Consider the following 111,853-nt stretch of genomic DNA (forward strand, 5'->3'; position numbering starts at 1 on the left):
AGTTGGCCGCCGTTGCGGAGTTCGACAGCAGTTATCTGCTGCTCGGCCGACGCGACCGCTGAAGCGCATCAAAAGGCGCGCGTGATCCCAAGGTTCGCGCGGACATAATGGTAATCGCCCGAGTTGGTGATCGGCGTGCTGGTGTAGACGATCTCCCCTGTCGCTCCCCATCCGGCAACCAGTGCGGGGCGGTCGGCGCGAAGATTGAGGTAGCGCGATGCGCGCCAGCCTGACGCGCTGTCACGCTGAGCGCCCAGGCCGCCAGCGGCAAGCAGGCGCCAGCCACCCGTGAAACGCCGAACCTGCAGGACTGGAAGTGCCTCGGCATACCAGCGCGGCGAGTAATAATCATATTCGTTAGGGTCGCTGTTGCGGAAGTAACGGGTACGGAGCTGCGCGCTGAGCCCCCACTCCGACTTCAGCACCTGAATTAGGTTGCCGCGCAGGTGGACGCGGACATTGTCTCCGGTGAATTCCTGCAATCCGCCAAGCAGCGTCGCCTGCGTCGTGTCGCCCAGCGGCACGTCGACCGCGGCTCCTCCGAAGGTGTAATAAAGCCCGCGCGACACGCCGATCGGCGTCTCGATCTTGTCGCGTTCGATGAAATATTCCTGCCGCAGCGGCGCTTCGTTGTTGATGGACGCGCTGCCGACGACTGTGTCGCCGTCGGTGCCGACCGACGTGCGGTATTTCCAGTCACCCAACCGGTCGGCGAGACGCAAATAGACTCGCGTGTCATGATCGCGGTTACCGCCAGACGGCGAATAGCGAAGACGCTCGATCCGGAAACCGGCGTAGCTGTCCGGATCGCGATACTTAAGGTCGAGGTTTACGCCTGCGCGAACGACCTCAGTATCGTCGGCGTCGCTGGAATAGGTGATGTCGGCGCCGACCGCGTGCCGAGGCTCTGCGCGTTCCTGTGACACTGCTGGCGCGGCGAGGAGCCCAAGGATCAAGGCCAGTTTGACGGTCATTTCGTTCCCCATTTTTTCTGGCGGCCGATCAGCTCGGAGACATATCCCCACAGCGACACCGGCTGCATCAGCACGGCATAGCCGACGATGTAGAGCAGCAAAGCGCGGTAGTTCTGGCGGACTTTCAGCCCGGACTCGCGGAACATGCGCTTCTGGATGCGATAGATGATGATGTTCCACAGGGCGGCCAGCGGAAGCGTCAGCAATGTCATCGGTCCCGCGATCCAGAACAGACCGAAGAAGGCGACGATGACGCCCGGAATGAAGACGAGCGTGAACACGAGGTCCATCGGCAGGAACAGCACGTTCCACCAGATGAACATGGTGGACAGCCGCGGCTTTACCGTCAGCCCCTTGTGATGGTGGAATGCTTCGATCAGCCCCCGCGCCCAGCGACGGCGCTGATGAGCGAACTGCCGGTAGGTTGTCGGCGCGCTGGTGAACGCGACCGCATCCTCGGCATAGCCGGTGCGATAGCCGCGCTTCAGCAGGGCCCAGGTCATCACGATGTCTTCGCCGACACACTCGGGCCAGCCGCCGATTTCAATCAACGCATCGCGGTCGTAGATCGAAAAGGCGCCCTGCGCGACCAGCGTGCCGTGATACATGCTCTGCATGCGCTTCACCGCGGCGATGCCGTGGAAATAGTCCCATTCCTGGAGACCGGCCATCATCGAATCGCGCGAGTTCCCCACCAGGATCGCGCCAGCGACCGCGCGCGTTTCGGGCGGGTCCGCCTCATAACGCTCGACGATCTTCGTCAGGCTGTCGGCGCGGAGACGCGTGTCCGCATCGACAGTCACGATCAGCGAATGACTGGCCTCCTGCAGGCCGCTGTTCAGAACCGCCGCCTTGCCGCGGTTCTCGGCATAGTTGATGATCCGCAGCGTCACATTGCTCGGATAATGGAGGCCCGTCCGCCCGCGCTCGGCCTGCTCGGCGGTTCGGTCGGTCGATCCATCATTGAGCACGAGGATTTCGATCTCTCCGGGATACCGCTCCCTCGCCAGGCTGGCGAGCGTGTGAATGATCGTGCGCTCCTCCTGATACGCCGCCACCAGGATGGTGAGGCCCGGATAATGATCGAGCCGAAGGCGCGGCGGGCGCCGGTCGAGCAGCAGCGACACGATCAGGAACGCGTTCATAAAGCCGGGGGCGTAGGCGATGAAGGTGAGGCAGAAGAGCGCAACCAACGGATGGCTCAGGGCGGACAGATCCTCGAGCCACGGGCGCGACACGATCACGCTGAACACCAGCCAAGCCGTCGCGAGGATTAAAGCGACGAGGAATTTGGCGCCGACCGGCACGTAGAATCGACGGCGCTCGCGCAACACGTCGCCCCCGCCCCGACGACCGTCACGGAAACGGTGCGCAGGCGGGTTCATCCCGATCGGGATGTCGACCGGACGGCGGTCGGTGGTGGCGGTATCGTGGGGAGAGGACATAGTTTTTACAGACTCGGCATCGACCGAGCTAGGAGACGCGCATTATCAAATCGTTAACGTCGGCTGCAAACCGGAATGGAAAATGGAGAATTAACGCAGGCCTTTAGGGAATTCTTCACCGTGCGCAAGGCAAAGTTTGGGCATGGCGACCACCCTGCTTCAAGAAATCGTCGACAAGGCCAGTGACATCATGCTGGTGGCCATGCTGTTCGGGGCGCAGGCTGCGCTGGCGACCGGATATGCCTGGGAATTGGTCCGCTAGGGACGACGTCTAGCCGCCGCCTGGCGACCGAGATCCCGTCGGCAGGGCGTCCGGCGATCCATTTTCCCCACGCCGCCCCTTCTTCCAGTCGATGCGGTAAAGGTCGAAGCGTCGGTCGGCGAGATTGCGGACAGTCCCTTCCGCTCGCGCCCATGTCAGGTCGGCCAGATTGACGTCGGCGATGGTCAGCGTTTCGATGTTCTCGCTCGCCTCCGCGGCGATGCCGTCGCGCGCAAACGGAAAATCGCAGGGCGTGAGAATACAGGATTGCGCGTATTGAATGTCCATGTTGTCGACGCCGGGCAGATTGCCGACGTTGCCCGACAGGACGACGTAGCATTGGTTCTCGATGGCGCGGGCCTGGGCGCAATAGCGTACGCGCATATAGCCCTGCTTGTTGTCGGTGCAGAACGGCACGAAGATGATCCGCGCACCCTCGTCGACCAGCCGCCGCGCCAGTTCGGGAAACTCGCTGTCGTAACAGATCAGGACGCCAATCGGCCCTATGTCGGTCTGGATGACGTCGACCGAGCTTCCGCCCTTGATCTTCCACCAATAGGCCTCGTTCGGCGTCGGGTGGATCTTCTCCTGCGAGTGGACCGATCCATCGCGCAGGCAGACGTAGGCGACATTCTGGATGCTGCCGTCTTCGGTCCGGGTAGGGTGCGATCCGCCGACGATGTTGATGTTGTAGCGAAGCGCCATCCGCGAAAGCTCGGCGACGATCGGCGCGCGATGCTCGGTCAGGCGATCGATCGCCTCCATCGGCGACAGATTGTCCTTCTCGAACGACAATAGCGAGAGCGTGAACAGTTCGGGAAAGACGACGAAGTCGGAACGGTAATCGGCGGCAACGTCGACGAAATATTCGACGTTCTTCACGAACTCCTCGAAATTCTCGACCGCCCTCGCCTGCAGTTGAACGGTCGCGAGGCGCACCCCCTCGACGTCGCGCGGGACGCGGAATGCCGGCGGTTCATTGGGATCGACGTAAGGGTTGCGCCACACCATGTGCGCGGCGAACCCGCCCGATGCCTTGTCGAACGGCAGATAGTCGCGAAGCACGCCGATCGGGTTGAAGCCATTCGCAATCTGGAAGCCGATCACCTGATCGCGAAACTTCCCCTCGCGCACTTCGGCGAGATATTCTTCCGGCCCGGCCACTTTCGACTTGGCGCGGAGGTAGCCGGGCATCCGGCCACCGAAAACGATTCCGCGAAGTTCCAGGCGCTCGGCGAGCGCCCGGCGCGCGTCGTACAGGCGCTTACCGATCCGCAGGCCCCGCTGGCGTTCGTCGACCACCATTTCAATCCCGTAGAGCCAGTCGCCGGTCGCATCGTGGCGGCTGCCGAAGCCGTTGCCGCTGATGGTTGCCCAGTCGTGCGGCGCGAGAGCCACCGCCTCGTCGATGCGCGACGATGCCGCATAACCAACGATGACTCCGTCGAGCACCGCGACAAACTGGCCTTCCGGGAAATTGTTGATCTGGCCCCGGACCTGGCCCGCGCTGTAATTTTCGACGTTGGGATAGGCGCGGCTGATCAGCGACAGGACGCCCGGCACGTCGGCCGGGACCGCAAGCCGCACATCAAGCTTGGCGGGACTTTTCTTCGACATGATGATCCCTTCCGTCGCCGGCGATGCGCTTACTTGCGGTTCTTCCGTGCTGCGTAGCGCGCGTCGCGAGCCGCCTTCAATTCCGCCTCGGTCGGCGCTGCCGGCTTGGCGGCGGCTTGGGCGGCCTTCAAGAGCTTGTCCTGCTTCGCCTGTTCGCGTTCGGCAGCGCGCGCTGCATTCTTCTCGGCCTGGGCGGCTTCGCGCGCCGCGCGGGCGGCATTGCGTTCGGCCAACACGGCGGGGTCGATCGCCGGCTTCGAACGGAGCTTGTCGAGCGCCGCCTGCTTCGCGGCGGCGGCGCGTGCTAGGCGTTCCTGGAAAGTCGAACCGTCATTCTTCATATTCTTGGGCACCTTGAAAATCGGCATGTAAAATGGAAGGCCGACAGGGCCCACGCGGTGGATCATGATGGAAGTAAGCGCCAGCGATAGGCTCCCGGGCGCCGTCGGTAAAGGCAGACCGCTCCACACCGGCTACTAGGCAAAGCGGATCGCTTGCGCTAAGGGCGCGCGCTTCCAACGCATCGCATTGGGAATTGCGGGAGGCAGCGTTCGCGTTGCCGTCTGGACCGCTAAACTTGAACCGGGCGCCTCGATCCGTCGGCGCGCCCCCTACAGAGTGAGACACATGGCCAAAAAGATTACCGGCTATATCAAGCTGCAGGTGCCGGCCGGCACCGCCAATCCCTCCCCGCCGATCGGCCCTGCCTTGGGTCAGCGCGGCGTCAACATCATGGAATTCTGCAAGGCGTTCAACGCCGCGACGCAGGACATCGAAAAGTCGGCTCCGGTTCCGACGGTCATCACCGTCTATGCCGACCGCAGCTTCTCGTTCGTGACGAAGACCCCGCCGGCGAGCTTCCTTCTGAAGAAGGCCGCGAAGCTGAAGTCGGGCTCGAAGGAGCCGGGCAAGGTTTCGGCAGGCACCATCAAGCGCTCGCAGCTCAGCGAGATCGCCGAGATGAAGATGAAGGATCTCAACGCCAACGACATCGACGCGGCGACGAAGATCATCGAAGGTTCGGCCCGCGCGATGGGCCTCCAGGTTGTGGAGGGCTAAGGACATGGCAAAGCTGACCAAGAAGCAGAAGGCCCTCGACGGCAAGGTCGAGCCGATGAAGCTCTACCCGATCGACGAAGCGATCAGCCTCGTTCAGAGCCTGGCGACGTCGAAGTTCGACGAGAGCGTCGAAATCGCGATCAACCTGGGCGTCGACCCGCGCCACGCCGACCAGATGGTCCGCGGCGTCGTCAACCTCCCCAAGGGCACCGGCAAGGACGTTCGCGTCGCGGTGTTCGCGCGCGGCGACAAGGCCGAGGAAGCGACCAAGGCCGGCGCCGAAGTCGTCGGTGCGGAAGACCTGATGGAAGAAATCCAGGGCGGACGCAGCGACTTCGATCGCGTCATCGCCACCCCCGACATGATGGGGATCGTCGGTCGCCTCGGTAAAGTTCTCGGCCCCAAGGGCATGATGCCGAACCCGAAGCTCGGCACGGTCACGCCGAACGTCGGCCAGGCCGTCAAGGACGCCAAGTCGGGCCAGGTCGAGTTCCGCGTCGAGAAGGCTGGTATCATCCATGCCGGCATCGGCAAGGCGAGCTTCCCGCAGGCGGACATCAAGGCGAACTTCGACGCGTTCGTCGATGCCATCGTCAAGGCCAAGCCGACCGGCGCCAAGGGCAAGTATGTCCGCAAGGTCGCGCTCAGCTCCTCGATGGGCCCGGGCGTCAAGGTCGACACCTCGGAGATGGCGGGCGCTTGATCGCCTGACCGATCGACCGTTAGAAACAGGGCCGGGGCGGCGACGCCTCGGCCCTTTTTCGTGGCGAGCGCGTTGGGCAGCAAAAGATTTGCGAACAAGGGCAGTCAATGAGCGATGAAACGGGCGCGGCACGCGGCGCCACCGACCAGCAGATTCCCTCGATCGCCCCTGCCCCCGAAGAGCGTTACCGCAAGCTGTTCGAAGAAATGGACGAGGGCTTTTGCATCATCGAATTCTTCGATGGTCCGCACGGCCCGTTAAGCGACTACATCCACATCGAGGCGAATGGCGCTTATGCCCGCCATGCGGGCATTCCCAACGTCGTCGGCCAGAAACTGCGCGAAATGGTGCCGGACGAAGCCGATTCCTGGGTAGCCCGTTATGGCGAAGTGCTCCGCACCGGAGAGCCGATTCGCTTCGAGCAGGAGCTGGTCGCCACCGGTCGCTACCTCAACCTGTCTGCGTTCAGGATCGAGCCGCCAGAGCTCAAACAGGTCGCAGTCCTGTTTCAGGACCTCACCGCGCGCAGGACCGCCGAGGTTGCGTTGCAGGACCTCAATCGGACGCTGGAGGAACGGGTGAAGCAGGCGATGGCCGAGCGCGCCGTTCTTGCAGACATCGTCGAGGGGACCGCCGCCTTCGTCCAGGTGATGGACCGGGATTACCGCTGGCTCGCGATCAATTCCGCATCGGCATCCGAATTCGAGAAGATCTATGGCGTTCGTCCCGAGGTCGGCCAATCGGTAAAGGACGTTCTCGCCGATCAGCCGAACAATCTTGCCGACATCCTTTCGGTATGGTCGCGCGCGCTGGCGGGCGAGGAGTTCGTCGAGATCGCCGAATTCGGCGATCCGGGACGCGCACGGCGATCGTATGAAATGCGGTTCGGCGTCCTGAAGGATCCGAACGATCAGCAGATCGGTGCGTTCCAGTTCGTGTTCGACGTGACCGACCGACTGCGCGAGCAGGAGCGCTTGGTCGAGGCCGAGGAAGCGCTCCGCCAAGCACACAAGATGGAGGCGGTCGGCCAGCTGACCGGTGGCCTCGCGCATGACTTCAACAATCTGCTGGCGGGGATTTCGGGCTCGTTCGAGATGATCGCGACCCGCCTTGCCCAGGGCCGCACCGCCGACGTCGACAAATATCTGGCGGCGGGACAAGGTGCTGCTCGACGCGCTGCGGCGCTCACGCACCGCCTGCTTGCGTTCGCGCGGCGGCAGACGCTTTCGCCGAAACCGATGGGCGTCAACTCGCTGATGAATGATCTCGTCGAACTGGTGCAGCGCACGGTCGGCCCGGGGATCGAGGTCGAGACCGTCCTTGCCAGCAGCCTCTGGCTGACGATGGTCGATCCCAACCAGCTCGAAAACGCGATCCTCAACCTGTGCATCAACGCGCGCGACGCGATGCCGACCGGTGGACGGATTACGATCGAGACGGGCAACCGCTGGCTCGACCAGCGCGCAGCGAAGCAGCACGGTCTCGATGCGGGGCAGTATGTCAGCATCTGCGTAAGCGACACCGGCACCGGCATCGCCAAAGACGTCCTGCCGCGCGTGTTCGATCCCTTCTTCACGACCAAGCCGATCGGCGAAGGCACCGGGCTCGGCCTGTCGATGGTCTACGGCTTTGCCCGTCAATCGAACGGCCACGTCCGCGTCTACAGCGAACTCGGTCAGGGGACGATGGTCTGCATCTACCTGCCTCGCCATGTCGGACGCGAAGAATCAACGGACGCGAGCCAGCCCAATTTCGAACAGATCAATGTCCGAGACGGCGAGACCGTCCTCGTCATCGACGACGAGCCCGTCGTCCGCATGCTGGTTGTGGATGCGCTGGAAGAACATGGCCTTGCCTGTCTGGAGGCCGAGGACGGAGTCGAAGGCTTGCGGATCATCGAATCCGACGCGCGGATCGACCTTCTGATCACCGACGTCGGGCTTCCGAACGGCCTCAACGGTCGTCAGGTCGCCGACGCCGCGCGGGCGCTTCGCCCCGACCTCAAGATCCTTTTCATCACCGGCTACGCCGAGAATGCGGTCCTGAGCCACGGACACATCGGCCACGGTATGGAAGTTCTGACCAAGCCCTTCGCAGTCGACACGCTCACCACCCGGGTCAATCGGCTGCTTGGAAACGACGGCATCGCCGGACGTCATTGACCCCTCAATTACTACTTTAGATCAATGAACTTGGCTAAAAGATACGGCATAGTTTTCGAATGGATGCCGATCTGAAAATATATTATTTTTTGACGTAAATTGTTGGAACAGCGACTTTAATTTCCTGTTAGCTCCTCCTTGAGGGCAGTTTTCAGGGAGTCGCTACATGGTTCAGTCCGCATCAATCCTCGAGGCGCTGGAGGAGCGTAAAGCCCTTCGCGACGACCGACGAGAATTCTTCCGAATGGCTGCCGTAGCCGCCGTTTCCGCGCCGCTCGTTCTGACCGTCGGTGGAAAGCGGCTGAATGCCCAGACCGCCCCATCCGATGGCGACATTCTGAACTTCGCGCTGAACCTCGAATATCTCGAGGCGCAATTCTACCTGCAGGCCGTCAACGGTGTCGGCCTTCCTACCAACCTGACGACGGGTACGGGCACTCGGGGTGAGGCGACCGGCGGTCGCCGCGTCAACTTCACCGATCCGGTGGTCGAGCAATATGCGCGTGAGATTGCCGCCGACGAGCAGGCCCATGTCGTGTTTCTGCGGACAGCACTTGGCGCGACCGCCGTTGCCCAGCCGACGATCGACATCGGCACTTCGCCGACCGGTGCCTTCTCGACCGCGGCGCGCGCCGCCGGCCTGATCGGACCGGGCGAGTCCTTCGATCCATATGCAAGCGACGAGAATTTCCTGCTCGGCGCCTACATTTTCGAGGATGTCGGTGTCACTGCCTACAAGGGCGCCTCGCCGCTGATCACTAACAAGACCTTCCTGGAGGCTGCGGCCGGCCTATTGGCGGTGGAGGCGTATCATGCGGCGCTGGTCCGCACGACGCTCTATCGCAAGGGAATTCAGGTCCCCGCATTGCTCGACGCTGCCGAGCGAATTTCGGATGCGCGCGACAGCCTCGATGGCGCAACCGACCTCGACCAGGGCATTCGTAGCCGCGGTAACAACGAGTCCAACATCGCGCCGCTCGATGCCAACGGCCTCGCCTACAGCCGCAACGCAGGCCAGGTTCTCAACATCGTCTATCTGACGGGCATGGCCCGCACGCAGGGCGGTTTCTTCCCCAACGGGGTCAACGGACCCATTCGGACAAGCCAGGCCAACTGAGCCGCTTGCCGATCCCTAGATCCCGGAGATTTGTCATGACGAACGACGAAAAAGTTCTCGAAATTCTCGATGCCTGCGAACAGCGACGCGATGCGCGCCGCGCTTTCCTTCGAAGCTCATCGACTGCGGCGGTGCTTGCCGGCGCGACCCTGCTCAGTGCCTGTGGCGGTGGTGGTGGCCGCGACGATGACGACACGGTTGTGGTGCCGCCGACCCCGACACCGACGCCAACGCCTACCCCGACTACACTGACCGACGGCGACATCCTGAACTTTGCGCTGAATCTCGAATATCTCGAGGCGCAGTTCTACGCCTACGCCGCCTTCGGCACCGGCCTTCCCGCCAATTTGCTGACGGGCACCGGCACGCAGGGCGCGGTGACAGGCGGTCGCAAGGTCAACTTTACCGATCCCGTGGTCGAGCAATATGCCCGCGAGATCGCAACCGACGAGCGGCAGCACGTGGCTTTCCTGCGCGCAGCGCTCGGGGCGTCGGCCGTCGCACAGCCGGCAATCAACATCGCGTCGGATGCCAACAGCAGCTTCTCGGCCGCGGCTCGGGCGGCGGGTCTGATCGGGCCGGGCCAGGCGTTCGATCCCTACGCGACGGACGAGAATTTCCTGCTCGGCGCGTTCATCTTCGAGGACGTCGGGGTGACCGCTTACAAGGGCGCGTCGCCGCTCATCACAAACAAGACGTTCCTCGAAGCGGCCGCAGGCATTCTGGCGGCCGAGGCCTATCATGCGGGTCTGGTTCGAACGGTGCTTTACGCGAAGGGCGTGCAGATGCCGGCACTTCGCTCGTCGACCGAATCCATCTCGAATGCACGCGACTCGCTCGACAGCACGACCGACGTCGATCAGGGCGTCCAGCAGATGGGCAACATGTCGAATATCGTCCCGACCGACGCCAACGGCCTAGCCTACAGCAGGACACCGGGCGACGTGTTGAACATCGTGTACCTGACGAACGCCGCGGCATCGCAAGGCGGGTTCTTCCCTGCCGGCGTCAACGGCAACATCCGATTGAGCAGCGCGGAATAGCCTCTACGCCGCTTCGATTAATGGTCCGGCCGGTTCGCAATGCCCCTGCGGACCGGCCGGTTCGTTTCTGTCCCTTGCGCGTCGCCGCCCGTTTGCGCAGGAGGATGGCATGACACCGCCGCCGTCCCTCTCGACCCCGATCGATGAAGCGAACGTCGGCATGCGCACGCCCGTCAGTTCTCCAAGCCTGCCCGAATCCTTCCGCTCGATTCCCGTAACGGGAAGTGCATGGCGGCGCTTCGGCGCCTTCATGGGCCCGGGATATCTGGTCGCCGTCGGCTATATGGACCCGGGCAATTGGGCGACCGATCTCGCCGGTGGATCGCAGTTCGGCTACACCCTGCTGTCGGTCATCCTGCTGTCGAACATCTTCGCGATGATCCTGCAGTCGCTCAGCGCGAAGCTTGGCATCGTCTCCGGCCTCGACCTCGCTCAGGCGTGCCGAGCCCACTACAGCCCGCCGGTCCGCTGGTTCCTGTGGGTGATGTGCGAACTGGCGATCGTCGCTTGCGACTTGGCGGAGGTGATCGGGACCGCGATCGCGCTGCAGTTGCTGTTCGGGATTCCGCTCGTCTGGGGCGTGGTGCTGACCGCGCTCGACGTCCTGCTGATCCTCGCGCTTCAGCAATATGGCTTCCGAAAGCTCGAGGCGTTCATCATTGCTCTGCTGCTCATCATTGCCGGATGCTTTGCGGTCGAGCTTGCGTTGGCGCAGCCGAGCATCGCGGCGATCGCCGATGGGCTGATCCCGCGAGTTGAGGTCGTGACCAATCCGGCGATGCTCTACATCGCGATCGGGATCATCGGCGCCACCGTGATGCCGCACAACCTCTACCTTCATTCCTCGATCGTGCAGACCCGTCAGTTCGACCGCGACGAGAAGGGCAAGCGCCAGGCGATCAAGTTCGCAACGATCGACAGCAGCGTCGCGCTCAGTTTCGCATTGTTTATCAACGCGTCGATCCTGATCCTTGCCGCCGCAACCTTCCACGCCGCCGGCCGCACCGACGTCGCCGAGATTCAGGACGCCTACGAGTTGCTGACGCCGATGCTCGGCGTCGGTTTTGCCAGCACCCTGTTCGCGGTGGCACTGCTGGCGTCGGGCCAGAATTCGACGATCACTGCGACGCTTGCGGGCCAGATCGTGATGGAAGGCTTCCTCAACATTCGCTTGCCGCCATGGCTTCGGCGGATGGTGACCCGGCTGCTCGCGATCGTACCCGCCGTCACAGTGGCAGCCCTCTACGGCTCGAGCGGTACTGCCAGCCTGCTGGTTCTGAGCCAGGTCATTCTGAGCCTCCAGCTCCCGTTCGCGGTGGTCCCGCTGGTCCAGTTCACCAGCGACCGCACCAAGATGGGCAAGTTCGTCAATCCTGTCTGGCTAAAGCTGGTGGCGTGGACCATTTCGGCGATCATCATCTCGCTCAACCTGAAATTGCTCTACGACTTCTTCCTCGGCTGACCCCTTCCGTCGGGTCAATCGCTGCACCATGTTGACCGCCACGGCGCGGGAGGCCGAACCATGGAAACATTCGCCGACGACCTGACGATCATGCAGCGAACGCCGTTGCAGGATGATCACGTCGAGGCGCTGCGGCGCGTCGGCATCAAGGTCCGGTACGCCAAGGGCGATACGATCGCCGAGGCGGGCGATCCAATGGACCGCTTCATCTACGTCGAGCAGGGCGAGATCGAATTGGTCGATCCGATCACGCGTGAGCGCTACGCCCCGTCGTCGCTTGGCCCCACGCAATTTGCCGGCGAACTCGCCTTCCTGTCCGGCGGGGCGTTCACCCTTCCCTTCCGAGCCGCCGTGGACACGGACGTCATCGAAGTGCCGCGCGAAGAGATGATGCGGCTAATGTTGGACATTCCCGAGATGTCGGACATCATCCTGACCGTCTTCGCGGCACGCAGACGGCGGCAATATGAAAGCGGCGACACCTCGCTGATGCTGTTCGGCGCCGAGCGCGACCCTCGCATTCAGGAAGTGGCGAGCTTCGCCGCCCGGAACCGAATTCCCTTCCAGTCCTATGAACTGGGCAAGGACGACGCGCGTGCCGCGGCCGAGGAATGCTCGATCGCGCCCGACGAACCGGCGGTCGTGTTCGGCAAGGGTGAGCGGCTGGAAGACCCCAGCCCCCGCGCCCTCGCCCGGCTCCTCGGCCTCGATCTTGACGTGCGCGAATGCCATGCGGTCGACCTCCTGATCGTCGGCGGTGGTCCGGCGGGCGTTGCGGCGGCGGTCTATGCCGGCGCGGAGGGAATCGACGCGCTGGTGGTTGAAGACCTTGCGATCGGCGGACAGGCGGGGACGTCGAGCCGGATCGAAAATTACATGGGCTTCCCGACTGGTATCTCCGGTGCCGACCTGACGTTACGCGGACAGATTCAGGCGATGAAGTTCGGGACGCGCTTCGCCATGCCACGCCGCGTGACCAGCCTTCGAGAGCGCGACGGCCGCGTTCTGGCGATGATCGATGACGGGGTCGGCATCGCGGCGTCCGCGGTGTTGGTGGCGACCGGCGTGCAGTATCGCCGACTACCGATCGACGGCCTCGAAGCGCTCGAAGGCCGAGGCATTTACTACGCCGCGACCGAAATGGAGGCTCGCTTCTGCAGCGGCAGCGATGCGGTCATCGTCGGGGGAGGCAATTCGGCCGGCCAGGCCGCGATGTACCTGTCGCGACACGCGGCGCACGTCCACCTCGTCGTACGGGGGCCGTCACTTGCGGAATCGATGTCGTCCTATCTGCGCACCCGGCTTGATGCCGACCGACGCATCACGATCCACTATCGCAGCGAAGTCACCGAGCTTTCGGGCGAGGACCATCTCGAAGCTGTTTCGATCCGAACGCCCGACGGTGATCGAAAAATCGATACGCGTGCGCTGTTCATCATGGCGGGCGCGGCGCCCAACACGGCCTGGCTATCGGGGCTTGTCGATCTCGACCATCGCGGGTTCGTCAAGACTGGCGAGGAAGCGGGCGCTGCTGCGCCATATGCGACGTCGCACCCGCGGATCTTCGCGGTCGGCGACGTTCGGGCGGGATCGGTCAAGCGTGTCGCCTCGGCCGTCGGCGAAGGGTCGGTGGTGGTTTCCTCGATCTGGGCGATCCTCGACGAAGCCGCGCGAGAGGGTTGATCGTTCGCTCTAATCCGCTATAGGCCCGCTCGTCTTCTCGATGAGAAGGCAACCGTCCGAGACAGTCGCTGCTTCCAACCGGAAGCTTAATCTGCGGCCTAGACGGGGACAGGAATTCATCACGGATTGCGCTACGGCGCCCGTGTCGTGTGCCGGAATACCGGCGCCCATGAACCCATTCCCCCGGACAGCTTGCCCCGACGCATGTCGCGCCGGGGTCGTTTGAACCTCGGCCCGGGCTCACGCCTTGGCCGAACAGGAGAATGGCATGGATCGTAGCCAAAAAGCCGATCTGGTAGCCGAGCTGAAGAATGTCTTCACCGAGACCAGCGTGGTGGTGATCACCCGCAATCTCGGCCTGTCGGTCGCGCAATCGACCGACCTGCGCCTGAAGATGCGCGACGCCGGAGCCCAGTTCAAGGTCGCGAAGAACCGCCTTGCCCTGATCGCGCTCGAGGGCACGAAGTACGGACCAATCGGCGACATGCTGACCGGCCCGACCGCTTTGGCCACCTCGATCGATCCCGTCGCGGCCGCCAAGGTCGCGGTGGAGTTCGCCAAGACCAACGATCGCCTCGAGATCGTTGGCGGGGCGATGGGCGACACGCTGCTCGACGTGAACGGCATCAAGGCGCTGGCCGAGCTTCCGTCGCTCGATCAGCTTCGCGGTACTCTGGTGGGCCTCATTCAGGCGCCTGCCACGAAGATTGCGCGCGTGGTTTCGGAACCGGGGGCGATGATCGCTCGCGTGACCGGCGCATACGCCGCCAAGGCCGCTTAACTTTCAACGACACGACAATCCGGGGCGAATGCCCCACCAAGGAGATATACAATGGCTGACATTCAGAAGCTGGTTGACGACCTTTCGACCCTGACCGTTCTCGAAGCGGCAGAACTCGCCAAGGCGCTCGAAGAGAAGTGGGGCGTTTCGGCCTCGGCCGCCGTTGCAGTCGCCGGTCCGGCCGCTGCCGCTGGCCCCGCTGCTGAAGAGCAGAGCGAATTCGACGTGATCCTCACCGGCGACGGTGGCAAGAAGATCAACGTCATCAAGGAAGTCCGCGCGATCACCGGTCTCGGCCTGGGCGAAGCCAAGGCGCTCGTCGAAGGCGCGCCGAAGGCCGTCAAGGAAGGCGTCAACAAGGACGAAGCCGAGAAGATCAAGAAGCAGATCGAAGAAGCCGGCGGCACCGTCGAGCTTAAGTAAGCTTCATACAGTTTCGCAGGTGTCTTGAAGCGCCTGTGATTGGGAAGGGCGGCTCCGCAAGGGGTCGCCCTTTTCGTTAACGGCCACATTCCTAGAATGTCGGAATGACCCACGAATTCCTTGCCCACCCCACGCTCGAAGCGGCGTTGGTCCACAAGTATCGGGGCCACGATATTCGCGACTGGGACGAGTGGCGGGCGCACCATTTCTACGACAGCGCCGACGCCATCCCGGCCCAGGCCACCAAAGCCCAGATTGCACGGATCGCCGATCCGGCTGCTCTGGCCACGAAGCAGGCGCTCCGCCACCTCATCGTGTCGAATTGTACTCAAGCGACGCTGGCCGCCATTGGCGAACTCAAGAGGCTGGAACGGCTGGAGCTGGAATGGCCGACCCTCGCCAGTGACCTTTCGCCTTTGTCGAACCTGTCGCACCTGAAGTTCCTGAGCATCGACAGCCCGCGCAAGGTGACGGACTTCGCGCCGCTGGCTCGTCTGCCGCGTTTGACGACGCTGATCATTGCCAATGCCAAGCATCTGTCCGATGTCGAATGGCTACGCAGTGCGCATCACCTCCAGGTGATCGGTCTGGAAGGAGCGATGGACACGAAGCAGACGATCGATTCCCTTATGCCGCTATCCGGTCTCCAAGGGCTCGAGGCCTTTCTCGGCACCTCGCTTCGCCTTCTCGATCAGGATCTGACTCCCCTCGCCACCTGCCCACGGCTAAGGCTGGTCAGCATCGCGCGCGTAGCCAAAAAGCCCGCATTTGACGCCTTGCGCTATCAACGGCCCGATATCGTCTGTGGCTGGTTCGCCGATCACCTCTGGGGCGGGGCGAAACTCCGGCAAATCTAGGCTTTGGCCAGAACCCGGAGAACGCTGGCGCGCGAGATCGCTAGAAGGGTCAGCCAAAGATCGACAAGTCGAGTGGCTCGCTCGGCCCGAACCAGATGACGTTGCGGCTGTGATCGGTCCGATCGTCGCCCGTCGACGCGTGCGCGAATATCGTGAGGCCAGACCGATTGACCGACAGCCAGGTCGCAACCTCGCCAAAGCGATCGGTCGGCACGGTCAATTGCACGCTCCCGCGCGGGTGCGGGCCGACTGGGCGAAGGTGGAAGTGCCCAACCGGAAGTTCGAAGCGCTTCGCTATCTCGGCGGCCAGCGCCTTGGCCTCGTCGACCTGCGACGGATCGTAATAGAGATGAACGTGGAAATCGTGGATCATTTCGGGCCTCCGTGCTTTCATCTCGAGATGGCGGCCTCACCGCGCCAATCAAGCAGGCACAGCGATGTGTCCTGCCCTTCCCTCTTGCGCGCTGTTGGATTCGCGCTATATCCAACTTCATCCAATACATAACGGCTCCGCCGCACCCTTGTCGTGCGCCCGGGGCCTTTCCTGTCCTCACCGGGACACGGGCCGACAACGCGCAGCGGTTCGAACAAATGGTGAGGAGATAACGGGAGCCGCGCCGAACCTCTTACGTGGGCCGCGTGCATCGTCGCGCGCCCGGAGCGCAGGGAATAGAATGGCCACCAAGCAAAAAGACGTGCCGACCATGGCTCGCACCACCAAATCGCGTCGCATCCGCAAGATCTTCGGGAACATCCACGAAATCTCGGACATGCCGAACCTGATCGAGGTTCAGCGCGAAAGCTACGAGCAGTTCCTTCGCTCCGACCCTGCCACCGGCTATGTTTCCGGGCTGGAAAAGACCCTTCGTTCGGTCTTCCCGATCCAGGACTTCGCGGGCACCGCGCATCTCGACTTCGATCGCTACGAGCTTGAGAACCCGAAGTTCGACACGGACGAGTGCCGCCAGCGCGGGCTGACCTACGCCGCGCCGATGCGCGTCACACTCCGCCTGACCAGCTTCGAAATCGATCCCGACACTGAGGCCAAGTCGGTGATCGATATCAAGGAGCAGGACGTCTACATGGGCGACATGCCCCTGATGACGGGCAACGGCACCTTCATCGTCAACGGCACCGAGCGCGTGATCGTCAGCCAGATGCACCGTTCGCCGGGCGTCCTGTTCGACCACGACCGCGGCAAGACCCACGCGTCGGGCAAGTTCCTGTTCGCGGCGCGCGTCATTCCGTATCGCGGCTCGTGGCTCGACTTCGAATTCGACGCCAAGGACATCGTCAACGTCCGGATTGACCGCAAGCGCAAGCTGCCGGTCACCGCGCTGCTGCACGCGCTGGGCCTGACGAGCGAGGAAATCCTCAACACCTTCTACAACAAGCTGAGCTACGTGCGCGGCCCGAATGGCTGGCAGATCCCTTACGCCGCCGAAGGCTGGCGCGGGCAGAAGCCGACCCATGACGTGGTCGACGCCGACAGCGGCGAGGTCATCTTCAAGGCGCACGAGAAGATCACTCCGCGCAAGGCAAATGCGGCCGCGAAGGACGTCAACAACGTCATCATCCCGACCGAGGAAATCTACGGCCGCTTCTCGGCCTACGATCTCATCAACGAGAAGACCGGCGAAATCTACGTCGAGGCCGGTGACGAAATCTCGGCCGAGAATCTCGAGATGCTCGACAAGGCCGGCACCGACCGCCTCGAGCTCCTCGACATCGACTACATCAATACCGGTCCGTGGATTCGCAACACGCTGAAGGCAGACAAGTCGGAAGACGGCGACAACGCGCTCGCCGACATCTACCGCGTCATGCGCCCCGGCGAGCCGCCGACGCGCGAGACCGCGGACGCGCTGTTCTATGGCCTGTTCTTCGACAGCGAGCGCTACGACCTTTCGGCCGTCGGCCGCGTCAAGCTGAACATGCGCCTTGGCCTCGACGCCGAGGACACGGTCACCACCCTTCGCCGCGAAGACATCATCGCGGTGATCCAGGAGCTGGTGAACCTGAAGGACGGCAAGGGCGAGATCGACGACATCGACAATCTTGCCAACCGCCGCGTTCGCTCGGTCGGCGAGCTGCTGGAAAACCAGTATCGCGTCGGGCTGCTGCGCATGGAGCGTGCGGTCAAGGAGCGCATGAGCTCGGTCGACGTGTCGACGGTCATGCCGAACGACCTGATCAACGCCAAGCCGGCGGTTGCCGCGGTCCGCGAATTCTTCGGCTCGTCGCAGCTGTCGCAATTCATGGATCAGACCAACCCGCTGTCCGAAGTGACCCACAAGCGCCGCGTGTCGGCGCTCGGGCCGGGCGGTCTGACGCGTGAGCGCGCAGGCTTCGAAGTCCGCGACGTTCACCCGACGCACTACGGCCGCATCTGCCCGATCGAAACGCCGGAAGGCCCGAACATCGGCCTGATCAACAGCCTCGCGTCGTTCAGCCGCGTCAACAAGTACGGCTTCATCGAAACGCCGTACCGCAAGGTCATCGACCACAAGGTCACCGACGAGGTCGTATACCTGTCGGCGATGGAAGAGGCCAAGCACACGATCGCGCAGGCAAATGCCGAGCTCGACGAGCAGGGCCACTTCGTCGAGGACATCGTCTCGAGCCGTCGCTCGGGCGACTTCCTGATGGCGCCGAAGGACACGATCACGTTGATGGACGTGTCGCCGAAGCAGCTGGTTTCGGTCGCTGCCTCGCTGATCCCGTTTCTGGAAAACGATGACGCCAACCGCGCGCTCATGGGCTCCAACATGCAACGCCAGGCCGTGCCGCTGCTGCAGGCCGACGCACCGCTGGTCGGCACCGGGATGGAAGAAACCGTCGCTCGCGATTCGGGTGCGGCCATCGCCGCTCGCCGGACCGGCATCGTCGACCAGGTCGACGCGACCCGTATCGTGGTTCGCGTCACCAGCGATCTGACGGCGGGCGAAAGCGGCGTCGACATCTACACGCTGATGAAGTTCCAGCGCTCGAACCAGAACACCTGCATCAACCAGCGCCCGCTGGTGAAGGTGGGTGACAAGGTCGACGCCGGTGAAATCATCGCCGACGGCCCCTCGACCCAGTTCGGTGAGCTTGCGCTCGGCCGGAACGTGCTCGTCGCGTTCATGCCGTGGAATGGCTACAACTATGAGGATTCGATCCTCATCAGCGAACGCATCGTGAAAGACGACGTCTTCACCTCGATCCACATCGAGGAATTCGAGGTCATGGCCCGCGACACCAAGCTTGGGCCGGAAGACATCACCCGCGACATCCCGAACGTCGGCGAGGAAGCGCTCCGCAACCTCGACGAGGCAGGCATCGTCTACATCGGCGCCGAGGTCGAGCCGGGCGACATCCTGTGCGGCAAGATCACGCCGAAGGGCGAAAGCCCGATGACGCCGGAAGAGAAGCTCCTCCGCGCCATCTTCGGTGAAAAGGCTTCGGACGTTCGCGATACCTCGCTTCGGCTTCCGCCGGGCGTGGCCGGGACCGTCGTCGAAGTCCGCGTCTTCAACCGTCACGGCATCGACATCGACGATCGTACGCGCGCCATCCAGACCGAGGAAAAGGATCGCCTCAAGAAGGACAGCGACGACGAACGCGGCATTCTGAACCGTGCGACCTTCTCGCGTCTGCAGGGCATGCTGGTCGGCCAGGTGGCCACCGCTGCCCCGAAGACGATCAAGAAGGGTGCGACGATCGACGCAGCCATGCTGGAAGAAACGCCGAAGCATGACTGGTGGAAGATCGCGGTCAAGGACGATGCCGCTCAGGCCGACCTCGAAGCGCTGAAGGCGCAGTATGACGAGGCTGCCGCGGTCATCAACCGCAAGTTCGAGGATCGCGTCCAGAAGGTCGAGGCCGGTGACGAACTGGCCCCGGGCGTGCTGAAGATGGTCAAGGTCTTCGTCGCGGTGAAGCGCAAGCTGCAGCCGGGCGACAAGATGGCCGGCCGTCACGGCAACAAGGGCGTCATCAGCCGCATCCTGCCGAACGAGGACATGCCGTTCCTTGAAGACGGGACTCCGGTCGACATCGTGCTCAACCCGCTGGGCGTGCCGAGCCGCATGAACGTCGGTCAGATCTTCGAAACCCACCTGGGCTGGGCCGCGCGCGGTCTTGGCAAGCAGATCCAGGAGGAACTGGAGAACTGGCGCCAGGCAAACCCGGATGCCGAAAAGGCCAAGGGGATCGCTCCGCAGGCGGTTATCGATCGTCTGAAGGGCATCTACGGCGAGCAATATCATGCGGACATCGACGCCCGCGGTCCTTCGGAGGTCCTCGACCTCGCGCAGAACCTCGTTGGCGGCGTTCCGATGGGCACTCCGGTGTTCGACGGTGCGCGCGAAAGCGATGTGTCCGACATGCTGGCGATGGCCGGGCTCGACACCTCGGGTCAGGTCACGCTGTTCGACGGCCGCACCGGCGATGCCTTCGACCGCAAGGTCACCGTGGGCTACATCTACATGCTGAAGCTGCACCACTTGGTCGACGACAAGATCCACGCGCGTTCGATCGGGCCGTACAGCCTCGTCACCCAGCAGCCGCTGGGCGGTAAGGCACAGTTCGGTGGCCAGCGCTTCGGTGAGATGGAGGTGTGGGCGCTCCAGGCGTACGGCGCCGCCTACACGCTGCAGGAAATGCTGACCGTGAAGTCGGATGACGTCATCGGCCGCACCAAGGTCTACGAGGCGATCGTCAAGGGTGACGACACGTTCGAGGCCGGCATTCCCGAGAGCTTCAACGTGCTCGTCAAGGAAATGCGCAGCCTGGGCCTCAACGTCGAACTCGACACGATCGAGGATCCCGACGCCGAGCCGACCGCGATCGCCGCCGAGTAAATCATTCCCTCAGCCCCCCGCCTTCGCGCGGGGGGATTGGAGACTGTAGAATATGAACGAGCTGACCAACTTCGCGAACCCGGTGGCAAAGCCGGAGACCTTCGACCAGATCAAGATCGGCATTGCCTCGCCGGACAAGATTCGCTCGTGGTCGTTCGGCGAGATCAAGAAGCCGGAAACCATCAACTATCGCACGTTCAAGCCCGAGCGTGACGGCCTGTTCTGCGCGCGCATTTTCGGTCCTATCAAGGACTACGAGTGCCTGTGCGGCAAGTACAAGCGCATGAAGTACAAGGGCATCGTCTGCGAAAAGTGCGGCGTCGAAGTCACCGTGTCCAAGGTCCGCCGCGAGCGGATGGGCCACATCGAACTCGCCGCCCCGGTTGCGCACATCTGGTTCCTGAAGTCGCTGCCGAGCCGCATCGGGTTGCTGCTCGACATGCAGCTGAAGCAGCTTGAGCGCATCCTGTACTTCGAATCCTACGTCGTCATCGAGCCGGGTCTGACCCCGCTCGAAAAGTATCAGCTGCTGACCGAGGACGAGCTCCTCAATGCGCAGGACGAGTATGGCGAAGACGCCTTCTCCGCCGGAATCGGCGCGGAAGCGGTCAAGCACATGCTCATGGACCTCGACCTCGAAGGTGAGCGCAAGGATCTGCTCGACGAGCTGGCGGTCACCAAATCGGAGCTGAAGCCCAAGAAGATCATCAAGCGGCTGAAGGTCGTCGAGAGCTTCATCGATTCGGGCAACAAGCCCGAGTGGATGATCCTCGAAGTGATCCCGGTCATCCCGCCCGAACTGCGCCCGCTGGTGCCGCTCGATGGCGGCCGCTTCGCGACGTCGGATCTCAACGATCTGTATCGCCGCGTGATCAACCGCAACAACCGCCTGAAGCGCCTGATGGAACTGCGCGCGCCGGACATCATCGTCCGCAACGAAAAGCGCATGCTTCAGGAAGCGGTCGATGCACTGTTCGACAACGGTCGCCGCGGTCGCACGATCACGGGCGCCAACAAGCGTCCGCTGAAGTCGCTGTCCGACATGCTCAAGGGCAAGCAGGGCCGCTTCCGTCAGAACCTGCTCGGCAAGCGCGTCGACTATTCGGGCCGTTCGGTCATCGTCACCGGTCCGGAACTCAAGCTGCACCAGTGCGGCCTGCCGAAGAAGATGGCGCTCGAGCTGTTCAAGCCGTTCATCTACTCGCGCCTCGACGCCAAGGGTCTCTCGATGACCCTGAAGCAGGCGAAGAAGTGGGTCGAAAAGGAACGCAAGGAAGTCTGGGACATCCTCGACGAAGTCATTCGCGAGCACCCCGTCCTCCTCAACCGCGCGCCGACGCTTCACCGTCTGGGCATCCAGGCGTTTGAGCCGGTCCTGATCGAGGGCAAGGCGATCCAGCTTCACCCGCTGGTTTGCTCCGCGTTCAACGCCGACTTCGACGGCGACCAGATGGCCGTGCACGTCCCGCTGAGCCTCGAGGCTCAGTTGGAAGCGCGCGTCCTGATGATGTCGACCAACAACATCCTTTCGCCGGCGAACGGCAAGCCGATCATCGTTCCGTCGCAGGACATGGTGCTGGGTCTCTATTACCTCTCGATGATGAAGGAAAAGGAGCCGGGCGAAGGTTCGATCCTCGCCGACATGATCGAGGTGCACCAAGCGATCGCGGCGGGAGCGGTGACGCTTCACACCAAGATCATCAGCCGCGTTCCGCAGACCGATGAAGAGGGCAAGCCCTACATGAAGCGGGTCGAAACGACCCCGGGCCGCATGCTGCTGGGCGAAACCCTGCCGCAGAGCCACAAGGTGCCGTTCGAAACTGTCAACCGCCTGCTGACCAAGAAGGAGATCGGCGACGTCATCGACACCGTCTATCGCCACACGGGTCAGAAGGAGACAGTGCTGTTCGCCGACGCCATCATGGGTCTCGGCTTCCGCCACGCGTTCAAGGCCGGCATCAGCTTCGGCAAGGACGACATGGTCATCCCCGACAGCAAGATCGGCTTGGTCGATGAGACCAAGGCCTTGGTGAAAGACTATGAGCAGCAGTATCAGGACGGCCTGATCACGCAGCAGGAAAAGTACAACAAGGTGATCGATGCCTGGTCGCGTTGCGGCGACCGCGTGGCGAGCGAGATGATGAAGGAAATCTCGTCGGTGAAGATCGACGAGGCGACCGGCCGCGAGGCTCCGATCAACTCGATCTACATGATGGCCCATTCGGGTGCTCGTGGCTCACAGGCTCAGATCAAGCAGCTTGCCGGCATGCGCGGCCTGATGGCCAAGCCGTCGGGCGAGATCATCGAAACGCCGATCATCTCGAACTTCAAGGAAGGCCTGACCGTCCTTGAATACTTCAACTCGACCCACGGCGCCCGCAAGGGACTGGCCGACACGGCGCTCAAGACGGCAAACTCGGGTTACCTGACCCGCCGTCTCGTCGACGTGTCTCAGGACGCCGTCATCATCGAGGAAGATTGCGGCACCGACCGCGCGCTGGAAATGCGTGCGATCGTCCAGGGTGGTGCGGTCATTGCGTCGCTCGCCGACCGCGTGCTCGGCCGGACCACGGCCGAGGACATCGTCGACGGCAAGACCAACGACGTGATCATCCCGGAGGGCACACTGCTCGACGAACCGATGGTCGCTCAGCTGGAAACGATGGGCCTGCAGGGCATCAAGATCCGCTCACCGCTGATCTGCGCGTCCAAGCAGGGCGTCTGCGCCAAATGCTACGGTCGTGACCTCGCCCGCGGCACCCCGGTCAACATCGGCGAAGCCGTCGGCGTCATCGCGGCGCAGTCGATCGGCGAGCCGGGCACCCAGCTGACGATGCGGACCTTCCACATCGGCGGCGCGGCGCAGCTCAACGAGCAGTCGAACCTGGAAGCTCCGGTCGACGGCACGGTCGAGCTTCGCGACATGCCCACGATCACCGACCCTCGCGGCCGGCACGTGTCGCTGTCGCGTTCGGGTGAGATCGCGATCCTCGACATGGACGGTCGCGAACTGTCGACGCACCGCATTCCGTACGGCGCTCACTTGCTGTGCGAAGGCGGTCACATCGTCAGCCGCGGCGATCGAATCGCGGAATGGGATCCCTCGTTCAGCCCGGTCATCACCGAGAAGGCCGGCCAGGTTCGTTTCCAGGACCTGATCGACAACCGCACGATGACCGAGCAGACCGACGAATCGACGGGTATCACGCAGCGCGTGGTGATCGACGATCTCGCCAAGTCGAAGAAGGAAGACCTTCGTCCTCGCCTCACCCTGCTGGGTGACGACGAGAGCGAGACGGCGCTGTATCGCCTGCTTCCGGGCGCGGTGGTCGCGGTCGAGAACGGTGCGACCGTGGAAGCGGGTGAAGTTCTTGCCCGCATGCCGCGTGAAGCCGCCAAGACCCGCGACATCACCGGTGGTCTGCCGCGCGTCGCCGAGCTCTTCGAAGCCCGCAAGCCTAAGGAAAACGCGATCATCGCGAAGGTCTCCGGCAAGGTCAGCTTCAAGAAGGACTATAAGGCGAAGCGCAAGATTGCGATCGTGCCTGAGGACGGTTCGGAGGAGGTCGAATACCTCGTTCCGAAGTCGAAGGTCATCGACGTGCAGGAAGGCGATTACGTCAAGCGCGGCGACAACCTCGTCGGTGGATCGCCCGATCCGCATGACATCCTGGAAGTGCTCGGCGTGGAAGCGCTGGCCGAATATCTCGTTAGCGAGATCCAGGAGGTCTATCGACTGCAGGGCGTGAAGATCAACGACAAGCACATCGAGGTGATCGTTCGCCAGATGCTGCAGAAGGTTGAGATCACCGACGGTGGCGACACCGTACTGCTGGCCGGCGAACAGGTCGATCGTGAAGAGATGGACGAGCTGAACGCCAAGCTGACGAAGAAGCAGAAGCGCGCCGAAGGGCGTCCGGTTCTGCTCGGTATCACCAAGGCGTCGCTGCAGACCCGCAGCTTCATCTCGGCCGCGTCCTTCCAGGAAACGACCCGCGTGCTCACCGAAGCCTCGGTTCAGGGCAAGGTCGACTCGCTCAACGGGCTCAAGGAGAACGTGATCGTCGGTCGCCTCATCCCCGCCGGTACCGGCGCGGGTATGAACCGGATGCGGATCGCCGCCTCCAGCCGCGATGCCTCGCTCCGTGCCCAGCAGCGCAAGCTGCAGGAAGCGCTGATCGCACCGAACTCGGCCGCCGAAGAGCATGCAGCCGAGCTGGCCCAGACGCCGCGCGATGCCAGCGCCTCGGGTCCCGATCCGCTCGCCGCAGTGACGACCTCGGGCACCGGCACCGACGCCGATGCGGGTGAGTATCTGAACGACTGATCGTCGCTCGGGACTGAATGAAATCGGCCGTCGCTCTTCGGAGCGGCGGCCTTTTTCATGGGTCACGCCCTAAGTCACCATGCACAAAAAGAAACCCCGCCGGCGAAAGCCGACGGGGCTGCTTTTTCAGAAGTTCAATCGCTGGTTTAGCAGCGACCGCCATTGATGGTGTTCTCGGTGCAATTCGCGGCAGAGCCGAGATCGGCGCCTGCACCGCGCACCGTGTTGCACGCGGCGAGCGCCATCGCACCCGAAATTACCAGAACGGTCGTGATCTTACGAAACATGGTCATTCCTCCCTTGGTTCAGGCGGACGACCATGCCCAAATCAGATCGCGTTGTCAGCCGCGTTAGCAACCGAATTCACGTCCGAAGCGGCACCGCGAACGGTGTTGCAAGCGGCGATCGAGAAGCTGCCCGCGATAAGGGCCATGGTCATCAACTTGCGCATCATGATAAATTCTCCTGTCATTGCGATGAACGAACGCCAAACCATGCATTCGGGTCCATCACGCAGGCGAAATGTTTTCAAATCGCGACCGGCGCAGCGATGTGCGCGTGCGGATCGTAGTCTTCGAAGGTGAAATCCTCGAACTCATAACCTTCGATCGACTGTCCACGATCCTTGATGACCAAGCGTGGAAGGGTCCGCGGTTCGCGTCCCAATTGCTCACGCGCCTGATCGAGGTGGTTCGAGTAAAGGTGCACGTCTCCTCCCGTCCACACGAAGGTGCCAGGCTTCAGGCCGCATTCGCGAGCGAGGAGATGTGTCAGCAAAGCATAGGAGGCGATGTTGAAGGGAACGCCCAAGAAGAAGTCGGCGCTGCGCTGATAAAGCTGCAGATTCAGGCGGCCGCCCGCGACCTGCGTCTGAAATAGGCAATGACAGGGCGCCAAGGCCATGCGCTCAAGTTCGCCCGGGTTCCAGGCCGTGACGATCTGCCGGCGCGACCCGGGGTCGCGTTTGATCAGGTCGATCAGGCCCGCAATCTGGTCGATGTGGCGACCATCTGGGGCTTCCCAGTCACGCCATTGTTTGCCGTAGACCGGACCAAGGTCACCATTCTCGTCCGCCCATTCGTTCCAGATGCTGACCCGGCGCTCCTGAAGCCAGCGGACGTTGGTGTCGCCGCGCAGGAACCACAGCAACTCTATGATGATCGACCGAAGGTGCAGCTTCTTCGTCGTCAGCAGCGGGAAGCCTTTCGCAAGGTCGAAGCGCATTTGCGCCCCGAACAGCGAGCGCGTGCCCGTCCCTGTCCGGTCCATTTGTTTGACGCCGTCGTCGAGGATCTGCTGCATCAGGTCGAGGTAGGACTGCATCCCCCTACCCTAGCCAAGCTCAGGCCAAGGTCCAGCGCGAACGGCGCTTTATCCCACCGTTTTGGACACGCTTCCAATAGGTCGGAAGAGACAGGTCCGCTAATCCATCGGCATGCGGTTACAGCGTGCCGAATCACCTGCTCTGCTCCAATGGCCACGATGTGGCCAGCCGGTTCTTTGCGGCCTGCTTCGCGACGGAGGGACCCTCGCAAGAACGACTTTGGGTGGCCCATGTCGATCGATCGGCACAATGCCTGCACCTCGCTTCGTACGAGGGCCGTGAATACTCGGTTGCCATGCCGGTCCGCGCGATCGTTGCCGACGCGATGCGACTTGGCAGCGCGGGTGTCGTCCTTGTCACAATCACCCGAGTGGGGAGAGCCAGCCAAGCCGGGCCAACTGCCTTCGACCCGCCGGCTTGCCCAGTTGGGCGAGGCCATCGACCTCTCCGTGCTCGATCACCTGATCTTCGCTGCCGGCGGCAGCAGCATGCGCCGGATGGGGTTGCTTTAGCACGCGCGAAAATTCGCGTTTCATGCTTAAGCGGCAAGCACCGCTATCTCACGCCTTCGACGGGCAGGGACGGATGTCGCGAGGTTCGGGTCGCGGCCCGGCCACGGTGAAAGCGGCAAAATAACTGTCGCCGTCGGGAAGCCGCGCACTCTTTGCCGGCTTCAGACCGAGCGCCGCAAATTCACACAGCAATTGCGCAGGCGGCATGCCGTGACGCCGCACCGGACGCATCGCGTCGACCACCACGATCATTCCGCCAGTCTTCAGACCCGCGCGCAGATGCCACAGGAACTCATAGGGCGCCTCGACCTCATGATACATGTGGACAAGGAAGATGCGGTCGAACGAGTTCGGCGGGAGCATCGGGTTCGATGGTTGCCCCAGCAAAACCGAGACGTTTTCCAAATTCTCGCGCTGCACGCGCTGGGCGAGCAGGTCGCGAGTGGCCGGAACGATGTCCTGCGCGAGTACTCGCCCGCGGCGGCCGACGATCGGCGACAGGCGAACCGTGTAATAGCCCTCGCCCGCGCCGATATCGGCGACCGACATTCCCGGGGCGACGCCGGCAAGGCGCATGACCTCTTCCGCCTCCCCGACCCGATCGCGGGCGTCCTCAGTAGAGAAGCGAGACGAGACGATCGGCGCCACGTCCCGGCGAGCGTCGGGAAAGGTGTTGGGCCGCGTCGGCGCGTTACAGCCGGCGAGCACGAACGGCAGGGCCACGGCGCAGCGCAGCCGATACCCCATCTTGATGGAGCCTGGCTTCGTCGGCCTACTCCACATCCTCAACATCCACCTTCTCGCCCGTGACCCGCTGCGACAGGGCGGCCGCCATGAAGCGGTCGAGGTCGCCGTCGAGCACGTCTCCTGGAGCCGTCGACGTGGCGCCGGTGCGAAGATCCTTCACCAACTGATACGGCTGCAACACGTAGCTGCGGATCTGGTGGCCCCAGCCGATATCGGTCTTGGCGGCGGCGGTCGCATTGGCCTCTGCCTCGCGCTTCTGAAGCTCGGCCTCGTACAGGCGGGCCTTCAGCTGCTTCATCGCCTCGGCCTTGTTCTTGTGCTGCGAACGCTGGTTCTGGCACTGGACGACGATGTTGGTCGGGATGTGGGTGATGCGAACCGCGCTGTCGGTGGTGTTGATATGCTGCCCGCCCGCGCCGGACGCGCGATAGGTATCGATGCGAAGGTCGCTTTCATTGACCTCAATATCGATGTCGTCGTCGACCTCGGGGTAGACCCAGACCGAGGCGAAGCTGGTGTGGCGTCGCGCCGAGCTGTCGTACGGACTGATCCGGACGAGGCGGTGGACGCCGCCCTCGACCTTAAGATTTCCATAGGCATTCTCGCCTTTGATCAGAAGCGTCGCCGACTTGATCCCGGCCTGCTCGCCCGCATGATAATCGACCAGTTCGACCTTCATTCCGTGGCGCTCGCCCCAGCGCGAATACATCCGCTGAAGCATCCCCGCCCAGTCGTTGCTTTCGGTCCCGCCCGCGCCGGAATTGATCTCGACGTAGCTGTTGTTGGCGTCAGCCTCGCCCGCCAGCAGCGCAGCAACCTTGTCGCGCTCCGCCCGCTCGGCAAGCTCGGCCAGTGCCGACACGCCATCGTCGACCAACCCGTTGTCGCCCTCGGCCTCGGCCATTTCGATGAGTTCGACCGTGTCCTTCAACTCGGTTTCGATCTTCTTGGTCGCCCCGATCGCTTCCTCCAGCCGGCGCCGCTCACGCATGACCTCCTGCGCTGCCTTGGGATCGTCCCAAAGCGTCGGATCCTCGACCCTGCCGTTGAGCTCTTCGAGGCGGCGTTGCGCCTTGTCCCAATCGAGAAAGCGGCGCAGCAGCTGCGTCGCGGCCTTGATCTGGTCGATATGAGATTGCGCTTCGGCGCGCATGACGTTCGGTTCCCTGTTCCAACATCGCTCGCGGCCAGGACGCCCGGTGAGGTCGGGCGGACCGAACGATCAATCCGTCACGCGCCTAGTAGATACCGCCCTGCCTTTGCAAGAATTCGGCGCTGTCGGCCGGCGGCGTTGCGCGCGCCGTCTGCGTCCGCCGCGGAGGCGCTTGCCGACGGGCCGGGGCGCGAGCCGCTTCGCTCTGGCTGTCCTGCGCACGGGCGAGTTCGACACTTCGGCGGAAGCTTCGACGCGGCTCGGTTTCCGGCTGGAACGCCTCCCAAATCACCGAGGACTTGGGATCGACCGTCGTCGGGAAGCTGCCGTAGACGCGCTTGCCGGTCACGCGGTCGATGCGAACCAATCGAATGCCCGGCGGCGCGACGAAGGGAAGCTTGGGCATGTCCTTGAAAGCGACTTGCGCGAATTGCTTGAACACCGGGGCCGCGATGCGCCCGCCCTGGGCATAACCGCCCATCGAGCGCGGCTGGTCGTAACCTAGGTAGACGCCGGCAACGACTTCTGGAGTTCCGCCGACGAACCAGACGTTGGTGGGGCCGGACGTGGTCCCCGTCTTCCCGAACATCGGACGATCCAAGTCGCGCAGGGTCGTAGCGGTGCCGCGTTCGACTACGCCTTCGAGGATATGGACCATCTGATAAGCGGCCTGCGCATCAAGCAGCTGCTTCGATCGCGACGGCGGTCGTGGCATCGCTTTGCCGTCCCAGTCGGGCGCGTTGCACGCACCGCCACTGTCACGCTCCATGATCTGGCAGCGATTGTCGGTGCGATAGATGACCTTGCCGCGACGATCCTGGACATAGTCGATCAGCGTAGGCGAGACCGAACGGCCGTTGTTGGCAAGGATTGCGTAGGCATTTGTCAGCTTCATGACGGTCGTGTCGCCCGCCCCCAGCGCGATCGAGAGATATTGTTCGTAATTGCCGACGCCCAGCTTCGCGGCGGTCGCGGTGACCTTCGCCATGCCCGCTTGGTTCGCGGCACGGATGGTCATCAGGTTGCGCGATTGCTCGACACCCCAGCGCATCGTCTTGGGTCCCGCATAGCCACCGTCGAAGTTTCGGAAGCACTTGTTGCCAAGACCCGCCCCCTGCCAAACGCAGAATGGCGCATCGACGAGGATCGATGCCGGCGTCAGGCCGTTTTCCAGCGCGGTGACGTAGACAATCGGCTTGAACGACGAGCCGGGCTGGCGCTGCGCCTGGGTCGCGCGATTGTAGGATGAGCCGACGACGTCGAACCCGCCCTGCATTGCCAGCACGCGGCCGGTTCGCACTTCCTCCGCGACGAAGCCGCCGCCAATCTCAGGGATCGAACGGAGCGCCCAACTGTCGCCGGCGACGTTTTTCACGATGATGACCATGCCGGGCTTCAGATTGCTGAACGCCGTCCCGCCGCCGCCGCGCTTCTGCTGCTGTGCCGCGGACGCCGCGACGGTCCCGGTCGACCCGTCGGGGAAGCCGATCCGCGCCGAGCTACCGCTTTTCGACAGGACGACCGCCTTCTTCCAATCGGGGAAGCCAGTGCCCAGCGCAGCGACGCGAAGCTGATTCTGCCAGTCGTCATTGATGTCGACGCTAAGCCCGGTGTCGCGCCAGCCGCGTCCGCCGTCGAACTTGGCAAGGCCCTCGCGCAATGCTTCGGCCGCGGCGTCCTGCATCACCGGGTTCATCGACGTTCGGACCCAGAGCCCGCCCGAATAGACGCTGTTGCGCCCATTGTCGGCGTCCTCGCCGAACCGGCGCATCAGGTCGCGGCGCACTTCCTCCATGAAGTAGCCGCCCTGTTCACGGAACTTGGCGCTGGCCCCGTAGCGGATCGTGCCGAGGGGCATGGCCGCAGCGTCGGCACGCTGGGCCTCGGTGATCTGGCCGTTGTTCGCCATTTCGCGGAGGACATAGTTGCGCCGTGCGGTCGCGCGAGCAGTGGCACGGAGCGGATCGTAATTGCTCGGCGCCTTGGGAAGAACCGCCAGATAGGCGGCTTCGTGAAGCAGAAGCTGATCGACATCCTTGTCGAAATAGGCGCGGCTCGCGGCCTGCACGCCGTAGGAGTTCCGGCCGAGGAAGATCGAGTTAAGATAGAGCTCGAGGATCTCTTCCTTGCTCAGCGTATCCTCTAGCCGGAAGGCGAGGATTGCTTCGCGGATCTTGCGGCTGATCGCATATTGGTCGTCCTGCAGCAGATATTTCGCGACCTGCTGCGTAATGGTCGAGCCGCCGCGTGCACGCCCGCCCGTGACGGCCTTGGTGCTATAATCGACGACGGCGCCCGCGAGCCCTGGAATGTCGATCCCGCTATGACTGAAAAAGGTCTTGTCCTCCGCCGACAGGAAGGCGTTGACGACCAGCGGCGGATATTCGTCAAACGACAACTCGACGCGCCGTTCGCGGGCAAAGGTCTGGACCGGATTGCCGTCATAGCCGCGCACGTTCGTCGGCAGCGGCGGCTCGTAGGCAAGCAGCTTGTCCGAGCTCGGAACGCTCATCGCAAAATAGACGTAGGTCAGGCTGCCGATAACAAAGGCTGCCACCGCGGCCCACGACAGGCGGCGGACCCACCGCCGCTGGAACCACGGGTCCAGACGGTTGTGGACGCGCTGGTTGAAGGCGACGAGATCGGGAAGCGGGAACGCGCGGGAAGCCATGTCGATCAGCGTCTAGCCGCTTCGCCGCGCCTGTGAAAGCCGATGTTTCACCGCGCGTTGCGAGCGGCGACGTCGGCTTCGATGGCCTGTGCAAGCGCAAGGACGAGCGGTGCTCGACCCTCGGCCGTCATCAGGCGCGTCTCGTCTTCGGCGTTGCTGATATAGCCCGCTTCGATCAGCACGGCCGGCGTTTCGGCGCGCCGCAGAACGTGAAATCCCGCGAACTGGTGCGGGCGCGGCCTGAGCGTCAGGCGCCCCGACGCACGGCGGACGAGGCGCTCAGCCAGCCCGGCGGACTCGACCATCTGCTCGCGAAGCGCGACATCTGACAGAAGCGCCCGGACCGACCCGTCTACCTCGCTCGACAGTGCCCCGCCGGCTTCATTCTCCGCCGCCGCAAACTGCGCCGCTTCGGCGCTCGATGCGACATCGGACAGCGAATAGACCGTCGCGCCTTCAGCCAGTGGGTTGGGCGCTGAGTCCATGTGGATCGAGAGGAACAGTCCGGCACCAAGCTGCCGGGCGATGGCGGCTCGCTGCTCCAGCGAAAGATAGCGGTCGTCTTCGCGGGTCAGCGCCACGCGCACCCTCCCCCGCTTTTCCAGCAGATCGGCAAGCTCGATCGCCGTGGCGAGGGCAAGTGCCTTTTCGACGCCTTGTCCCGACACGCCGGTCGCTCCCGGATCCTGCCCGCCATGGCCCGGATCGATGAGCACGATCGGGCGTCCGGGCACGCGCGCCTCTCGAACGCGCACGTCGGCCACCGCCTTGCCCAACTCGGTCGTCAATTGCCCGCGACGCGCTTCGCCGGCCAGGGCAATACCCTCCGGCTCCGCATCGGTGCGCTCGCCTACGAGTGTGAACGCAAGCGCCGCGACCGCAATCAACGCCGCGCCGCCTACCCCCAATCCGATTGCCTGCCGCCGCTTCATCGCAGGGAGCCTAGAGGAGGGTCTCGGCTTCGCCAAGGCGCCCGAAAATCCGCCGAAAGCGCAGGTTGCGGGCCTGCGGCAGCGGTGCTAACCCAAACCGTCCCGGCTCGTGCCGGGAGACTAGCCGCGACCGACGGCAGGGTGGGCCGCCCAACCGCAGCCCCCAAGTCGGCGGACTCGCGGCGTTCAAGGTTGACGCTGCATGATGCCACAAGACGCCCAGACCACGCTCTTTGCAGAGCGCGTCTCCGCGTCGTTCGCGAACGATATCGCGATGGCCACAGCAGCAGAGGCATTTCACGCACATCGCGCCGTCGTCCGTTCGATGACGGCCTTTTATATCGCGCGCCGAGGCTCAACAGGGGCCGCCCGGCGCGCCCGGAGAATTACCAATGTCCATGCGCATGCTGATCGACGCGCGCCATCTCGAGGAAACTCGGGTCGCCGTCGCCAAGGGAAACCGGATCGAAGAGTTTGACTTCGAATCCTCAGAGCACAAGCAGCTCAAGGGAAACATCTATCTAGCCAAGGTCACCCGTGTCGAACCGTCGCTTCAGGCGGCATTCGTCGATTACGGCGGAAACCGGCATGGTTTCCTCGCTTTCTCGGAAATTCACCCCGACTATTACCAGATCCCGAAGGCCGATCGCGACGCGCTGCTTCGCGAAGAGGCCGAGCATGCCGCCGAGGAAGAGCGTCTGCGCTCGGGCGACTATGACGATGACGATCGTGACGAAGGCCATGACGACGAAGGCGTCGATCAGGCCGAAGCCGGCGAAGCCACCGACGGCGAGGAATCGAACGAGGTAGGAACCGGTTCGTCGCGTTCGCCCGTCGATGAAAGCGCTGCCGAGGAACTTCGCAAGAAGCGCCAGGCGCTTCGCCGCCGCTACAAGATTCAGGACGTGATTCAACGCCGCCAGGTGCTGCTCGTCCAGGTCGTCAAGGAAGAGCGCGGCAACAAGGGCGCGGCGCTCACCAGCTACCTCAGCCTCGCCGGTCGTTACTGCGTCCTGATGCCCAACACGTCGCATGGCGGCGGCATCAGCCGGAAGATTTCGAACGGGACCGACCGCAAGCGCCTGAAGTCGATCATCGGCGACCTCAACCTGCCGTCGACGATGGGCCTGATCGTCCGCACCGCGGGCCTTTCGCGCACCAAGGTCGAGATCAAGCGCGACTTCGATTACCTTGCCCGCCTGTGGGACGAGATTCGCGAGAAGACGCTGGCCAGTGCCGCGCCGGCCCTGATCTATCGCGACAGCGACCTGATCAAGCGCGCGATCCGCGATCTTTATCATCGCGAAATCGACGAGGTCATCGTCGAGGGCGACGAGGGCTACAAGGCGGCGCGCGGCTTTATGAAGCTGCTGATGCCCAGCCATGTTCGCCGGGTGCAGGCCTATGTCGATCCGACGCCGGTCTTCCAGCGCTATGGCATCGAAGACCAGCTTACCGCGATGTACCAGCCGCTCGTGCAGCTGAAATCGGGTGGCTATCTGGTCATCAACCCGACCGAGGCACTGGTCAGCATCGACATCAACTCGGGCCGCTCCACGCGCGAGCATAATATTGAGCAGACCGCGTTCGCCACCAACCTTGAAGCGGCGGCGGAAATCGCACGCCAGCTTCGCCTTCGCGACATGGCCGGCCTCGTCGTGATCGACTTCATCGACATGGAGCAGTCGAGCCACGTCCGCAAAGTCGAAAAGGCGATGAAGGACGCGCTCAAAAACGACCGCGCCCGCATCCAGGTTGGGCGCATCAGCTCGTTCGGCCTGATGGAAATGAGCCGCCAGCGTCTTCGCACCGGCGTGCTCGAAGCGTCGACCCGCCCGTGCGCGCATTGCGAGGGCACTGGACTGATGCGGACCGCATCGTCGTCGGGCCTCAGCGCGCTACGCATCATCGAGGATGAGGCAGCCCGGGGCCGCGGCGAGCAGATCATGCTGCGCGCCGGTCGCGAAGCCGCGATCTTCGTGCTCAACAAGAAGCGCGCCGAACTGGCGGAAATCGAGGATCGCTTCGGCGTGATGGTCGACGTCCAGATCGACGAGGCGTTCGAGGGCGCCCGCATGACGGTCGAGAGCGCCGGGCCGCGCCCGGTCGCCAAGGATCGCCCCGCCCCGCTTCCGCCGATCGAAGATGAAGACGACTTCGTGTTCGAGGACGAAGCCGACGAGGTCCAGGACGAAGAGGTCGAGGAGACGTCGAGCGATCGCCCGCGCCGCGCCGAGAATCGCGACGAGGACGAAGGTGATCGCAAGGGTCGCCGCCGTCGTCGCCGCCGTGGCGGTCGCGGACGCAACCGTCGCGACGAGGAAGGTCAGAACGGCGAAAGCGGCGAGAATGCCGAGGCCGACGAGCGTGACGACGACCAAGATGCCGAAAGCTCGACCGAAACTCGCGACGAAGAGCCTCAGGGCGTCGGTGGCGAAACCGATGTCGAACTGGAAGAGCGTCCGCGCTCGCGTCGCGGTCGCCGCGGCGGTCGCTCGCGCCGTGGCGCGGGAGACTCCGCTTCGACCGAGGTAGAGACGGACATCTCGCCGATGGTGGAAACGCCCTTGGCCGAGGAAGCACTGCTCGATCAGGCCGGTGAGCAAGTCGCGGCTGAAGAGCCGGCGATTGCCGAGGATGGGCCGAAGACCCGTCGTCGTCCCCGCGCCCGCAAGGCTGCTCCGGCTACCGCTCCGACCGTCGCCGCCGAGGCTTCGGACGTGGCTCCTGCCGCTGAAACGGCCGAACCGGTCGCGGAGGAAGCACCCGCCAAGCCGAAGCGTCGTTCACGCGCGAAGAAGCCGGTGGCAGAGGTCGAAAGCCCCGTTCCGGCCGAAGTCGTCGAAACGCCGAAGGCTGAAGTGGCGGAGAGCTCGGCGGTCAGTGCCGACACGGCCACCGAGACTGCGGACAACGCGTCGCCCCGTCGTGGCTGGTGGCAGCGGACGTTCGGCTGATCCCGGCGGCATCCTGTCCTGAATGGCGGCCCGTGCGCTTCTGCGCCGGGCCGTTTTTCATCGGGCGTTCATCGACCCGGTGAGACAGCGGGGCATGATCCAGCGGTCCATCCGCCTCGTCCGGGCCGTCATGCTCGGGCTGGTGTTGTTCTTCGCCGCCGCGCAGCCGGTCGCGGCCCAATCACTTTTGCGCGACAGCGAAACCGAGCTTCTTTTCAAGCAGATCAGCGATCCGTTGATCGTCGCCGCGGGTCTCGATCCGAAAAGCGTTCGCGTCGTGCTGATCAACGATCCGGAGATCAACGCCTTCGTCGCGCAGGGCCAGATCGTCTACATCCACAGCGGGCTGCTGACTTCGTCCGACAACGTCAACCAACTGCAGGGCGTGATCGCCCACGAACTTGGCCACGTCGCCGGCGGCCACGTTATTCGCAACAGCGAAGGGGCTGGCAAGGCGAGCGGCATCTCGATCCTAAGTCTTGTGCTTGGCGCCGCCGCGATGGCGGCCGGCGCCGGTGAAGCCGGCATGGGAATCATGGCGCTTGGCCAGCAGGCAGCGATGGGCAGCTTCCTGTCCTTCAGCCGCTCGCAGGAGTCGAGCGCCGACCTTGCTGGCGCCGCCTATCTGTCGCGCGCGGGCGTGACCGGAAAGGGCAGCCTCGCCTTCTTCAAGAAGCTGCAAAATCAGGAGTATCGTCTCGCCGTCTACGCCAAGGACAGCTACGATCGCACCCACCCACTTTCGGGCGAGCGTATCGCGACGCTTGAGGGTCTCTACAAAAAGGACGCGGCGTGGAATAAGCCGGTCGACGCCGCGCTCGAGGCCCGTTTCCAGCGGGTAAAGGCCAAGTTGGTCGGCTATGTCTCGCCCAAGCAGGCGGTCAATCTCTATCCGGAGTCGAACCAGACCGTTCCCGGCCATTATGCCCGCGCTTATGCTTACCATCTCGGTGCCTATCCGGACAAAGCGGCGTCGGAGGCCGATGCCCTGCTCAAGACCGCGCCCAACGATCCTTTCTTTCTTGAACTGAAAGGCCAGATTCTTCTGGAGGGCGGACAGCCCAAGGCGGCGATCGCTCCCCTTCGTCAGGCAGTTGCGGCGGCGCCCGACATGCCGATGATATCCGTGATGCTTGGCCACGCCCTGATCGCATCGGAGGATCGCCAGAATTTTGCGGAGGCGAAGCAGGTCCTGAAAAGCGCGGTCAATCGCGACAATGACAACCCATTCGCCTGGTATCAGCTAGGCATCGTCTACGACCGGGAGGGCGACACCGCCCGCGCCGCGCTGGCCACCGCCGAACGCAACAATCTGGAAGGCAAGGACAAGCTGGCGCTGGTCAGCGCGAAGACGGCGATGGCAGGCTTGCCGCGCGGGTCGCCCGACTATCTTCGTGCGCAAGATATCGCCATGGTGTCCGAGGAAGCGGTCAAGAAGGACAAGAAAAAGCGGTGAGCGACGATAAGGGGGGACGCTGGATTGCTGCGGTCGGCGGCGGACTGATCGGGTCGGTGGCGACGGCGGCAGTGCTGTTCCTCGCGGGACCGCAATTGGTCGGCGATCGAATGGTCCGCGAAGCACTGACGACCAATCCGCAAATCCTCATCGATGCCGGCGAAGCGCTTCGCTCACAGCAATATGCGTCGACGCTGACCCCGATCCGCGCCAGCCTGGAAGCGCCGTTCCACTCAAGCTGGAAGGGCGCGGCCAAGCCTGACGTCACCATGACCTACTTCTTCGATTATGCCTGCGGCTATTGCCGCTCCAGCAACCCGGACATCGAGCGGCTGCTTGCCGAGGACAAGGGTCTCCGCGTGGTCTTCAAGGAGCTTCCGATCCTGGGGCCGGACAGCGTCGCCGCAGCACGCGTCTCGCTGGCGGCATCGAAGGCGGGTCGCTTCGGCCAGTATCACGACGCCCTCTACGCTGCGGGGCGTCCCGGACCGCAGACGATTGCCGCTGCGGCAGCCGTCGCCGGCGTCTCGCCGCAACCCGTCGAGGATGCAGCGCAAGAAGCGGAGTTGAAGGCGAACATGGACCTCGCCAGCCGTCTCGGCGCTACGGGCACGCCACTGTTCGTGATTGGCGATCAGGTGATCAACAGCGCGGCCGGGTACGACGCGCTCAAGCAAGCCGTCGCCGCGGCTCGAAAGAGCTAGTCTTCTTCCTCGTCGCGCGGCGTCATCGCCTCGCCCTTGAATCCCTGCGCGATCACGTACCACTCGCTCGAATCCTTGCGGCTCGCGGGCGGCTTGGCGTGCTTCACCGTTGTGAAGTGGCGCTTGAGCGCGGCGACGAGACCATGATCAGCCCCGCCCGCCAGCACCTTGGCGACATAGGTCCCGCCGGGCCGGAGCACCTCACAGGCGAATTCCATCCCCGCCTCGACCAGCGCCATCGTGCGCAGATGGTCGGTTTGCGGATGGCCGACGGTGTTCGCGGCCATGTCCGACATGACCAGGTCGGCATGCGGCAGGCCGAGCGCGGCGCGAAGCTGGTCGGGAGCGCTTTCGTCCATGAAATCGAGTTGGAGGATGTCGACCCCATCGATCGGGTCGGTCGGCAGCAGGTCGATGCCGGCGATCCGTGCCGCGGGCACGCGACGGCGCACAACCTGGCTCCAGCCGCCTGGCGCAATGCCGAGATCGACGACACCCTTCACCCCGCGAAGGAAATTGAAGCGCTCGTCGAGTTCGATCAGCTTGAACGCCGCGCGACTGCGATAGCCCTCCGCCTTCGCTTTCTTGACATAAGGGTCGTTCAACTGCCGCTCGAGCCAGCGGGTCGAACTCGTCTTGCGGCCCTTGGCCGTGCGCAGCCGCTCCTTCAGGCCGCCGCTACGGCCCCCTGCCCCGCCGCTCACAAGACATATCCGTCGCGCGCCATCAGCGAGCGGAGGATGCCTTCGCGAATGCCGCGATCGGCGATACCCAGCGTCTCGGCCGGCCAGATGTCCAAGATTGCCTCCAGAATCGCGCAGCCGGCGACTACCATGTCGGCGCGTTCGGCGCCGATGCACGGCAGCCCGCTCCGCTCGGTGAAATCCATTTCCGCGATCATCGTCGAAATGCGCCGCATGTCGCCTACGGGCACGTGCAAACCATCCACCTGCCTGCGGTCGTAACTCGGTAGTGCGAGATGCACGCTCGCCAGCGTCGTGACCGTTCCGCTGGTCCCTAGCAGGCGGACATTCTCGCGCTTCTCCGGGAGCATCTCCATGAAGCGGGTGAAGCTGCGGTAGACGCGTTCGCGCATGCGGGCATAGGCCGCGACGCGGTCCTTTCCCTCGATCGCCTCGCGCCCTTCGCTTTCGGTCAGCGAAACGACGCCCCAAGGCGCCGACCACCAGGCACGGATGCGCGGGCTCGTCGTTCCTTGCTCGACCAAAACCAGTTCGGTCGATCCGCCGCCGATATCGAAGATCAGCGCGGGTCCGTCACCGGGCTCGAGCAGCTTGTGACAGCCCAGCACGGCGAGCCGCGCTTCTTCCTGCGGCGGGATGATTTCGAGCGCGATACCGGTCTCGCGCTTCACTCGCTCGGCGAAGTCACGGCCGTTCACTGCGCGCCGGCACGCCTCGGTCGCCACCGAACGCGACAGGGTGACATGCCGCCGCTTGAGCTTCTCGGCGCAGACGCCTAGCGCCTCGACGGCCCGGTCCATCGATCCCTGGCTTAGCTTGCCGCTCATCGACAGACCTTCGCCAAGCCGGACGATCCGCGAAAAGGCATCGAGAACGGTAAAACCACCCTCGTCCGGACGCGCGATCAAAAGGCGGCAATTGTTGGTCCCAAGGTCAAGGGCACCGTAGATGTCGCGCGCATGGCTGCGCCGCGACGGGGTCCTTGCCCCTGCCAATTCCGACGACCGCGGAACCGGCACACTGGCGGCTTGATACGCCATCCCAGCCTGATCCATTCTATCCTTGGCCGTCCGGACATACCGGTCGGCTGACTTGTTGCCCGAATACCGCAATTGATGGGCACGGCGCAACCTTTGGCCGGCAAGATGCTGCCTTGGCGACGTTGACAGACGTGGGCGGGCTTTCTATCGACCCGGCGGCACGATTGCCCGATCGTCTAATGGTAAGACTACGGACTCTGACTCCGTCAATCGAGGTTCGAATCCTCGTCGGGCATCCAGCACTTCCTTCGGCTTTTCGCTTTGCAGTGGCGACAGGGAGCCGAAACGGCGGCCTGGCGTTCATACCCATTACAGCTGAGTGAAAGTGCCGCCTTGCCGAATAGTGTCGATCCCAACATCGCCATCCCTCACGCCTTGCTGAAGAGCGATGCGGGGTTTCGGGTTCTCGCGGACACGATGCCGCAGATGGTCTGGTCGACACTCCCCAACGGCGACCACGATTATTACAATCAGCGCTGGTACGATTTCACCGGGGTCCCTCAGGGTTCGACCGACGGTGAGGGATGGAACGGCATGTTCCATCCAGACGATCAGGAACGCGCCCGCAAGCGGTGGCAGCATAGCCTGGACACGGGCGAGCCATATGAAATCGAGTATCGACTGCGCGATCGTGAGGGGCGTTACCGCTGGACGATCGGCCGCGCGCTCCCCCTGCGCGACGACGATGGCAAGATCGTTCGCTGGATCGGGACCTGTACCGACATCGACGACGCGAAGCGCCAAGCCGAGCAGACCGAGATCCTAAGCCGAGAACTAAGCCATCGCATCAAGAACATCTTCGCGGTGATCAATGGACTGGTCGCGCTGTCGGCGCGCAATCATCCCGAAGCGAAGGAATTTGCCGAACAGCTTCGCCGTCGGATCGCGGCATTGGGTCGCGCCCACGAATTCGCGCGTCCGCACAGTGATGAATCCGCGCTGACTATTGGCGAGAGCACCCTCCAAGGCATTCTTCGCGACTTGCTCAGTCCTTACCCGGCGATGGAGCAAGGGCGCATTTCTATTGTCGGGGACGACACGCCGATCGATGACCGTGGGGCGACGCCGATGGCGCTGATCTTCCACGAACTGGCGACCAATGCCGCGAAATATGGAGCTCTTTCGAGCGCTGACGGCGAAGTGGCGATCGACACGCGGATCAGTGACGGAAAGCTGTCGTTGACCTGGGTGGAAAGACGCGGTCCCACGTTGGATGCTCCCCCGACGCGAATGGGATTTGGCACGCGGCTGATCGATCTAGGAATCGTTCAGCAGCTGAATGGTCATGTTGCGCGCGAATGGTCGCCGACGGGACTGATCGTGAAGCTGTCGGTTCCGGCCGGCGCGCTCTCGCGCCAGTAATCGCCGCCGTTTAACCGAAGAGGCGGAGAGCGGCCGGCGGCTTCTCGACGGTGCCTAAGGCATAATCAACCGCCTGGCGAAGCGTGTCCTCATCGGTCGGCTTGGTGATGACGCCGACCGCTCCCGCGATACCGTCGCCGAGCAGGCGAGGATTGGCGGTGACGAACACGACCTTCGTGCCCTTGTCGCAAAGCATTCGGCCAATCTGCGGACCGGTCAGTCCATCGCGAAGGTTGAGATCGACGAGCGCGAGATCGATCTGTTCGCCGGCATAGGTTTCGGCCGCGGCGAGGTCCGCCGCGATACCGATCGGACGATGCCCGAGGTCCTCGAGGATGGCTTCCATCTCGATCGCGACAAGCATTTCATCTTCGACAATCAGGATATTGGCAGGCATCGGTCAAAATTCTCGCTGGGCGTTGAAGAAGCGGGACCAACGCAACTCGTCCACGGCAGCATCAACCAATTCTGCTGCCAGCGGTTCCACCGATTTTAACCCTGAGTGCCCGCAATCCAATGCTCCAGCCGGGTCTTCAGCGACCGCCGCGACGGGATGAAACCCTGCTGCACTTCGTCGGCATTTGCCTCGTCGATCTGGTCGTAGAGCTTCAGATTGACCGGCATCTTGGGCCGCAACGCCTCGCGGCCCCGCATCATGTCTTCCGCCGCTGCGAGGCTGCGGTGGATGTCCTCGGCGGTGAAGGGCTTCATAAGGCATCCCAGGGCCAGATCGGGCATCGGGAAATCGGGCGCCTTGCCGGTGATGAAGAAGCATGGGATGTTGAAGTCGCCCATGCGGACCGCAACAGAGAAACCGGTGCTGCCATGCGCGAGGCGGAGATCTACCAACGCGAGATCAGGCGAATATTCTTCGGCGGCCGACACCGCGCTGTCGAGGTCGTCGGCGGTCGCGACGACGCGATATCGCGGATTGTCTTCGACCAGATATTTGAGCGTCGTCGCCAACTGCGCGTCGTCTTCGACGATCAGGATCTTCAACACGAAAACGCCTCCCCCATCCCCACAGGACCAACGCAACCCCTTGAATTGCAACGCTGCGCCAAGATGAGGGAGACGCGAATCCCCCTCAGCTATGGTTAACGCTGGATGGAGGCCGGGATGCGGCCAGCCGAAGCCTAGCTTCGGTAAAAGATGTGTGCGCCGATCTTGTCGATCCGCGTCAGTCGACGGCCCCAGCCGGGCGCCACATAATCGGCGTGGTACCACAGCACGTCCGACGGCAGCGCCTGCGCCAGATTTTGCGACGCGATGCGAGCGATGGCCTGCGCCTTCGCCCATGCCTGACAGGCCGGGTCGATGCGCGGGAAACGGCCGGCGCGGACGAAGCTGAACTGGGCCTTCTGCTTCACGACTGCACAAAAAGAGCTCGGATAACGGCCCGAACGGGCGCGGTTGATGACCACGTTCGCAACGGCAAGCTGGCCTTGCAGGGGCTCGCCCATGCTCTCGAAATAGACGGCGGTGGCAAGGCACTTGCCTTCCTCGTCGAGGGGCGCACCGGCGATTTGCGCACTCACCAGCGACGATAGCGACGGAGCGACGGCGGCGGCTGGCGCGGCGCCCTGAAAGATTGAGGGAAGCTGGCGCGACATGATCGGCGGCGCGATCTGGCTCAGCGGCGCGGCGACGCGCGGAGCGACCGTGGCAATCGCCGGGACCGCAGGCAGGCTGGCATTGGTGGCCGTCACGGCGGCCTTGACCAAGGGAATGTTGCTGGCAGCAGTCGTAATCTGCTGCGCGAATGCCTGACCGGATCCGCCAAGGGCGAGCAACGCGGTAGCCATGATCGCCGACGCACCGCCGGCACCCAAAAACTTCGTCAATCTTATCTCTAAACCATGCGGCCGACCGTCCTTCGTCGCGGAGCGAAAAATCGCTCTGGCGGCGGGGAGAGTGCGTCCGACTTGCTCTGGGATCCTGCCGTCAGCGTGGTCGCGACGAAGAGCGGATCCGCTCGCTCATTCAAATTCGATAGCGGTCAAATAGCGACAATGCTGCGTTGCACAAGAAATCGTCGATGAGTCGAGCCCGGACCGGGACAGGTGACCGGAACATTAGGCAATTTGGCTGATTTCCAAGCCGATGCTGGCGTAAACTCGCGGACGAATCGCGCTTAATTGGAGCCTATGGTGGCAAGATGGCTGCTGAAATCGGAGCCTGGCACTTACAGCTGGGACGACCTCGTCGGCGACGGCCGGACCGATTGGGACGGCGTACGCAACAACGCGGCCCGCCTGCATCTTCGTGCCATGCAAACCGGGGACGAGGCGTTTTTCTACCATAGCGGCGCCGACCGGGCCATTGTCGGCATCGCCCGCATCGCTGGACCGGGAGAGGCCGATGGCGACGATGGAAGCTGGGTCAAGGTGCCGGTAGAGCCGCACAGGCCGCTGGAGCGTCCTGTCACCCTCGCTGAGATGAAGAAGGAATCGTCGCTGTCGGCCATGGCTCTTCTGCGCCAGTCGCGACTGTCGGTATCGCCCGTCACCGACGAAGAGTGGTCGACGATCCTCGCCATGGCGTCGCGCGACGAACTGGGTTCGTAATCGCAACCTGACGCCCCATATGGCGATCATGGTTCCTTTTTCCGTTCTCGATCTCGCCCCCATCGCCGAAGGCAGCGATGCTGGCATCGCTCTCAACAACGCGCGCGATCTCGCCCGGCATGCCGAGCGCTTGGGATACCAGCGCTTCTGGATGGCCGAGCATCACTCGATGCCCGGGATCGCAAGCGCCGCTACCGCCGTGGCGTTGTGCCATGTCGCTGGCGGCACCACGACCATTCGCATCGGCGCCGGCGGGATCATGCTCCCCAACCATTCACCGCTTCAGGTGGCCGAGCAATTCGGCACGCTCGACGCGCTGTTTCCCGGTCGCGTCGACCTTGGGCTTGGCCGAGCCCCAGGCACCGACCAGGCCGCGGCGATGGCGATGCGCCGATCAATGACCTCCGATGCGGGCCAGTTCCCGCGCGACGTCGTCGAATTGCTTGATTACCTCGGTCCCGTCGACCCCACCCGCCGGGTCCGCGCGGTTCCGGGCGAAGGATCGAACGTCCCGGTATGGATCCTTGGGTCGAGCCTGTTCGGCGCCGAGCTCGCCGCGCACCTTGGCCTGCCCTACGCCTTCGCGTCGCACTTCGCGCCGCAGCAAATGATCGAGGCGCTCGCCGTCTATCGCGCTCGATTCCAGCCATCGCCCTATCTCGACAAGCCCTATGCGATGCTCGGCTTCAACGTATTCGCGGCGGACACTGACGAGGAAGCACAACTGCTCGCGACGTCGCTTCAGCAGGCGTTCGTCGCGCTCCGCACCGGCAACCCCGGTAAGCTGAAGCCCCCCCTCGCCGGCTTTGCCGAGACGCTTCCGCTCGACATCCGTGCGATGCTCGACGGGTTACTCCGATGCTCGGCGATCGGGTCGAAGGAGACCGTCCGCGCGGCAACCGAGGAATTCGTCGCTCGCACCGGCGCCGACGAACTGATGATCACCTCTCAAATTTTCGATCACTCGGCGCGCGTGCGCTCCTATGAAATCCTCGCCCAGGCATTCGCGGCCTGATCCGGTTGCCGCCGCCTAAGGGGGCCGCTAGGCGCGAATGATGGTCCCGGCCCCGCTGAAGATCCCCGCCTTCCGGGCCTACTGGCTCGCTCGCCTGTCTGCGACCATCGCGCAGATGGCGATGGTCATCGTCATCGGCTGGCAAGTGTACGACATCGCCCGCGAAACGATGGACATGAAGGACGCCGCGCTCCGCTTGGGGCTGATCGGCGTGGTCCAATTCGTCCCGCTGTTCGCGCTCAGCCTGGTGGCCGGATGGGTCGCCGACCACGTCGACCGACGCGTCGTCGCGCGATGCGCGGTCGGCCTGGAGCTTTTGTGCGCCGCCACGCTGGCCATCGTCACGTGGCAGGACGCGATGTCGCTTTACTGGCTCTATGGCATCGCGGCGCTGCTCGGCGTCGCGCGTGCTTTCGCCGGGCCCGCGCTCGGCGCGCTTGCGCCCAATCTCGTGCCGCGCGCAATTCTGCCCAACGCCATCGCGCTGTCGTCGATCGCGTGGCAGAGCGGCGCCATCGCCGGTCCGGCGATCGGTGGCTATCTTTACGCCTACAGCCCCGCCGCGCCCTACGAAGCCAGCGCCATCCTGTTCGGGGTCGCCCTGCTCGGCCTGTTCCGCATTCCGCCGATCGAGCGGCCAGTGCGCGGCGCCGCGTCGCCGTGGAGCCAAGTCGTCGACGGCCTTCGTTACGTGCGTGAGAATAAGCTGGTGCTCGGCGCGATCAGCCTCGACCTGTTCGCGGTACTGCTCGGCGGTGCGACCGCGATGCTGCCGATCTTCGCGCGCGACATCCTCCACACCGGGCCCGAAGGGCTCGGCCACCTTCGCGCCGCGCCTGCGATCGGGGCGACACTGACCGCCGCTTGGTTCGCCTTCCGCCCGCTCAAGACCAATGTCGGGGTGAAGATGCTGCTCGCTGTCGCCGTCTTCGGTTTTGCGACGATCGTCTTCGGCTTTTCGCGCAACATGGCGGTCAGTATCGGCTGTCTCGCCATTCTCGGCGCCGCCGACATGTTCTCGGTCTACGTCCGCCAATCGCTGATCCAGCTCTACACGCCCGACGCGATGCGCGGCCGCGTGGGCGCGGTCTCGACGCTGTTCATCTCCGCCTCGAATGAGCTTGGCGAGGCGGAGAGCGGTTTCCTCGCCGCGCTCGTCGGTCCCGTCGTCGCAGTCGTCGGCGGCGGCATCGGTGCGATTGCCGTCGTCGCCATCTGGGCATGGAAATTCCCGGAGATCAGGCTTGCAACCAGCTTCGACGCTCCCGATGTTGACGCTGCGACCCGACAGGAGAAACCACGATGAAGGCTTCGACGATCCTCGAGACAATCGGCAATACGCCGCATGTTCGCGTCAACCGCTTGTTTGGCGACAACGCCGAAGTCTGGATCAAGTCCGAACGCTCAAACCCGGGTGCATCGATCAAGGACCGCATTGCGCTCGCGATGGTCGAGGAAGCTGAACGGTCGGGCAAGCTCAAGCCGGGCGGCACGATCGTCGAGCCGACCAGCGGCAACACCGGCGTCGGGCTGGCGATGGTTGCCGCAGTCAAGGGCTACAAGCTAATCCTGGTCATGCCGGATTCGATGTCGGTCGAACGCCGCCGCCTGATGCTCGCCTATGGCGCGACATTTGATCTCACGCCGCGCGCAGAAGGCATGAAGCGCGCCATCGCCCGTGCCGAAGAAATCCTTGCGGAGACACCGGGCGCGTGGATGCCGCAGCAATTCGATAACCCCGCCAACATCGACGTCCACATCAAGACGACGGCCGACGAGATCCTCGCCGATTTCCGCGATGCGCCATTCGACGCGCTGATAACCGGGGTTGGCACCGGCGGCCACATCACCGGCTGTGCCCGCGTGCTGAAAAAGGCGTGGCCGAACCTGAAAGTATTTGCGGTCGAGCCTACCCTGTCGCCGGTCATCAGCGGCGGCGATCCCGCCCCTCACCCGATCCAGGGCATTGGTGCGGGCTTCATTCCGGTAAACCTCGATACGTCGCTCCTCGACGGCGTCATTCAGGTCGATCCCGAAGACGCGCGCGAAATGGCGCGGCGCTCGGCGCGTGAGGAAGGTGTCCTCGTCGGCATTTCGTCCGGCGCGACCCTCTCGGCCATTGCGCAGAAGCTGCCGGAGCTTGGCGACAAGCCCCGCGTGCTCGGCTTCAATTACGACACGGGCGAGCGCTATCTGTCGGTGCCGGACTTCCTTCCGCAGGAAGATGCTTAATTCGCACCTTACCGCGACCGTTTGACTAAGTGTTAATCGTTGGGTGGTTAATCCCTTGCCTGAAGGAGTTTCAGGCAGGATGCGTAGGTCGCGGTTTGCGGTCGCCGGTGGCGACGCCATTAATGCGAAGGCCTCGATTTCGGACGCGTTGACGTTCGACCTGCGGACACCCGAGACTATCGACGACGAGCAGCTTGCCGACCAGCGCATTGCGATGTTCGACCTGGCGCCGATCCTTCTCGGCGCTGCCCATCTCGTGTGGGGCCTCGCCTGCGTTTTTTTCCATCCCAGCATGCAGATGGGCAATGCCGCCATCCCATTGCTTGTCCCGGTCGTCGCGGTCCTGGTTCTTGACGCCGTTGCATGGGCGGCGCTCCGCTTCCGGGAGAAACTGAAGCTCGGTGCCAAGACGATATCGCTCGGGCTTTGCGCCTATGTCGGAGTCAGCAGCGCGCTCTGGGTTGGCTATGGTTTTCTCCTGGCCGCCGGACATCATCCGACCGACTTCAGCTTCCTAGCCCTCGCTTTTGGCGCCGGAATTGGCGCCGCGATGATCGTGTCGATTTCCTCACCTCCGGTCGCGATCGTGAACGCCACGGTCGCCCTTGCCGGTTCGTTGCTGCTTTCGCCGTCGGTCGAAGTGTTCGTCGGCGTCGGCTTCCTTGCGCTCATCAACGTCGCTTACAGCATGACGAGCGCTCGCACCGTCATTGCCGCCGCTCGCGAGCGCCTCCGGCTCGAAGCGCAGGCGCGCAAGGCGCTGCAGTTCGTCGACGAATTCGAAAATAGCGGTCGCGGCTGGTTCTGGGAGACGAATTCGCAGGGCACCTTGTCCTACGTGTCGCAGCAGCTGGCTGACGATTTCAACGTCCCCGCCCGCGACCTGCTCGGCCGTCAATTCACCGACTTGCTTTCGGTCGACAACACACCCTCGGACGGGCTTCGGGAAGAACGCACGCTGGGCTTCCACCTGTCGGCTCGCTTCCCTTTCAGCGACGTCGTGGTGCGTGCCGCGAGCGACGAGGACATTCACTGGTCGCTGTCTGGCAATCCGCTGTTCGACGCCCACGGTCGCTTCCTCGGCTTCCGCGGCATCGGCACCGACCTCACCGAACAACGTCGGTCGGAGCAAGAAATCAGCCGCCTCGCCCGCTTCGATTCGCTGACCGGCCTGCCCAACCGAGCCTTGATGCGCCAGACGTTGGACGAAGCGCTTCGCAACGCCGCCCGCCGCCAGAAGGGCTGCACGCTGTTCCTGATCGATCTCGACCGCTTCAAAAACGTCAACGACACTCTTGGCCACCCGGTAGGCGATGCGCTGCTACGGCAAGTCGGTCAGCGCCTCATCGCGGTGATGGGCGACCACGGCCAAGTCGGTCGATTGGGCGGCGACGAATTCAAGGCAGTCTTGCCGGGCACCGTCGAAACCGGCCTGCTCGAAAGCCTTGCACGCACGCTTATCGAACAGGTCTCGCGTCCGTACATGATCGAAGGTCACCGCGTGACGATCGGTGCGTCGGTCGGTATCACCATCGGCGACCCTGGACGAAGCTGCGCCGACAGCATGATCCGGAACGCCGACCTTGCGCTCTACGCTGCCAAGGCCGCTGGCAGGGGCAAGCACTGCTTCTACGAATCCTCAATGCACAGCGAAGCCGCCAACCGCCAGGTTCTCGAAAACGACCTTCGTCAGGCGCTCGATCGCGGCGAATTGTGGGTGGCGTATCAGCCGATCGTCCTCGCCGCCAATGAAGAGATCAGCGGGTTCGAGGCGCTGGTTCGTTGGAATCATCCCACGCGCGGGCCTATCTCGCCCGACAAATTCATCCCGCTGGCTGAAGAATGCGGAATGATCGGAAAAATCGGGTCGTTCGTTTTAAAAACCGCGCTCGGAGAGGCGAAACGTTGGCCCGAGCAGGTCCGGATCGCCGTCAACCTGTCGCCGATCCAGTTCAACGATCCGCACATCGTCGAGACGGTGGCGGCGGCGCTTCGCGAATCCGAAGTCGCTCCCGCTCGTCTCGAACTGGAAATAACCGAGGGGGTTTTCCTCGCCGACAGCGACGCGACTGAAAGCACCTTCTCACGCCTCAAGGCGCTCGGTGTCCGCCTGGCGCTCGACGACTTCGGCACCGGCTATTCGTCGCTTGGCTATCTGAAAAAGGCGCCATTCGACAAGATCAAGATCGACCAGAGCTTTGTCCGCGGCGCCGCGTCGATGATGAAGCGCAATGCCGCGATTATCCGCGCGATCGTGACGCTGGCCGAGAGCCTCGACATGGATACGACCGCCGAGGGCGTCGAAACTCACGACGATTTGGAGCTGATCCGCGAACTGGGCGTCAGCCAGGTTCAGGGTTACATCTTCGGCAAGCCGGGAACGGCCGATGTCGCATTGGAAATGACCAGCCGCATCACGGTCGAAGCCGATGGCTTCCAATGCGTTCGCGAACCGCGCCAACGGCTGATGCGTCGCGCGATCGCCGCGATCGATGGCGAGACGGTCGAAATCCGCCTCCGCAACATCTCCGCGATGGGCGCGCTGGTGGAATGCCCGCGCAACGTCGCACCCGGCGACTATATGACCATCGACATCGTCGGCGTCGGCCCGGTCGTCGGCGTCGTGCGCTGGGCGCAGGCGAACAAGTTCGGGGTCAAATTCAACGAGAAGTTCGACATGGCCCGCCTCGCCCCCCGCCCGGTCATGAGCGGGGCGACGATGCTTCAGCCCTGGTACGTCACCAAGGCTAGCTAGACTTCGATCAGAACGCCTCGACCGGAAGCGCCATGACGCTGTCGGCGCCGGCCTCGACCTTGCGCCGCAACGTTCCCGACGCCACCAGTTCGCGTTGTGCGAAGTAGCGCGCGGTCGTTAGCTTCGCCTCGTGGAAGCCGGCATCCTCGCCGTTCACGGTACGCAGCCGATCCGACGCGGCGGCCATCTTCAGCCACATCCAGCCAAGGCTGACGAGCCCCATCAGCTGCATATAGGCATAGGCGCCTGCGCCCGCGTGATTGGGATCGGCCATCCCGTTCTGCGCTAGCCACATGGTCGCAGCCTGGAGATCGCCGACCGCCTTTTCCAGCGGAGCGGCAAGCTCTGCGGGATCGCCTGCCGCGCGCGCCTCGGCAATGTCCTTGCCGACCAGCTCGAAGAAAGCCCGAACTGCGCGGCCGCCGTCCTTGCCCAGCTTGCGCCCGACCAGGTCCATCGCCTGCACACCGTTGGTGCCTTCGTAGATCTGGGCGATGCGCGCGTCGCGGACGAACTGCTCCATCCCCCACTCGCGGATGTAGCCATGCCCGCCGAACACTTGCTGAGCGTTGACCGCGACTTCGAACCCGCGGTCAGTGAGGTAACCCTTGATGACGGGGGTCAGCAGCGAGATCAGGTCGTCGGCAGTCTGCCGCTCTTCTTCCGTCTGCGACTGGCGCGACAGGTCGACCTGAAGCGCGCCCCACAGCACCAGCGCACGCGCCGCCTCGTTGAACGCGCGGCCTTCCATCAGCATGCGGCGAACGTCGGGGTGGACGAAAAGATTGTCGGCCTTTGCGTCGGGATCGCGGTTCTCGGCCTTGAGCGCGCGGCCCTGGCGACGGTCCTTCGCGTAGGCGACGGCGTTCTGGTAGGCGACTTCGCCCTGCGCCAGGCCCTGAAGCCCAACGCCCAGACGCGCCGCGTTCATCATGATGAACATCGCGGCGAGGCCCTTTTCGGCCTCGCCGACCAACCAGCCCTTGGCGCCGTCATAATTCATGACGCAGGTCGAATTGCCGTGAATGCCCATCTTGTGCTCGATCGACCCGCACGAAACCGCGTTACGCTCACCCAGCGATCCGTCGTCGTTGACCATGAACTTGGGCACCACGAACAGCGAGATGCCCTTCACATTGTCCGGCGCGCCCGCGATCTTGGCGAGGACGAGGTGGATGATGTTTTCCGCCATGTCGTGCTCGCCCGACGAGATGAAAATCTTCGTGCCGGAGATCGAGTAGCTTCCGTCTTCGTTGGGGTCGGCCTTGGTCTTGATGAGGCCGAGGTCGGTCCCGCAATGCGGCTCGGTCAGGTTCATCGTGCCGGTCCACGTTCCCGCAACCATCTTGGGCACATAAGTCGCCTTCTGCTCGTCCGATCCCTTGACCAGCAGCGACGCGATCGCGCCGGCGGTCAGGCCGTGATACATTTCGAACGACTGGTTGGCCGACAGCACATATTCGCTGACCGCGGTGGCGAGCACCTGCGGCAGACCCTGCCCGCCATATTCCTCGGGCGCCGACAGCGTCGTCCAGCCGCCTTCGCAGAACTGCCGATAGGCGTCCTTGAACCCGGTCGGCGTCGTCACCGACCCGTCGTCGTGGCGGGTGCAGCCCTCCTCGTCGCCGATGCGGTTGAGCGGCGCCAGCACTTCGCCGGCGAAACGGCCGCCCTCTTCCAGAATCGCTTCGACGATGTCCGCCGACGCGTTGGCAAAGGCCGGAAGGTTATCGTAGCGGCCGAGCTCGACGATATGGTCGAGAACGAACTTCGTATCGCGGACCGGCGCATTGTAGACGGGCATGACTATTCGCTTTCCTGGCTGCGTTCGCCGCCCAACAGGGCGATGAATTCATTGAGTTCGGTGATGGTGGCATCGATATCGACCCGCTGCCGCTCCAGCGCATCGACCTGCTGCTGGCAGCGTTCAATCGTCTTCAGGCGCTGGGTCTGGCGGCCGTCGCCAAGGTCGTAGAGGTCGAGCAGTTCCTTAATGTCGGCCAGGCTCAGGCCGACGCGCTTGCCGCGCAAAATCCAAGCCAGTCGCGCTCGGTCACGGTCGGAGTAGAGACGCTGAGTTCCCCGCCGCTCGGGCGCGATCAGCGCTTCATCCTCATAGAAACGCAGCGCCCGTGCGGTGACGGAAAACTCATCGCAAAGGTCGCCGATCGAATAGTGGCTCTTGGTGGCAAGCATAGAGAATTTAGTAGTTTACGTTTCCGTAAAGGTCAATCGCCTCCGACGCTAAGCAAGACAACGGTGTGACACCCCGCTATAGGCCCGTCATCCCTGCCCCCGAAGGATTCGCGGCCGATGCTTACGACCGACCCGTTCGACGACGACAAGCTTCGCGAGGAGTGCGGCATCTTTGGCATCTGGGGTGCAGACAATGCCTCTGGGTTTGTCGCGCTAGGCCTTCATGCGCTTCAGCACCGCGGCCAGGAAGCGGCCGGCATCACCACCTATGACGGGCGCAACTTCCATTCGCACCGCGCGATGGGGCATGTCGCGGGAAGCTTCGATCGCGACGACATCATCCGCAAGCTGTCGGGTGCCGCCGGTATCGGCCACGTCCGCTACTCGACCAGCGGCGAGACCGCGCTCCGCAACGTTCAACCGCTCTTCGCCGAACTCGCGCAGGGCGGCTTCGCCGTTGCGCACAACGGCAATCTTTCGAACGCGATGACTCTTCGCGGTGCGCTCAACCGCCGCGGCTCGATCTTCCAGTCGACCAGCGACACTGAAGTCATCATCCATCTGGTCGCGACGTCGAGCTTCTCCGCACCGCTCGACCGGCTGACCGACGCGCTCGGTCAGGTCGAGGGTGCCTACTCGCTGCTGTGCCTGACGCCCGAAGGCCTCGTCGCCTGCCGCGATCCGCTTGGCATCCGGCCGCTGGTGATGGGCAAGCTTGGCGAAGCGACGATCTTCGCATCGGAAACCGTCGCGCTCGACGTGATCGGCGCGACCTATCTGCGCGATATCGAACCGGGCGAACTGGTCATCGTCAACGAAGCGGGCGTCCGCTCCTTCCGTCCATTCGCGAAGGCCAATCCGCGGCCGTGCATCTTCGAGCATGTCTATTTCTCGCGTCCCGACAGCGTCGCCGAGGGAAAGAGCGTCTACGAAGTGCGCAAGAACATCGGCGCGGTCCTATCCGAGGAAGCGCCGGTCGAGGCCGACTACGTCGTGCCGGTTCCCGATTCCGGCGTCCCCGCCGCGATCGGGTTCAGCCAGGCGTCGGGCATTCCGTTCGAACTCGGCATCATCCGCTCGCACTATGTCGGCCGCACCTTCATCCAGCCCAGCCAGGAAGTGCGCCATCTCGGCGTCAAGCTGAAGCACAACGCCAACTCGGCGCTGATCAATGGCAAGCGCATCGTCCTGATCGACGATTCGATCGTTCGGGGCACGACCTCGGTCAAGATCGTCCAGATGATGCGCGATGCCGGCGCAAAGGAAGTCCACCTGCGCATCGCCTCGCCGCCGACCAAGCACAGCTGCTTCTACGGAGTGGACACGCCCGAGCGCGCGAAACTCCTCGGCGCGCAGATGAGCGTCGAGAAAATGGCGAAGTATATCAATGCCGACAGCCTCGCCTTCATCTCGATCGACGGGCTGTATCGCGCGATGGGCGACACGCGTAACTCGACGACGCCGCAGCGCTGCGATGCCTGCTTCACCGGCGACTACCCCACCACGCTCACCGACTGCGACGTCGACGGCAAGCCGCGCGTCCTGTCGCTGGTCGCCAGCCGCTAACACGAGGATTTTATGACCGACACGAAGCCGTACGAAGGCAAACTTGCGCTCGTGACGGGAGCAAGCCGCGGCATCGGTGCCGCTACCGCCGAAGCGCTCGCCGCCGCCGGTGCGCACGTCATCCTGACCGCTCGCGGGACCGCCGCGCTCGAACAGGTAGAGGAACGGATCCACGCCGCGGGCGGCAAGGCGACCATCGCGCCGATGGACCTCAACGACGGGGACAGCATCTCCAAGCTCGCGCAGGCCGTCGCCGATCGCTGGAGCAGCCTCGACCTGCTCGTGCTCAACGCGGCGATGCTTGGCAGCCTGTCGCCGGTCGAACATCTGGACCAGAAAGAATTGGAGCGGGTCTTCAAGCTCAACGTCCTCGCGAACCAGGCCCTGATCGCGGCGTTCGATCCCATGCTGCGCCGGGCCGAGCGCGCCGATGTCGTCGGAATCAGTTCGTCGGTCGGCGAAACACCGCGCGCGTTCTGGGGTGGTTACGGCGCGTCCAAGGCAGCGTTCGACACGATGCTGGGCGCTTATGCCGACGAGACGGCCCATGCCGGAAAGCTGCGCGTCCTGATCGTCGATCCAGGCGCAACGCGGACGCGCATGCGGCAATTGGCCTTCCCGGGAGAAGAACCGAGCACGCTGAAAGCGCCTGAGGAAGTGGCGACTTCGATCCTGACGATGCTGGCAAGCGGCTTGCCGACGGGAGCCCGTCACCAAGTCAGTGAAGCTGTTTCGAATTAACTTGAATCAATAACGGTTGAGCGTTTCGGCGGCATCCGCAACGATCTACCCGCGTTTGAGCCTCTTCGCGAAACCCGCATACTCCGCCCGGAGACGTCCTCCGGACGCGGCATGCGCTTTCGACTGTAAGGAGTAGGCTTATGCGTAGATATATGATCGCCGGCGCCCTCGCGCTTGGAACCGTCGCTCTCACCCCGGCGGCCGCACAGGTTCAGGTCCCGAGCGGACTCGTCAATGTCACGGTTGGCGACGTGATCCTGAAGGACATCCTGACCGACGTCGAAGTGAAGGCACTCAACGACCTCGACGTGCTCAACAACAACCAGATTCAGGCGCAGGTGCCGATCGGCGTCGCAGCCAACGTCTGCGGCGTCAGCGCGGCCGTCCTCGGCAAGGCCGGCACGGCTGCGGCGTGCGACGCCAAGAGCGGCAGCCAGGCGCTCGCTCAGCAGGTGCGCAAACAGTATCTGAAGAAGTAACGCGACATAAATCGCGAAAGAATGGCGCGGCCCGGTCGATCCGGGTCGCGCCTTTTACGTTCGAATCATCGTCACCTGCGCGACATCGATGCCGCGCCCGCGGAAGCCGCCTTCGCAATACATCAGATAATAGCGCCAGAGATTGTGAAATGCCTCGTCGAATTCTTCGAGCTGACCCGCCGCGACCGCGGCGTCATAGCGACGGCGCCATTCGAGCAGGGTTTCGGCATAGTCGCTCCCGAAGCCGTTGCGATCGTCCCATGAAAGGTCCCGACCGCGCGCGAGCGCTTCGAAACGGGGCTCGTCGATCAGCATTCCGCCCGGGAAGATGTACGCCTGAATGAAGTCCGCGCTCTTGGCATAATCGTCGAACAGGCGGTGGTCGATGCTGATGAACTGAAGTGCGGCGTGCCCACCCGGCCTGAGGTTCCTCGCGATGCAATCGAGATAGTCGGGCCAATAACGCTGGCCCACCGCCTCGACCATTTCGACCGAGGCGACAGCGTCGAACCGTTCGTCGATCGCGCGATAGTCCTGCAGGCGAATGTCGATCCGGTCGGACAGCCCTGCCTCGGCAATCCGCTCGTCCGCCCAGGCCTTTTGTTCGGTCGACAGGGTCAGCCCGACGACGGTTGCGCCGCGCCTCGCCGCCTCGATCGCCAGCGTCCCCCATCCACAACCGATCTCCAGCAGCCGGTCGCCGGATTTCAGATTGAGCCGGTCGAGCAGCGCGCCGATCTTGGCTTGCTGGGCGATTTGCAGATCCTGCCCCGGCACTCCGAAGCGGGCGCTTGAGTAGGTCATCGTCGGATCGAGCCAGGCCGCGTAAAAATCATTGCCGAGGTCATAGTGCGCGGCGATGTTCTGCCGCGCCTTGACCGGCGCATTGTCGCGGAGGCGGTGAGCGATCGCATTCACTATCCGCATCGGCCCCTTGGCACGGGCAAGGTCACCGAGCGCGACCGCGTTCGCCATGAACAGCTCGAATAGTGGCACCGGATCGGGCGAGGTCCATTCGCCCGCCGCCCACGCCTTGTACCAGCCGACCGACCCCGAGGTCGCGAGACGGACGAGGCCCATCCAGCTTCGCAGGTGGACGACCGCAACAGGGCCCGGGGCATGGAAGCCGACGCGGCGCTTCGATCCGTCGGGCAAGGTGGAGTCGATCCCGCCGATCGCGAGCCGATCGTGCAACTGGTCGACCAGTCGCGCGAACAGCGGTGCGACCAGCCAGCCGACGATCCCCGGCCCGGTCGCGAACGCGCGATCGGCGCGGACCAGATGTTGCCCCCTCGATGCCATGCCGCGACCTATTCCCGCCTCACCGAGTCTTGGCAAGCGCCGCCAGCGCCCGTTCTCGCGCCTCGCGGTGGCCGACGATCTTGACCGGATAGTCGCCGCGGCGGTCGTCGGGCGGATCGTGGATGTGCTCGTCATCCAATCGCGCAAGTTCCGGCACCCACTCCCGGACATAGTCCGCCGCGTCGAACTTCTCCGACTGGGTGAGCGGGGCCATGATCCGGCTGAACAGGCTGGCGTCGACGCCGGTGCCGGCGACCCACTGCCAGTTGGTGCTGTTGTTGCCGTAGTCGGCGTCGATCAGGCAGTCCCAAAACCAGCGCTCGCCCTCGCGCCAATCGATCAGCAAATGCTTCACGAGGAAGCTCGCGGTGATCATCCGCACGCGGTTGTGCATCCAGCCGCTCGTCCAGAGCTGCCGCATCCCCGCATCGACGATCGGGTAGCCCGTCCGCCCCTGCTGCCACGCGCGCAACTCGGCGGGGGCCTTTCGCCAAGGCAGCGCATCATATTTGTCGCGCCCGTTGGTCCGACCATATTCAGGGAATTGCAGAATCAAATTCTGCGCGAAGTCGCGCCAGCCGATCTCGCTGAGGAAAGTGCCGACCGTGCCGCGCCGACCGGACACCGCGTGCCACACCGTTGCCGGCGAAATCTCGCCAAAGTGGAGGTGCGGCGACAGGCGCGACGTGCCTTCGACCGAAGGCAAATTGCGTTGGCCGTCGTAATGCGACGCCTCCTCGCCAAAATCTTTGAGACGCTCAGCGGCGCCCGCTTCGCCCGGGGTCCAGTCGGATCCGAAGCCCTTCGCCCAGTCGGGCTTGGTCGGCAGCAGCGACCAGTCGGAAATGCGGTCGCTTTCGGCCCATTTTTCGGGAGACGCTAATTTACCCGGTGCGGGCTGGGCCTCCGGAGGCGGCATCTGCTGCGACAGGGCGCGCCAGAACGGCGTGTAGATCTTGTACAGCCCGCCGCTGCCGGTCGTCACGGTGCCGGGCGGGGCGAGGTAGTTGCCATCGTGAAGCTGCAGGTCGAGCGTCTCGGCCACCGCGCGCTCGGCATTGAGCCACCACGGCTCATAATGGTGGAGCCCGTGCACGCGCGTGGCACCGACGTCCTTTGCCACTTCCGAAAGTTCGGCCGCTGCCTTGCCCCGCCGGAGGATCAACCGCGAGCCGAGCTCCCGCAGGTCGGCGTCGAGCGCCTCCAGGCTGTGATGCAGCCACCAGCGCGACGCGGCGCCCATTGCGCGATGTTTGGGGGTGTCGTCGTCGAGCACATAAACGGGAATCACGGGTCCTTCGGCAGCCGCGGCGACGAAGGCAGCCTGATCGGCGAGCCTCAAGTCGCGACGCAACCAGACGATCGTCGGCGCGCTCATTTCGCAGGGCAGCCGGGGCCGCTAAGCGGGACGGTTGAGGTGCGCCCGAGCCGATTGTTCGCCGCCGTGTCGCCGTAGCGCGCATCGCCGACCTCGATCGTGGCCTTGCAACGTGAGCGGACGACACTGGCGATCGGCAGAACCGACCAGCGGAAGAAGGTTTGAAGCTCTCGATCGCCGCCCGCCGCCAGCCGAACCAACGGGTCGTCGATCCCCGGATCCTGGCAGGCACCGACGGCACTCATCCCGCCGCCCAGCGGATCGTAAGCGCTACGACGGTAGCAGCGGCCCTCGCGCCACACGAGGTCGCGCCGCCATGACAGGGCCGGCTGCGGCGAGGCGAAAAAGGCGTCGACCTCCCGGCCCCCCGCCCAGCGAACCGTTGCAGCTTCGGCCCGATCGCTGACGACGAGCTGAAGCGCGACATAGCCGAGCGCGATGGCGATCGCCGCCTGAACCGGACGGCGCCATGCCTTGTCACGCTTCTCGCGCCAACGTGACCAGGCGATCGATCCGGCGAGCAAGGTCCACAGCCACACGTCGATGATGAACAGCCCGTCGGCATGATACCAAGCGTTCGAAAGCGGCGACATCAGCTGGACCGAATAGGTGGTAAGCATGTCGAGCAGCGGGTGGGTCAGCGCACCGAGATAGCAAAGCGCAACCAGCCAGCCTGGGTGCATCGCCAGGCCGCTCTTGAACGGGGCGCCGCGCGAGACCTGCCATCGATCGAGCAGGATCAAGAGACCTGCGAGCAACGGCGGCATCAGCAGCACGCCGCCGACTAGCCCGTGCGTGAAACCGCGATGGGTCGCGAGCGGAAGCCACGGAACCCAGCCGAAGAAGACGTCGATGTCGGGCATGTTCGCACCGAGAATCAGCGCGGCCAGCCCCTTGCGCGTCTTGGTTTTGAGGCCCGCCTGTCCAAGCGCCCAGCCGGCGAGCGAATGCGTGAAATTATCCATCGCTAGATCCCGGCGAACCACAGATGATGGCGCGGCCCCTTGCCGTTCTGGCGCGCACGAACGACCTGCTCCTCTACCCGGAAACCGGCCTCGCGAAGGCGGCGGGTGAAGGACGGGTCCTCTCCTGCCGACCAGATCGTCATGATCCCGCCGGGCCGAAGTGCAGCCCGAGCGGTGGCCAGGCCCAATGGCGAATAGAGGCGGTTGTTGGCGGTACGGACGAGGCCGTCCGGACCATTGTCGACGTCGAGCAGGATCGCGTCGTAGGCACCCTGCACTTCCGCAATCGCCTCGACGACATCGCCGATGCGGATCGTCACGCGCGGATCGTCGAGGCAGTCGCCGGTCATCGCTGCCATCGGCCCGCGCGCCCAGTCGAGGATGTCGGGTACAAGTTCGGCGACGGTCACTCTCCCTTTTGACGGGAGCATGGCGAGCGCGGCACGGAGGGTGAATCCCATGCCATATCCGCCGATCAGCAGGTTCGGCTCCGGCGCGCCGAGCCGATCGATCGTCATGGTTGCAAGCGCTTCTTCCGACCCGCTCATGCGCGTCGACATCAGCTCCTCGCGATCGACGAGAATCATGTGATCGCCGCCGCGGCGGTAGAGCCTCATCGTCTCGCCGCCGGGAATGTACGCCGTGCCGACGAGCTCGCGCGGGATCACTCGGCCCTCGGCTCCTTCTCGACCTGCCAGGTCTGACCCTGGCTGACGAGTTTCTGCAGGTCGGGGGTCTTGCCGGCAGCGATGGCGGCATTCTGCTCGATCACCGCACAGTCGAAGGTCGGCTTGGGATCGTCGTAAAGAACGCCGAGCGCGACCGGGAAGACGTCACCCGGCATTTCGACCAGCATGTGCGCGATCCCGCGATTTTTCGGATCGTGGACAATCACCTCATCGCTGTCGCCGTTGACGACTTTCAGCGTCAGCCGCTCGACGTCGAGCGCGATTCCCTTCGTGCCTCCCGCGAACAGCATCTTCTCGCCGGGCTTGAGCCATAGCTGCTTCTCGGCGGCGACGCCCTTGTCGGTGAACGGCGCGAACACGTTGTCATTATAGACGACGCAATTTTGGAAGATCTCGACGAAGCTGGCGCCGCGATGGGCGTGCGCTGCCTTGAGCACGTCGGGGAGGTTCTTGTGCACGTCGATCCCGCGCGCCACGAACCGCGCACCCGAGCCGAGCGCGAAGGCGCAAGGGTTGGCGGGACTGTCGACCGACCCGAACGGCGTCGAGGGCGACCGCGTCCCGATGCGCGAGGTCGGGGAGTACTGACCCTTGGTCAGGCCGTAAATCTCGTTGTTGAACAGCAGTAGCTGGCAATCGAGGTTGCGGCGCAGCAGGTGCATCGTGTGATTGCCACCGATGCTGAGCGCGTCTCCGTCGCCGGTGATGATCCACACGTCGAGTTCGGGATTGGCGAGCTTCACTCCGGTCGCGACCGCGCAGGCGCGGCCGTGGATCGTGTGGAAGCCGTAACTTGCCATGTAATAGGGAAAACGACTGGAGCAGCCGATCCCGCTGACGAACACCGTCTTCTCGCGCGCGGTGCCGAGGTCGGGCATCGTGCGCTGTACTGCCTTGAGGACCGCATAGTCGCCGCAGCCGGGGCACCAGCGGACTTCCTGGTCCGACGCCCAATCCTTGGCGGTGGTGATCTTGGTCACCTCATTCATACCAAATATCCGTTGAACCAGAGGTAGAGGAAAACGACGACGACGAGCATCGCGATCAGGGGCCAGGCGTTGATTGGCTTGAGCGGAGGCTGCTCTTTGCGCGTGCCCGGATTTCGCGGCGTGTAGGCCATGGCTATGCCAATGCCTCGGCGATCGCCGCGTCGATCTCGGCGATGGTGAAGGGCTGGCCGCTGACCTTGTTGACCGGGCGAGCGTCGACAAGAAATGCATCGCGAAGCATCGTCTTCAGCTGCCCCGTATTCATCTCGGGAACGATGACCCGCTCATAGCCGCGCAGCAGGTCGCCAAGATTGGCCGGGAACGGCGCGATGTGGCGAATGTGGATGTGGGCAACGTCGAGCCCGCGCATACGGGCGCGCCGCACGGCCTGGTGAATGGGGCCATATGTTGAGCCCCAACCGACAACCGCAAGCTTGCCCGACGAATTGCCGAGGCAGACCTCCTGTTCGCCGATCGAATTGGCGATGCCCGCGACCTTCGCCGCGCGGACGCGGGTCATTTCGGCGTGGGCTTCGGGCGAATAGTCGATGTTGCCGCTGCCAGGCGCCTTCTCGATCCCGCCGATGCGATGCTCAAGCCCGACGGTGCCGGGCTTGATCCAGGGCCGCGCCAGTTCCTCGTTGCGCGCGAACGGCAGGACGGGCGTGCCCGGCTCCTGCTCCGGCGCGAAGCTGACCGGGAATGGTGCGTATCCCGACATGTCGGGCACCTTCCACGGCTCGGCCGCATTGGCGATGTAGCCGTCGGTCAAAAGCAGCACGGGCGTCATGTAGCGAACCGCGATACGGCACGCCTCGATTGCGCAATCGAAAGCGTCGGCGGGCGAACGCGCCGCGATCACTGGGATCGGCGCATCCCCGTTGCGGCCATAGACGGCCTGATAAAGATCGGACTGCTCGGTCTTGGTCGGAAGCCCGGTCGATGGCCCGCCACGCTGCGAGTTGACGATGACCAGCGGCATTTCGGTCATCACCGCAAGGCCCATCGCCTCGCCCTTGAGCGCGATCCCCGGACCGGAAGACGAGGTGACGCCCAGCTGTCCGGCGTAGCTCGCGCCGATCGCGGCGCAGATCGCTGCGATCTCGTCCTCCGCCTGAAACGTGGTGATCCCATATTCCTTAAGACGGCTGAGGTGATGCAGGATCGCCGACGCCGGCGTGATCGGATAGCCGCCGAAGAACATCGGCAGGCCCGCCAGTTGCGCGCCCGCGACCAGCCCGACCGACAGCGACTCGGCACCGGTCACCGTGCGATAAAGCCCCGGTTCGGCCGGCGCGGCGGCGATGTGATGCTGGCTGATATGCGCGCCGATCTCGACCGTCTCGCCATAGGCGTGACCGGCGTTGAGCGCGGCGATGTTGGCTTCGGCAAGCTCGGGCTTCTTAGCGAACTTGGAATTGAGCCAGTCGACGATCGGCTGGCGGTCGCGGTCGAACATCCACAGCGCAAGGCCGAGCGTCCACATATTCTTGCAGCGAAGCGCTTCCTTGTTGCCAAGCCCAAACGGCTTGACCGCATCGAGCGTCAGCTGACTGATGTTGAAGCGCACCAAGTTCCAGCGGGCGAGGCTGCCATCGTCGAGCGGGCTTTGGTCGTAGCCCGCCTTGGCAAGGTTGCGCGCGGTGAATTCGCCCTCGTCAGCGATGATCAGGCCGCCGTCGCGAAGCGCCTTCACGTTCACCTTCAGCGCGGCCGGGTTCATCGCCACGAGCACGTCAGGCTGGTCGCCCGCAGTCTCGATCGCGGTCGACCCGAAATTGATCTGGAAGGCCGAGACGCCGAACGTCGTCCCCTGCGGGGCACGGATTTCGGCGGGGAAGTCGGGGAAGGTGGCAAGGTCGTTGCCCGCCAGAGCGGTGGACAGCGTGAACTGCCCCCCGGTTAGCTGCATCCCGTCGCCACTGTCGCCGGCGAAACGGACGACCATCGCCTCCATCGGTGGGTGCGCGTTGGCTTCTTCGGGGGTCAGCAGGTGGGTCGCCGACTGGGTCATGCGGGTCCTTAATTCATCGAGAAACTGTGGTTGACCTCCCCCTTACGACTGTGGGCAAACCGATGCCAGTGCCGATGCGCAACCGATCGTCACGGATCGATTGGCCGACGGAGGCCGACGGGGCGCCAATGCTGGACCATGACCTTTCGAGCCGACAGCCAGTCGACCGCCCGGCCGAGCCATTCTGCTCGTCGGAAGGCGATGGGGCCCAAGGAAAGGAGGTCGAAGCCGGTCCAGGGAAGGAAGGGCGTGCGGCGACAATAGGCCCATAGTTCGACGCGGGTGGTCGGACGGGTGGAGTCGGCGCGGGCGTGAAAACCGCTGGTGTCGATGGCAACCAGCGTATTGGCCGGGACGGCGAAATGGGTCGGCGCCGGAAGGCCAAGGTCGGCCAGTTCCTCGGGCGCAATTCGAAACGATCCGCGACGCGACAGATGGTTGGCATCGTCGTGGATCGCCACGCTCTTCGCATGCTCCCATGCCGCTCTTGCCTCGGTAAAGCGATGCGACCCCGCGACGTAGGTCAGCGGTCGGTCTTCTTCTCCGACGTCGGTCAGGAAAAGCCACGCCTTGAGCGAGGGATGGAAGGTATCGGCGTGGAGTTGCAATTGGGGATCGGGAGGCCCCTGCTCGATCCCACCGAAGACGGACTGGATGTAGTAGAGCGGCTTGGATCGGGTGCTTGCCACATAAGCCATGATACCGGTCCAGCGCGGGCTTTCGATCAATTCCCGCAAGACGGGAAAGCGCTGCAGGAATTCCGGTCCCACGGGAATGCGCCGAGTGATCGTGTCGCCTTGCTGATGCGCTCGCGACGGCAAGCGACTTCCGAACAGGTCGGACTGGAGACGCGTGAACTCGTCCGGAGCAAGCACGTCGCGGACGACGATAAAGCCATTGCGGTCGAACTCGGCACGCAAATGATCCGGCACCAAACTTGCCAGCTTCGCCCTTCGACGATCCGCCATGACATGGGCCAGCCGCTTGCGCCGCTGATGCAGTCCCGCCGCGTTAAGCCGGGACGATCCAAGGATGGGGTTGTCCGCGAAGCTCTTAGCACCGGTAAGCAGCGCCAATAGCCACCAGGGCGAACGCCACCATTTCATGACTCCGCCACGGTCCATGGCCTCGAAGTAAGCGCGGGATGATGCCGTCGCAATCGAAACTCGCGTCGATTTGCGTCGAATAAGTACTTCAGTGGTTGAGCGGATGAAGGGGACGACGTTCATGCGGGGAATGGATTTTTCAAGCTGGCAGGGCATCCTGTCGACCGTCCTCGGCCTCGCGCTCATCACGCTGATCGGCGTCGGTGTGCGCTTGCTGGCGATGTACACGATCCAGCAACGCCGCGAGCGGGAGAACCGCCAGATCAACGAGCGGCTGAAGACGCTGATCGCCGCCTATAAAGTGCTTGGCGGGTCGTTCACCGGCGATTTGGCCGTCGATCCGACGCATCTTAGGCAACTGCGCGAGCGCGGCGATGATGTCGAAGCGACCGGCAGCGACCGGGCACGGCGGACCCGCGATGCGGTTGAAGCCGCGCTCTCCGACGTCATTCTGCTCGGCACCGACGAACAGGTGCGGCTGGCGGCCTCCGCAGCGCGTGAATTGGCGGAAGGCCGGCCGGTGCACACCGCCGAACTGGTGGTGTCGCTTCGTGACTTCGTCCGCAAGGCGCTGACCCTCGACCCCATCCCCACGAGCCTCGAGATCCCGAGACAGGGCCCGACCCGCCCCGCCTCGAGCGGCCGTGGCGGTGGCGGTCGCGAAGGCGGTGGTGGGGGTCGCGGCGGTGGTGGCGGCGGCGGCATGGCTGGAGGCGCCGGGATGGGCATGGGTATGGGACTCGGCCTCGGCGCGACCACGACCGACACGGCCGAGGACAAGACCGCCTGAGCCACCGATCGCTTTTCGGCCCCGACCGATTGCGCTAGTCCGGCGACCATGAACGACATTGCCAAGTACCGCCGCGGGGTCGGCATGATGCTGATCAACGCCGACAATCTGGTCTGGGTTGGCCGTCGCATCGATAACAAGGACGAGGCGTGGCAGATGCCGCAAGGTGGGCTCGACGCCGGCGAGGAAAGCTGGGCGGGCGCGTTGCGCGAGCTGGAGGAAGAGACTGGCGTTGCCCCAGCCCTGGTCGAGCAGATCGCCTGCCATCCTCAGCAACTGAAGTACGACATCCCCGACGCGATCGCCGCCAGATTGTGGAAGGGAAAGTGGAAGGGTCAGATCCAGGACTGGTACCTCGCCCGCTTCATCGGAACCGACGACGATATCGATATTGCCACCGATCATCCCGAGTTCAGCCACTGGCAATGGGTCGAGCCGCGGCTCCTTCCGGAGCTGATCGTTCCCTTCAAGCGCGACATGTACCGCGCTATTCTCGACGGGTTCGGGGAGTGGCTTTGATCCCGATCCCGCGCTAGGCAGCACCGCCATGGGGGAACTGACCAGCATCGAACGCGACTGTGTCGAGCAGGCGATGGCCGCCGACATGCTTCACCATGTCGAGAATTGGTCGGCGGTGAACAGCGGATCACGCAATCTGGACGGGTTGGCGACGATCGCGGCGCGCCTCGCCGGGGCCTTTTCCGACTTGCCGGGCGACCCGACGCTGGTCGCGCCGACGCCGGTCGACGCGGTGGATGCCGCCGGCAAGCGCTTCGAGGTTCGCCATGGGCGCAACCTGCATCACATCGTTCGGCCCAATGCGCCGGTGCAACTTTTGTTCACCGGGCACATGGACACGGTTTATGGCGTGGACCACCCTTTCCAAGATCTTCACTGGATCGAACGCGGCAAGGTCCTCGGCGGACCCGGGGTCGCCGACATGAAGGGCGGGCTGGCCGTGATGTTGGCCGCCTTGAAGGCGGTCGAGGCAAGCCCGCGGCGCGACGCGATCGGCTATGAAATCGTCATCAACAGCGACGAGGAAGTCGGGAGCCTTGGCTCCGCCGCGCTGATCGCGCAGGCGGCCCGCGGCAAGCGCGCCGCGCTGACTTACGAACCGTCGGCTCTCCCCGACGGAACACTGGCGGGCGCTCGTCCCGGCAGCGGCAATTTCGATTTTACGATCCGCGGCAAGTCGGCTCATGCCGGGCGCAACCCCGCAGACGGGCGGAACGCGTTGGTCGCCGCATCCGACCTCGCGCTTCGACTGTCGAAGGGCGTCCGCGCCGGCCTGTCGATCAACCCAGCGAAGATCGATGGCGGCGGGCCAAACAATGTCGTCCCCGACCTGGCGGTGCTGCGCGTGAACATGCGTCCCGCGACGCTTGACGATCAGGCGCGCGCACAAGCCCTCATCGACGAAGCGGTCGCGGCGATCATCGCCGAGCATGACGTCGCAGTCGATGTTCACGGACATTTCGCCCGCCCGCCCAAACCAATAACGCCGCCGCTGGAGAACCTGTTCGGGATCGTCCGCCAGGCTGGCGCCGACCTAGGTCAGTCGATCGACTGGAAGCCCACCGGCGGCGTCTGCGACGGCAACAACATCGCCGCGCAGAATGTGCCGGTGATCGACACAATGGGGGTCCGCGGCGGCGCGATCCATTCGAGGGAGGAATATCTGATCGTCGAAAGCCTTGCGGAGCGCGCCGCGCTGTCCGCGCTGACCATTTTGCGGCTTGCCGGGGAAGCGGCATGAGCTTTCGCATTCGCGCCGCCCGGCCCGACGATTTTCGAGCGCTCTACGACCTTGCCAAGCTGACCGGTGGCGGGTTCACCAACCTGCCCGCCGAGAAGGCGACGCTCGAAGCAAAGCTCGCACGATCCGAGGAAGGCTTTTCGCGCGACGGGCAGATGCCGGCCGACGACCTCTACATGTTCATGCTGGAAGATACCCGCAGCGGCGCGATCCGCGGGACGTGCCAGGTGTTCGGCCAGGTCGGCAACGATCGCCCCTTCTACAGCTATTTGATCTCGACCCTGACGCAGAAGAGCGCCGAACTCGGACGCATCTTCCGCAATCAGGCGCTGACGCTGACCACCGACCTCGAAGGGTCGAGCGAGGTGGGCGGCCTGTTCCTCCATCCGCAGGAGCGCGCCGGCGGGCTGGGCATGTTGCTCGCGCGGTCGCGCTATTTGTTCATCAAGCAGCACCGTCCCCGTTTCGGCGAAACCGTGCTGGCCGAGCTTCGCGGGGTGATGGATCAGGCCGGTCACTCCCCATTTTGGGATGCGCTGGGCGGACGCTTCTTTGGCATGACGTTCCCGGAAGCCGACGAATTCAACGCGGTCCACGGTACTCAGTTCATCGCCGACCTCTTCCCGAAGACGCCGATCTACATCGCCATGCTTCCCGAAAGCGCCCGCGCGGTCATCGGCCAGCCGCATCCCACGGGGCGAGCAGCGCTCAAGATGCTCGAGCATGAAGGCTTCATCTGGGACAGCTACGTCGACATCTTCGACGGCGGGCCCACGGTCACTGCCCGCACCGATCGGATCAAGACGGTGATGGAGGCCGAGTGGCTTCGGGTCGGCGGCGAAGTCCGCGGCGAGGCTTCGACGATGATGCTGGCGACCGGTACCGGCCGCGATTTCGTCGCTTGCTACGGCCAGGCCCGACGCAACGACCACGGCGATCTCGACATCGACGCCAAGGCGATGGACAATTTGGGTGTAGGACCGGGCGACCGGGTCCTCGCGGTGCCGCGCTGATGGCCATCGAAGAAATCAACTTCGACGGGTTGGTCGGGCCGAGCCACAATTATGCGGGTCTCAGCCTCGGCAACCTCGCCTCCGCGCGCAACGCCGGCGAAGTTTCCTATCCGAAGGCCGCGGCGCTTCAGGGCATCGACAAGATGCGCGCCAACCTTGCCCTCGGGCTGAAGCAGGGCGTGTTCGTCCCACCGCCTCGTCCGTCGCGAGGATGGCTCGACGCACTGGGCACGACGATCGAGACTGCCGAACCCGTGATCGCCGCCAATGCGATGAGCGCATCGTCGATGTGGGCGGCCAATGCGGCCACGATCAGCCCCGCCCCCGACACCGCCGACGGCCGATGTCACCTGACCGTCGCCAATCTGAAATCGATGCCGCACCGCAGCCACGAATGGCCGGCGACGCTGGCGCAGCTGCGCCTCGCCTTTGCGAACGACGCTTTTGCTGTTCACGGCCCCGTCCCGACCGCGTTCGGTGACGAGGGCGCGGCCAACCATATGCGACTGACTGCGTCCCACGGAGAGCCGGGACTTGAGGTCTTCGTCTATGGCGTGACTGGCGGTCCCTTCCCCGCTCGCCAGCATCTCGAGGCGAGCCGCGCTGTTGCCCGGCTACATCGCCTTGACCGCGATCGGACGCTGTTCGCTGCGCAGAGCGAGGAGGCGATCGCTGCCGGTGCTTTCCACAACGATGTCGTCGCGGTGGCGAATGGCCCGGTTCTCTTTGCCCACGAGCAGGCATTTGTTGACCGCGATGGGCTGGTCGCGGAACTCGCCGCCAAGGTCGATGGATTCGAGCTGGTCGAAGTCGCGTCATCGGACGTGCCGCTCGCCGACGCGATCCGGTCGTACCTGTTCAATTCGCAGCTCCTTACGCTGCCCGACGGCACGATGACTCTGGTCGCGCCCACCGAGTGCCGGGACACGCCGAGCGTTGCTGCGTGGATCGAGCGGCACTTGGCCTCCAATGGCGCGATCCGCCGGGTCGAGTTCGTAGACGTTCGCCAATCGATGGCGAATGGCGGCGGACCTGCCTGCCTTCGCCTGAGAGTGGCGTGCGACCCGTCCACGGTCGATCCGCGATTCCTGGTCGATCCCGCTTCGCTCGACCGGCTGTCCAAGCTGATCGACCGGCTTTGGCCAGCTGAGATTGCGATTGCGGATATTCAGTCGCCCACCCTCGTTCGCGAGATCGAGCAGGCCCGCAACTGCCTGCTCGAATTGTTGACATTGAACGAACTAACGTCGGGTTAATTGACAATTAACTGCTCTGGTTAAGACCAATTTGGCGGAACGCCGCGGTTGGCACGGCGTTTGCTTAACCAATGTCGATGCGTTCAAAGATTGCCCGGCTCTTCACGATCAAGACCCGCTTCGAGGCGTTCCTTGTCACATATGCGATTGCCGTCGGCGCGATCGAACGCGGCATCCACTATCAGCAAAGCTACCCGGGCTACGGCGGGGTCATTCTGGCGCTCGCCTGCCTCGGCGTTCCGTTCATTGCGGGTGCCAAATTGATCGACAGCGTAAAGCCGACGGTTGAGGCCAAGCCGATAGTCCGAGCTCCACTCCGCTCGGTGAGATATCGGGCGTCACGAGCCTTTAGTCGTAATCGACCCAAAGACCGCCGGACCGGTTGCGGTTAAGCGTTACCGTCGTCACCTCGCACAGATTGACGCCAGGGAAGGTTACCGCTTCCCCGCCAACCAAGGTTGCACGGATGTCGAAGGCGCAGTCCGGGTTGGCGAAGGCCACTGCCGTCCGCGAACCGTCGGCCGGATTGCCGCCGAGTGGCTGCCATGCACTCGTCCCGACACGCCGGACCGAAAGGGCACGGATGTCGCTTCCGGTTCGGTTGACCAATGTAAAATTGCCGGCATCGGCAAAGGCGGCCGTCGGGATCATCATCGCCACAAGCGCAGCGACGGCGAGGCTGAAGCGTCTCATCCCGCCAAGATAATGAAAGCCGCGCCCCGCTTCAAACCCACTTGTCGCGAAAGCGGCGCGCGCCCTCCCCGCTCTTTCAGGCGCGCGCCACCCGCTGCGCGACTTACGCCGCGAAGGCAGAATGGGATGGAGTCTTTGCACGGCGGTGAATGATCGCCGTCGCGGTCTGGCGATAGCTTTCCGACAGGGGCAAGGCGGTCGCGCAGAATCCGCATTCGGCCATCGACCGACCGACATACCAATGGGTGCGGCCGCAGCCCGGGCAATGGTTGACCTGATTGTCGCGATAGACGGCGTGATAGCCGCGGCGCGCCGGATCAAATTGGGTACCCACACTCAGCATATCGTCCTCCAATAGAGCGCGAACGAGCGACGAGTCGTTAGGTTTCGTCGATAAACCGTTTTCGAACATTTGTCACTTGCCGGCCACATGATCGTCCCAAGGCGGCACGGAAGGAGCCCTTCCCGCTTAACCATCCCTTTACCTTTGGATGTCAGATTTCCCGCCGTCGACGAGGGGGTCGATGGGGAGGACCGCGTCATGGAATCGAACCAGCGCTTCTACATGCGTCGCGCCGCCGAGGAGCGGACCGCCGCTCTTCGCTCGATGACCCCGCAGGCGCGCGACTGGCATCAAAAGCTTGCCCAGGATTTCGCTCGTCGCGCCACCGAGGGCGCCCCCATGGCGATGACCGCATAGGCGTCGATTCTCAGGGGCCAGAGGCTGCCCCACCGCGGCTTGGTAATTTTCCGTTAAATCTGTTATGCCCCCCGGCGATCATCTGATCGATCACAAGGGGGATAACCTATGACGAAGCGCTTGGGCTTGCTGCTGCTCGCCGGCACGATGATGGCGACGCCCGCCGTCGCACGCGATCGTTCGCTCTATGTCGGTATCGAAGGGGGCCTGATGGCCGCCAAGGATACGAAGTTCGATTATGAGGACGCAACCGTCGCCCTCGATAACGTGCTCGTCGTCGACCATAAGCTTGGTTACGACGTCGACGTCCTGTTCGGATATGACGCCGGCTACGCTCGCGCGGAACTGGAGCTCGGCTTCAAGCGCGCGTCACACAAGGATTACACGGCTCGTCTTCCCGATGGGGATGGCGGCATCGACGCCTTCACCGCAAGCGGCGACGGTCGCACGCGCTACGTCTCCATCATGACCAACCTGCTGCTCGACGTCGGAGACGAGAACGGCCTCAGCTTCTATGCGGGCCCGGGCGCCGGTTTCGCCTGGGGCAAGTATCGCTTCGACCTTGGCGATGGGTCGGGCACGACCAACCTGCGCGACGGCGGCGTCGCATGGCAGGCGATCGCGGGCGTTCGGTATGCGGTTTCGCCCAACATCGATATCGGGGCCAAGTATCGCTACTTCCGGCCGAGCACGGTGCGTGAGCGCGACGATGGCGCGGATATCGAGGGCAAGTTCAAGTCGCACTCGATCCTTGCCAGCCTGATCTACAATTTCGCGGATGCGGCCCCGCCGCCTCCCCCGCCACCGCCGCCGCTTCCGCCGGCGCCGCCGGTCCCGGCAACGCAGACCTGCCCGGACGGGTCGGTGATCCTGGCGTCGGACGTCTGTCCCCCGCCGCCCCCACCCCCGCCGCCGCCGCCGCCCGAGCCGGCACCCGAACGCGGCTGATCCCTGGCGACAGCAGAAAAGACGGCCCGAGGTGAAGACCTCGGGCCGTTTTCTTTGGAGATGGTCACGCATTGGCGAACACCCTGTGTCGCCGACTGCTAGATCAAAATGGAAAAATGGCGCGCCCGGAACGATTCGAACGTCCGACCCTCAGATTCGTAGTGTGGCGTTGCGCCCTAGAAAACCGCCAATAACGGATGCCGTGTTGCATCCATGTTGCGTCTAGCCGAGCAACTCGCGCTGCGCCGCCGCCGCCAATGCCGCGTCCCGGTCATCGTCTTTCAGCAAATGCCCGTAGCGGTCGATCGTCAGTTGGATCGAGCCATGTCCCATCCACGTCTGGAGGCGCTTCAGGTCGATGCCCTGATGAATCCAGGCGCTGGCCGCAGCGTGACGCAAGGCGTGGAGCCCGTACCGCTTAAGCTCGGCTTTCACGAGCATCGGAAGGAATTGCCGGGTCATGAAGTTCTTATAGTTCAGGACACCGCCACCAGCGGCGGGGAACACCAGATCCAGCTTGGAGATCGGACACCGCAGCTTCCACGCCTTCAACTCGGACACCAGCGCCGGCGGCAGGGGAACCGACCGATGCGCGGCCTCACTCTTGGGCAGGCCAATCTGGTCGAAGCGATCGGCGCGCTGGGTGACGGTGACGATCCCCTTCTTTAGATCGAGGTTGCGCCACACCAACCCGCGTAGTTCGGACGCGCGAAGCCCGGTGAAGATCGCTGTCATGACGAACGGGCGCAGTTCCGGCCCGCTGGCGTCCAGCATCGCCTTAAGCTCCACCTTGCTCGGGATCTCCACCTTGGACTTCTCGCGGGCGGCCTTTGGAAGCCTGACGCCCAAGGCGACGTTCTGCGCGACCAGCCCCCGGCCCTGCGCCTCTTTCAGTATCATCCGCAGATGATGGAGCGCTCGCGCCGCCGTGGGCCTAGAACGGCTCTCCAGCAGCTTGTCGGCGAATATCCGCACCGCTGGCATCGTTAGGCGACTAAGCCGCTCAGCGCCGATTAGCGGGGCGATATGGCGATCGAGGATGGCCCGATAATTGTCGACCGTGGCGCGCTCGCGATCATCGGCTTCCACACGGGCAATCCAAATGTCGCCGGCCTGCTTCACGGTGACGCTTTGACTATCGGCTGTGTGGACGCCCTGGCTCACTTGCCAAGCGGCTTGAGTCGACCACGCTTCGGCATCCTTTTTACGAGCGAACTGCTTGGCCCGCCGTTTCCCGCCGCTGTCGCGATAGTCGACGAGCCACGCCTGGCGCTCCTCGCCCTTACCGTCTGTCCAGACCCGCTTACGGATTGCGGTCACGTGGAGAGTCCCCACTCGACATAGGCTATGCTGACTTCCTCTTGCTGCTCGTCCACGACTTCCATCGTTGCTTCCACAAGGTCCCAACACATTTGAAAGAGATCGACGACTGCTAATCGGGGATGACCATAAACGTCGGAGAGGAAGCGCCTCTCGAGATCGGCAGGCGTTCCTATCATCACGGCAGTACGGGATTTTTCGAAGTCCCTGCCCTCGCGAAGATCAGTGAGTCCACGTGGGTCGAAGTACAGGAGAGTTTTGTTCTTCCTGAGGAGGCCGCCGCGGCCCTTGCTCGCGATGCGACGCATTTCTGGCAAGACGGCTGGCTCTGCCGACGACAAAAGCAGCACGATGCGTTCTGGCGTCATGCCCAGCTCTAAGAACTCGAACGCCACACCTAACATGATGACATGCTCCGGCTGATATTCGGCGGCTTTGCCCTTCCCAGTGTTCAAGCCATTCGGGAAACCGCGTCGCTGAAAGTCCTTTACGCGGGACTGAAGCGCGGAAACTTTCCCTTCCGAGACGCCATGGATCGTCGCAAGAATGGCACCGACTTGGGCGAAAGTTAGCGGAAAAACAGCCACATAGGCTCCGGAAGTGAGGATCGTCACTTTCTTGTTGCACGAAGGAGGCGGAAAGTCTAGGTAGTGGAAGTCGTCACTTCCACTATAACGGAGTACTTGGAAAATGCTTGCTGATGATCTTCTCGCCGGTGCCACGGCCGCCGCGGCGTACATCGGGGTGACCCCCCGCGCCGTTTATCATCTGGTCGAAGCCGGGAATCTCCCAGCGATCAAAAAGGGCCGTCGCCTCTACTTTCGCCGGTCTGAACTGGAAGCCGCGTTCCGCGCCGCCGCCTGAAACGAAACGACCCGCAACGAGGGGTCTAGCCTCGCTGCGGGTCATGCACTGGAAAGGAAACCAAAATGCATGATCGTGTTACCCAGATTTACGTTAAACCGCAACTGTCTCCTGCCCAAGTCGCCGCCTTCGCGAGCGCGTTGGGTGTGGTGGTCAATTCCTGCATTGAAGCGCTCGACATACTTGCCGGCGATGCTGACTTTGAGGCCAACGGCGACGAGCTAGACTTCAATCGGGCGGAAGACGACCACGGCGACTTCGCGGAGTACGCCGACGGCCCTGGCTGTGAATACGGCGACCCCGGCGGCTGTGAGCATGATGGCCGGGAATTGGAGTTGGGCCAATGAGCGGCCCCGATCCCCTCGCCGCCCTCGCCCAAGTCTGGACCGAACGCTGGATAGATCGTGGCGGCTTCCTCGTCGTCGATCCCGACTGCAATCGCGTCCAGGTCGGCATGTCGATGGACGCCCCCGAACATCACAAAGCGCATAGCGAAAGCCAACGCGAGTGGGTGGACGCTTACCACACCGGGCGCTGGCGCGAGCTTCAGGACTTCGTCGAGGCGGTCCCCGACCTTCGCGCCGCGCTGATTCACCACGTCGCTCTGCACGGTCACCGGTACGCCGATGGCACCACCATGATGACAGGAGGCCGCTAATGGCCCTTCGCCAACGCCGCGTCGACGCCTTCGCCAAATGGCTCGCCAAGGCCCCGCATCCCTTCCACCAGCAACCGGAGTTTCGCTTCTTCAAAGACTTGTCGCCCGAAGAATTCGATGCCGCCTGCGACATTATGGAGGCCGAGGGCGATCGACTTGAAGCCGAGGCGGTAGCACTACGCGATGCAGCCTCCAGCCGAGGTGAAGCGTGATGGACGCGCCCGCTCCCAAGGTGTTGCTGGCCGAGGCTGAAGACGGCATGGGCTATGCGGTGACGGTCCTGCCCGCCCAGGACGTGGGCCACGATCGTCAATTCACCAACTATCTGCAGGCGCGGACCTACGCCCGCCTGCTTCGCTTCGGACACGGCTGGCAGCTTGTCGATCGCTGTGACGAGCGGACGAGGAAGGCCGCTAATGGGTAGGGCCAAGCCCCAAGCGGCACACAAGGCTGACACGCGAGCGGCGGGCTGGGTGGGCCTGCCGCAAGCGGTGGCAGACTCCGCGGCCTATCTAACGCTGTCACCGCTGGAGCGTGGTGTTCTTTTAGAAATCCTTCGCCGCTTCAACGGCTACAATAACGGCGACATTGCCATCACCTATGAGGAGATTGGCGAGCGACTGAAGGGTGCGAACCGATGTCGCCTGAACAACGGGCGCATTGCGCTCGCGGTCGCGAAGCTGTGGGACCACGGACTAATCGATGAGCCGACCGAACAGTCGTGGGCGCAGCGTCGAGCAAGGCGCTATCGGCTCACATTTATCACGTCCGGCAAGGCCCCACCCTACCGCCAGGCGACGAACGAATATCTCAAGTGGACGCCCGCCAAAGCAAAAAACGACGGTAACACATCGTCACCAAGAGGTGCCCCAACTGGTGACGCAACATCACCACAGGGTCAAAGCGCTGGTGACGCCCAATCACCAAGCGGTTCAGAAATTCGCAGTTTTGCGTCGGAAGGTTCAGCCGTTTCTGGTGACGCCCGATCACTGGTTATATCTAAGCCATACCAAGGCCGGGAAGTTGGGGAAGCAGACCAACTTCAGAGCCCCTCTAAAAAATTGGCCCCCTCACCTGTCTCTGACAACAAGGAGGCCGCATGACCCAGCCAGTAGAGGCAGGGGGCCATGATCGCCTCCCCGTGAGCGATTCTCGCGACCGACACCCAACCAAACTTCGCGCGTCCACGGTTGAGCGCCCGACCCCCCACGCATGCGAGCATTGCCTCGCCGCCTACTCATTCCAGCCGCGCAAAGGTGTCTGCCGAAATTGCAGGCACCGCTCTCCTCGTTGATGACGAGGAATTAGTGCGTAGCAGTACACGGGAAATGTTGACTGATCTCGGTTTTTCCGTTGTCGAGGCGGCTTCCGCGGAGGAGGCGCTGCACCTGGTCGGTCAAGGCCTCGAGCTGGATCTTTTGGTGACGGACCATCTGATGCCCGGCATGAGCGGAACGGAACTCGCTTGAGATTTGATTAGCCGTCAGCTGAACGTGCGAGTTCTCGTGATTTCCGGATACGCGGAGGACGAAGGCGTTGCGCCAGACTTGCCCCGGCTCGTTAAACCATTTCGACTTGCGGATTTAGCGTCGATACTGAGTGAAATGACGGGAGGTCGTGCTCCGCAGGCTTAGCGAAGGGCCGTACCGCTCGAGACAAATGCGTACCAACGAGCGGAGCGTCCTACGCCTAGGGTCCCACGCCGAGTTCAACGCTGTGTGCCCGATCATTACAGGTCCTGCTGGACTTGCACCTCAACTTTCGCAGTGAGGAACGGCCGACTTCATCGGCGGTTTGTCCTCGATGTGCAATGATTACGGAAACCATGTTGCCTACGCAGAATATGCAGAGGCCTTTGCATCCTTGGCGATACCGATCGTAGCCCCCCTCTCGCCACCCAATCTAGAACCGCGAGATGACATTTGGCCGACGGAACTGGCGCCCGTCTTCCGGCGCGAGAAGGATGGGGTTGAGCTCGCCCAACTCAGGTGGGGATTCACTCCGATAAATCCGAAGGGACGAACGGTCATCAATTTCAGGTCAGAAGGCCGAAACTTCGAAAAAAGTCGTCGCTGCCTCGTTCCTGCTTCGCATTTCTTCGAATTCAAAGGGCCGAAGGCGCCAAAGCAGAAATGGAAGTTCTCCTTGCGAGGCGAGGAGTGGTTCTGTTTTACTGGGCTATGGCGCACAGCTGACGACGGTGATCCAGCTAGTTTCACGCTACTTACCACCTCCCCTGGCCCAGATGTTGAACCCATTCATAACCGGCAGATGGTTGTGCTTCGCCGCGAGCATTGGAGAGCATGGCTAGACATGAGCGGCCCAGAGAGTGAGTTGTTTGCGCCTTTACCCGCCGGCACCCTCAATATCGACAGGGTTCGCTAACCGTGAGCGTGCTGGTCGGCACCGCAGGCTGGTCAATTGGCTCAGCGGCGGCCGATTCCTTCGCAGAGGCCGGATCAGCAATCGAGCGGTACGCGACCGTATTTCCTGTGGTGGAAATAAACAGTTCTTTCTATCGATCGCATCGTTTCTCCACATGGGAGAGGTGGCGAGACCTGGTTCCGCAGGACTTCCGTTTCTCCGTCAAAATACCCAAATCAATTTCACACGAGCGCAAGTTAGTCGATTGTGAGGAACTGCTAACGCCGTTTTTGGAACAAGTGGCCTGTCTTGGCGAGAAACTCGGAATCCTCCTGCTGCAGCTACCGCCAAAATTAGCGTTCGAAGCGCCAATTGCCGATTGTTTTTTCCATAAGCTGGTAAGCGCGTCGAAGTCTCAAGTGGTGTGCGAGCCCCGACATCCGAGTTGGCTTGGTGCCGAGGCAGACCAGTTGCTCGGCCGTCATGGCGTTGCTCGGGTCGCGGCCGATCCGGAACGCTTTCCCGGTGCCATGACGCCGGGAGGCTGGCTCGGTCTGCATTACTATAGGTTGCACGGCTCACCCTCGATGTATCGTTCAAGCTATCGCGACCGGATTGGCTACCTCGTGGAACGACTTTCCAGCGAAGGTCGCGAGGAACGACCCGTTTGGTGCGTCTTCGACAACACTGCCTCTTCCGCAGCCATTCCTGACGCACTCATGCTCCAAAATGGACTTCCCGGACGGGCATGAAATGCCGGAATAGAACGCAGACTGCTTGTTCTCAGTGCGTGCGCGCGCGACGGTCGTTTTTCACCATCTGCCGGAATTCGTCATTCTTCAGTCGCGAACCTGATACCGAGCCAGCCAGCCAAATGGCGGATGTTGCGTAGCTGACGCCGACGGTGTTTGCCGTTGCTAAAGCTCGAACCGCAAGCATGGTTGCCAGCAGTTCCGCCGGTCGGGCTTGTGGAGCGCTGAAATCGCCAGTTGGCCAAGTTCGGAAGTGAACAACTCCCCAAGCCCCAATTGCGCGCGTGACGTGGCGGTCCGGCTTACAGACATCGTAACCCAGCAACCTCAGCGCTTCAGCGGCCAGTGCTATGCCAAATCCAGGCAGTTTAAATTTCGACCCCGTACCCAGAAGCAATGCCATTTCTTCCGGCGAACCACGTGCCTGCACGTGCACCTTTTCAAGCAACTTCCAGGCATTCCCTTCCGTGTCCCCAGCCAAAATACATGCCGTCTCTCGCAACCGGCCTAAAACGTTACGAAGCCGCGACGACCCCGCTCGTCGCGCTCGGAACCATGGAACGATGTCATGATCGAGATCGCGGTCACTAAGAACTGCAAAACGTGCCGGGCTAAAGTCATGGAATGGCTCAACGAGATCCTCGAGCACCGCCGCGATGCGGTCCCACCGCGCGTTTCCCGATATCGCGGCAATCGCAAAAGCTCTGAAAATGGCGGTGTTGTCAGTTGTCTCCGCGAAGACATGTGCTGATCGGGAAGACGTTTTGGGCACAGTGATCAGACTTTCCCAATTGCGCTGCCATTTGCGCAGCCTATCAGTCAGTTCCAGCCACAACGCTCGGGCTTCTTCGGACTGTGGGCCTCCGGCCCAAATCGCCGGATCGATCGTCCGTCCCACGCCCGTTTTTGAGTCTCTCGAATTCATCCTCCGATAAGCGCTATCCGAAGAGCTTGTTCCTGAGAAAGCATGGGTAGTACGTCAGGATCGCCCGGAAGACGGGCGTCTATGAAAAAACATTTTGATCCTTAGATCATGACGTCCGCAAAGTTCACGGGAGCGGCCAGTGCTTGAGTGCGTTTCGCTTGCATGGATCCCATTCCGCCCATGGAAGCGTTGCTCGCTGAAGCTCTCCCCGAAGGATCGGGTTGGCAATACGAGCCCAAGTGGGACGGATTTCGGTGCATTGCCATGCGCGATGGCAACGACATCAGGTTGTGGTCAAAGTCCGGAAAGCCGCTGTCACGGTACTTCCCTGAGATCGTGGCGATGCTGAGGCGGCTTAACGCAACTCGGCTCGCGCTCGACGGCGAGCTTATCATCACTACCGACGGCGCTGTTTCATTCGACGCGCTTCAACTGCGCTTACATCCTGCAGAAAGTCGGATCGCAAAATTGTCGCGCGAAACACCGGCCATGTTCATCGCGTTCGATTGTCTTGCACTTGGCGACAGGAGTTTACTCCACGCGCCGCTCACCGATCGTCGTGCCGCGCTAGAAGAAATGAGGACGACCGAGGTGGAAGAGGCGTTGCTGTTGTCCCCTGCGACTGTCGATAGGACGAGAGCATTAAGTTGGCTGGCACGTGGCGGTGGAGCGCTCGATGGCGTCATCGCGAAGCGTCTTTCAGACCCCTACACGCCGGGAAAGCGGACGATGATCAAGGTCAAGCAGCGTCGAACTGCCGACTGCGTAGTGGGAGGCTTTCGTTACGGCTCCAAGCAAGCTGGCGTCGGTTCACTTTTGCTCGGACTCTATGACGAGCGCGGATTGCTCAATCATATCGGGTACACGTCTTCGATAGCAGAGAAAGACCGTGAAGCTTGGACAGAACGCCTTGAGACTATCGTAGAAGCGCCGGGTTTCACCGGAAACGCACCCGGCGGCCCAAGCCGGTGGGTCACCGCGCGATCGGCAGAGTGGCGACCGCTGCGACCTGAATTGGTGGTCGAGGTGCTGTACGATCAAGTGACAGCGGACCGATTTCGACACGGCACGAAATTGCTGCGCAGCCGCCCAGACAAATCACCGCAGCAGTGCACGATGGAACAGCTGGCGCCGCCTTTGTCCCCCGCACAGCTTAAGGAATTGCTTGGCTGATGCTGTTCGATACGCCTCTAATCCCCGGGCTTTCGACGCGCGACGAAATCATTGGCCCGGACGTAGAAGCAAGTCTGATTGAGAACATAGCACGTTTGAATCTGACGCCGACTAGTTCGGTGACCGGATTGGGCGTGAGAGCGATTGAAGAATGACAAAATGCGGTTCTGTAGCACGTGAACCGCGTCGACCATTCAATCACGTCTTTGGACGCAGAAAGTAAAGTTTAGACCGGGCGAAATGGTCGCCCGGTCCCCAGTTCACCTTCTAGCGGCCTGCTATGAATGGCGCACCACTCGGCTGTGCGATGTCACCGCCCGGGCGCTGATTTTCGGGTTGCAATGGCTTGATCGCGGCATCTGCCTTCTCAAGCAGTTCGTCCTTCTTGTCTCGCAGTCGTGAGGTGACCTGCCCCTTGCTCTCGTCGATCGCGTCGCGTGCTTTTTCACCGAGACGACCCAGTTTCTCCTGCTCCTGTCTGGTTGCGGGCAACGCTGACCCAAACGCCGCTCCAATCGCCGCCGCGAGAATTCCACCGACTAGCGGATTGCCGGCATACAAATCCTGCGCCTTACCAACCGCGGCACGCGCCTGCTCCTTCGTCGCGACCTGTGCCCTCTCCGAGCTTTCGGCCCAGGCGTGGCGCTTCTCGCGGAATTTTTCGGTCAGACCGTCAAGCCGCTGGCGGAAGCTGCTGTCGTCCTCATCAAGGTCTCGTTCGACCATTAAGAAGTTGGCCCGCGCCGTGTCGCGCCGCCGCTGGTAGGCCAGCGCATCCTCGTCGGCATGCTGCTCGACCGAAGACATGTGAGACACATAGTCGCGATGGTGGATGTCAAAGCTGCCGTAGTCGTCGGTGTCGGTCCTGTCCGACTTGCTCGGCAGTGATGGGAACTTCGAATTTTTGTCGCTGACCAGCCATATGGCACCGGCGGCAATCAGGCCGAGCGCAATGGGATTGCGCCTTGCACCGTCTACCAGCATGCGGGCGTCCACATTATTCTCATCGGCCTTGTCGAGCAGCGCATTAAAGACGTTTTTAATTGTCAGCTGATCGCCGATCTTGTCGACGGTGCGGCTCATATTGTCCTGCGTACGGCGGATTTCGCGCTCAATGGCGGCGGGATCTTCGGTGGTCGTCTCAGTCATGGTTGCTATCCTCTCAAAGTTCGCCGCGGAGGGCGTCGGGCGTGCGCCCAAGGGTCCGTTGCGATCGGTCCGGGGAGATATGGGTGGCGCTCATCTTACTCACCGCTCCGCGGTAGAGCAGGTAAGCGAGCAGCAGCGTGAGGGCGCCGACGATGAGCGTCGCGAGGCCCAGATTATCGATCGCGTCCGCGAGCAGATAGGCTACGCCCATCAGGACCACACCAAGTCCGGCAATCCCGACCACGGCAGCGCCCAGCATCCCGCCAACCGCCGTTTTCACGTCAGCGGCGGACTCGCGCACTTCGGCCTTGATCAGGCTAAGCTGCTGGTCGGCAAGGTGCGTCCCCTGCCCGACAAGCTCGCGCATCAAATCGACGATATTATCGCCTCCCGCGCCCGCTGCGCTTGTCGCCGTCCGCCCGATAACGTGCGGCTCATCGGCCGAGAACGGACGCGTGTCGGCGCTGCTCACGCTAAGCCTCCGGACGTCGTAGCGCCGGTCGACATTCTCGGCTCGCCGACGCCACTCTCTGGCGACTGGTTTGCAGCGTGGAAGTCGGTCCCGACCGGACCAAGCTGCGACGGGCTATTCTCGCTTCCGCCGGCCTTAAAGATGCGCGCTGCGGCAAAACCGGCGGCGGCGCAGGCGGCTAGGAAGGTGCCAGGCGACCCGCGCGCGAAATCGCTAACCTCGTTCACGAGTTGGCGGCTGTCTTTCTGCTCGAGCGTATCGGCGAACCTCTGGACCTGCTGCGCGCCCTGGTCGAACGCCGACTTTAGCCACGCTGGCGCATTGGTATCGAGCCCATCGCGCGCTTTCTCGATAGCAGACGAAACGGATTTGACTTGGGTCGCGGCGTCGCTCTTGCGGGCATCGACTTCGCTGTGCAGCCGGTTGACGGCAGAGGTGCCAACTCCTTTGGCATCGTCCAGCAATTCGCTGCCGACGGCGGGTGCGGTATCGGACTGAGGCATGGTTAGGCCTTTCTTTATGATGAGCTAGGGAAACATTGGGTGTCGATGCCTGTTCCATTTGTTTCGGCGGGCCAACTTCTGGCCTCAAGTTCCTGTTCCCATCATTGGACAACCGACACGGTGTTCGTCAGAGTCTTGGGGACGGCCTATTTTGCCGCTCTTGGCGCGGACGGCAGCCCGAAAATTGTCGGGCTAGGCCACCCTTGCCAGATGGCCCCATGCCGCCTGTGTCATAGGACGAACGCGATGCGGGCTTGCGCCACGATCAAAACAGAAAAGCGTTCGAAGTCGCTCTAGTCGTTCTGGCCGCCATCCTGACTGCTGTCTCGGCCACCGCTGTGTTCGTTCCGCGAGCCGCCGTTGTTTTGACCGCCACCTTGCGGCGTTCGACCAACCTGACTTCCCTTGCCGTCCGATGGTTTAGGGATACCGTCCTGGCGCTTCTCGGCTCCTGTGTTTTTATCGCGATTTTCCATAGTCTCACCTTCGTTTTTCCCCTCCATCACCAACGAGTGGTCGCGCTACACGTTCCGGGACGGAGGGGCTGCTGGGCTAAACGACTTCTGTCGACTGCTTCTGAATCCGCGCGCATGACTCGAGTCGCCAACCATGTTACGCAGTCGCAACGTTGGCTTGTGGGTCGCTAGCGTGAGTCTTGCGCTGTGACCCTAAGGGGGACACCTTGCACGCGCTCATCATTGAGAACCAGTTCCTCATCGCCACACATGTCGAGGATTGCCTGCGCGACCTAGGCTACACGTCTTTCGACGTCGTCGAGACGGAAGAGGCGTCGATCGCCGCGGCCGAAGAGCACTGCCCGGATCTGATCACCGCCGATCACAAGCTAGCCTCGGGCACCGGTGTCGATGCAATTCACGCGATCTGTGCCGACCGGAACATCCCGTTCGTATTCATCACCTGCTACCCCAAAGAGGTCGAACGCGAGTTGCCCGACGCAAAGATTCTCGCGAAGCCTATCAGTTCTGATGCTCTCAGTGACGGGGTGCGAGAGGCAGTTGAGGCAGCGGGCAAATCGAAAGGAGGTGGGCCGGCCGTTTAGTTCGTGCGGCATCTTTCGCGGCGCCTTTCGTTCGATCCACATGAACGACGATGCCACTTTCAATGAGCCGAGTGAGGTGGAGGCGTTGGAAGGCGTGGTAACCGTCAATGGTCCTGACGGTGTGGACGTTAAGCTTACCCCAGACGCCGCCCTCGAAACATCAGACCGGCTTCTCGAAAAGTCGAACCAAGCCCGCGGCCAGACTTACCTCTCGGATCGAGGGATGAAGGGCCCAAAAAAGTCCTCCAACTGAAGCTGCTCTTGAGAATCGACAGAGCTTAGCGACTCCGACACGATCTCGCAGACATGCCGTTGGCATGGTCAATGTGCGAACGAGCGGCAAGGCCGGGCTATCACCCCGAGCTACCACCTGCTCCCGCTTAAGGCGAAAGCTGCGAGGTCGAGTAGTCAACCATTCTGCAGCCATTTTGGCTGAGACGAGCCGTCGCGGGCAATCGAACTCAATGCGCATCGACCAATGCACGTCGATAGAAGGCTGAGGCCGCCCCCAATTCCCAAATGTAGAGCGCGGAGCGGAACGAGGGCAGCAAGTGGCGGTTCAACCATCAGTGTCTCATCCGCAAACGTCAGAGCCCCCTATGATCATCGATGATCGAGGACGCCACGCGCCCTCGCCATGGAAGATGCCCGTCGCTGGGTGGAAAGACGTGTTGGTGAGAACGTGGACGGAATCGGCATCGGATAATGTCGGTCTCGTCGCGGCGGGCGTGGCGTTCTACGCCTTCCTCGCACTCGTCCCGCTGCTTGGCGCCATTGTGCTGACTTATGGCTTGGTCGCCAGTCCCGATACCGTGCTCAGGAACATGGAAACCCTGACCCGCTTGATGCCCGACGACGTCGCCAAGCTGATCGCCGAGCAATTAATGAATGTCGTCAGCACGGCCAGCAGTAAGAAAGGCTTCGGCCTCCTTGTCGCGCTCGCGGTCGCCCTGTTCGGCGCGCGCAATGCGGCCGGCGCCATCATCACTGCACTCAACATCGCGTACGAGGAGGAAGAGAAGCGCGGTTTCATCAAGGTTACTCTGCTGGCCCTGGTCATGACCGCCGCTGCGGTGGCGTTCGCGCTCTTGGCAGTCGGGCTCATCACGGCGATGCGAGTCCTCGCCAGCCTCATTCCCAATGCACCCCCTTCCGTTCTCCTAATTCTTCGGGTTGTGGGTGGCGTTGCGTTAGCCTCCAGCGCGGCGGCCGCAGCTGCCACACTATACCGCTACGCCCCATCACGCGCGGCAGCGAAATGGCTCTGGCTGACTCCCGGAACGGTGCTGTGTGCCGTTGGGTGGCTGACGCTAAGCGCGGCATTCGGATTCTATGTTAGCCGCTTCGCGAATTACGGAGCGACCTACGGATCGATCGGCGGCGCCATTGCGCTGCTCACCTGGGTCTACCTGTCTAGTTACATCTTCCTGTTCGGTGCGGAGCTTAACAGCGAATTTGAGCATCAGACCGCCAAGGACACGACGTCAGGAACTCCGCAACCGCTGGGATCCAGGGGCGCTTGGTCGGCCGACCACGTGGCCAACGGGGCGGATGAGACGCCCGAAATTAGCGGAAAGTCCCCTGCGGTGAGAGGACGCAACCTAAGCAATCCGGGCGTCGAAGCCGGGACTGAGCAAGTGCCGGCGTCGTCGTCATCGGCCCAGTCCTACCTAGTGGCCCGTGCTACCACTCGAGCGGTACATTTCGCTGGCGGCGCAAAGATCAGCGTGGTCGCCTCGGTTTTGTCGACAGTGGGATTGTCGATGCTTAGCCGCAGGGGCAAGGCGAAGGCTGGCGGGATGATGCTCGCAATCGCTGCGGGCCTAGCATTGCTCCGCCGCGGAGCCGACGACTGATGGCCAAGATCGGACCGCTGTGTCGACGCTTTAGCTTTAGCGCTCCTGGGGCCGCCGACGCCGCGCAGCCTTACCAACAGTCATTAGATTGGGCTTCTCAGGTCGCTTCCACCCAGGCGGAGGAGTGGTACGTTGCTGACTAGTGCCAAGTCCCATAGCGCCCGGCTTTTGCCGCTCGATTCCTTCAAAATCCGCAAGCTCAACCTCCGCTGGTGTAGCTCCGCCACGGATCATAGCAATCTTGTCGCGGCAGCGCTTTGCTTCCTCAAAATCCAAAGCAAGCGCGGCTGCATCCATCCTTTGGCGAAGTGCATCGATTGGGTCAGACATTCAGCTAAAACGCGCGAGCGCTTCCTTGGGAGGCAAAGCTTTTACACAGAGCACCCTCAGATAGTTTTGCGTTCGTTCTCGAGTGGCCGAACCTGCGCCGCATGCCACTGTAAGACAAGCCAATGAGTCTGGCCGATTCTCGACGTCTGCTCTTGCTCCGAAAGCGTGCCTAGTCGCCGTCTCACCAGCGGCCTCAGTCTCATTTCTCGGAAAATATCTCCCACTGGCGAAGATAAACAGACCAGCCGCAAAGCCGAGAGTCGGGATCAGTCCAACTCACCGCCATTTCTTTCCAGCTACCCAGGGGAACCGGCAACATCACCTCCCGTTACCCGTGAATGGATCAGATCCATCAGATCGTCGCCGCGGCCAGACCGGGAAACACGGTGGTCGGCTGGAAATTACCTAAAGCCGACCGCCGTCTCTTACTGCACAAGTATGCACGCTCGATCGCTGACCACGTCACTCTTGCCGCCAAGGTCGCTGCTGACACGCCGCTGCCTGATGACACGGACGCCTTTGTCATCGGCCATGTCGACGACATACAGGGGTTAGAGGCGCTAGTCGTCTCGATCGAAGGGTCTCCAGCGCGCCCTGATGGCAGCACCTTTCACATCACTTGGTCATTGGCACCGGGACGTCAGGCGAAGGAGAGCAACGACGTTCTAGCGGCTATGCCCTGGACAAGCCTCGAGCAGCCAATTTCAATCCGCCTTATCGGAGGACGTTTAGCTTGAGGCAGCTCTACCTCGATTGCGATGGCGTGCTGGCGGACTTCGACAAAGGCGCAACCGCGGTCCTCGGCTTGGCCCCGCGAGCGTTCGAAAAACGGCATGGACTTGGCCGGTTCTGGCAGAATCTCGCCACTGCGCCGGACTTTTACTTCGGCCTGCCGCTGATGGACGACGCCATGCATCTGTTCGAGGCCGTCCGCCACCTCAATCCGGTCATCCTCACTGGCGTACCGCGCGGAAATTGGGCCGCGGACCAGAAGGTGCGCTGGGCAGCGGAATATTTCCCGGGAACCCGCATCATTACGACCATGGCGCGGGACAAGCGTGATCACGCGCGGGAAGGCGACGTCCTCGTTGATGACCAGACTCGTCACCGTGAACGATGGGAGGAAGTGGGAGGGCTATTCATTCACCACACCTCTGCGCGCGAAAGCCTAGCTCAGCTCGCCAAACACTTCCCACTGCAATTGCGAGACTGACCCTCCATGGCTTCGTCCAGACCTAGCTAGCCACATCGCACCGGGCACAGCGGGGCAACGAAAGGCTTTCCCTAACTGGCATTGACCACATCCGGTCGGTGGAATCGCGACCATTTGCTGATTGTGCGCTCGAGCGCGTTGGCCTGCCGGTCGTAACTTTGCGCCATGCCTAGAAACGCGTCCCGAGCCTCGCCCGCACAGCAAATGTCTGCTTGCTTGCGACACGCCTCTGCGTTCCGCCGTAGCGCATACAGTCTGTCTTGCATGTTTGGTGACGAAGCCATGCTGAGCAATCGAAGGACTGAAAAAACGTGGCCCGCCGCAGGAGGACCGCGACGGGCCTAACGCATTCGCAACTGGCCTGAGAACGATTACCCGGAGATCCCGTTCCGGCGCTTCCTTGGCTTCAGGAGACCTTGTCGGGCGGCCTGACAACGGATGGCCTCCTGCGTCCGCCCAAGAGATTGCGCGACGATCGAGATTGGCGTCTCGGTCTTTATGAGTTCCTCAAGTCGCGCTGTCTCTTTGGCTGTCCAAGGTGAGCGATGGCTTTGCCGACCAAGAATCGTCCCCAGCATCAGCGATCGCCTTTGTCGCCTTCGCCAGGCTTCGGCTTATTCTCTGCATGTCGCTTTTGGTCCTGCGCCGAGCTGCGGCCGACGTCATCACTTTCCTTAAAGCGACCGTCCTCGTCGCGTCGAACGTAGCGCTTGTCGGTCCCGGTATCGATCAATTCGCGTGGCATCATGCGCTCCTTCCGCCGTCACTACTCATGCCCGACGGAAAAGTTTCGAATGTGATTTAGGTGAATTCCAGACTGGAAGGCAGGTCGTAAGCCGGCGTCATGCCCCGATATTTTTTTCATCTTCAGGACGGCTCCTGCATTGCCGATACCGAAGGCTTGGTCATGAAAGACTTGGAGTCCGCCCGGGCTTACGCTCTCCGGGCCGTGCGCGAGATGCTTGCCGAAGACCTGATCTTCGCTGCCGAGATAAGTTACGACGACAGCGTTCTGGTGAAGAACGAGGCAGGTGCCACGCTCCTTCAGATAAGCTTCAACTCCGCGGTCGGATTACCGGCGCCCCCTCGTTCGAAGCCATTCCCTTGAATTTTCGTTTTCGCTGGGAATAAGCTTTGTCGATGCAGCCTGCTGACCATTCCGCTGAATATTGGAAGATGCGCGCGAACCACGAGCGCATGCTCGCTCGGGAGGTAGACTCCGACATCGCGCGCAGCGTCCACTTTCAAATGGCTGCCAGGTACGACGAATTGGCGAAGGAGGCTGAAGCTGCTGAGGTGGAGTGTTCGTCAGCAAGAAAGGATGAGCGCTGTTCAGTCGCCTGAATTCCGCGCGCATGACTCGAGTCGCCAACCATGTTACGCAGTCGCAACGTTGGCTTGTGGGTCGCTAGCGTGAGTCTTGCGCTGTGACCCTAAGGGGGACACCTTGCACGCGCTCATCATTGAGAACCAGTTCCTCATCGCCACACATGTCGAGGATTGCCTGCGCGACCTAGGCTACACGTCTTTCGACGTCGTCGAGACGGAAGAGGCGTCGATCGCCGCGGCCGAAGAGCACTGCCCGGATCTGATCACCGCCGATCACAAGCTAGCCTCGGGCACCGGTGTCGATGCAATTCACGCGATCTGTGCCGACCGGAACATCCCGTTCGTATTCATCACCTGCTACCCCAAAGAGGTCGAACGCGAGTTGCCCGACGCAAAGATTCTCGCGAAACCGATTAGTTCTGATGCTCTAAGCGATGCTGTTCGAGAGGCAGTTGCGGCTGTTGGAAAAACAAGCGGTTCTCAACACGCCGACATCTGACCTCATTCCCGAACCTCGCTCGACAACTTCGCCGATTGCCCGAGCCTTTTGGTCTGCGCCGTCGTCAGGTATTTTTGGTCGGCTGAGCAGATTCTCAAGAGGTCCGCATGTTCACTCACCGAATGGTCGTTGTTACGGTTGGAGCGCTCATCGCTGCTACCGGGGCCGCTCAATCCACCACGGCTGCAATTCGAACCGATCCCGGCGCAAAGATTTGTCAGATGGTTGTAAGTTCTGAGCGCGGAGCGAAGCCATACAAGCTATGCCTCAACCGCAGCGAGTGGGATGCGAGAAGAATCGCCGATGCGAAAAATGCCAACCGAATGGTCTGTCATTATCAAGAGCGACCGGGGACGAAATTCCGTTCGGCAAAGGTATGCATGACGGCGGCGGAATGGGCCAACGAGCGAATTCGCAATCGTCAGGCGGTCGAACAGATCCAAATGCGCTCCTGCGTTCCTGGTGGCGGATGCCGAGGTCGACGTAAAATCAGTCGGCCAGCCCTTTTCTGAAGCTCAAAGCGCGAGCCCTGATCGAAGTCCCCTTTCTGCTTTGAACACAATCCGGGCGAGCGGGCGATCCGTTTTGTGCCAGCCCGAAAGGCCTTGTTCGGAACGGCCCCGCGCGATGGCTGTTGTCAGCACTTCAAGCAGGGAGAATGACATGGCCGAGAAACAGGATGCCGTCGCGCTGTTGAAAGCCGATCATCGGAAGGTCGAAGAACTGTTCGAGCAATTCGAAAGCGCCAAGGGCGAGGGCCGCAAGCAGAAGATCGCCGAAGAGATCTGCATGGAATTGACCGTCCATGCCACCATCGAGGAGGAAATTTTCTATCCGGCTTGCGAGGGCAAGGTTGAGGAAGATCTTCTTAAGGAAGCCTACGTTGAACACGATGGCGCGAAGGTCCTGATCGCGGAGATCGAAGCCGGCGGACCGGACGACGACTTCTACGATGCGAAGGTCAAGGTACTCTCCGAGCAGATCGAGCACCATGTCGAGGAAGAAGAAAAGCGCATGGAGGGAATGTTCTCGCAGGCCCGAAAGGCTGGACTCGACATGGACGCGCTCGGCGAGCAGCTCGCGGTGCGGAAGAACGAACTCATGACCAGCTACGCCAAGTCAGGATTACCGAAACCCAACTTCACGACCTTGGACAGCACCCGGGTCTGAGGCGTCGGCGTCGCAGCATCTGGTGGCCGGCAGCGGGCAGCGCCGGTCACTGCTTCTGTGCGGCACGCAGCTGCTACCGTGAAAAGAGCTCCATCCATCGGCTCGATCACCGCGACGATCGCGCCGCCGCCGCGGCGAGCGCGACCTTTCATCGAACTGATGGGGGCGGCGTGCCTTTGAGCGGCCGACGCACTCTGGCCGAGACTAAGCCGAGGCGCCTTGCTTGTGAGCTGATGGCCTCCTGAGTACGCCCCATGAGCTTCGCAATCACAGGGACCGTGATCTTGGCTTCGAACAGTTCTCGGAGCCGAGCCAGATCCGCGTCGCTCCAAGCGCAAGCATGATTCGGTGACGGAGTTCGCCGGCAACCCGGATTTGGTCGCTCGATCGGTACCGCAATGACGGTCTCGGTGCGAAACTCATCGATCTTCCACGATTCGAAGTTGTGCCTTCGAAGCTGGCAATTCGATCATCTCTTCGTAAAGCGTTGCCATCTGCGAATGAGCTTTGCGCACCGCGAGGTCGGTCGCTTCGTTAGCAAGGCGCTGCTCGTGTTCCACGCGTTGCCGATAGTAGTTGATGTCCGACGACATCGCTTTGCCTCCTTCCGTGAGGCTGCGATGGCCAGGTCAAAGACGGTCGCAACCTCGTCAACTCAGCAGGCGCAAAACTGTTCTCTTTTAAAATGGTTTCACAGGCGGTTCGTTCTTCCTCGCCCGAGCCTTTTGATCGAGGCCGCGGCCAGGTAGTATCGGTCTGCTGAGCAGAATCTCAGGAGGTCCGAATGACTATTTGCCGAATGCTAACCTTAACGGTTGGGGCGCTAATCGCTGCCGCCGCGACCACTCAGTCCGCCATAGCTTCGGGTCACACTGATCCGAGCGCGAAGATTTGCCAGATGGTCGTAAGCGCCGAGCGCGGAGCTAAGCCCTACCAGCTATGCCTCAATCGAAGCGAATGGGATGCCAAGAAGGTTGCGGACGCGAAGAATGCCAACCGCATGGTCTGTCATTATCAAGAGCGACCGGGGACGAAATTCCGTTCGGCAAAGGTATGCATGACGGCAGCGGAGTGGCAGAACGAAAAGATTCGCAATCGCCAAGCCGTCGAGCAGATTCAGATGCGATCCTGCGTCCCGGGCGGGGGCTGCTAGAACCTCAGTAGTCGGTCCGCTTGCGACCCATTGCGGTCATTTGACTATCGCCGCTTCACCCCTGAACAGCCTCAGTCCGGTCTCAGCCGCTCGATCTCATCCTCGTCCTTTGCCTCCAGATGGATCAGGTCGTCACGGGCTTTCCCGCTTACCTTGATCAGCTCGTCAATCTTCGCCTGGAGCGCTGCGCCATCGCGATTCTGAGTTGCCTGTAGAATGGGAAGAAGCAGCAGAGTGACGATGCTGATCGAAATATTGGCCCCGGAAATGAAGAGCTCGTTGCCGGAGATGAAGGCTGCCACGCCGACGGCAGCCAATAGGATGCACAGCACCAGCATCGCGGGCCGGCCGGCGAAGCGCGCGCAGCCTGTAGTGAACCGGTCGAATGCTTCCTTCATCAATGGGTACTCCTTCGGCCACAACTGCCTCAGAAGTTCTCCGACGCATCCACGTCCTCAAGCCACTGAGTCAGGACGGCGATAACCTTGTCCTTAGGTCCAAGGTTCCGGCACCACACGTCGCGGCCGGCGGGCGAGCATGCCCACACGCAGCCGTCCTCGTCAGGACCTTCGATCTGGAATAGCGCTTCTTGCTCGGGCTGGTCTTCCATCGCGCCAGTATCAACGTTTGACCTGCGTCCCGCAATGTCTGCTCTCGACGCATTGCAGACGTAAGCAAATCCTTCATAAGCAAAAGCCTATTGTTAGCGGCGGCCTTGGTAGGCCGAGAATGCGACCGTTGAGCGGCCTTGATCGACAATTACGGTGCCGTTGTGGACGCAATAAATCATGCAATGCGGAGTGGATTATGATCAGCAGAGACCGTTCTTCGACGACGCGCTGCTTCAAGATCCTCTTGTGCGGCGCCTTGCTGAGCTTGGGCCAGATCGCTGCGGCTCAAACGCAAGCCCAAGTAGATCGAGCCAATCAAATTGCGAAGTACGGCATGCGGCTCGCTGTGTGCAAAAAGCTCGGAATGACGCTCGCGCCGGACGCGATTGAGCGCATGACCGAGCTTGCTGCCAAAGAGGTCGCCACTTGGGGACTTCCGAGCGATGGCGGCGAAAAACTTATCGGCCAAGCCGCCCGGCCGCACGGTCAAATGTTTAGCGTAGACCTCGACGCTGCCGCGGCAAAGGCCAACAACGAAATCGAGCTACGCCGACTCAGCACCGTGCTTGCCGATCTTGGGCGAGACTGCCCGGCGATGCTCGGCGACCCGATTTTTGCCCGCATTCTGAGCGCTCCGGCGGAGTTTAATCTCACGTCCGCGGCCAGGGACGCGGCCGATGCAATACTTGCAGATGGCGGGCTCGCCTCATGGCAAACCCCGTCCATCAAGCTCGTGGCGATCTGATGATGTTGGCTGGCACCTGCCGAGCAGAAATTGGCGCCGCGCGCTCAGACGCGAGCGTGTCTAAGTACAGCCGATCCGATGATAGTCGAGAACGAGGGTACTATCTTCGGAGCTTCGATGCCGGCTTGGATGATACTGAGCTCCAGTTCAGCAAGGCTCAGTGCAATCGGGCGATCCGAGCCAACGAAGCGCAGTTGGCACGAGGCCGCTAACTTCGTTGTTCGCGCGACGGTTCCTGCCGAGTGTCACCTCAGCCTTGTTGCTCGGCGGGGAGTGGACCCGCCTTATTTCGCTTCCGCCTGCATGCGCACCCAGCCTTGAAGCGCGTCCAGCTGGATCGCCTGCTCCGTCGCATCAGTGCGCCTTTGGGCAGACACCTGTGCAGTAATCGGTATTGTTTCGGCCGATGAGTTAGACCATCTTTCGGTTGCTCGGAGTCAGGAGGCTCAATGCGTTTCCAAGCCGATCTTCGCGATGTCTTTGAGTCATCACCCAGCATGGTGGCGATCACCTTGGGCCCGGAGCATCGCATTCACTTCGCCAATGCCGCGTTGAGAGAGGCTTTCGATACGCAGGACTTCCAAGGTCGTCCAGCTGCGGGCGTGATTGAATTGGGAGCGGAGCGCGACGAGATCGAGGCTTACCTCGACAATGTGTTCGTGACGGGCGAGCAGCTTGTCTGCTACGCCGTCCCCATGGCGCTCAGGTCGTCAAATGGGGTTTTGACGCACGCCTATTACGACACGCTATACCACCCCCTCACAGACGAAGATGACGGCATCATTGGAGTGTTCGTGGAAGGTCACGATGTCACGCATTCCGTCACGTCTTATGAGCGTAACCTCACGACGCATAGGGCGATCCCAATCCGTGAGCTCACCAAACGGCAACAGGAAGTTCTTTCCTTTCTCATCGCCGGACTGAGTAGCAAGCAGATTGCTGCGGAGCTTCAGATTAGTATCCGTACCGTCGATATGCACCGGACGTCTCTCGTTAGGCGCCTGGGTGTCAAAACGACCGCGCAGTTAATTGGCGTCTTGGCTCGTCGACCCGAATTAGCGACCTTGGTCAGTGTGCAATGCGGTGATCAGGACACGGACGAGCACGCCCCAGCCAACCAGCCGCGAGAACCCAAAGATGGCCGCGGCTCTCGTGCCTCGGTGTCAAGTGCGCGGAATTAGTGGGAACGCTCCCTCCACTAGGCCTCTAAGGCCTTCGCACATGCCAAACGAAGGTTTGCGAGCCGCGCGTTCCCTTGAGCGCCCGCCCCCGTTCCTGGGTTTATTTCACGAGCGATCGCCGCAAGCATCTGCATAGCGAGGTCTAGGTGCTGAAGCTTCGCGCCGTGGTGCTCGAGCGTAGCGTCCGATGAACTTAAATCCTCCTCGAGATCCTGCATCAGCCTTATTACTTCTGTGACATCTTCACTAAGTTCGACTGGCGCCCGGCAAACATCCGCAGGCGCTCGAGCGTCAGTATGCGCCGCGCCCGAGCGAACAATAGCGACCATCTCGTCAACACGCTGCTGCTCCGCTCTTCGGGGAGGCGCAAGCCACTCTGATATGGAAATGTCTGACAAAAAACGCACGCCGCACCGATCTGCGGTGCGCCAAACGACCGTCCCCTGTGCGACTAATGCGCCGCGTTTCAGCTGCACGTCTGTTCCAGGAGCAGGAGTTATCGGAGTGTCGATCATCGCTCCCGTAAGCGACATGTTCCGGACTCGCACGGGAGCCTGCTCGGGCCCTGATCGTATGACTGCTGCAAGGAACATGCTTGAACGCGGAGACGAGCGCCGAGCCTGCGCATCTACCCGAAGGTCCTCGTGAATCGGGGCCGATTGCAGACTCACCAGTGGTCCGCTTGCAACATGGGGTAAACCAGGCGCTTCTCTGCCCCCATACACGCCTTCATCTTCCAACGGATCTCGAGAGACGCCTGGCAATACCCGGACCAGTCAGAAATCACGGCGTCGATACCCCATCGGGACACGTGCGCGGACGAAGCACGGAGCAAGGCAGTATCGGCCTCTTGCAATCGATTTAGATCACTTGAGCTGGACTGGACGATGAAGCGCGACAGATGATCATAAACTCGTTTCCAGAGCATGCGTCGAGCCAAGCTCGCCCGACTTATTCTCCAACGGGCCTCCACAATCTGCGCTTTGCTTGGAAGCGGGCCACGGGTCAGATCGTCTAAGTCCGCCATCGTCCTGACCAGCGCGTCGTGTGCGAGCCGGAACTCCGCGAGAAGGTGTGCCGAATGTCCTCTATCGATCGTTGAAATTTTAAGAAAGTTTGACGCCACTGGATGATCCCCATGGCTGCCCACCGATCCGCTCCGCCCGGCGATGGCAACCTCGACACTTGTCGACGCCTAGTAAAGACAGCTTTAAGCAAAGTTGAATTTGCATCCAAAACGGAGATAGATTTTTAACTGGCGGGTCAAAGACTGGCGAAGTGGCTCGCTGTTGACGCGCCTGGGCCTACCGCCACCCGCTACCCTCAGGAGCGCCCCAGCCAGCCCTCGTCGATTGCCGAACCGCCATTAGCTTAGCTGAACGAAGGCCCGCTTACGGATGGCTCCGATATCAGCCCAGAGCGTCTGGAACGGGCGCGTAGCCGCCGTTGAGGCCGGGCGACTCGAATGTCCGCAAAGAGTCGATAGCAGACTTTCCACGATTCCCTCCGTTCGCCTTTTGTGCTAAGGCAAATTGGATCGATCACGGGGGCGAAGATGAGCACTGACTTGGCAAAGCCAGCGGCTGGCAAGGCGCCGCTCCGGGTCGCGGACAAGCCCGACAAATCTCAGGAGGAAGTGCACGCGGACCTGGCGCTCAATCCAGCCGTGAATGCTGCCGCGACTGTACAGGCTTTCGGCGCGGGGACGATCGGCAAGCTGGAGATTAGCGAGACGCTGGAAGCCGTCATGCAGACGGTCGCCAAGGTTCGCAAAGGCGACATGTCCGGACCCGAGGCAATGCTCGTCGCTCAAGCATCGGCGCTCAACTCGATATTCACGGAGTTGGCTCGCCGCGCCGCACTCAACATGGGCGAGTATATTGAAGCCAGCGAGAAATACATGCGACTGGCGCTCAAGGCTCAGGCTCAATGCCGTGCGACGATCGAAACGCTGGCAGAGATGAAGAACCCTCCGCTCGTGATCGCTCGGCAAGCCAACATCGCGAACGGGCCGCAGCAGGTGAACAACGGGGGGCCGCTCCCCCGCGTGTGAGAATTCCGGACTTTGCCAAACGAACTATTGGAGCAAGATGGCCCAAGGATGGACCCTAGAGCGCCGCAGGAAACAATCGGAGGCCATTCGGCGCTGGGAGCCCTGGAAGGCCGCTGGCGGGCCTGTGACGGTCTCTGGCAAGGCTCGGTCCAGCCGCAATGCTTTCCAGGGCGGGAAGCGCGCCGCGCTACGCGACGAGTTGGCTCATATTCGTGAGATGATGCGCAATCTGGAGTGCGAGCTTCCAGGTTAGCCAGCGGTTCCGACCCACCTAGTCATGTCACTTCAAGGTGCGAAAGTTCACGGAGACCCATTCACTTGGCCGCGGACATAGGTTTGAACTTGGGTCGCGTTGAGGCGCACTGGCCAGCAAATATTGGCCGGCGGGGCGTGCCAGAGAGCACGCCCCGTTGTGACGTTCGCAGCTCATCCGTTACCAACTAGCTTTGCATGGCTTTGGCGTTCACTGTCGCATCCGCGATTGCGGTGAGCCCTTCATCGGTCTTTGATTCCTGCTGCAGGGTGACGTCGAGCAACTTGGCGGCATCTTTAAGACCCAAAACTAACGCCCAGCGCTTTAGCGTTCCGTAACGCGTGATCTCATAATGTTCGACCGCTTGAGCGGATGCGATTAATCCTGCGTCCAAAGCCGGCGAGTCCTTATACTCGTCGATGATTTCAGCGCCCTCTTCGAGGATGCCGTTGATAGCATCGCATGTCTTACCTTTTGCAGGTTTTCCGATGATCTCGAAAATCTGCTCTAACCGCTCAATCTGGCCTTCAGTTTCCACTTGGTGTTTCTCGAAAGCAGCTTGAAGATCCGAAGAAGTTGCAGCCTTCTGCATCTTGGGAAGTGATTTTAGGATTTTACGCTCGGCGTAATAAACATCCTTGAGCGTGTCGTGAAATAAAGTGTCCAGTGTTTTCGTGGCCATCTCAGATCCTTTTTTGATTGTAACAAATCAAGTCCTGAGCGCATGTAGTCGTTCCTCTAAACTGAAAAAATGCTTTGGTCTGAGTTGATCAACTATCCTTTCCACCGCCTGAAACGGTTTGTTGGAGGCGCATGCCAGTTTGCTGACCAAACAAAAATGCTATGCGCGAAGGGACGCAACAGCCAGCGGCGAGATTCGTTGGGACAGCAATTCGATTGGGAACTGGATATGCTTGAAACCGCGGGATCAGCGACCACTGGAAATCGACATCAACGAAGGATTGAAGCGGCTAGATTGAAGCGAACCCAGCCGAAGGCGAAGTGCGCTTGTTGCTCACCTCCGCCGATGCCGAAGGAGCCGGATGAATCGCCGTAGCAACTACGAAAAAAGGCCGCGGCGTTGCAACGCCGCGGCCCCTAGATAAACCGCGTTATGCGAAAGAAGTATCTTTGGCACGCTGGCTGCTGTGACCACCTGCCCGATACAAAATATCGCTTGCGGTCTCCGCATTAAGGCCAGCATTCTGCAAGTCGACGGACACAAAGACACCGCCCTCGTTGACACGCTCTTCGTAGTAGCTTGCGTCGTCGCTATTCACGCCGTGATCGCTCAATAGACCGGTAAGCCCGCCTGCTGCAGCGCCGACAGCCGCACCGGTCAGGGCGGCCGCAGGGACTGCGGTTGCTGCAATCGCGCCTGCCGCGACTAGCGGACCGACGCCAGGGATTGCCAGAGCAGCGATGCCCAGCAGGGTGCCGGCACCGGCGCCAAGCGCCGTTTTGCCGACCACGTCGGTAGCGGCTTCGGCGCCACTGCCGTCGGTCGTGGTATTCTTGCCATCGCTCTGCGCAATTACGGAGATGGCCTGATCTTCGACACCGTTGGCGCGAAGCTCCGACACAGCCTTGTCGGCCTCGGCGTGGTTGTCAAAAACCGCTGAAACGAGGTTCTCGTTCATAACTATCTCCTTTTATTTATTGATGAATTCAGCCAACGCGTCGTGAGCGCCGCCCGTTCCGCATTTGAAAAGAAGAAGTTTTCTAGCACTGATCGTATGTCGAGCTACGCGCGGGCAAGCGTTGTGATTTAGCGTCAAGTGACAGTCGCATCATTTGCACAGGGGCGATGCGATGGGTACGCTCAGCCCCTTGATCGGCAGGGCGGAATGGAATGGCGGATTGCCTTAGGTGCCGTGGCAAGATGACCGAAGGCTTCGCCATCAGCCAAAGTGATGGTGGTCAGCTTGGATGGGTCGATGGTGAGCCGGGCTTTTGGGCCAGCCTGACTGCCGGTTTTAGGTCGAAGGTTGTCAGACTGACGTCGCGCCGCTGCCGCGAACGTGGCCTCGTCGAGTTCCTTGCAGATCCGCGGGCGCAACCCGTTAAAACGCTGAAATCGGTGGATGAAGAGAATGACCGCTTGAAGAGATTGGTCACGACACTCCAGCAGCGCGTGGAGACGTTGGAAACCATTGCGACCGACCCCGGAATCCGAATCTCGCGGGAAATTGAAACCTTGCGCGCACTGCCACCTTCCAAGAGTGATCCGAGCAAGTAGCGAGCAGCCGCGCGACTAAGCCCGAACGCCCCTTCGCGAACATATCAGCATCACCTCGCTAAAACCGCTTCTGGTGCTCAATCGAGCCAAGCCACTCCGACATGACCTCAGCCACCTTATCAGTCAGTCCTCGGTTGCGGCATCGCACATCACGGCCGGCGGGCGAGCATGCCCGCACGCAGCCATCTTCGTCCCGTTCTTCGATCTGTAAATGGGGCTTCTTGCTCGAGCTCGTCTTCCGTTGTGTCAGCATCACGGGAAGGCCACGCCCGTCGGTTACGACGTCGATGACTTCGGATTGGTGGGGTCATCTTTCGCTACACTATTCCTCAAGAAACCTACCTCCCGAAGGGCGTTGGAATCGGAGCTAAGTGCTAAGACGGCGTTCACGACGATCGACCGGAATCTGCGAAAGTTCGCACCCCGTTCTTGGAAAACTTTGCGCCTCCCCTCGGAGAGAAATCTTCGAGAATGGAAAACCCCGTTACCGCCCGCCTGAGCCCCCCGATCATTTGACTCTCCACCGGAATTCCACAGGATGCCCGAGCCGAATCGCGCTTGGGGGTATCGATGCGCGTCTTACTGTTTCTCGCTCTTCTAGCTTGGGTTCCATTGGAGCCTGCGCTGGCTCATCCCGGCGGTCTTAATGGCGAGGGGTGCCAAACGATCGCAAGCGCGGCGGCTATCACTGTCACGGCGGCGGATCATCCCCGCGTTCAAGCGCCAAGCGGCAGAGCTTTGCTGCGCTGTCCGGCGGTGGATCATTCCGAAACTGCTCGGCTGCTCGCGCCGCGGGCGCCGCGCCTGTTCGGGCCGGCGACCCTGGCTATGGCAGGCACCTTGATCGTGACGGCGATGGAGTGGGCTGCGAATGACCAGACGCCGCAAGCCCCGCTCGACAACGCGGAACGGAGCAGCGACGTTGGCCTGCGCTCTTCTTATTTTTCTCCTCATCTGGTTCGCGTCTCGCGCAGGGTGGTTCGAGGCGGGCGCTCACCGGATCCTTTCGCCCATTGGGCAGCCGGCCACCAGAATTCTGCTCTGATCTTTTCTTTGTTCCCGAATCGTTCTCCTCACGATATCCGGGGCGGATGAAGCTCCCCCGCTATGCCGCCATCACCTTCTCGCTCGACACTGAACGCTTTGCTCAGCGACCGACCTTCATGCGGGACAGCAGCGAATATCTGTTCACCCGTCTCATGCGGGGCGAGGAAGTGGCGAAGTCCGAGTTCGATTGGATGGGCATCAAGGTGACGGTGCGCGATGCTGTCAGCGGGGAAATCTTGAAGTGATTCACCCTCATCGTTTTCATGGGTGTACGCAGTGGTAAAGAATTAGCAGTTATTGGACGCGGGCGTTCCGTCGGCCAAAGAAAGCCCGCCACGCTTGTACGCACGTGACGGGCTATCTTGAGCGACCGAACCGGAAAAACGAAAGACGAGCTTTTCGGTTCCTGTGGTTTTCGGGAACGCGGCGGATCGATGACGTGGCCAGCGGACAAACAGTTGGAACGATGCTCCGCTCCAAGCATTTACGCTTGGATCGGTCGAGCGCCTGCCTCCTCCCCCCGGGCAGGCGCTTCTCCGACCTTGTCAGTGCACAACTCGGTAGAGCGAAAGCTCCTTGTCACGGTGTCCGACCTTGCTTGCTTCCCCCTTACTCCTCCTCGTCGAGGATGAACCACTCATTCGCGTCTCCGTCGCGGACGCGCTGACTGACGGCGGCTACGACGTGCGCGAAGCCGAAACGGCGGACGAGGCCTTGGCCTTGCTCGATAGCGATCTGAACTTTCTTGGCTTGATCACTGATGTGCGTCTCCGAACCGAAAGCGGTTGGAACTTGGCTCGTCATGCTCGCCATGTCTCAGCTTCCATGGCCGTCATTTATATGACCGGCGACAGCGCCGCAGACTGGGCCGCAGAGGGTGTGCCGAACAGTATGCTCCTTCAAAAGCCATTCGCCACTGCACAGATGACGACCGCCATTTCGACGTTGTTGAATGCGGCCGAGATTGCGTCAGCCTCGCCCGGAGCCGATTAGGCCAGCCTCTTCATTCGGAGAGGTCTAGTCATGCTGGCGATCGTGCTCCCCGGATGAGAAGTGCGTTGCCCTGCCGTCATCAGTTCCGACTTTAGTACGGAAGCAAATAGCCAAGTAAGACTAAGGCGGGCCGCGTTTCTATCGTCGTCACCGGAACAGCACCTGAGTGTCCGCGTTGCCCCCATCTTGGGCGAATAGTCTTTTCGTCTCCAAACAGGGAGTTGAACCATGAAGCATTTCAAGATGGTCGTTGCCGGTGTTGGCGCTGTTGTTCTTGCTACTGGTGCGAGCGCGGCAGCACAGACGGCTTCGGCGACTGATCCTATCGTAACAACCGACGCCGTGCCGGACCGCGACGACGATGATGGCGATGAAGGGAAGCTGGGCCTGATCGGTCTGCTCGGTCTTGCAGGCCTACTCGGCCTGAAGCGCCGTGATCGCGACGATGATCGCGTGCGTCCGGCCGGAACAACTCAGCGGCCGTAACAGAAGAGGCGTCGGTCGGCAGACGACCGGCGCCTTTTTCAGGAAACTTATGTTCTTCTTCTTCAGCAACAGGCTCGGCTGCGCTGCATCCATCGCTGTCTCGGTGGGGCTGACCTTGGCGCTCTTGTTCTTTTTCGGGTTGCTAGCGAGATAAGCGCTCGAACTGGCATCGGCGTGGCGCCTCGACTGCCTATAATCTCCAGGAACGTGACCTTCGTGGTCGGCGCTCGATCCCGTATTCATCCATGAGTTTGGCGATGGAAGTCGGACTGCAGCTGTAGCGGATTGCTATCATTGTGATGAGCAGGCCATCCCGCTCGTAGAGCTTCCGAAGAGTAGCCTCAGTGAGTTTATCCCTTAGTAATGGTCGGCGTCTTGGCATGTACGTTGAGTAGGGGCACCACGCTGGGAGGTCCAGCACCTGCCATGTAGGCTAGAGCTGCTCATGAAACTCGATCGGTCTGATCGCGGCCCGCTCAATCACTTCTGATTCTCCGCGACGTCAGGTAATATCGGTCGGCACGGCAGAACCTGAGGAGGTCAAAATGACGGGTCGCAGATTGCTAGCCTTTACCGTTGGAGCGCTGATTGCCGGCTCCGGGACCGCTCAGTCTGTTGCGCCTGCAGGTCAATCTGACCCAGTCGCCAAAATCTGCCAGATGGTCGTAAGCGCCGAGCGCGGAGCTAAGCCTTACAAGCTATGCCTCAACCGCGGCGAATGGGATGCCAAGAAAGTCGCCGACGCAAAGAATGCCAACCGCATGGTCTGTCACTATCAGGAACGGCCCGGGACCAAGTTTCGCTCGGCAAAAGTATGCATGACTGCAGCCGAGTGGACGAACGAGCGACTGCGGAATCGCCAGGCAGTCGAGCAAATTCAGATGCGCTCGTGTGTTCCTGGCGGCGGCTGCTGAGGTAGACGATTAAGTCAGTCGGGCAGCTGTTCTAAGCTCAGATCGAGGCGCCGCTCCGGGTCGCGGACAAGCCCGACAAATCTCAGGAGGAAGTGCACGCGGACCTGGCGCTCAATCCAGCCGTGAATGCTGCCGCGACTGTACAGGCTTTCGGCGCGGGGACGATCGGCAAGCTGGAGATTAGCGAGACGCTGGAAGCCGTCATGCAGACGGTCGCCAAGGTTCGCAAAGGCGACATGTCCGGACCCGAGGCAATGCTCGTCGCTCAAGCATCGGCGCTCAACTCGATATTCACGGAGTTGGCTCGCCGCGCCGCACTCAACATGGGCGAGTATATTGAAGCCAGCGAGAAATACATGCGACTGGCGCTCAAGGCTCAGGCTCAATGCCGTGCGACGATCGAAACGCTGGCAGAGATGAAGAACCCTCCGCTCGTGATCGCTCGGCAAGCCAACATCGCGAACGGGCCGCAGCAGGTGAACAACGGGGGGCCGCTCCCCCGCGTGTGAGAATTCCGGGCTTTTCCAAACGAACTATTGGAGCAAGATGGCCCAAGGATGGACCCTAGAGCGCCGCAGGAAACAATCGGAGGCCATTCGGCGCTGGGAGCCTTGGAAGGCCGCCACTGGGCCTGTGACAGCTTCTGGCAAGGCTCGCTCAAGCCGCAATGCGTTCAAGGGCGGGAAACGTGCCGCGCTGCGGGAGGACCTGGCCTGCATTCGTCAGATGATTTGCGAGTTGGATGGCGACTTGCAAGGTTAGCCCGGGGGGGGGGTACGAGGTCTCGGCTTTGTATCAAGGACACCGACGCCCCTCGCAACAATCATAAATCGTAACATTGCTCGCGCGCGCGAGACCGGAGGACTTCTCGCGATGATGCGACCGCGCCGACTGAATTCGGATAGCTGAACGTCCGCAACGAGTGGAAAGCGGAAGTCACTTCCAGTAGGCTCGGGAAGAGGAGGCGTTGATGAAGCTGAATGTCGTGCAATGGCTATGGGTAAGCGCTGCCGTGCTATTCGTGCTGGCTTTGCTGCTTGATGTTGCCAACGTCTGGAACGTGCCGCCGATCTACATGCTATTGGGCGCGTCGTTGCTTGTGGTCACTGAGTGGACGGTGATGCCATCGCTGAAGGAGTTGGGTAATACTCGTCGCCGACGCTGAATGTTCGCTATGGGTGGAAAGCAGACATGCACCTTGAGGCAAGAACGTGATGCCTTTCTTACGCCGCAAGGCGATCCTGGCGCATCCGAACCGTGACCACGAGGCCATTTTCCTGCCAGTCGTGCGTGAGTTCCCCGCCAAGCTGGCTTGAGACACTTCGGGCAGTGAGTTGGCTACCGAAGCCTTTCAGAACAGGTTTCTCAGTGATTGTTGGACCACCGGTCTCCGCCCAAATCACGCAGATGTAATCGCCGTCGAGCTTGCTCGAAACGTCGAGAAAACCGGATGCGCAAGAGAGCGCTCCATATTTGACGGAGTTAGTCGCCAGTTCGTGGATAACCATCGCAAGCGCAGTGGCGGTTCGTTCTCCGACACCCATACGAGCCACCGCCACTCGGATGCGTCCCGAAAATGCCGCCGTCTCGTCATAGGGCGCTAGCAAGATCGATAGGAGGTCGCCGAGCAACGCGGCCTTACCCTGCTCTCCCGGCAGAGGACGCACCAAATCGTGGGCCCGACCAAGCGCGGTCAAACGCTGGGTCAGGTCACCCGTCATCTCTTCAACCGATTTCGCGGAGCGACCGGTCAGGTGAGTCAGTCCGGTTGCGATGGCCAGCAGATTCTTGACCCGGTGGCTCATTTCGCCAGCCAATAACTCACTTCCCTCCTCGGCTTGCTTGCGGCCAGTCACGTCCAGGAAAACCCCAAACATAACTCGACCAACGATCCCGCCGTCCGCGCCCTGTCCGCGAGCCGAGATCCATCTGACTTCGTCGCCCAGGCATATGCGAAAATCGATCTCGTAAGAGCCTTCAACCGAGCGGGTGGCTGAGAAGGCCGCTCGAACGCGATCACGGTCAGCAGGGTGAATGTGAGTGGACAGCTCTTCAAAGGTGACCCTCGTCGCCCAAGGGAGGCCCCAGAGTTCGAACGCGCGCTCGTCCATCGTGAACCGGTCGTCGTCTACCTGCCACGACCAGAGAGCCACACAGGCGGCTTCGACGGCAAGCCGCAGGTGATCCTCGCTCCACCTTGACGCTTTGGGCTTCCGCACGGCCAATCGCTCTACCTTTCCGTCTGAAGATGGAGCCATGAGCGGTTGATTAAGTGCGTGCAAGTCTCACGCGTATCTCGGAAGCTCCAAGCGTCACAGGCTGGCGTCCGAAATGGGTCGAAAGCAGACATTGCACGATTCTCGATGTTCACGAATCGTTCGCATCAGCGTAGCGGGCGAATATGTCGACTAAGCATGTCCGCACCGCCGCCGATCTCGTCCGCTTTGGATGCGCCTTGAAGGTCGAGTGCGGCAACTGCGGCACCGCTAGGACGATGGACGGCTTCGAAGTCGCTAGGCGATGCGGGACGGGCTGCCTGGCAGAGATACGAGCGCGGCTGAAATGCTCGAGGTGCGGCGCGAAAGAAGCCAAGACCACGCTGCTGTCGCCGCCGGCGCCGCGCTGAACGACGTTGCAATTTCGGTCCATGCCCGCAATGTTAACGGCATGGAACGCGTCACCAATGTTATCGAACGAGCTTACCAGATTGCCCCATCCTGCAACGATCTAGCAGAGGTGAAAAAGCAGCTGAAGCGCGAAGGTTACCTGATGGTGGATGAAAACTTCGACAGCAAATCGCTACGAAATTCGATCGTCCAGCTTATTGAAACGGCTCCGTAGGCCCCGCCGAAACTCTAGTCGGTTCTCGGACGCTCTAACGTGGCGGCTGTGTTCGTCGCAGAGACGTGCATGACGTACAATATGAGTCCCGATTCGTCAGTGACGTCGACCCGCCAGTCCTCGTCTGCCCAGATGCGGCCAGCGTGATCCTTGAGAAACTCACCGACAAAGCGGGCGAGTTCGACTCTTAAGGTGGAGTGGTCCTCCTTCTCCACCTGCCAAGTTTCGGAAATGACGGACTGGGTCCGCAGATTGATGTTGTAAACCGCCATGCTTGCCTCCGCCCTTTAGAGCGATTGCCCCCCCGAAAGCGTTCCGGCGACTCCAAATGAAAAACGTGCGTCAGAAGTGCGCTCGATTACCTAGTCAGCTTGACGTCGATACGGACACCCTCCTCTTTCGTGTATGTAGCAACCCCTCGCGTCTAGCGCGGGAGCTCACCGCTTCCTGCGTCCTTCCCATCGATGCCGCTATCTTGGGTATGGGCATTTCGGCAGCCACGCAGGAGCGGAGTTGACTGAGGTCCTCCGCCTCCCAGGACCGGCGATGGTTGCTATGCTCAAGCTCACCATGCACCTTCATTGGTCGCTGACAATCTGAAGCCGGCTCTGAAGATTGGGGGTTGAGATGAGCTCTTGGTATCGCTCGGCCATGGCACGATGTGCGGCTCGGACAGAGTGGTCGGTCGCGGATTTTTCGCGCGCGCGCTCTTCCTGAAGTCGCTGCTGATAATATCCGTTCTCGGAAGACATGCGTCTCTCCCTCTTAACAAGCGGGAGCGCGATACGCGTGTCTCTCAGGCCCGATATGCTCGCGAAAAAGGATCAGGGGCTGAGGAAGCTTTAGCATAGTCTCGCCAAAACCTCGAATCCACCGTGCTAGAAGCGCTCGTGGAACCGGATCGAGCCAAGTCCCTCTGACTTGGCCTCGGCAAGCACACTGCACCAACCGAATGGGAACATCTCTGGCTTAAAATCGACGGCGAGGCGGACAGCGACAGCGCACCTCAGGATTAGTCCGTGGGAGTCGAAAGACTGGGGCTGGGGAAGTTCTCCCGACTCGACCACGGTAAGGTAATTAAACTTCGTAATATCAGTATGGTCAAGGCGTGTGGTGATTGTCCGCATCGGCGCAAGCCAGCCACTGCGAGAACACCTCAATGACCTTCTCTTGCGGGCCCAAGTTCCTGCACCACACGTCGCGACCCGCTGGCGAGCAAGCCCATACACAGCCATCCTCATCCGGGCCTTCGATCTCGAAGAGCGCCTCCTGATTAGGTTCCTCCTGCATCAATCTTCCCCGCTGCCGTCTTTTCGAAAGCCGATCGCGATAAGTGCCAAGCTCGCAATGACCGTAACGATTGATCCGCCTGCCAGCCACAAGGCCGCAGCGACGGTCAATCCTTCTTGAATGAAGAAATGCAAACCAGCAGTCGCGGACGCTAGAAGTCCGATGGCCATGACCCAGCAGCCGATCTGCGTAAGGTCACGTTCCTTCTTTGGTTTCTCTGTCTGCATTGACACCAAATCAAATTGACGCTCGAGGAATACACAACCCCCGACCGTCCTGCATGTTGCATCTGTGTTGCATGGAGCCGCCGGGACGTAAATGGAAACGGCGGAAATCAGGGATAATCCATCGCAACACGGCGCAACAGGGTCTCAACCGCCTCCTTTCGCAGGGAAACAGCTAAATGATTGATAACACTAGAAAAAAATGGCGCGCCCGGAACGATTCGAACGTCCGACCCTCAGATTCGTAGTCTGATGCTCTATCCAGCTGAGCTACGGGCGCGTGCCGGGGGGTCCATTAGGACGGGGTGCCGGACCGCGCAACCCTCTTTCGCCACTGAAGTGCATGTCGTTGCGAAAGACCTGCAGCCTGCCTAGACCATGGCCATGCTCCGTCTCGTCCCCATCGCAGTCATCGTCGCCCTCACTGCCTGCTCCTCCTCGCGCCCCGGCGTGGAGCCGAGCCTTGCACCTCGCGCCGCCGAAGCCATCGATCCCCGCATCCCCGTGCCGGGTGACGTCCCGCCCGGGCCCGTCGATGCATCGCTGGCATCCACTCTGTCGGCGCTGGTGCGCGACGCTCGTGCGACGACGGGACCGTTCGAGGCTCAGCGCGCTTCTGCCGCACGCCTCGCCGCTGCCGCGGGCGCTCCTCAAAGCGAAAGCTGGATCGCCGCCGAGCAAAGCGTGTCCGAATTGACCCGCACGCATGGCGAAGTGACCCGGATCGCGGCCGACATCGATTCTCTGGCCGCCGAACGCAGCGGCAATCTGACCGCAGCCGACCAGCAGGCGATCCGCGAGGCGGCAAATACCGTTGGCGAGATCAACGCCGCGCAGGCGTCGGCGATCGCGCAAATCAGCGCTCGGCTGGGGCGCTAGGCTTCCCGCCGCGTCGCTCGCCAGGCGGCGGCGTCGATCGCGTAGACGATGGTCGGATTGAGTTCCGGCCCGAAGCGAGGGTCATGGAAGTCGAGATCGGGGCGCCGTGTCATCCCGAGCCGCTTCATCAGGCCCCAGCTTCCCTCATTGCCATCGACTGTGAAGGCGACGACGAAAGGCGCGCCGAAACGTCCGAATGCAAGGTCGAGCGCGGCAGTCGCCGCCTCTTTTGCGAAGCTCTGGCCCCACGCGGATTCGCGAAACCGCCAGCCGACTTCGAACTGGCCGACGAGATCGGTTCCCTCTGCGTTGACCCGCTTGAGTCCGCAGAAGCCAAGCAATTCACGAGATTCGCGGCGCTCGACCAGCCAGAAGGTGTGACCATAGTCCCTCTGGAAGCCGTCAAGGCGCTCCACCGCTGCATCCCATTTCGCGCGATCCTGCACGCCGCCCAGCCAGCGCATGACCGCGGGGCTATTCATGACCTCGTAGAAACGGTCGCTGTCGCCCACCCCCCACTCGCGAAGGATCAGGCGCTCGGTCGTAGCCACGATCGCAGTCACGACTTCAGCCCTGAATCAGTCGAGCCGCGTCGGGCGCGTGATAGGTGAGGATGCCGGTCGCGCCGGCGCGCTTGAATGCGGTGAGTGTTTCCAGGATCAGCGCGTCGCGGTCGCCCGCGCCGGTCGCGGCCGCAGCCTCGATCATCGCATATTCGCCCGACACGGCGTAAGCGAAGGTCGGAACGCCGAACTCACGCTTCACCGCCGCGACGATGTCCAGATAGGGCAGCCCCGGCTTGACCATCACCATGTCGGCGCCCTCGGCGAGGTCGAGCGCGACTTCGCGAAGCGCCTCGGCGGCGTTGGCGGGATCCATCTGGTAACCGCGCTTGTCGCCCTTCAGCAGGCCGCGACTGCCGACAGCGTCGCGAAACGGGCCGTAGAAGGCCGATGCATATTTGGCGGCGTAGGCCATGATCGCGACATCGCAGTGCCCGGCCTGCTCCAGCCCTTCGCGGATCGCGCCGACCCGGCCGTCCATCATGTCCGACGGCGCGACGATATCCGCGCCCGCGGCGGCCTGTACCAGCGCCTGCTCAACCAAAATCCTCGACGTCTCGTCGTTCTTCACGCAGCCGCGATCGTCGACTAGGCCGTCATGGCCGTGAGCGGTGTAAGGGTCGAGTGCGACGTCGGTCAACACGCCGACCTCCGGCACCGTCTCCTTGATCGCGCGGATCGCGCGACAGATCAGATTGTCGGGATTGAGCGCCTCGCGCGCATCCTCGCTGCGAAGGGTGGCCGGCGTGTTAGGAAACAGCGCGATACAAGGAATGCCGAGATCGCGCGCCTCGCGGGCCTTTTCGGCCAGACGATCGACACTCCAGCGGCTGACGCTGGGTAGCGCGTCAATCGGTTCTTCGCACCCGGAACCGGCGCAGACGAACAGCGGCCAGATCAGGTCGCTGGCGTGAAGTCGATGCTCGGCGAGCATGGCGCGGATCCATGGCGAACTACGGCCACGGCGCATTCGAAGCGCGGGAAAGGACGGTTGGGACATGGTCGCGCCATATCGTCATTCGTCGCGTCGGACCATATCGCGCTTCCCATGCATTGAGCGCGCATGAGCAAACCCCTTCCCCGCCAAGCGATCCTGGTCGTCAATGCCATGAGCCGCCGCGGCGCCGACGTCTTCGAAGAAGCGCGCGACAAGCTGATCGCCGCCGGGATCGACCTGATCGACGCCTATGCGGTCGATAAGCCCGAGGATATGGACCCGACCGTCAAGAAGGCGATCGAGCGCGCGCCTATGGTCATTCTCGGCGGGGGCGACGGGTCGCTGTCGACCAACGTCGATCATTTCGTCGGCAAGGATACGGTGTTCGCGATCCTTCCGCTCGGCACCGCCAACAGCTTCGCCAAGACGCTGGGCATGACCACCGACCTCGATGCCGCAATCGACGTCATCGCCAACGGGCAGCGCAAGCGGATCGATCTTGGAATGATCGATGACGATTATTTCGCCAATGCCGCGGCGCTCGGACTGAGCCCGCTGATTGCCGACACCGTGCCGCACAAGCTCAAGAAATATCTCGGCATGGTCGGCTACCTGATTTGGGCGGCGCGGGTTGCGTTCAAGTTCCGCCCTTTTCGCCTCCGCGTCACGCTGGAAGACGGCAGCTGCGTCAAGGCGTGGGCGACCGAAGCCCGCATCTTCAACGGCACTCACCATGGCGGCGTCGAACTCACGGAGACACAGGCGCTCGACAGCGGCGAAATCGTCATCCAGGCGGTCACGGGCAAAAGCCTGTGGGGCCTCGCGTGGAGTTGGTTCGCGACACTATTCAAGCTCCGCAATCGCGAGATGACGACCACGGAATGGCGCGGCACTTCGATGCGCCTGGAAGCGCGCCCGCGTCAGAAGATCAGCATCGACGGCGAGATTTCCGCCAAGACGCCGGTGACGGTCCACATCGCCGACGGCGTCATCGAAGTCGCCGCACCGAAAGACTGATCAGCCCAGCCGTGCCAATGCCGCCGACAGGCGTTCGGCCTCGGACGCTCGCTCCTCATGGTCGGCACGCGCTTTCTCGACCGCTTCGGGCTTGGCCCGCTCGGTGAAGGACGGATTGCCGAGGCGCGCGGCGAGTCCGTCGCGGTCCTTTTCCGCCACGGCGATCGCTTTCGCCAAGCGAGCGCGCTCGGCATCGAGGTCGATCGCGTCGCCCAACGGAAAGGCGATGGTGACGCCGTCGACGACGATCTGTGCCGAGCCTTCTGGCACCGCATCCGCGGCGATGGCGGGACCGACCTTGGCAATGCGGGCCAGCGTCGGCTCGTTCGCCGCCATCCGCGTCATCATTCCCTCGTGCCCGCCGATGACCTGCGGCTGCAGGGTCGCGCTCCACGGCACGTTGAGCTCGGCGCGCATCGCGCGAACTTCCTCGATCAGCCGCACGAGCCCGTCGATTTCCCACTTGGCGCGGGGGTCGGCCTGGGCCTCGGGCTCCGGCCATTTGGCAACGATCAGGTCGTAAGGCCGCTCGCCCATGCTATGCCACAGCTCTTCGGTGATGAACGGCATCAGCGGGTGGAGCATGACGAGGATCTGGTCGAACCCCCACGCCGCGACCGCGCGCGTTTCGCCGTCCCACGTCCCTTTCACCAGCTCGACATACCAGTCGCAGAAGGTGCCCCAGGTGAAGTGGTAGATCGCGTCGGCCATGTCGTCGAAGCGAAGCTCGGCGAACGCCTTGTCGAGCGTCGCTAGCGTCGAGACGACTTCGCCGATGATCCAGCGATTGACCGGCAGCTCGGCCTCGGGCGCAGCGATGCTTTGCGATGCGCCGACACCATTGCCCTGAAGGAAACGCGCGGCGTTCCACAGCTTGGTGGCGAAGTTGCGATAGCCTTCGACCCTTTTTTCATCGAGCTTGATGTCGCGGCCCTGGCTTTCCATCGCCGCCAGCGTGAACCGCAGCGCATCGGCGCCGTAGCGATCGATCAGCCCGAGGGGGTCGACCGTATTGCCCTTCGACTTGGACATCTTGGCGCCGCTGGCGTCGCGGACGAGGCCGTGAAGGTAAAGCGTTTTCCACGGCACTTCCTTCATGAACTCGATCCCCTGCATCGCCATCCGCGCGTCCCAGAAGAACAGGATGTCGAAGCCGGAGATGAGCACGTCGTTGGGGTAGTGGCGCTGTAGGTCGGCGGTCTGCTCGGGCCAGCCGAGCGTGGCAAACGGCCACAGCGCCGAAGAGAACCAGGTGTCGAGCACGTCTTCGTCTCGGCGAAGCTCGCGGTCGCCGGCCTGCGCACGTGCCTCCTCTTCGGTCTCGGCGACAAAGACATTGCCGTCCGTGTCGAACCACGCCGGAATCCGGTGCCCCCACCACAACTGGCGCGAGACGCACCACGGCTGGATGTTCTCCAGCCAGTTGAACCAGGTCTTCGACCAGCTTTCGGGAACGATCTTGATTGCGCCCGACCGGGTCGCTTCGATCACCGGCTTCACCAGCGTCGCGGCGTCGACATACCATTGGTCGGTCAGCCACGGTTCGATGACGACGTTCGAACGGTCGCCGTAGGGCGTGGCGATGACGCGGTCCTCGACCTTGACCAAGGCGCCCTCGGCCTCGAGCAATTCGACCACCCGCTTACGCGCATCGAAGCGGTCCATTCCGATCAGTTCGGCGGGGATCAGGCCGTCGGCGGTCTGGGTGACCTTCGCACCGGCGTCGAGCATGTTGAGCATCTCGCCGGGTTTGAAGCCCGCGCGTTTTCCGACTTCATAGTCGTTGAAATCGTGTCCCGGCGTGATCTTAACCGCGCCCGACCCAAGCTCGGGATCGGCATGTTCGTCGGCGACAATCGGGATCAGGCGACCGGTGATCGGCTGGCGCAGCTTCTTGCCCAGCATCGCGCCAAAGCGCTCGTCGGTCGGGTGAACCGCGACCGCCATGTCGGCGAGCATCGTCTCGGGCCGCGTGGTTGCAACCTCGATGAAGCCCGGACCGGTTTCGAGCGGATAGCGCAGCGTCCAGAATTTTCCGGCGGTGTCGCGCGTTTCGACTTCCAGGTCGCTGATCGCGGTTTGGAACTTGGGATCCCAGTTCACCAGCCGCTTGTCGCGGTAGAGCAACCCGCGCTTGTGCAATTCGACAAACACATGGGTGACGGCCTTCGAAAAGCCCTCGTCCATGGTGAAGCGCTCGTTCGACCAGTCGCACGACGCGCCAAGGCGGCGAAGCTGCCGCGTGATCTGGCCGCCGCTTTCGGCTTTCCAATCCCAGACCCGCTCCAGGAATTTATCGCGGCCGAGGTCGGTGCGCTTGACGCCCTCCCCGTCCAGTTGCCGCTCGACCACCATCTGCGTGGCGATGCCGGCATGGTCGGTCCCGACAACCCAAAGCGCATCCTTGCCCTGCATCCGCGCATGGCGGGTCAGGATGTCCTGCAGCGTATTGTCGAGCGCATGCCCGATATGCAGGCTGCCGGTGACGTTCGGCGGCGGCATGACGATCGTGAACGGAGTCGCGTCGCCGCGCGCGGGGCGGAACAGGCCGCCCTCTTCCCAATGCTGATACCAGCGTGCCTCGATGGCGGCGGGGTCGAAAGTCTTGGCGAGTTCGGTCATCAGCGGCGGTTAGCGGCGGGCGGGCAAGGACTCAACCGTCGATGCCCTGCCCGCCGCCTCGCGCCGGTTACTGCGCAGCGTTCTGCATGATCGGCTGCGGACCCATCCAGCGGTTCATCCAGCCGAACACTTCGCCGTACCATTGGATCGAATTCTTGGGCTTGAGCACCCAGTGATTCTCGTCCGGGAACACCACCAGCTTCGACGGAATGCCACGCCGCTGGAGCGCAGTGAAGCTCGCAATCCCCTGCGTATAGGGAATGCGGAAGTCCTTTTCGCCGGTGATCACCAGCATCGGGGTCTTCCACTGCGCGACGTGGTTCACCGGATTCCACTTTTCGAAGGCATCGGGGTCTTCGTAATAGGTCTTCCCGCCATGCTCCCACTCGTCGAACCACAATTCCTCGGTTTCGTAGGCCATGGCGCGAGCGTCGAAGACGCCGTCATGCTGGACGAGGCATTTGAACCGGTCGGACCATTTCCCGGCGATCCAGTTCATCATGTAGCCGCCATAGCTGGCGCCGAGCGCGCAGGCGTTGTTGGCATCGAGCTGCGCGTCCTGCGCGGTTGCGTAGGCAAGCCCGCGCTTCAAATCCTCGAGCGGTTTCCCGCCCCAGTCGTTGCGGATCGAGTCGGTGAAGGCCTGGCCGTATCCGGTCGACCCGTGGAAATCGATGCTGACCACCGCGTAGCCGGGCGACGTGAACAGCCGCGGGTTCCAGCGATAGGACCAGCCGTTGCCGAAGCTGCCCTGCGGGCCGCCGTGGACGACGAAGGCGATCGGGAGCTTCCCGCGTGCCCCGGCGGGTTTCATCTTCATCCCCCACACGCGGTCGCCGTCGGCACCGCGAAAGGCGAACTTTTCAAAGCTGACCGGGTCGAGCTGCGCCAGCAGGTCGCGGTTGACGTCGGTCAGGCGCGATACGGTGCCGCCCGCGGTCACGCGGAACAGGTCGTCGGGTGCCATCACGCTGTTCTGCGTGAACAGCGCGCCGCCGTCGGGCATCGGCAGGACGTTGCCGGCATGGCCGTTGCCGGTCAGTCGGGTGACCCGGCCGTTGCCGACGTCGATACGCCACACCGGCGCTTCCATCGTGTCCTCGGCGGTGACGAGCAGGGTGCGGCTGTCGCGGGTCCACGCCAGCGATCCGACCGAGCGATCCCATCCGGAAGTCAGCGGGCGAACCTGCCCGGTGGCAAGGTCGCGAAGCATCACGACCAGCCGGTCGGCTTCATAGCCCACTCGCGCCATCGAAACATACGCCAGCGTGCGACCGTCGGGCGACAGGGTCGGCAGCGTGTCGGTGCCGTCATTGGCATCGGTCAAGTTCACGGGCGGCGTCGATCCGTCGGCGGCCGCGGCGAAGATATCGAGGTTGGTCGAGGTCGGCTCGATGCGTCCGGCCTCGCGCAGCGCGAAGTACACGGTGCGACCGTCGGGCGAGAGCGCGATCTCCTCGCCGCCGCCGAAAGGCTTCGACGGCGTATCGCCGACCAGCGCGCCGGTCACCGGAACGCCCGGACCGGTCACGCGGCCATTAGCAATGGTGAAGGAAAAGATGCGGCTGCGCACGCCGGGCTCGACCCACGTGTCCCAGTGACGGACGAATAGTTGATCATAGACGCGACCCGATCCGGTCGCGGGCTTGAGCGGAAGGCCGGCGCATCCGAAGTCGGTGCAGCGCAGGTCGCGGTCGGCGAAGAGGACGAGGCGGCTGCCGTTGGCGCTGATCTTGAAGCCCGAAATGTCACCCTTGACCGACGATACCTGCACGGGTCGGCCGCCCACCGTCATGCGGAAGAGCTGGTCCTGACCGCCGGCGGGCGCGAGGTACCAGATCGCTCCGTCGGCGCCGAACACGGCGCTGTGACCGCCCTTCAGCGCGGCGACTGGCTGCGGCGCGGCACCGGGACGACGCAGGTCGAGCAGGTGGAGCGGATTGTTGCGCTTGTTCGCCGCAAGGTCAGTGCTCGACAGGGTGAAGATCGCATAGCGCCCGTCGGGCGACACGCTGGGCGCGCCGAGGCGTCGCATCATGTGCATGTCGGTCGCGGTCATCGGGCGCGCGATCGCGGGCGTGGAAGCGAGGGCGGAGGCCGCGAGCACGGCGGCGAGCAGGGTGCGCTTGATCATGGCGCGGACGCTAGCAGAGGCCCGCGAAGGTGCAAGAAGCCCTAGAGCGGGCGACCGGTGATCCGCGTGATCTCGCGCTTCACATGATCGTCGACGATCTGCGGAAGGCGCTCGTCGAGCCATTGCTTGAGCAATGGCCGAAGCATCTCGCGCACCATTTCCTCAAGCGGATTGACCGCGGGCTGCGGCGGCGGTGCGCTAGCGGCGGCGGTCACCAACGCTTCGATCGACTGCCGGCTGCTGTCGGCGACGCTGTCCTCGACCAGTGGCGGACCAAGGTCCGCCTCAATCACCGGAAGGTCGATCGGCTCGGCAGCCATGCTCTCGTCGAGCTCGAGAACGTCTTCCTCGGCATCGTCGTACGACGCGCCGGGCAGCGGAGCCGCGGCGCGAATCTCCTTCTCCTCGGCGATCACTCGTTTGATCGACGCGAGGATGTCTTCCATCGATGGTTCGCGAGCCCCGGCCATCGCCAATCTATTGCTTATTGCGGCGCCGGTGTCACGCCCTGCGGCTGCTCGGCCGGAGTGACCGTGCTGGTGGCGGTGACCGGACGCTTC

119 protein-coding genes and 2 tRNA genes (2 of these 121 cut by a window edge) are annotated in these 111,853 nt (G+C 62.5%); 66 read left to right on the top strand and 55 right to left on the bottom strand.

Annotated features, from left to right (window positions below; all coding sequences use genetic code 11):
• Positions 1-62: the 3' end of a Crp/Fnr family transcriptional regulator gene (locus SH584_RS03705; protein ID WP_322842514.1), read on the top strand. The gene continues 688 nt to the left of window position 1, outside the view; 62 of the gene's 750 nt are visible here — the last part of the coding sequence; its start codon lies off the left edge, out of view; it ends in the stop codon at positions 60-62.
• A 6-nt stretch (positions 63-68) separates the two neighbouring features.
• On the opposite strand, the gene SH584_RS03710 is transcribed toward SH584_RS03705, so the two are convergent.
• The 4 genes from SH584_RS03710 to SH584_RS03725 all read right to left on the bottom strand — a co-directional run bounded on the left by SH584_RS03710 (position 69) and on the right by SH584_RS03725 (position 4,666).
• Positions 69-974: a hypothetical protein gene (locus SH584_RS03710; RefSeq protein WP_322842515.1), complete on the bottom strand. Its 906-nt coding sequence runs from the start codon at positions 972-974 to the stop codon at positions 69-71.
• The gene (locus SH584_RS03715; protein ID WP_324808654.1) at positions 971-2,419 is read right to left on the bottom strand and encodes a glycosyltransferase family 2 protein; all 1,449 of its coding nucleotides are present in this window, start codon (positions 2,417-2,419) and stop codon (positions 971-973) included. Before SH584_RS03715 ends, SH584_RS03710 begins: the two co-directional genes overlap by 4 nt.
• 271 nt (positions 2,420-2,690) lie before the next feature.
• Entirely contained in the window at positions 2,691-4,298 is a 1,608-nt protein-coding gene (locus SH584_RS03720) for a bifunctional GNAT family N-acetyltransferase/carbon-nitrogen hydrolase family protein (protein ID WP_322842517.1), read from the bottom strand.
• Positions 4,299-4,327: 29 nt separating this feature from the next.
• Entirely contained in the window at positions 4,328-4,666 is a 339-nt protein-coding gene (locus tag SH584_RS03725; protein WP_322842518.1) for a DUF6481 family protein, read from the bottom strand.
• Positions 4,667-4,925: 259 nt separating this feature from the next.
• Here SH584_RS03725 and rplK point away from each other — a divergent pair, with 259 nt between their 5' ends.
• The 10 genes from rplK to SH584_RS03775 all read left to right on the top strand — a co-directional run bounded on the left by rplK (position 4,926) and on the right by SH584_RS03775 (position 15,588).
• The gene (gene rplK / locus SH584_RS03730; RefSeq protein ID WP_322842519.1) at positions 4,926-5,357 is read left to right on the top strand and encodes a 50S ribosomal protein L11; all 432 of its coding nucleotides are present in this window, start codon (positions 4,926-4,928) and stop codon (positions 5,355-5,357) included.
• 4 nt (positions 5,358-5,361) lie between these two features.
• Entirely contained in the window at positions 5,362-6,060 is a 699-nt protein-coding gene (rplA, locus tag SH584_RS03735) for a 50S ribosomal protein L1 (RefSeq protein WP_322842520.1), read from the top strand.
• A 107-nt stretch (positions 6,061-6,167) separates the two neighbouring features.
• On the top strand, positions 6,168-8,222 hold the full coding sequence (locus SH584_RS03740; RefSeq protein ID WP_473964674.1) for an ATP-binding protein: 2,055 nt from the start codon (positions 6,168-6,170) through the stop codon (positions 8,220-8,222).
• Positions 8,223-8,388: 166 nt separating this feature from the next.
• Entirely contained in the window at positions 8,389-9,339 is a 951-nt protein-coding gene (locus tag SH584_RS03745; RefSeq protein WP_324808657.1) for a ferritin-like domain-containing protein, read from the top strand.
• Positions 9,340-9,374: 35 nt separating this feature from the next.
• A complete protein-coding gene (locus tag SH584_RS03750; RefSeq protein ID WP_322842522.1) occupies positions 9,375-10,382 on the top strand; it encodes a ferritin-like domain-containing protein in 1,008 nt (335 codons plus the stop codon).
• 109 nt (positions 10,383-10,491) lie between these two features.
• Positions 10,492-11,844 carry an Nramp family divalent metal transporter gene (locus tag SH584_RS03755; protein WP_416385147.1) on the top strand — a complete coding sequence of 451 codons (1,353 nt, stop codon included), beginning with the start codon at positions 10,492-10,494 and terminating at the stop codon, positions 11,842-11,844.
• 60 nt (positions 11,845-11,904) lie between these two features.
• A complete protein-coding gene (locus tag SH584_RS03760; protein ID WP_324808659.1) occupies positions 11,905-13,527 on the top strand; it encodes an FAD-dependent oxidoreductase in 1,623 nt (540 codons plus the stop codon).
• 268 nt (positions 13,528-13,795) lie between these two features.
• On the top strand, positions 13,796-14,308 hold the full coding sequence (rplJ, locus tag SH584_RS03765; protein ID WP_322842525.1) for a 50S ribosomal protein L10: 513 nt from the start codon (positions 13,796-13,798) through the stop codon (positions 14,306-14,308).
• 51 nt (positions 14,309-14,359) lie between these two features.
• Complete coding sequence (rplL, locus tag SH584_RS03770; RefSeq protein ID WP_322842526.1) at positions 14,360-14,731, top strand: 50S ribosomal protein L7/L12; 372 nt, start codon at positions 14,360-14,362, stop codon at positions 14,729-14,731.
• A gap of 104 nt (positions 14,732-14,835) precedes the next feature.
• Entirely contained in the window at positions 14,836-15,588 is a 753-nt protein-coding gene (locus tag SH584_RS03775) for a leucine-rich repeat domain-containing protein (RefSeq protein WP_324808662.1), read from the top strand.
• 49 nt (positions 15,589-15,637) lie between these two features.
• Here the strand turns inward: SH584_RS03775 and SH584_RS03780 are convergent, their stop codons facing one another.
• Entirely contained in the window at positions 15,638-15,961 is a 324-nt protein-coding gene (locus tag SH584_RS03780) for a DOPA 4,5-dioxygenase family protein (RefSeq protein ID WP_324808664.1), read from the bottom strand.
• Between the two features lie 301 nt (positions 15,962-16,262).
• On the opposite strand from SH584_RS03780, the gene rpoB reads away from it, so the two are divergent.
• Together rpoB and rpoC are read left to right on the top strand one after the other, a co-directional pair.
• A complete protein-coding gene (gene rpoB / locus SH584_RS03785; protein WP_322842529.1) occupies positions 16,263-20,432 on the top strand; it encodes a DNA-directed RNA polymerase subunit beta in 4,170 nt (1,389 codons plus the stop codon).
• A 52-nt stretch (positions 20,433-20,484) separates the two neighbouring features.
• Positions 20,485-24,759, top strand: a complete 4,275-nt coding sequence (gene rpoC / locus SH584_RS03790; protein WP_324808666.1) for a DNA-directed RNA polymerase subunit beta' — start codon at positions 20,485-20,487, stop codon at positions 24,757-24,759.
• Positions 24,760-24,905: 146 nt separating this feature from the next.
• Here rpoC and SH584_RS03795 read toward each other — a convergent pair whose 3' ends face one another.
• From SH584_RS03795 to SH584_RS03830, 8 genes are all read right to left on the bottom strand, one after another.
• Positions 24,906-25,046 (bottom strand): entericidin EcnA/B family protein, encoded by a 141-nt coding sequence (locus SH584_RS03795; RefSeq protein ID WP_324808668.1) that lies wholly within the window; start codon positions 25,044-25,046, stop codon positions 24,906-24,908.
• 41 nt (positions 25,047-25,087) lie between these two features.
• Positions 25,088-25,255, bottom strand: coding sequence for an Entericidin EcnA/B family protein (locus SH584_RS03800; protein WP_324808670.1), 168 nt, complete (start codon positions 25,253-25,255; stop codon positions 25,088-25,090).
• Positions 25,256-25,287: 32 nt separating this feature from the next.
• Complete coding sequence (locus SH584_RS03805; protein WP_324808672.1) at positions 25,288-26,082, bottom strand: thymidylate synthase; 795 nt, start codon at positions 26,080-26,082, stop codon at positions 25,288-25,290.
• Between the two features lie 363 nt (positions 26,083-26,445).
• Entirely contained in the window at positions 26,446-26,598 is a 153-nt protein-coding gene (locus tag SH584_RS03810; RefSeq protein WP_324808674.1) for a hypothetical protein, read from the bottom strand.
• A gap of 45 nt (positions 26,599-26,643) precedes the next feature.
• On the bottom strand, positions 26,644-27,342 hold the full coding sequence (locus SH584_RS03815) for a class I SAM-dependent methyltransferase (protein WP_324808676.1): 699 nt from the start codon (positions 27,340-27,342) through the stop codon (positions 26,644-26,646).
• 25 nt (positions 27,343-27,367) lie between these two features.
• Positions 27,368-28,495: a peptide chain release factor 2 gene (gene prfB, locus SH584_RS03820; RefSeq protein WP_322842536.1), complete on the bottom strand. Its 1,128-nt coding sequence runs from the start codon at positions 28,493-28,495 to the stop codon at positions 27,368-27,370.
• An 85-nt stretch (positions 28,496-28,580) separates the two neighbouring features.
• Complete coding sequence (locus tag SH584_RS03825) at positions 28,581-31,166, bottom strand: penicillin-binding protein 1A (RefSeq protein WP_324808678.1); 2,586 nt, start codon at positions 31,164-31,166, stop codon at positions 28,581-28,583.
• A 47-nt stretch (positions 31,167-31,213) separates the two neighbouring features.
• Complete coding sequence (locus SH584_RS03830) at positions 31,214-32,098, bottom strand: N-acetylmuramoyl-L-alanine amidase family protein (RefSeq protein ID WP_324808680.1); 885 nt, start codon at positions 32,096-32,098, stop codon at positions 31,214-31,216.
• A gap of 392 nt (positions 32,099-32,490) precedes the next feature.
• Between SH584_RS03830 and SH584_RS03835 the strand changes: the two genes are divergently transcribed.
• The 3 genes from SH584_RS03835 (at position 32,491) to SH584_RS03845 (ending at position 37,215) form a co-directional block, all read left to right on the top strand.
• Positions 32,491-35,055 (top strand): Rne/Rng family ribonuclease, encoded by a 2,565-nt coding sequence (locus SH584_RS03835; RefSeq protein ID WP_324808682.1) that lies wholly within the window; start codon positions 32,491-32,493, stop codon positions 35,053-35,055.
• A 94-nt stretch (positions 35,056-35,149) separates the two neighbouring features.
• Positions 35,150-36,511: a M48 family metalloprotease gene (locus SH584_RS03840; protein WP_416385148.1), complete on the top strand. Its 1,362-nt coding sequence runs from the start codon at positions 35,150-35,152 to the stop codon at positions 36,509-36,511.
• Positions 36,508-37,215 (top strand): DsbA family protein, encoded by a 708-nt coding sequence (locus SH584_RS03845; protein ID WP_324808684.1) that lies wholly within the window; start codon positions 36,508-36,510, stop codon positions 37,213-37,215. The genes SH584_RS03840 and SH584_RS03845 overlap by 4 nt, the downstream gene beginning before the upstream one ends.
• Here SH584_RS03845 and SH584_RS03850 read toward each other — a convergent pair.
• Together SH584_RS03850 and SH584_RS03855 are read right to left on the bottom strand one after the other, a co-directional pair.
• Entirely contained in the window at positions 37,212-37,928 is a 717-nt protein-coding gene (locus SH584_RS03850) for an RlmE family RNA methyltransferase (RefSeq protein WP_416385167.1), read from the bottom strand. The two genes, SH584_RS03845 and SH584_RS03850, sit on opposite strands and share 4 nt — an antisense overlap.
• Positions 37,916-38,959: a Ppx/GppA phosphatase family protein gene (locus SH584_RS03855; RefSeq protein ID WP_324808687.1), complete on the bottom strand. Its 1,044-nt coding sequence runs from the start codon at positions 38,957-38,959 to the stop codon at positions 37,916-37,918. Before SH584_RS03855 ends, SH584_RS03850 begins: the two co-directional genes overlap by 13 nt.
• A 165-nt stretch (positions 38,960-39,124) precedes the next feature.
• On the opposite strand from SH584_RS03855, the gene SH584_RS03860 reads away from it, so the two are divergent.
• Positions 39,125-39,198 (top strand) — tRNA-Gln (locus SH584_RS03860).
• A 94-nt stretch (positions 39,199-39,292) separates the two neighbouring features.
• Positions 39,293-40,321, top strand: coding sequence for a sensor histidine kinase (locus SH584_RS03865; protein WP_324808689.1), 1,029 nt, complete (start codon positions 39,293-39,295; stop codon positions 40,319-40,321).
• Between the two features lie 10 nt (positions 40,322-40,331).
• Here SH584_RS03865 and SH584_RS03870 read toward each other — a convergent pair whose 3' ends face one another.
• The 3 genes from SH584_RS03870 to SH584_RS03880 all read right to left on the bottom strand — a co-directional run bounded on the left by SH584_RS03870 (position 40,332) and on the right by SH584_RS03880 (position 42,165).
• Complete coding sequence (locus SH584_RS03870) at positions 40,332-40,718, bottom strand: response regulator (protein ID WP_324808691.1); 387 nt, start codon at positions 40,716-40,718, stop codon at positions 40,332-40,334.
• 95 nt (positions 40,719-40,813) lie between these two features.
• Positions 40,814-41,323 (bottom strand): response regulator, encoded by a 510-nt coding sequence (locus tag SH584_RS03875; RefSeq protein ID WP_324808693.1) that lies wholly within the window; start codon positions 41,321-41,323, stop codon positions 40,814-40,816.
• Positions 41,324-41,457: 134 nt separating this feature from the next.
• Complete coding sequence (locus SH584_RS03880; RefSeq protein WP_324808695.1) at positions 41,458-42,165, bottom strand: cell wall hydrolase; 708 nt, start codon at positions 42,163-42,165, stop codon at positions 41,458-41,460.
• Between the two features lie 306 nt (positions 42,166-42,471).
• Here SH584_RS03880 and SH584_RS03885 point away from each other — a divergent pair, with 306 nt between their 5' ends.
• From SH584_RS03885 to SH584_RS03905, 5 genes are all read left to right on the top strand, one after another.
• Positions 42,472-42,888, top strand: coding sequence for an EVE domain-containing protein (locus SH584_RS03885; RefSeq protein WP_416385149.1), 417 nt, complete (start codon positions 42,472-42,474; stop codon positions 42,886-42,888).
• Positions 42,889-42,916: 28 nt separating this feature from the next.
• The gene (locus tag SH584_RS03890; RefSeq protein WP_324808697.1) at positions 42,917-43,903 is read left to right on the top strand and encodes an LLM class flavin-dependent oxidoreductase; all 987 of its coding nucleotides are present in this window, start codon (positions 42,917-42,919) and stop codon (positions 43,901-43,903) included.
• Between the two features lie 40 nt (positions 43,904-43,943).
• Positions 43,944-45,209, top strand: coding sequence for an MFS transporter (locus SH584_RS03895; protein WP_416385150.1), 1,266 nt, complete (start codon positions 43,944-43,946; stop codon positions 45,207-45,209).
• Positions 45,206-46,135: a cysteine synthase A gene (gene cysK / locus SH584_RS03900; protein WP_324808701.1), complete on the top strand. Its 930-nt coding sequence runs from the start codon at positions 45,206-45,208 to the stop codon at positions 46,133-46,135. Before SH584_RS03895 ends, cysK begins: the two co-directional genes overlap by 4 nt.
• A 79-nt stretch (positions 46,136-46,214) precedes the next feature.
• A complete protein-coding gene (locus SH584_RS03905; protein WP_324808703.1) occupies positions 46,215-48,890 on the top strand; it encodes a putative bifunctional diguanylate cyclase/phosphodiesterase in 2,676 nt (891 codons plus the stop codon).
• 7 nt (positions 48,891-48,897) lie between these two features.
• Here SH584_RS03905 and SH584_RS03910 read toward each other — a convergent pair whose 3' ends face one another.
• Together SH584_RS03910 and SH584_RS03915 are read right to left on the bottom strand one after the other, a co-directional pair.
• A complete protein-coding gene (locus SH584_RS03910) occupies positions 48,898-50,694 on the bottom strand; it encodes an acyl-CoA dehydrogenase C-terminal domain-containing protein (protein WP_324808705.1) in 1,797 nt (598 codons plus the stop codon).
• A gap of 2 nt (positions 50,695-50,696) precedes the next feature.
• Positions 50,697-51,086 carry a MerR family transcriptional regulator gene (locus SH584_RS03915; protein ID WP_322842553.1) on the bottom strand — a complete coding sequence of 130 codons (390 nt, stop codon included), beginning with the start codon at positions 51,084-51,086 and terminating at the stop codon, positions 50,697-50,699.
• Between the two features lie 117 nt (positions 51,087-51,203).
• On the opposite strand from SH584_RS03915, the gene purF reads away from it, so the two are divergent.
• The 3 genes from purF (at position 51,204) to SH584_RS03930 (ending at position 53,872) form a co-directional block, all read left to right on the top strand.
• Positions 51,204-52,652, top strand: a complete 1,449-nt coding sequence (gene purF, locus SH584_RS03920; protein ID WP_324808707.1) for an amidophosphoribosyltransferase — start codon at positions 51,204-51,206, stop codon at positions 52,650-52,652.
• Between the two features lie 12 nt (positions 52,653-52,664).
• Positions 52,665-53,393: an SDR family NAD(P)-dependent oxidoreductase gene (locus SH584_RS03925; RefSeq protein ID WP_324808708.1), complete on the top strand. Its 729-nt coding sequence runs from the start codon at positions 52,665-52,667 to the stop codon at positions 53,391-53,393.
• A 140-nt stretch (positions 53,394-53,533) separates the two neighbouring features.
• Positions 53,534-53,872 carry a hypothetical protein gene (locus tag SH584_RS03930; RefSeq protein ID WP_324808710.1) on the top strand — a complete coding sequence of 113 codons (339 nt, stop codon included), beginning with the start codon at positions 53,534-53,536 and terminating at the stop codon, positions 53,870-53,872.
• Between the two features lie 54 nt (positions 53,873-53,926).
• Here SH584_RS03930 and SH584_RS03935 read toward each other — a convergent pair whose 3' ends face one another.
• From SH584_RS03935 to SH584_RS03970, 8 genes are all read right to left on the bottom strand, one after another.
• Positions 53,927-55,174 carry a cyclopropane-fatty-acyl-phospholipid synthase family protein gene (locus SH584_RS03935; RefSeq protein ID WP_324808712.1) on the bottom strand — a complete coding sequence of 416 codons (1,248 nt, stop codon included), beginning with the start codon at positions 55,172-55,174 and terminating at the stop codon, positions 53,927-53,929.
• 19 nt (positions 55,175-55,193) lie between these two features.
• Complete coding sequence (locus SH584_RS03940) at positions 55,194-56,552, bottom strand: cryptochrome/photolyase family protein (RefSeq protein WP_324808713.1); 1,359 nt, start codon at positions 56,550-56,552, stop codon at positions 55,194-55,196.
• Complete coding sequence (locus SH584_RS03945; protein ID WP_324808715.1) at positions 56,549-57,517, bottom strand: metal-dependent hydrolase; 969 nt, start codon at positions 57,515-57,517, stop codon at positions 56,549-56,551. The genes SH584_RS03940 and SH584_RS03945 overlap by 4 nt, the downstream gene beginning before the upstream one ends.
• A gap of 2 nt (positions 57,518-57,519) precedes the next feature.
• Positions 57,520-58,185 carry a spermidine synthase gene (locus SH584_RS03950; protein ID WP_324808717.1) on the bottom strand — a complete coding sequence of 222 codons (666 nt, stop codon included), beginning with the start codon at positions 58,183-58,185 and terminating at the stop codon, positions 57,520-57,522.
• Entirely contained in the window at positions 58,182-59,195 is a 1,014-nt protein-coding gene (locus tag SH584_RS03955; RefSeq protein ID WP_324808718.1) for a 2-oxoacid:ferredoxin oxidoreductase subunit beta, read from the bottom strand. Before SH584_RS03955 ends, SH584_RS03950 begins: the two co-directional genes overlap by 4 nt.
• Positions 59,192-59,326: a hypothetical protein gene (locus SH584_RS03960; protein WP_322842562.1), complete on the bottom strand. Its 135-nt coding sequence runs from the start codon at positions 59,324-59,326 to the stop codon at positions 59,192-59,194. Before SH584_RS03960 ends, SH584_RS03955 begins: the two co-directional genes overlap by 4 nt.
• 2 nt (positions 59,327-59,328) lie before the next feature.
• Positions 59,329-61,209 (bottom strand): 2-oxoacid:acceptor oxidoreductase subunit alpha, encoded by a 1,881-nt coding sequence (locus tag SH584_RS03965; protein ID WP_324808721.1) that lies wholly within the window; start codon positions 61,207-61,209, stop codon positions 59,329-59,331.
• Positions 61,210-61,298: 89 nt separating this feature from the next.
• Complete coding sequence (locus SH584_RS03970; RefSeq protein ID WP_324808723.1) at positions 61,299-62,333, bottom strand: phytanoyl-CoA dioxygenase family protein; 1,035 nt, start codon at positions 62,331-62,333, stop codon at positions 61,299-61,301.
• Positions 62,334-62,445: 112 nt separating this feature from the next.
• Between SH584_RS03970 and SH584_RS03975 the strand changes: the two genes are divergently transcribed.
• The 6 genes from SH584_RS03975 to SH584_RS04000 all read left to right on the top strand — a co-directional run bounded on the left by SH584_RS03975 (position 62,446) and on the right by SH584_RS04000 (position 67,525).
• Complete coding sequence (locus tag SH584_RS03975; RefSeq protein WP_324808724.1) at positions 62,446-63,105, top strand: hypothetical protein; 660 nt, start codon at positions 62,446-62,448, stop codon at positions 63,103-63,105.
• A gap of 48 nt (positions 63,106-63,153) precedes the next feature.
• Positions 63,154-63,624, top strand: a complete 471-nt coding sequence (locus SH584_RS03980; protein ID WP_324808726.1) for an RNA pyrophosphohydrolase — start codon at positions 63,154-63,156, stop codon at positions 63,622-63,624.
• 28 nt (positions 63,625-63,652) lie between these two features.
• Entirely contained in the window at positions 63,653-64,864 is a 1,212-nt protein-coding gene (locus tag SH584_RS03985) for a hydrolase (protein WP_324808727.1), read from the top strand.
• Positions 64,861-65,877, top strand: a complete 1,017-nt coding sequence (locus SH584_RS03990) for an arginine N-succinyltransferase (RefSeq protein ID WP_324808729.1) — start codon at positions 64,861-64,863, stop codon at positions 65,875-65,877. Before SH584_RS03985 ends, SH584_RS03990 begins: the two co-directional genes overlap by 4 nt.
• Complete coding sequence (locus SH584_RS03995; protein WP_324808731.1) at positions 65,877-67,133, top strand: N-succinylarginine dihydrolase; 1,257 nt, start codon at positions 65,877-65,879, stop codon at positions 67,131-67,133. Before SH584_RS03990 ends, SH584_RS03995 begins: the two co-directional genes overlap by 1 nt.
• A gap of 77 nt (positions 67,134-67,210) precedes the next feature.
• On the top strand, positions 67,211-67,525 hold the full coding sequence (locus SH584_RS04000) for a hypothetical protein (protein WP_416385168.1): 315 nt from the start codon (positions 67,211-67,213) through the stop codon (positions 67,523-67,525).
• Here the strand turns inward: SH584_RS04000 and SH584_RS04005 are convergent.
• Together SH584_RS04005 and SH584_RS04010 are read right to left on the bottom strand one after the other, a co-directional pair.
• Positions 67,482-67,826, bottom strand: a complete 345-nt coding sequence (locus SH584_RS04005; protein ID WP_324808734.1) for a hypothetical protein — start codon at positions 67,824-67,826, stop codon at positions 67,482-67,484. The two genes, SH584_RS04000 and SH584_RS04005, sit on opposite strands and share 44 nt — an antisense overlap.
• Positions 67,827-67,929: 103 nt before the next feature.
• Positions 67,930-68,160: a hypothetical protein gene (locus SH584_RS04010; RefSeq protein WP_322842572.1), complete on the bottom strand. Its 231-nt coding sequence runs from the start codon at positions 68,158-68,160 to the stop codon at positions 67,930-67,932.
• Positions 68,161-68,367: 207 nt separating this feature from the next.
• Between SH584_RS04010 and SH584_RS04015 the strand changes: the two genes are divergently transcribed.
• Both SH584_RS04015 and SH584_RS04020 read left to right on the top strand, forming a co-directional pair.
• On the top strand, positions 68,368-68,526 hold the full coding sequence (locus SH584_RS04015; RefSeq protein WP_322842573.1) for a hypothetical protein: 159 nt from the start codon (positions 68,368-68,370) through the stop codon (positions 68,524-68,526).
• A gap of 108 nt (positions 68,527-68,634) precedes the next feature.
• A complete protein-coding gene (locus tag SH584_RS04020; RefSeq protein ID WP_322842574.1) occupies positions 68,635-69,474 on the top strand; it encodes an outer membrane protein in 840 nt (279 codons plus the stop codon).
• Between the two features lie 222 nt (positions 69,475-69,696).
• Here SH584_RS04020 and SH584_RS04025 read toward each other — a convergent pair whose 3' ends face one another.
• A complete protein-coding gene (locus tag SH584_RS04025) occupies positions 69,697-70,794 on the bottom strand; it encodes a tyrosine-type recombinase/integrase (protein WP_324808737.1) in 1,098 nt (365 codons plus the stop codon).
• Positions 70,791-71,381 carry a hypothetical protein gene (locus SH584_RS04030; RefSeq protein WP_324808739.1) on the bottom strand — a complete coding sequence of 197 codons (591 nt, stop codon included), beginning with the start codon at positions 71,379-71,381 and terminating at the stop codon, positions 70,791-70,793. The genes SH584_RS04025 and SH584_RS04030 overlap by 4 nt, the downstream gene beginning before the upstream one ends.
• 103 nt (positions 71,382-71,484) lie before the next feature.
• Between SH584_RS04030 and SH584_RS04035 the strand changes: the two genes are divergently transcribed.
• From SH584_RS04035 to SH584_RS04070, 9 genes are all read left to right on the top strand, one after another.
• Positions 71,485-71,658, top strand: a complete 174-nt coding sequence (locus SH584_RS04035; protein ID WP_324808740.1) for a helix-turn-helix domain-containing protein — start codon at positions 71,485-71,487, stop codon at positions 71,656-71,658.
• A gap of 65 nt (positions 71,659-71,723) precedes the next feature.
• On the top strand, positions 71,724-72,005 hold the full coding sequence (locus SH584_RS04040) for a hypothetical protein (protein ID WP_324808741.1): 282 nt from the start codon (positions 71,724-71,726) through the stop codon (positions 72,003-72,005).
• On the top strand, positions 72,002-72,316 hold the full coding sequence (locus tag SH584_RS04045) for a hypothetical protein (protein WP_324808743.1): 315 nt from the start codon (positions 72,002-72,004) through the stop codon (positions 72,314-72,316). Before SH584_RS04040 ends, SH584_RS04045 begins: the two co-directional genes overlap by 4 nt.
• Entirely contained in the window at positions 72,316-72,528 is a 213-nt protein-coding gene (locus SH584_RS04050; RefSeq protein WP_324808745.1) for a hypothetical protein, read from the top strand. Before SH584_RS04045 ends, SH584_RS04050 begins: the two co-directional genes overlap by 1 nt.
• Positions 72,528-72,740, top strand: coding sequence for a hypothetical protein (locus tag SH584_RS04055; protein ID WP_324808746.1), 213 nt, complete (start codon positions 72,528-72,530; stop codon positions 72,738-72,740). Before SH584_RS04050 ends, SH584_RS04055 begins: the two co-directional genes overlap by 1 nt.
• Entirely contained in the window at positions 72,733-73,419 is a 687-nt protein-coding gene (locus SH584_RS04060; protein ID WP_324808748.1) for a hypothetical protein, read from the top strand. The genes SH584_RS04055 and SH584_RS04060 overlap by 8 nt, the downstream gene beginning before the upstream one ends.
• Positions 73,420-73,572: 153 nt before the next feature.
• Complete coding sequence (locus tag SH584_RS04065; RefSeq protein ID WP_324808750.1) at positions 73,573-73,785, top strand: response regulator; 213 nt, start codon at positions 73,573-73,575, stop codon at positions 73,783-73,785.
• A 334-nt stretch (positions 73,786-74,119) separates the two neighbouring features.
• The gene (locus tag SH584_RS12690; protein ID WP_416385151.1) at positions 74,120-74,701 is read left to right on the top strand and encodes an SOS response-associated peptidase; all 582 of its coding nucleotides are present in this window, start codon (positions 74,120-74,122) and stop codon (positions 74,699-74,701) included.
• Positions 74,702-74,703: 2 nt separating this feature from the next.
• Positions 74,704-75,432, top strand: coding sequence for a DUF72 domain-containing protein (locus SH584_RS04070; RefSeq protein WP_324808752.1), 729 nt, complete (start codon positions 74,704-74,706; stop codon positions 75,430-75,432).
• A 31-nt stretch (positions 75,433-75,463) separates the two neighbouring features.
• Here the strand turns inward: SH584_RS04070 and SH584_RS04075 are convergent, their stop codons facing one another.
• Entirely contained in the window at positions 75,464-76,267 is an 804-nt protein-coding gene (locus SH584_RS04075) for a hypothetical protein (RefSeq protein ID WP_324808754.1), read from the bottom strand.
• A gap of 252 nt (positions 76,268-76,519) precedes the next feature.
• Between SH584_RS04075 and SH584_RS04080 the strand changes: the two genes are divergently transcribed.
• Together SH584_RS04080 and SH584_RS04085 are read left to right on the top strand one after the other, a co-directional pair.
• Positions 76,520-77,530, top strand: coding sequence for an ATP-dependent DNA ligase (locus SH584_RS04080; protein WP_324808756.1), 1,011 nt, complete (start codon positions 76,520-76,522; stop codon positions 77,528-77,530).
• Positions 77,530-77,685 (top strand): hypothetical protein, encoded by a 156-nt coding sequence (locus SH584_RS04085; protein ID WP_324808758.1) that lies wholly within the window; start codon positions 77,530-77,532, stop codon positions 77,683-77,685. Before SH584_RS04080 ends, SH584_RS04085 begins: the two co-directional genes overlap by 1 nt.
• A 112-nt stretch (positions 77,686-77,797) precedes the next feature.
• Here SH584_RS04085 and SH584_RS04090 read toward each other — a convergent pair whose 3' ends face one another.
• From SH584_RS04090 to SH584_RS04105, 4 genes are all read right to left on the bottom strand, one after another.
• Positions 77,798-78,679: a DUF3618 domain-containing protein gene (locus SH584_RS04090; protein WP_324808760.1), complete on the bottom strand. Its 882-nt coding sequence runs from the start codon at positions 78,677-78,679 to the stop codon at positions 77,798-77,800.
• 13 nt (positions 78,680-78,692) lie between these two features.
• The gene (locus tag SH584_RS04095) at positions 78,693-79,151 is read right to left on the bottom strand and encodes a phage holin family protein (protein ID WP_324808761.1); all 459 of its coding nucleotides are present in this window, start codon (positions 79,149-79,151) and stop codon (positions 78,693-78,695) included.
• On the bottom strand, positions 79,148-79,654 hold the full coding sequence (locus tag SH584_RS04100; RefSeq protein ID WP_324808763.1) for a hypothetical protein: 507 nt from the start codon (positions 79,652-79,654) through the stop codon (positions 79,148-79,150). Before SH584_RS04100 ends, SH584_RS04095 begins: the two co-directional genes overlap by 4 nt.
• 293 nt (positions 79,655-79,947) lie before the next feature.
• Positions 79,948-80,130 (bottom strand): hypothetical protein, encoded by a 183-nt coding sequence (locus SH584_RS04105; RefSeq protein ID WP_324808765.1) that lies wholly within the window; start codon positions 80,128-80,130, stop codon positions 79,948-79,950.
• Positions 80,131-80,336: 206 nt separating this feature from the next.
• On the opposite strand from SH584_RS04105, the gene SH584_RS04110 reads away from it, so the two are divergent.
• From SH584_RS04110 to SH584_RS04120, 3 genes are all read left to right on the top strand, one after another.
• On the top strand, positions 80,337-80,714 hold the full coding sequence (locus tag SH584_RS04110) for a response regulator (RefSeq protein WP_324808767.1): 378 nt from the start codon (positions 80,337-80,339) through the stop codon (positions 80,712-80,714).
• 40 nt (positions 80,715-80,754) lie between these two features.
• Positions 80,755-80,967 (top strand): hypothetical protein, encoded by a 213-nt coding sequence (locus SH584_RS04115; RefSeq protein WP_324808768.1) that lies wholly within the window; start codon positions 80,755-80,757, stop codon positions 80,965-80,967.
• Positions 80,968-81,265: 298 nt separating this feature from the next.
• Positions 81,266-82,570, top strand: a complete 1,305-nt coding sequence (locus tag SH584_RS04120) for a YihY/virulence factor BrkB family protein (protein WP_324808769.1) — start codon at positions 81,266-81,268, stop codon at positions 82,568-82,570.
• A 36-nt stretch (positions 82,571-82,606) separates the two neighbouring features.
• Here SH584_RS04120 and SH584_RS04125 read toward each other — a convergent pair whose 3' ends face one another.
• Positions 82,607-82,900, bottom strand: a complete 294-nt coding sequence (locus SH584_RS04125) for a UvrB/UvrC motif-containing protein (RefSeq protein WP_324808771.1) — start codon at positions 82,898-82,900, stop codon at positions 82,607-82,609.
• 338 nt (positions 82,901-83,238) lie between these two features.
• Between SH584_RS04125 and SH584_RS04130 the strand changes: the two genes are divergently transcribed.
• Together SH584_RS04130 and SH584_RS04135 are read left to right on the top strand one after the other, a co-directional pair.
• Positions 83,239-83,637, top strand: a complete 399-nt coding sequence (locus SH584_RS04130; RefSeq protein WP_324808772.1) for a hypothetical protein — start codon at positions 83,239-83,241, stop codon at positions 83,635-83,637.
• Positions 83,634-84,113, top strand: a complete 480-nt coding sequence (locus SH584_RS04135) for a hypothetical protein (protein WP_324808774.1) — start codon at positions 83,634-83,636, stop codon at positions 84,111-84,113. Before SH584_RS04130 ends, SH584_RS04135 begins: the two co-directional genes overlap by 4 nt.
• A 577-nt stretch (positions 84,114-84,690) precedes the next feature.
• Here SH584_RS04135 and SH584_RS04140 read toward each other — a convergent pair.
• On the bottom strand, positions 84,691-84,858 hold the full coding sequence (locus SH584_RS04140; protein ID WP_322842699.1) for a hypothetical protein: 168 nt from the start codon (positions 84,856-84,858) through the stop codon (positions 84,691-84,693).
• Between the two features lie 99 nt (positions 84,859-84,957).
• Between SH584_RS04140 and SH584_RS04145 the strand changes: the two genes are divergently transcribed.
• The 3 genes from SH584_RS04145 to SH584_RS04155 all read left to right on the top strand — a co-directional run bounded on the left by SH584_RS04145 (position 84,958) and on the right by SH584_RS04155 (position 87,111).
• Positions 84,958-85,221, top strand: coding sequence for a DUF6894 family protein (locus tag SH584_RS04145; RefSeq protein ID WP_324808776.1), 264 nt, complete (start codon positions 84,958-84,960; stop codon positions 85,219-85,221).
• Positions 85,222-85,560: 339 nt separating this feature from the next.
• Positions 85,561-85,941, top strand: a complete 381-nt coding sequence (locus tag SH584_RS04150; RefSeq protein ID WP_324808778.1) for a response regulator — start codon at positions 85,561-85,563, stop codon at positions 85,939-85,941.
• Between the two features lie 663 nt (positions 85,942-86,604).
• Positions 86,605-87,111, top strand: coding sequence for a hemerythrin domain-containing protein (locus SH584_RS04155; RefSeq protein ID WP_324809466.1), 507 nt, complete (start codon positions 86,605-86,607; stop codon positions 87,109-87,111).
• A gap of 419 nt (positions 87,112-87,530) precedes the next feature.
• Here the strand turns inward: SH584_RS04155 and SH584_RS04160 are convergent, their stop codons facing one another.
• The 3 genes from SH584_RS04160 to SH584_RS04170 form a co-directional block, all read right to left on the bottom strand.
• On the bottom strand, positions 87,531-87,704 hold the full coding sequence (locus SH584_RS04160) for a hypothetical protein (RefSeq protein WP_324808780.1): 174 nt from the start codon (positions 87,702-87,704) through the stop codon (positions 87,531-87,533).
• Positions 87,705-88,335: 631 nt separating this feature from the next.
• Entirely contained in the window at positions 88,336-88,662 is a 327-nt protein-coding gene (locus SH584_RS04165; RefSeq protein ID WP_322842704.1) for a low affinity iron permease family protein, read from the bottom strand.
• Positions 88,663-88,691: 29 nt separating this feature from the next.
• Positions 88,692-88,874 carry a hypothetical protein gene (locus SH584_RS04170; RefSeq protein WP_322842705.1) on the bottom strand — a complete coding sequence of 61 codons (183 nt, stop codon included), beginning with the start codon at positions 88,872-88,874 and terminating at the stop codon, positions 88,692-88,694.
• A gap of 197 nt (positions 88,875-89,071) precedes the next feature.
• Between SH584_RS04170 and SH584_RS04175 the strand changes: the two genes are divergently transcribed.
• Together SH584_RS04175 and SH584_RS04180 are read left to right on the top strand one after the other, a co-directional pair.
• A complete protein-coding gene (locus tag SH584_RS04175) occupies positions 89,072-89,620 on the top strand; it encodes a hypothetical protein (protein WP_324808782.1) in 549 nt (182 codons plus the stop codon).
• A gap of 449 nt (positions 89,621-90,069) precedes the next feature.
• Positions 90,070-90,801, top strand: a complete 732-nt coding sequence (locus SH584_RS04180; protein WP_324808784.1) for a LuxR C-terminal-related transcriptional regulator — start codon at positions 90,070-90,072, stop codon at positions 90,799-90,801.
• A 17-nt stretch (positions 90,802-90,818) separates the two neighbouring features.
• Here SH584_RS04180 and SH584_RS12695 read toward each other — a convergent pair whose 3' ends face one another.
• On the bottom strand, positions 90,819-91,526 hold the full coding sequence (locus SH584_RS12695; RefSeq protein ID WP_416385169.1) for a PilZ domain-containing protein: 708 nt from the start codon (positions 91,524-91,526) through the stop codon (positions 90,819-90,821).
• An 830-nt stretch (positions 91,527-92,356) separates the two neighbouring features.
• Between SH584_RS12695 and SH584_RS04185 the strand changes: the two genes are divergently transcribed.
• Positions 92,357-92,854 (top strand): hypothetical protein, encoded by a 498-nt coding sequence (locus SH584_RS04185; RefSeq protein ID WP_324808786.1) that lies wholly within the window; start codon positions 92,357-92,359, stop codon positions 92,852-92,854.
• A gap of 440 nt (positions 92,855-93,294) precedes the next feature.
• Here the strand turns inward: SH584_RS04185 and SH584_RS04190 are convergent, their stop codons facing one another.
• Together SH584_RS04190 and SH584_RS04195 are read right to left on the bottom strand one after the other, a co-directional pair.
• Positions 93,295-93,789, bottom strand: a complete 495-nt coding sequence (locus tag SH584_RS04190; protein WP_324808788.1) for a YciE/YciF ferroxidase family protein — start codon at positions 93,787-93,789, stop codon at positions 93,295-93,297.
• A 430-nt stretch (positions 93,790-94,219) separates the two neighbouring features.
• Positions 94,220-94,747, bottom strand: coding sequence for a hypothetical protein (locus SH584_RS04195; RefSeq protein WP_324808789.1), 528 nt, complete (start codon positions 94,745-94,747; stop codon positions 94,220-94,222).
• 242 nt (positions 94,748-94,989) lie between these two features.
• Between SH584_RS04195 and SH584_RS04200 the strand changes: the two genes are divergently transcribed.
• From SH584_RS04200 to SH584_RS04230, 7 genes are all read left to right on the top strand, one after another.
• The gene (locus SH584_RS04200) at positions 94,990-95,346 is read left to right on the top strand and encodes a hypothetical protein (RefSeq protein WP_324808791.1); all 357 of its coding nucleotides are present in this window, start codon (positions 94,990-94,992) and stop codon (positions 95,344-95,346) included.
• 656 nt (positions 95,347-96,002) lie between these two features.
• Positions 96,003-96,221 carry an excalibur calcium-binding domain-containing protein gene (locus tag SH584_RS04205; protein WP_324808793.1) on the top strand — a complete coding sequence of 73 codons (219 nt, stop codon included), beginning with the start codon at positions 96,003-96,005 and terminating at the stop codon, positions 96,219-96,221.
• A 216-nt stretch (positions 96,222-96,437) separates the two neighbouring features.
• Positions 96,438-96,638: a hypothetical protein gene (locus tag SH584_RS04210; RefSeq protein WP_324808795.1), complete on the top strand. Its 201-nt coding sequence runs from the start codon at positions 96,438-96,440 to the stop codon at positions 96,636-96,638.
• A gap of 349 nt (positions 96,639-96,987) precedes the next feature.
• Positions 96,988-97,386, top strand: coding sequence for a response regulator (locus SH584_RS04215; RefSeq protein ID WP_324808796.1), 399 nt, complete (start codon positions 96,988-96,990; stop codon positions 97,384-97,386).
• Between the two features lie 228 nt (positions 97,387-97,614).
• Positions 97,615-97,872, top strand: a complete 258-nt coding sequence (locus SH584_RS04220; protein WP_324808797.1) for a WGxxGxxG family protein — start codon at positions 97,615-97,617, stop codon at positions 97,870-97,872.
• 1,006 nt (positions 97,873-98,878) lie between these two features.
• Entirely contained in the window at positions 98,879-99,295 is a 417-nt protein-coding gene (locus SH584_RS04225) for a hypothetical protein (protein WP_324808799.1), read from the top strand.
• Between the two features lie 461 nt (positions 99,296-99,756).
• A complete protein-coding gene (locus SH584_RS04230) occupies positions 99,757-99,951 on the top strand; it encodes a hypothetical protein (RefSeq protein ID WP_324808801.1) in 195 nt (64 codons plus the stop codon).
• Positions 99,952-100,009: 58 nt separating this feature from the next.
• Here the strand turns inward: SH584_RS04230 and SH584_RS04235 are convergent, their stop codons facing one another.
• Positions 100,010-101,005 carry a sensor histidine kinase gene (locus tag SH584_RS04235; protein ID WP_324809467.1) on the bottom strand — a complete coding sequence of 332 codons (996 nt, stop codon included), beginning with the start codon at positions 101,003-101,005 and terminating at the stop codon, positions 100,010-100,012.
• Positions 101,006-101,306: 301 nt separating this feature from the next.
• On the opposite strand from SH584_RS04235, the gene SH584_RS04240 reads away from it, so the two are divergent.
• Positions 101,307-101,627, top strand: coding sequence for a hypothetical protein (locus SH584_RS04240; protein WP_324808803.1), 321 nt, complete (start codon positions 101,307-101,309; stop codon positions 101,625-101,627).
• Between the two features lie 14 nt (positions 101,628-101,641).
• Here the strand turns inward: SH584_RS04240 and SH584_RS04245 are convergent, their stop codons facing one another.
• The 3 genes from SH584_RS04245 to SH584_RS04255 all read right to left on the bottom strand — a co-directional run bounded on the left by SH584_RS04245 (position 101,642) and on the right by SH584_RS04255 (position 103,421).
• Positions 101,642-101,899: a DUF6894 family protein gene (locus SH584_RS04245; RefSeq protein ID WP_324808805.1), complete on the bottom strand. Its 258-nt coding sequence runs from the start codon at positions 101,897-101,899 to the stop codon at positions 101,642-101,644.
• Positions 101,900-102,916: 1,017 nt separating this feature from the next.
• Positions 102,917-103,087 carry a hypothetical protein gene (locus tag SH584_RS04250; RefSeq protein ID WP_324808806.1) on the bottom strand — a complete coding sequence of 57 codons (171 nt, stop codon included), beginning with the start codon at positions 103,085-103,087 and terminating at the stop codon, positions 102,917-102,919.
• Between the two features lie 257 nt (positions 103,088-103,344).
• A tRNA-Arg gene (locus SH584_RS04255) sits at positions 103,345-103,421 on the bottom strand.
• A gap of 98 nt (positions 103,422-103,519) precedes the next feature.
• Here SH584_RS04255 and SH584_RS04260 point away from each other — a divergent pair.
• Entirely contained in the window at positions 103,520-104,020 is a 501-nt protein-coding gene (locus tag SH584_RS04260) for a hypothetical protein (RefSeq protein WP_324808808.1), read from the top strand.
• Here SH584_RS04260 and SH584_RS04265 read toward each other — a convergent pair.
• Both SH584_RS04265 and hemB read right to left on the bottom strand, forming a co-directional pair.
• The gene (locus SH584_RS04265; RefSeq protein WP_324808810.1) at positions 104,017-104,571 is read right to left on the bottom strand and encodes a GNAT family N-acetyltransferase; all 555 of its coding nucleotides are present in this window, start codon (positions 104,569-104,571) and stop codon (positions 104,017-104,019) included. The two genes, SH584_RS04260 and SH584_RS04265, sit on opposite strands and share 4 nt — an antisense overlap.
• Positions 104,572-104,587: 16 nt before the next feature.
• Positions 104,588-105,583, bottom strand: a complete 996-nt coding sequence (hemB, locus tag SH584_RS04270; protein ID WP_324808812.1) for a porphobilinogen synthase — start codon at positions 105,581-105,583, stop codon at positions 104,588-104,590.
• A gap of 63 nt (positions 105,584-105,646) precedes the next feature.
• Between hemB and SH584_RS04275 the strand changes: the two genes are divergently transcribed.
• Complete coding sequence (locus SH584_RS04275; RefSeq protein ID WP_324808814.1) at positions 105,647-106,537, top strand: diacylglycerol/lipid kinase family protein; 891 nt, start codon at positions 105,647-105,649, stop codon at positions 106,535-106,537.
• On the opposite strand, the gene SH584_RS04280 is transcribed toward SH584_RS04275, so the two are convergent.
• The 4 genes from SH584_RS04280 to SH584_RS04295 form a co-directional block, all read right to left on the bottom strand.
• Positions 106,538-109,159 (bottom strand): valine--tRNA ligase, encoded by a 2,622-nt coding sequence (locus SH584_RS04280; protein ID WP_324808816.1) that lies wholly within the window; start codon positions 109,157-109,159, stop codon positions 106,538-106,540.
• Positions 109,160-109,226: 67 nt separating this feature from the next.
• Positions 109,227-111,293, bottom strand: a complete 2,067-nt coding sequence (locus tag SH584_RS04285; RefSeq protein ID WP_324808818.1) for a S9 family peptidase — start codon at positions 111,291-111,293, stop codon at positions 109,227-109,229.
• A 41-nt stretch (positions 111,294-111,334) separates the two neighbouring features.
• Positions 111,335-111,739 (bottom strand): DUF2497 domain-containing protein, encoded by a 405-nt coding sequence (locus SH584_RS04290; protein ID WP_324808820.1) that lies wholly within the window; start codon positions 111,737-111,739, stop codon positions 111,335-111,337.
• A 38-nt stretch (positions 111,740-111,777) separates the two neighbouring features.
• Positions 111,778-111,853 carry the final stretch of a TolC family outer membrane protein gene (locus SH584_RS04295; RefSeq protein WP_324808822.1) on the bottom strand. It continues 1,379 nt past the right edge of the window, so 76 of the gene's 1,455 nt are visible here — the last part of the coding sequence; its start codon lies off the right edge, out of view — the gene reads right to left on this strand; the stop codon is at positions 111,778-111,780.

The organism is Sphingomonas sp. LY29, assembly GCF_035593985.1.
In the GTDB taxonomy this organism is placed as follows: Bacteria; Pseudomonadota; Alphaproteobacteria; order Sphingomonadales; family Sphingomonadaceae; genus Sphingomicrobium.

Excerpts from the sequence above, each read along its gene's own strand:
- SH584_RS03720 (WP_322842517.1), bottom strand. The coding sequence starts at position 4,298 with ATGTCGAAGAAAAGTCCCGCCAAGCTTGATGTGCGGCTTGCGGTCCCG.
- SH584_RS12690 (WP_416385151.1), top strand. The coding sequence starts at position 74,120 with ATGTGCAATGATTACGGAAACCATGTTGCCTACGCAGAATATGCAGAG.
- rplK (WP_322842519.1), top strand. The coding sequence starts at position 4,926 with ATGGCCAAAAAGATTACCGGCTATATCAAGCTGCAGGTGCCGGCCGGC.
- SH584_RS04170 (WP_322842705.1), bottom strand. The coding sequence starts at position 88,874 with ATGGAAGACCAGCCCGAGCAAGAAGCGCTATTCCAGATCGAAGGTCCT.
- SH584_RS04260 (WP_324808808.1), top strand. The coding sequence starts at position 103,520 with ATGGCCATGCTCCGTCTCGTCCCCATCGCAGTCATCGTCGCCCTCACT.
- SH584_RS03780 (WP_324808664.1), bottom strand. The coding sequence starts at position 15,961 with ATGATCCACGATTTCCACGTTCATCTCTATTACGATCCGTCGCAGGTC.
- SH584_RS03750 (WP_322842522.1), top strand. The coding sequence starts at position 9,375 with ATGACGAACGACGAAAAAGTTCTCGAAATTCTCGATGCCTGCGAACAG.
- SH584_RS04180 (WP_324808784.1), top strand. The coding sequence starts at position 90,070 with ATGCGTTTCCAAGCCGATCTTCGCGATGTCTTTGAGTCATCACCCAGC.
- SH584_RS04185 (WP_324808786.1), top strand. The coding sequence starts at position 92,357 with ATGAGCACTGACTTGGCAAAGCCAGCGGCTGGCAAGGCGCCGCTCCGG.
- SH584_RS03970 (WP_324808723.1), bottom strand. The coding sequence starts at position 62,333 with ATGGACCGTGGCGGAGTCATGAAATGGTGGCGTTCGCCCTGGTGGCTA.
- SH584_RS04200 (WP_324808791.1), top strand. The coding sequence starts at position 94,990 with ATGACCGAAGGCTTCGCCATCAGCCAAAGTGATGGTGGTCAGCTTGGA.
- SH584_RS03755 (WP_416385147.1), top strand. The coding sequence starts at position 10,492 with ATGACACCGCCGCCGTCCCTCTCGACCCCGATCGATGAAGCGAACGTC.
- SH584_RS04060 (WP_324808748.1), top strand. The coding sequence starts at position 72,733 with ATGGGTAGGGCCAAGCCCCAAGCGGCACACAAGGCTGACACGCGAGCG.
- SH584_RS04000 (WP_416385168.1), top strand. The coding sequence starts at position 67,211 with ATGCGTTCAAAGATTGCCCGGCTCTTCACGATCAAGACCCGCTTCGAG.
- SH584_RS03795 (WP_324808668.1), bottom strand. The coding sequence starts at position 25,046 with ATGTTTCGTAAGATCACGACCGTTCTGGTAATTTCGGGTGCGATGGCG.
- SH584_RS03715 (WP_324808654.1), bottom strand. The coding sequence starts at position 2,419 with ATGTCCTCTCCCCACGATACCGCCACCACCGACCGCCGTCCGGTCGAC.
- rplL (WP_322842526.1), top strand. The coding sequence starts at position 14,360 with ATGGCTGACATTCAGAAGCTGGTTGACGACCTTTCGACCCTGACCGTT.
- SH584_RS03835 (WP_324808682.1), top strand. The coding sequence starts at position 32,491 with ATGTCCATGCGCATGCTGATCGACGCGCGCCATCTCGAGGAAACTCGG.
- SH584_RS04285 (WP_324808818.1), bottom strand. The coding sequence starts at position 111,293 with ATGATCAAGCGCACCCTGCTCGCCGCCGTGCTCGCGGCCTCCGCCCTC.
- SH584_RS04050 (WP_324808745.1), top strand. The coding sequence starts at position 72,316 with ATGGCCCTTCGCCAACGCCGCGTCGACGCCTTCGCCAAATGGCTCGCC.
- SH584_RS04040 (WP_324808741.1), top strand. The coding sequence starts at position 71,724 with ATGCATGATCGTGTTACCCAGATTTACGTTAAACCGCAACTGTCTCCT.
- rpoC (WP_324808666.1), top strand. The coding sequence starts at position 20,485 with ATGAACGAGCTGACCAACTTCGCGAACCCGGTGGCAAAGCCGGAGACC.
- SH584_RS04290 (WP_324808820.1), bottom strand. The coding sequence starts at position 111,739 with ATGGAAGACATCCTCGCGTCGATCAAACGAGTGATCGCCGAGGAGAAG.
- SH584_RS03745 (WP_324808657.1), top strand. The coding sequence starts at position 8,389 with ATGGTTCAGTCCGCATCAATCCTCGAGGCGCTGGAGGAGCGTAAAGCC.
- SH584_RS04280 (WP_324808816.1), bottom strand. The coding sequence starts at position 109,159 with ATGACCGAACTCGCCAAGACTTTCGACCCCGCCGCCATCGAGGCACGC.
- SH584_RS03905 (WP_324808703.1), top strand. The coding sequence starts at position 46,215 with ATGCGTAGGTCGCGGTTTGCGGTCGCCGGTGGCGACGCCATTAATGCG.
- SH584_RS03805 (WP_324808672.1), bottom strand. The coding sequence starts at position 26,082 with ATGCAGTCCTACCTCGACCTGATGCAGCAGATCCTCGACGACGGCGTC.
- SH584_RS03830 (WP_324808680.1), bottom strand. The coding sequence starts at position 32,098 with ATGAAGCGGCGGCAGGCAATCGGATTGGGGGTAGGCGGCGCGGCGTTG.
- SH584_RS03890 (WP_324808697.1), top strand. The coding sequence starts at position 42,917 with ATGGTTCCTTTTTCCGTTCTCGATCTCGCCCCCATCGCCGAAGGCAGC.
- SH584_RS04035 (WP_324808740.1), top strand. The coding sequence starts at position 71,485 with ATGCTTGCTGATGATCTTCTCGCCGGTGCCACGGCCGCCGCGGCGTAC.
- SH584_RS04245 (WP_324808805.1), bottom strand. The coding sequence starts at position 101,899 with ATGGCGGTTTACAACATCAATCTGCGGACCCAGTCCGTCATTTCCGAA.
- hemB (WP_324808812.1), bottom strand. The coding sequence starts at position 105,583 with ATGTCCCAACCGTCCTTTCCCGCGCTTCGAATGCGCCGTGGCCGTAGT.
- SH584_RS04020 (WP_322842574.1), top strand. The coding sequence starts at position 68,635 with ATGACGAAGCGCTTGGGCTTGCTGCTGCTCGCCGGCACGATGATGGCG.
- SH584_RS03895 (WP_416385150.1), top strand. The coding sequence starts at position 43,944 with ATGGTCCCGGCCCCGCTGAAGATCCCCGCCTTCCGGGCCTACTGGCTC.
- SH584_RS04105 (WP_324808765.1), bottom strand. The coding sequence starts at position 80,130 with ATGGAAAATCGCGATAAAAACACAGGAGCCGAGAAGCGCCAGGACGGT.
- SH584_RS04140 (WP_322842699.1), bottom strand. The coding sequence starts at position 84,858 with ATGCCACGCGAATTGATCGATACCGGGACCGACAAGCGCTACGTTCGA.
- SH584_RS04195 (WP_324808789.1), bottom strand. The coding sequence starts at position 94,747 with ATGAACGAGAACCTCGTTTCAGCGGTTTTTGACAACCACGCCGAGGCC.
- SH584_RS04275 (WP_324808814.1), top strand. The coding sequence starts at position 105,647 with ATGAGCAAACCCCTTCCCCGCCAAGCGATCCTGGTCGTCAATGCCATG.
- SH584_RS03995 (WP_324808731.1), top strand. The coding sequence starts at position 65,877 with ATGGCCATCGAAGAAATCAACTTCGACGGGTTGGTCGGGCCGAGCCAC.
- rplJ (WP_322842525.1), top strand. The coding sequence starts at position 13,796 with ATGGATCGTAGCCAAAAAGCCGATCTGGTAGCCGAGCTGAAGAATGTC.
- SH584_RS03815 (WP_324808676.1), bottom strand. The coding sequence starts at position 27,342 with ATGGGGTATCGGCTGCGCTGCGCCGTGGCCCTGCCGTTCGTGCTCGCC.
- rplA (WP_322842520.1), top strand. The coding sequence starts at position 5,362 with ATGGCAAAGCTGACCAAGAAGCAGAAGGCCCTCGACGGCAAGGTCGAG.
- SH584_RS04055 (WP_324808746.1), top strand. The coding sequence starts at position 72,528 with ATGGACGCGCCCGCTCCCAAGGTGTTGCTGGCCGAGGCTGAAGACGGC.
- SH584_RS04230 (WP_324808801.1), top strand. The coding sequence starts at position 99,757 with ATGAAGCTGAATGTCGTGCAATGGCTATGGGTAAGCGCTGCCGTGCTA.
- SH584_RS03960 (WP_322842562.1), bottom strand. The coding sequence starts at position 59,326 with ATGGCCTACACGCCGCGAAATCCGGGCACGCGCAAAGAGCAGCCTCCG.
- SH584_RS03870 (WP_324808691.1), bottom strand. The coding sequence starts at position 40,718 with ATGCCTGCCAATATCCTGATTGTCGAAGATGAAATGCTTGTCGCGATC.
- SH584_RS04190 (WP_324808788.1), bottom strand. The coding sequence starts at position 93,789 with ATGGCCACGAAAACACTGGACACTTTATTTCACGACACGCTCAAGGAT.
- SH584_RS03915 (WP_322842553.1), bottom strand. The coding sequence starts at position 51,086 with ATGCTTGCCACCAAGAGCCACTATTCGATCGGCGACCTTTGCGATGAG.
- purF (WP_324808707.1), top strand. The coding sequence starts at position 51,204 with ATGCTTACGACCGACCCGTTCGACGACGACAAGCTTCGCGAGGAGTGC.
- SH584_RS04160 (WP_324808780.1), bottom strand. The coding sequence starts at position 87,704 with ATGTCGTCGGACATCAACTACTATCGGCAACGCGTGGAACACGAGCAG.
- SH584_RS03935 (WP_324808712.1), bottom strand. The coding sequence starts at position 55,174 with ATGGCATCGAGGGGGCAACATCTGGTCCGCGCCGATCGCGCGTTCGCG.
- SH584_RS04240 (WP_324808803.1), top strand. The coding sequence starts at position 101,307 with ATGCGGGACGGGCTGCCTGGCAGAGATACGAGCGCGGCTGAAATGCTC.
- SH584_RS03800 (WP_324808670.1), bottom strand. The coding sequence starts at position 25,255 with ATGGTTTGGCGTTCGTTCATCGCAATGACAGGAGAATTTATCATGATG.
- SH584_RS03985 (WP_324808727.1), top strand. The coding sequence starts at position 63,653 with ATGGGGGAACTGACCAGCATCGAACGCGACTGTGTCGAGCAGGCGATG.
- SH584_RS04175 (WP_324808782.1), top strand. The coding sequence starts at position 89,072 with ATGATCAGCAGAGACCGTTCTTCGACGACGCGCTGCTTCAAGATCCTC.
- SH584_RS03975 (WP_324808724.1), top strand. The coding sequence starts at position 62,446 with ATGGATTTTTCAAGCTGGCAGGGCATCCTGTCGACCGTCCTCGGCCTC.
- SH584_RS04210 (WP_324808795.1), top strand. The coding sequence starts at position 96,438 with ATGAAGCTCCCCCGCTATGCCGCCATCACCTTCTCGCTCGACACTGAA.
- SH584_RS04165 (WP_322842704.1), bottom strand. The coding sequence starts at position 88,662 with ATGAAGGAAGCATTCGACCGGTTCACTACAGGCTGCGCGCGCTTCGCC.
- SH584_RS03945 (WP_324808715.1), bottom strand. The coding sequence starts at position 57,517 with ATGGATAATTTCACGCATTCGCTCGCCGGCTGGGCGCTTGGACAGGCG.
- SH584_RS03955 (WP_324808718.1), bottom strand. The coding sequence starts at position 59,195 with ATGAATGAGGTGACCAAGATCACCACCGCCAAGGATTGGGCGTCGGAC.
- SH584_RS04145 (WP_324808776.1), top strand. The coding sequence starts at position 84,958 with ATGCCCCGATATTTTTTTCATCTTCAGGACGGCTCCTGCATTGCCGAT.
- SH584_RS03710 (WP_322842515.1), bottom strand. The coding sequence starts at position 974 with ATGACCGTCAAACTGGCCTTGATCCTTGGGCTCCTCGCCGCGCCAGCA.
- SH584_RS03980 (WP_324808726.1), top strand. The coding sequence starts at position 63,154 with ATGAACGACATTGCCAAGTACCGCCGCGGGGTCGGCATGATGCTGATC.
- SH584_RS03855 (WP_324808687.1), bottom strand. The coding sequence starts at position 38,959 with ATGGCGTATCAAGCCGCCAGTGTGCCGGTTCCGCGGTCGTCGGAATTG.
- SH584_RS03775 (WP_324808662.1), top strand. The coding sequence starts at position 14,836 with ATGACCCACGAATTCCTTGCCCACCCCACGCTCGAAGCGGCGTTGGTC.
- SH584_RS03930 (WP_324808710.1), top strand. The coding sequence starts at position 53,534 with ATGCGTAGATATATGATCGCCGGCGCCCTCGCGCTTGGAACCGTCGCT.
- cysK (WP_324808701.1), top strand. The coding sequence starts at position 45,206 with ATGAAGGCTTCGACGATCCTCGAGACAATCGGCAATACGCCGCATGTT.
- SH584_RS03990 (WP_324808729.1), top strand. The coding sequence starts at position 64,861 with ATGAGCTTTCGCATTCGCGCCGCCCGGCCCGACGATTTTCGAGCGCTC.
- SH584_RS04250 (WP_324808806.1), bottom strand. The coding sequence starts at position 103,087 with ATGGCCATCGGACTTCTAGCGTCCGCGACTGCTGGTTTGCATTTCTTC.
- SH584_RS03925 (WP_324808708.1), top strand. The coding sequence starts at position 52,665 with ATGACCGACACGAAGCCGTACGAAGGCAAACTTGCGCTCGTGACGGGA.
- SH584_RS03725 (WP_322842518.1), bottom strand. The coding sequence starts at position 4,666 with ATGCCGATTTTCAAGGTGCCCAAGAATATGAAGAATGACGGTTCGACT.
- SH584_RS04005 (WP_324808734.1), bottom strand. The coding sequence starts at position 67,826 with ATGAGACGCTTCAGCCTCGCCGTCGCTGCGCTTGTGGCGATGATGATC.
- SH584_RS04085 (WP_324808758.1), top strand. The coding sequence starts at position 77,530 with ATGCTGTTCGATACGCCTCTAATCCCCGGGCTTTCGACGCGCGACGAA.
- SH584_RS04155 (WP_324809466.1), top strand. The coding sequence starts at position 86,605 with ATGGCCGAGAAACAGGATGCCGTCGCGCTGTTGAAAGCCGATCATCGG.
- SH584_RS04015 (WP_322842573.1), top strand. The coding sequence starts at position 68,368 with ATGGAATCGAACCAGCGCTTCTACATGCGTCGCGCCGCCGAGGAGCGG.
- SH584_RS03910 (WP_324808705.1), bottom strand. The coding sequence starts at position 50,694 with ATGCCCGTCTACAATGCGCCGGTCCGCGATACGAAGTTCGTTCTCGAC.
- SH584_RS03840 (WP_416385148.1), top strand. The coding sequence starts at position 35,150 with ATGATCCAGCGGTCCATCCGCCTCGTCCGGGCCGTCATGCTCGGGCTG.
- SH584_RS03940 (WP_324808713.1), bottom strand. The coding sequence starts at position 56,552 with ATGAGCGCGCCGACGATCGTCTGGTTGCGTCGCGACTTGAGGCTCGCC.
- SH584_RS04115 (WP_324808768.1), top strand. The coding sequence starts at position 80,755 with ATGAACGACGATGCCACTTTCAATGAGCCGAGTGAGGTGGAGGCGTTG.
- SH584_RS04220 (WP_324808797.1), top strand. The coding sequence starts at position 97,615 with ATGAAGCATTTCAAGATGGTCGTTGCCGGTGTTGGCGCTGTTGTTCTT.
- SH584_RS04045 (WP_324808743.1), top strand. The coding sequence starts at position 72,002 with ATGAGCGGCCCCGATCCCCTCGCCGCCCTCGCCCAAGTCTGGACCGAA.
- rpoB (WP_322842529.1), top strand. The coding sequence starts at position 16,263 with ATGGCCACCAAGCAAAAAGACGTGCCGACCATGGCTCGCACCACCAAA.
- SH584_RS04125 (WP_324808771.1), bottom strand. The coding sequence starts at position 82,900 with ATGTCTGACCCAATCGATGCACTTCGCCAAAGGATGGATGCAGCCGCG.
- SH584_RS03740 (WP_473964674.1), top strand. The coding sequence starts at position 6,168 with ATGAGCGATGAAACGGGCGCGGCACGCGGCGCCACCGACCAGCAGATT.
- SH584_RS03825 (WP_324808678.1), bottom strand. The coding sequence starts at position 31,166 with ATGGCTTCCCGCGCGTTCCCGCTTCCCGATCTCGTCGCCTTCAACCAG.
- SH584_RS03760 (WP_324808659.1), top strand. The coding sequence starts at position 11,905 with ATGGAAACATTCGCCGACGACCTGACGATCATGCAGCGAACGCCGTTG.
- SH584_RS04130 (WP_324808772.1), top strand. The coding sequence starts at position 83,239 with ATGGATCAGATCCATCAGATCGTCGCCGCGGCCAGACCGGGAAACACG.
- SH584_RS04090 (WP_324808760.1), bottom strand. The coding sequence starts at position 78,679 with ATGACTGAGACGACCACCGAAGATCCCGCCGCCATTGAGCGCGAAATC.
- prfB (WP_322842536.1), bottom strand. The coding sequence starts at position 28,495 with ATGCGCGCCGAAGCGCAATCTCATATCGACCAGATCAAGGCCGCGACG.
- SH584_RS04080 (WP_324808756.1), top strand. The coding sequence starts at position 76,520 with ATGGATCCCATTCCGCCCATGGAAGCGTTGCTCGCTGAAGCTCTCCCC.
- SH584_RS03965 (WP_324808721.1), bottom strand. The coding sequence starts at position 61,209 with ATGACCCAGTCGGCGACCCACCTGCTGACCCCCGAAGAAGCCAACGCG.
- SH584_RS04100 (WP_324808763.1), bottom strand. The coding sequence starts at position 79,654 with ATGCCTCAGTCCGATACCGCACCCGCCGTCGGCAGCGAATTGCTGGAC.